The organism is Vibrio sp. THAF64, assembly GCF_009363455.1.
Lineage (GTDB): Bacteria > Pseudomonadota > Gammaproteobacteria > Enterobacterales > Vibrionaceae > Vibrio > Vibrio coralliilyticus.
This window is the reverse complement of sequence record NZ_CP045355.1, coordinates 1,665,992-1,781,334: the sequence shown is the minus strand read 5'-3', so window position 1 is coordinate 1,781,334 and position 115,343 is coordinate 1,665,992. Positions and strand designations below refer to the sequence as shown.

Genomic DNA, 115,343 nt, shown 5'->3' with positions numbered 1-115,343 from the left:
AGAGTAAAGGTGAAAATAAATTCATGCCACCGAAAGTCTTTAAATTTGCTGAAGATAAATCTGAAGTTTTGTTAGGCGACACAAAGTTTACGTTTTACATCACGCCAGGGCATACCGAAGGTGACTTGTCGATTGATTTCTTAGTTAAAGATAGCGGAAGCGAATATCGCGCTTTTGTCGTTGGTGGGCATGGAGTCAATTTCCAAAATCCTGCTCTCGCTAAGCAATACTTCGCGAGCATGAAAAGAATCAAAAAAATCGCCGAGAGTAGCCCAGTTGTAACGGTTAACTTGTCTAATCACCCTCATAAAAACAACCTGTTCTCCAACCGAGATAGAGTGAAAGAGGCAAGTCCAAATAACCCTTTTATTAGCGAAGATAACTTTTTTAACTTTGTTGACCAACAAGTAGACTTAGCGACAAAGGAACAACAGAAAGCGAGCAAACCGCAAGTTAACTAAGCATTATCCAATTGAAACTCGGACAATTTCCGATGATTCGATTCTTAAAAGAGTACAGGTTTGGAGAAACATGGATCCATTAACGCAGGGGTTAATTGGGGCTGCTTTGCCTCAGTCAGTATGCAATAAAAAGCACTTACTTGTTGCCGGTGGTTTGGGCATGCTTGCAGGGATGTCACCAGATTTGGATGTCCTCATTCGCTCTTCTAACGATCCTTTATTGTTTCTGGAGTATCATCGACAGTTTACTCATTCTCTTCTATTTATCCCTTTCGGTAGCTTGCTTTGTGCTTTGGTCTTGCATTGGCTCTTCGCTAGAAGGTGTGGGCTAGCGTTTGGTCAAAGTTGGTTATATTGCGCACTTGGCTTTAGTACCCATGCGTTGCTTGATGCCTGTACGTCCTACGGCACGCAGTTGCTTTGGCCTTTTTCTCAAGAGCGTTATGCATGGAACATGGTGTCCGTGGTCGACCCCATTTTTACTTTACCGATTTTGATATGCCTTGCCGTTACGTTCCGAAAGCGAACACCTTGGGGAGCAAGGATCGCTTTGCTATGGGGGTTAACCTATCTATCCCTTGGAGTCATACAAAAAGAGAGAGCTTACAATGAGGGCTGGCAATTGGCCGAAGAGCGAAATCATTCTCCAAACCGAATGGAGGTGAAACCGAGCTTTGCTAATATACTGGTGTGGAAAGTGATTTATGAAACAGACGAACACTATCACGTAGACGCCATTAGGGTAGGCAGCTCTACCAAAGTTTATAGCGGCGAATCAATTGCCAAGTTTGACATCAATAGAGATCTTCCATGGCTAGAGAAGAATTCACAACAGGCTAAAGATCTTGAGCGCTTTCGCCACTTTTCAAACGGTTATCTAGCTATCCACCCAAATGACAAACTGAGCGTTATTGATGTCCGTTATTCCATGCTACCAAACCAGATTGACCCAATGTGGAGTATCAAACTTTCCCCTGCAGCGACTTCGGAATCACACGCGCAGTACATCACACACCGAGACAATTCTCCCGCGACTAGACAACGATTTTGGAACATGTTGGTTGATTTTTAATGGCTTTGATATCGCAGTAGTGAAATGAATGTTATCTTAAAACAATAACTTGAACGCCAAATCCGAGTGTGTTTTCGCGATCGCTTGTCGTCCTGATTTACTTAAATAACACGTTAGAACAAGTTTTTGAAAGCGATTCGAATAAGTAAATTAATAATATGCAGGAATTCAGATGCAAGAAATAAATAAGCAAAAGATAGTAGATTTGTTAGCCCGTTTGCTTGAGGAAAATTATGTATTTCCTATTGTTGGCAAAGAGCTAAGTCTAATGCTGAGACAAAACTATGATCGAGGCTTGTATCTGAGTGAAGACTTAGTTGAAGGCTTCGTTGAAAAACTAACGCAGGACATATTTGCTTTATGTAAGGACAAGCATTTCAAGATCATATTTAATGATTCTATAGTCCCACCTGAGAAGCGATTTAAAAGCATCAACTATGGCTTTGAAAAGCTAGTTTTTATTACTAATAAAATAGCCTATATACAGCTGTCCCGTTTCTGCTCACCTTCTTTTGCATCGAATGTTGCTCATGAAATATTGGGTCAATTGAAAGGTATCGAACACCTCATTATCGATGTTCGAAACAACGGTGGGGGGCATCCTGATATGGTTAAGCTAGTTACGTCATATTTCTTCGATAATAGTGAGTCTGTTTTGTTAAACACAATTCGCTGGCGAGGTGACTCTTGTCTAGAAGAGTTCTGGACTGATAATAGTAGTCATTGTTACCCTGATTTGAGCCTATATGTGTTAACAGATAGAGGCACTCTGTCTGCTGCCGAAGAGTTCTCCTACAACCTTCAGTGTCTTGAGCGAGCGGTGTTGATTGGGGAAGCAACGGGTGGTGCAGCTCACCCTTGTAGGTTGTTTGAGTTAACAGCTGAGTTATCAGTTGCAATCCCTATTGGTGAAGCAATCAACCCTATTACTAATAAAAATTGGGAGCAGGGCGGAGTTATCCCTGATATTAATACAAATTCGGATAATGCACTTAAAGTAGCGTTAAAAAGGTTGGGTTTGCCAGAAGAAGCTCATACAGCCATTCAGTGACGTAACTAAAAAACCTTTTGACGCGAAAAACTTGGTGTACTTAGCCCAGCATTGAGGTGTTCTATTGTTCTCACCCTAATGCTGCGAGCTAAGAACATAGACTGTACTGAAAAATACAGTATTAACGAGCTTATATTGAGTAGCTTGGCCATTCATAAGAGCTGCTAAATACGATAAACATTATTGCTACTTCGACTTCTGACTATCCCTCACAACGTAATACAACCAGCCTAAAACTAACCCTCACAGTATTGAATTAATTCAGAAGATACGTACTCCGAAAGGGTTACAACAACAGTGAGCAGAGTAGCCTATTTTGAAAAGTAAGCGTGCCATAGCGCCATCTCATTACCTGAGTTATGTTTGATGTCGTAGTAAATGACACACTTGTTATTCATAAATATCTATAGCATTCGCTTAACTTTGCCATTGACCATACAATACTTCTGACGTGAAACCTGGGCCAAATGCTACAACGATACCTTTTTCACCATTTTGGGAGGTCAGGTAGTGGCGATGTAGTACATCAATGACTGATACGCTTGATGTATTTCCATGTTCTCTTAAAGATTCTCGCGAATGTTGCAGCTTATCTGGCGATAACCCTAAGTGCTTTTGCAGTTCATCCAGTATTCTTCTTCCCCCCGTATGAGCGATGATGAAGTCAAAGTCTGTACTATTGCCTATTGAAGTCGTAGCAAAGTGATGTAAGTAAGGAGCTACCTTTTCTATTGAATACATGACTTTTTTATCCAATGAAAATTGGAAACCTTTGTCGGTCATCTGATATTGAATGTAATTTTCTGTATCCTTTAAGAAAATACTCTCTGAGTTTTGTATTTGTAAACCCTCACCAAAGCCATCTCCTCTCATCACAACACCAGCAGCTCCATCTCCAAAAATAGCATCAGAAACAAAGTCTTGAAGCTGATTTGCTTCGGGATCAAAGCATAGAGAGGAAGTTTCTAGAGCCACAATGAGAGCATTATTGCTCTTCGACAGTTGGCAATGTTCGTAAGCTCTATTCATGGCATAAGCACCAGCGACACAGCCCATTTGTGCCACCGGAAGTTGGATTGTACTCTGGTTAAGATCTAATGCATTGATCAAATGGGCCGTTAAAGACGGCATCATAAACCCAGTACATGAGACAGCTATGACCATGGTTATGTCTTTAGCGGTTAACCCAGAGTTTATGATTGCTTGCTCTGCGACTATCTGTGAATAGTCTCGGGCAAACTGCTCGTAAATGTTTTGCCTACTTTCAAAACCTTTCAAGTCTAAAATAGCATCAAAAGGTATACAGGTTTGACGTTCTTGAATCGTGGTGTGCTTTATCATTTCGATAGCGATTGAGCGGTATTTGGAGTCAGGGTGACAACTCTCTATAAAATGGACAATGTCATCCGATGTGAGGGTGTATTCGGGATATATAACTGAAGGTTTGGTTAAAATGCTCATTGAAATACCTCGTTTGATTGTAGTTACCAGTAAACGAGGAGGGATGCTTTACTAAATTAATTTCATATATTTTTCTAGTATATCCAAACTTGAACGATCGTTCACGTTATTGATTAGGGGTATTGATATGATTGATGTTATCAGACTCTTTTTGCTTCTTAAGAACAGTGAAGTAACATTTTTATTAGTTTCAAGAAGACTGATTACATGGCATCCCAGTCATCGGCTTTTTGCACAATGATATCGACAACATGTGCTAGTTCTTTTCCTTTAGAGGTAAGGCCGTAGCTCACCGTAACAGGGATAGTTTCTTCTTGTTTTCTCCATACAAACCCATGATGTTGCAATAGTTTCAAACGCTCAGTAAGAACTTTGGTGGATACCAAAGCCAATTGTTTACGAATCTGACCAAAACGCATTTGTTCATGCTCACTCAACAGCCAGACAATATGTGCAGTCCATTTAGTTGAAATAAGAGTTAAGTATTTATCTACACTGCAATAGTCATCAGGTTGGAGTTGGTGCTTTGTTTCTGACTGCAAAGTTTTCACGGTTCGTTATTCCAAGCGCTTTTTATATCTATATGAGTGTAACTGCCAATTTCACTTCAGCCCACTAGTTACCAATGGGTAACTAGTTACTTTTCAGACCCTAATTTTAGAAAGTGAACAATTTCCTTAATGTAATTTGTCAGGGGTTAAGTCAACGTACTTGGCCCATATTCACGATTTCAGTTTAAGGAGCACCCATGCGTTTGATCTTACTTTTAGTCTCTCTTTGCTCGTTTAGCTTCCAAGCAAATGCTGACTACATAAAACCACAATCACCTTCAGAGCTGCACTCTCTGTTTGGACAATATTTTGCGCAACAAGACTTGGAAGGTTTAGGCACGCTCTTTCATGAAAATGCCGTTATGATCTTGGATGAGAACGGCAACCAAGCTAAAGGCCATAAAGAGATAAAGCTTGCACTTAAAAGTTTCATGCAAGGTGATGTAGAAATCATCACACGCAGTGTTTCAATCCATATAAATGGTGATATAGCCATGATTCGTTCTGATTGGGAGATTCCTAATGTCACAAAAGGAACGGCGCTTGAGACGATGATATATGTCGACGGTGGTTGGTTATACATTATCGACAACCCCAATGGTTTTTAATTTACTAAAGTCAAAGCAAGCACGATAAACCAGAACTATCTATTAATACCCACAACTCGCCTTGAATGTCAGCAGATATTCAAGGCGAGTTTATGTTGTAAGGATACGGCGCAAAGTCGTTCAACTCCTTATAAATAAACACTTTCCACACTCCTAAAGCAGAACTCAGGTGTTCACCTGATACCGACCTTAGCTTGACCTAGGCAAACTAAACACAACAACAAAAACAGAAGGTCGTTGATATGAAAGCATTACAAGTGGTGTTGTTTTATAAGCCTGGTCATATCGATTATCAAGGAAAGCGAACAGAGGTGGCAGCAAACCAGCTCGTTATGGTCGGGGAAGAGGCCGAAATACATGCGGCAAATCGCAATGACTGGATGAGCGTATTCTTTTATCCGGGTGAAATTTGTTTAGTTTATCCATTACTAACGGACCTTATTAAATCCAGCGATACAGCTACTCAACCTGCAGTTGGCGAAGTGAACGCGGTTCCTGTGTTTGATGAACTGGTGAATGTCATTCAGCAGCTTCACAAAGTAAACAAAGCCGTGATGTTGCGGTTCGTCTTTACCTATTGCCTTGAGATGGACAAGCCTTACTTCTCCAATCTTCTTAACCTATACGCGAATTCTAACGATAAAGTTTTTGATTTTGTAAACAAGCATCTATACGAGCAATGGACAGTATCTCGCTACGCCGAAAAGCTCGGGATGGAAGTGACTAAGCTCAACACGGCTTTTTACAAATACTACGGCCAATCAACTAAAACCTGGCTGACCGAGCAACGCCTAAACTACGCAAAACAAGTGATTTTAGAAACGGATCGTAAGATCGCAGACGTCGCTTTTGATGCCGGTTTTAGTAGCCACTCCCACTTTATTGGTGCTTTCAAAAAGCGCTACCAATGCAGCCCATCCGAGTTTCGTGCGGGTAGCAAAAGATAGGAGGTCGATATGGATCTTAATGCGATTATCAACCAATTGTCCCAGATGTCTGCACAATCAGCACAGGACATTAAAACCAAAATGGCACAAGCGGACCCCAACAACCCAGATCAAATGCTGCAAGCCCAATTTTCAGTGCAGCAATATTCCAACTTTCTAGGGTATGAGAGTGCCTTGATCAAAGCAGTCAAAGACATGGTGCAGGGGATTATAGCGAAGATATGAACAGTTCAGACAAACAACTGCTTGTTGAAGCAGCACTGGCAGCGGCAAACCACAGGCTAGAAAAACATGCACTTAGCATCGTAAATGTTTTCCCTTTACTGATTGAAAATGAAGAAGACAGACGAGTTTGTGCCAGCTTGATCTATTTTGCTCTCGACAAAAGAGCTCAGGCAATTCGCTCTTTGAACGGGTTACATACGCCTCAAGCTGAAGGTTTGCGTTATTTGTACGTATCGACCACTGAAAGTGCAGACACACAGAAAATTTGTTCACTGATTACCGGAGGTCAACATGGAACTGAGTGCAATTGCTAAAGCAACCTATTCGGCTCTGGATAAGCAGGCTGAAACAGTCAACCCAGATAAAGCCATGGTGGATAAGTTCAGCCAACTAATGCAACAGGGAACACAGGAAACAGCCAAGCTCAATGACATTATCGGCCCAATGCCTAACTCGAGCGCTCCTATGGGGATTTCACCCGATCAGGCTATTCAGAGCCAAACTATGGTGACAAGAGCTTTAGTGGAAGTCGATCTTGCAGCAAAAACGGCTGGTAGCCTTTCTCAATCGATCAACAAACTGGTGACAATGCAATGAAAAAGTTCAAATGGCTAGCCTTAGTAATGGCTTTGCTGTTGACAGGTTGTAAAGTCGAACTCTACCAAAACCTGCCGCAGTCTGAAGCCAACCAAATGGTGGCGTTGCTTATGCTCAATCATATTGATGCAAGCTCAGAAACTGACGCAAAAACGGGCAAGGTAACACTGAAGATCGAAAAAGATCAATTCATTAATGCGGTTGAATTGTTAAGACAAAATGGTTATCCGAAGGCCGAATACGTTGGTATCGAGCAGCTATTTCCTTCCGGTCAGCTTGTCTCTTCCCCAGCTCAGGAAGACGCCAAGATGAGCTATTTAAAAGAGCAACAATTGGAGAGAACACTATCTAGCATGGATGGTGTTATCAGCGCACGAGTATCAATTGCTCAAAGCGATAAGAGCACCAATACAGGACGTGCAGCACCCAGTGAAAAATCGGCTGCTGTGTACATCAAGTACTCTCCGGAGGCGAACTTAGGCAACTCAGAATCCCAGATACGGAATCTGATTAAAAATGCGGTTCCTGATTTGCAATACGAAAACATCAGTTTGTTCTTACAACCCGCAGACTTCCGTTATCAGCCAGTCGTTCAACCTAGCTCCGATTGGGACGATGTCCAGAACTGGCTCGTCGCAAACAAAACTCCGGTAACCGTTGGTTTAGGTAGTGTGCTTATTGCCGGTGTAGCTGGGCTGGGGTTAAGCCGAAGAAAAGAGGGCTGAAGATGATTGTTGACACGATATCGCAGAACAAAATGCTGAGGGAAGTCAGCTCAAGATTGCACCCTCAATGGTGGTCAAAGCTGGATCTGGAGACTATTCAATCTGTTCGAGAAAACAATCAATTGGTAAGTAAGCGCCTTGATAAGGTCATTTTAAGCCGTTCTGGGTGTCAGTCAGTATGGTTAGATGAATGCTCAGAGGAAATGAATAAGTGGCTGTCTGTTTTGCCAAGAATCTCTCTACTTGCGACAGCCGCTGGGTTGTTGTCGCAAAACTGCCCAGATTACTTGTGGGATAGCAGCTACCGAAGCGTCTTACGACAGAAATTTACTCAACCTCAAATTGAACAGTTGATAGCTCTATGGCCAGCGGGTAGCGAACCTCCAGCATGGTCAGCAAACAATGTTCTGGAACAAGCTGAGCTTTTTAGTGCCAGCGCCATCTACCACCTTTGGAGCGATCAACCTTTTTGGTCGCTGTTTCGCCTGAGCTTACCGGTATTCGATACACCGATTGCACTTGCTCAAGACGACATAGAGCGTGTCGAAAGCTGGATATTCAGATTGGAGCGTTTTTTATGAAGCCATTTGTTATATCAGTAACGCATTGTGACTTAGACAAATCTGGTGACACGGTTTCCAAACAACAAATTGAATCAGCCATCCGCAGAACACATTGTGAAACGAATGCCCGTCAACGAATAGCTGCAATCATTCGTCAAGCACGTCTGAAAAGGGACGAAGCCCATCACCAAGCCGAACGTATCCTTCAAGTAGCACACAAAAACGCGGAGCAATTGGAATCGACATGGCGAGAACAAGCCCAGCAACAGGCAATAAAGGAGTCGGTTAGTTGGCTTGTCGAACAAGGGGAGCTTGAACGTAGCCTAATCGAAAACTTGAAAGGGCGAATTCGTCAGCAAGTACGCAATGTTATTGAGCAATGGTCCGCAGAGCAGGACATCAGCCAATTTTTGGTCAAGCGAATAAGCGATCAAATCGCTGCTCAAACAACCAAACAGAGCCTGACGCTTTTTGTTCCTCAAGAACATTATTCGACGATGGAACATGAGTTTGGGGAGAATTTAAATGTGCAGGTCAAAACTGAGTTGAATCGAGCTCAAGCAGAGCTGTCATCAAACAGTTTGGTTGTCAGAATCGATCTTGATCAGCAATTGCGAACGCTACTCGATTCGTTCTCCCATCCTAATCAGCAGTCGACAGCTTAAGAGAGAGTTTAGCAGATGAGAGTTGATGGAAACGCCAGTGCAGAGTTTCATGCATTCCCTCAAAATACGCCCAACACCGCGCCAGCCAATGAGTCAACCGCCTCGCTAGCGAGTGCAGCCCTTGCTGAAGTAAGAGCCGAAGCTATGGAAGAAACCATGGAAGGGTTAAGCCTTGGGCTGAGTAGCATGATGAAGCGTTTGAACCTAGCCGCTAAAACGCAGGATCCGATGATGAATGGCATGGAAAAGCTTCTCCAGCAAATGGATGAGATGGCACGCCAGTCAATCAATCGAATCTCAGAGCAGCTTTCGCAAATGAAAGACGCTTCTCAGGTGTTTTCTGCGCTAGAAAAGTCAGGCTTAGACAAGGGAAAGATCGCCTTGGTTTTGACGTCTCTTCTTGGTTTTAAGGGTTTAGACCCAGCGATGAAGAAACAGCTCAAGAAACGCCTTGCTGAACTGCTCGCGGAAGAAGAAATCGAGCTAGAAATCTTAGCTGCCGCGCAAGGGATGAATGTTGATAAGAATGGTTTACGCGCCGTTCGCCAGCTCTATCAACATGCCAAACGAGGTGAAAAAGGCCTAGCGCATTGGTTTGAGCTATTAGAGCAGCATGAAGATAGACGACAGTATATTCGCATCCTTATTCGCTCCATGGCTGAACCGCTTGATGAAGGCCAAAGACGTGACGATATGACCAAAGTTGCGGCCACAATTGAAGACTTAAAACGGTTATTGCTGTTTCTTACATTTGAGGACCATTGCATCTCTCTGGCTAAGGCGATGGTGTTGGAGCCTCATTCTGTTATGTCCGCCACGATAGAGTTGCTTGAGCAGTCCTGGATATATCCAGACGCACTATCACTGATTATCAATCGGTTAGCGCTGGTTGATGAACGTAAAGTGGTGTTCCTGCGACGCTGGAAAGACTTAATGGCGGTAATGGCTGAAGCCTGTTATCGAGATCCAGAACAAAAAGAGCACGTTCAGGAAGCCATGCTCGAACTTCTAGACCAATGGAACGAATGATCAATCCGTTAAGGGGAGAACGACAATGAATCATGAACTACTGCTAAACCGCCTTGGTGAAAAATTAGGGCTGCCTTTGGTGTTTGACCAGTCAAGCCAATGCATGTTGCTGCTGGATGAGCATCTTATGGTATCGATGGCGCCAAATGATCAGGATTGGATGCTGAGATGCATGCTGACGACAGTAGAACCTGAAATTGAGGGTAAAACTTTTAAGCGAGCACTTCAGCTTAACCATACATTAAATGAGCTGGGCATTGGTCATATCTTCTATGAAGAGAGCACCCGTGCGCTTCTATATCAGGTTCGTATTCATTCTCCTCAAAACGGTGACGAGATTTTTGAACAACTCACTGAAGTGGTTAGTCAATATGAGCAACTACACACCGACTTTCATCAAAATAATTTGTCCAATGAACACGTTACATCACTAGGAGGCGTTTATTATGCCGATTGAACTGAACCAATTTACAACCAGTGTCGAAAATGGCCAGCTAACACTGGCTGATAGCGTTTCTGGCGACCCCGTTATCGTAACATCTCAGTTCAGCTTTGCAGAAAAGGTGATGCAATGGTTAACCCAGATTCCTTTACTAAGTGATCTAAATGCAGTTCAGGAGTTTGTCCAAAAGCAAACTGAGGGAAACCTTAAAACACTAGGTGTATTCCTGAGCGCGCTAGCGCATGAATATGGTGAAGAGTTTGCAGGCAAGGTAGCCAACAAGATGGACTTTAGCGGTCAGACACCGCTAACATCTCGTTTAATCAAACAGTTGACGCAGGATTCTGTGACTGTTGAAAAGAAAGACGCTAAGTCGGTTAACAGCGCAGATAGACAGATTGAAACTGATAATAAACCAGTGGATGCGTCAACTTCGCCTAAAACTATCCCGATGTCTAACTTAGAGCAAGCAGCACAGTCTATCACTGGTTATATCCGCCCAGCACCGTTGCCTTCGCCAAGCTCTCTCTCTTACATGAGTAGTTTCTTTTATAGTGAAACTGCATCGATGCAAAACCTTCAAAAAGAAGTCTCTGCCTATAATCAAGCAATTAAGGAAACCACTCTTGCTGATGAAGCAGATAAGCTCGCTCAGATTTTTCAGAAACCACTTGCTGTTGAAGTAGTAGCAACAAGTATTGAAACTTTCTCAGCGAAAGCACAAGAGCTAAAGGAGGCGTTAGCAACAGTAGAATCGGCTATTGAGCGGCTCCCTAAAGTACAACAAAATGACGTAATTCAGTTAAAGCGATCAGTGTTCAAAGAGAACGATAGGCTTGACGTAATCAAATCATTGGCGAGTAGTTACAGCCAAGCTTGGAACTTGGAATCTACGGGGTACCAAGCATTTGAGAAATTCTATGCAACTTGTTCACCTTCGTTGAAGTCTGCTCTTACCCCAGAGCTGACAAAACTAAGCTACGAACTCATTTCTAATTCGCCAAGCTTAGATAGTGAGGCTTTAGCCAACCGTCTGTCAGATAAACTTGTTCAATATGCCTCAGATATGTCGACCGTCAATCTTCGAGTATTGTCTGAAGTTTTGGCGGAGAAGGTGCCATCATTAGCCAATGACGTGCTAACGCCGTTTCCTAAAGAGGAACAAAAGGCACAACTTGGTGCGATCAATCTGATTAGACAAGCACTTAGCCAGAGCAGAGCTGAACTTAAGGAAGAACAAAAGGGCATCGAAGCTCGATTGGATATTCCTAGTAAAATTATCCAGCTTCGCCACGGTGCGGCTGTATTTGCCAAAGAGATGCAGCAGTTTATTGAGTCTGACTCGACGGTGGAAGACCAGTTTGCCGCTACTTTAGCAGCGTTGACAGGAAACGTCTGGTTAGTCGTAAAGGGTGATAGCTTAATGCCCGATGACTTGACCGATTACGATGACTTAGATCTGACGGAACAGGTTAGAAATGAGCTTCCTCATGTCGAAATCAGTGATAAAACACGTAAGCTAGCCGAAGATGTTATTCAAGCGCAGCATCGTCTTTCTTGGTTAGACAGAAAGAACAGCATCACTCATGAGCGAAACAATCGAGCTGGTGTTGATATCTATGCAGATATTCAAAGCAAGCAGTTGGGTGATAACATCACTCGAAACTTGCCTTTATACACCGATTATCTTGATGAGAAGATTAGTGCGGCAAAAGCCTATGTTGCCTCGTTAGAAGCACTAGCGAGCCTTGATATTAGTGACGGCGTCACCAATCAAATTACAGTAATGCATGAAGATGCCAAGCACCAGCTTACTCGTCTCACAAAACTTGAAGCGCAATGCAGGACTGTACAAATAGCGCAAGATACTAAAGTACTTCTTGGAAACAAGTTGACGCGTCTGGATACCATGTTAGATCAAACCATCGACGCCAATACGAAACGACTTAACCTGCAAGGGTTCTTGTCTTTCTTATCACCTTTGAGAGCTAATAACGATCAGGTACGCACTCTGGTATTAGAGCGTAAAGAGCTACAAGTCGAATTAGACAAGCAAGAAAAATACGTCGTTGATCTACATGGAAAGGGCTGGCGAAGTAAGCCTGAAGTCGAGTCAGTAAAAGAAGTAGCTCAATTGAAAAGTCTTGAGTTGAGTATGGCGTCCCTCGTGAAAGATATCGAGCTGCTGGATGACGAGTATGAGAAGTCCATGCTCGAGCTAACTCATTTTGACCGTCAAGTAACAAAGGAAAAAGGGTATCCTGGTGTAAGCGGGAACAGCCTAGAATCTTGGTCTGCGTGGGTAAAGCAGAATGTAGCAGGCAATTGGTCAGGGGACTATCGTCCTGATTTAAGTACTTTGATTCTGGAACGCCAAATGGCAAAGGTAGGCATTAATAGTTATACAGAGGCTTACCAGAAGCTTTATAACACATTGTCTTCGGGTGAACTTAGTTCTAATTATCAGGGTGTTATGAATACACTTGGACAACTGCATAACTGGGCAATGGTACATCCTGTAGAGTCACAAGCACTTGCTGGTAACTTGACACATGCCTATCAGATAATCAGTTCGAACAGTGGTTGGTTTGGCAATGATCTTGCTGCTATGGCATCAACGGTCTGGAAAACGGGCACAGTAGAAAATCAAGTTAAAGACATCCTGCAGGGACGTCGAGAGTTTCTGCCTAGCCACGAATCTATGTCAATGACAGCAGAAATGATTGCTTTACTTCATTTGGCACAGTGTGCGCCATACATGGCTGGTGCAGCGAAGGGAGCTGCAGGAAGTGGCCTTGTTGCAAATGGAGCTAGTCAACTTGTCTCAGCTTTAGTTCCGGGTTCCACACTCGTAAAACCGATGGCTAGCATGTTCGGAGGTTTGGTACAAACATGGTCAGAGCGCAAAATGGCCAACGTTGTTAACCGACATCGTTCCACTGAAGTTATGGTCAATGCTTTGATGGCAGGTATTCGTAAGCAAGGCAGCTTCAACGAGCGTGCACAAGCTGTTGCGTCCTATGCGATGCAACGTCAAGCACTTCAAGACGTCGGTACGCTTTCCAGAGATTGTTTCGAAACCAGCAAAGCGGGTGCAATGAGCCGGATGTGGCAGGACGCTAAAAATACCTGGCAAGAGATGAACTGGAAAGCGAAAGCTTTTTCCGTCGCGACCACAGCAGCAGTAACACTGAGCGGGGCTTCGATTGTAGCATTAATTGTCTTCGCTATTGTTGGAACAGGGGGACTTGCCATTGCCGCTATTGCGGGTGTTGGTACAACGCCAATTAGTGCTTATTTTTCCAGAACAGCAATGAACTTAATTGCTTCGACTAACTTCCTCGGAATGAATGATGCGCACAACCGAGCAAAAGAAAAAATGACTCAGCAGCGTGTCGATGAAGCGTTAAGGCGGCTTGCAAACAAAACCAAAGATGATCAGCGATTGGGAGACTTACTGGGTGATTCACTCAAAGATGCTGGTCAACTGATACAACTTAGTCATTTACCTGAGGACCAACGAGAAAAATCATTTCGTTATCAGATCTCGAGTATTGCTTCTGAACGTGAGCAACAGATGATTGAACAGAATGCACGCAATAAAGCCGAACTGATAGAAACAGCCAAATCATATGTACCTGAAGCACTGCTTAAGGATGAGAATGGCGCTATTGATTGGGGCAGTTGTTACCAGCAAGTTGAACAAGCGTTAGTCAAGCAGGCCGCTTAAAACTCATGTCGCCCCGGAACAATCCGGGGCTTATTTCAGGTGTAGACCTGATATCCCCATCACCATAATCCTCGCATCATAGAACCATAGGTAATTTATGGAACGATTATGGATCTGCAAATCACGAGAAACATTGAACAGCTTATTGCGTTGCTCAGGCTGCCAGTAGTTCAGGTTTCAGACATCATAGAGATTCACCAGAAGCCTTTTGGCTTAAGGCTGGAAGTGCAGGGCACTCGACTCATGCTGACTTCGTGGCTATTGGAGAGTAATAGTCATGATTTGGACAGTGCACTTAAGAGAAACCAGCCCGAACGATTCAATGGATTACCTCAACGTATTTTTCCGATTAAGAGCCAACTGTTTATTAGCGCACTATGCCCTGAACAGTTTGATGCACATCAGTGGTTTCGTTTGTGTCAGAAGCAACGTCAGTTTCTGTCACAATTAGGTGGAGGAGAGTAGCTATGTCAATCGCAACACGTTGGTTAGCGAAGGTAGCCGGAAGACAAGACATCATCCTCAGCGCAATGCTGGTGATCGCTGTATTTATGATGATTCTACCTTTGCCGACAACCTTGGTGGACGTACTAATCGCCGTCAATCTGGGGATGTCTATCATCCTGCTTATGATTGCAATCTATATTCGTGATCCGTTGGAGTTTTCAGCGTTTCCTTCCATGTTGCTAATCACCACCTTATACCGCCTCGCGCTTACCATAAGTACCAGTCGACTGATTTTGCTTCAACATGACGCCGGTGAAATCGTGTATACCTTTGGCGACTTCGTGGTCGGCGGGAATCTGGCCGTTGGTATTATCGTCTTTGCCATTATCACAATTGTTCAGTTCATCGTGATTACTAAAGGTTCAGAGCGTGTCGCAGAAGTCAGTGCACGATTCTCGCTTGATGGTATGCCCGGTAAACAGATGAGTATTGATGGAGATATGCGTGCTGGGATCATTGATGCGAAAGAGGCCAAACGTCAGCGATCAGTGGTTCAAAAAGAGAGCCAGCTTTACGGCGCAATGGATGGGGCGATGAAATTCGTAAAAGGTGATGCCATTGCGAGTGTTATCGTGATTTTAACGAACATCTTCGGTGGTATTGCTGTTGGGGTCCTTCAGCACAATATGTCGGCGTCAGAAGCGCTAAATACTTACGCTATTTTATCTGTTGGTGACGGGTTAATTGCTCAAATTCCATCACTGCTTATCTCAATAACTGCGGGTTTAATCGTGACTCGTGTTCCGGGTGAAACCAAAAACAACCTTGCCAATGAATTGGTTCAACAAGTTTCTCGTCAGCCTTCATCACTCCAGATGGCAGCAGCAGTGATGTTTGTGTTTGCGATCATTCCGGGCTTTCCTTGGTTCGTATTTGGTCCTCTAGGTTTAGCGGTGTTGGGGGCATCTTTTTGGTTAACTCGGAAAGAGAAAAGCAAAGAGGATCATCAGGGCTTTGTTGCCAATGAGAATGTTGAAGCCAGTGGTGAACAAGAAATGACGCCCGGAGCTGTGCCTCTTATGTTGGCGATTGGTGAAGACTTGATTGAAGAAAATCTAAATAAGTCGCTGCAAACGCTTAGATGGAAGATGTTTGAAAAACTGGGTTTACCTCTTCCTGAGATTCAGATGCAAGTGCTACGCAACGGGCGTCAAGGTGAGTTTGAACTGCTCTTATATCAAGAGCCGATCATCAAGTTGAATTTGGCGAAGCAGAACATCCTGACACTGAAAGGCATCGATGGGTTAGACAGTGAGCAGAATAAGCTGGCGTTTAATCAGCAAATCTTACATTGGCATCCAGTCGAGGCATTAGAAACCATTCGACTCTCAGGGCAGGAATACTATCAGGGTAACGATATTGCTATTCGCCTTGTCGAGATAGCGGCTCAGCATTACGCCAAAGAGTTTTTAGGCGTGCAGGAAGCACGTTATCTGATGGATTCCATGGAAATGCGTTATGCCGAACTGGTCAAAGAGCTTCAGCGTTTATTGCCTGTTAGCAAAGTGACTGAGATTCTTCAGCGCCTAGTTGAAGAGAACATCTCAATCCGAGACTTACGTACCATCTTCGAAACGCTTGTGGAGTGGGCGTCGAAAGAGAAGGACACCATTATGCTGACGGAGTACGTGCGTGTCGCCCTGCGCAGACATATCCGGCGCAAGTTTACTGTTGAAGAGGGCTGGATCCCGATGTTGCTGATTGGTGACAGTATCGAAAACCAAATCCGCGAATCTATTCGTCAGTCAGCGGTTGGGGCATATAGCGCGTTAGATCCGGAAGAAGAGCAGAAGATCATTACGTTGATCAAAGATAAATTGCCCAGCCACATGCCTTGTGTGCTGCTGACGTCATTGGACGTACGACGCTATTTGAGAAAGATCGTAGAGCCAACCATGCCAATGACGCAGGTGCTCTCTTTTCAGGAGATAGGCGACGATGCCAGCATCAAAGTGATCGCGCAAGTCGACACATTAGCGGAGGTGCCAAATGCAATTGCCGGATAAATCGAATTTAGCCGAAGCGCTCAATCAGCAACTGTTTCCTGATCTGCCTCTGGCACCGACATTTCGCCGATTTGGAAAAATTCTGGAAGTTACGTCGACGTTAATTCGTTCCACCTTACCCGGAGCAAGACAAGGCGAGCTGTGCATGATTGGTAACGATCTCAAAGCAGAAGTGGTGGCCATTAAAGGTGAAGAGGCGTGGCTATCACCTTTTCGCTCAACAACAGGGATCGGGACTGACATGAATGTAGAGCCCATGGGGCATGGTCACAGAGTGATGGTCGGTGAAGAATTACTCGGGCGTGTGGTAGACGGATTGGGTCACCCGATGGATGAGAGTAATTGGGTTGGTAAATGGCGAGAAAATCACGGCGAAGCTCCCGATCCATTAAAGCGTAAGTTGATCAGTAAAATCATGCCGACTGGGATCAGAGCTATCGATTCAACGCTCGCTTTAGGCGTGGGCCAACGTGTGGGTATTTTTGCCGCAGCTGGTGGCGGTAAAAGTACACTGCTTGGCATGCTAGCGGGTCACTGTGAAGCGGATGTTATCGTGTTGGCCTTAGTTGGAGAGCGGGGAAGAGAAGTCCGTGAGTTTATCGAATATTGCCTTCCACCAGCCGCGAAAGAAAAAACAGTATTGGTTGTTGCGACGTCTGATAAGCCACCTCTGGAACGGATGAAAGCAGCAGTAACAGCAACGACGATTGCAGAGTATTTTCGTGACCAAGGTAAGAATGTTCTGCTTATGGTTGATTCATTGACACGTTTTGCGCGAGCGGGGCGTGAAATTGGCCTTGCCGCAGGTGAACCACCAGTAGCTAACGGGTTTCCGCCAAGTGTGTTTGTTCAACTTGCTTCTTTACTTGAGCGAGCGGGACCAGCGCCTGTCGGGAGCATTACCGCTATCTACACCGTGCTGGTGGAAGGAGACAATATGAACGAGCCTGTTGCAGATGAAGTACGCTCAATTCTTGATGGTCACATTGTGTTATCACGCAAGCTAGCCGGCGCGGGGCATTATCCAGCGATTGATGTTAATGCAAGTGTAAGCCGCGTTATGGATCAGATTGTCACTGCCCAGCACAAAGATGACGCCAAGCACTTAAGGCATTTGCTCTCGCTCTATCAGGAAGTGCAGTTACTCATTCGAGTTGGCGAATACCAACCGGGTCAGGATCCTGCCACAGACGAGGCAGTGGCTAAGTTTGACTCAATTGAACGCTTTCTCTGTCAGAGGGCGAACGAACCTTCACCGTTCAAAGAGACACTTCAGCAGTTAAATCAATTAAACGGAGGGTAAGTGAATGGCACTATCCAGTCAGGAAATTGATCTTATCGAACAACTGCTTCATGTGCGTAAACGTAAAGAAGAGCGGCTACAAGCCCAATGGAATCAGCTCAACGAACAGCAAGATAAATGCAAGCATGAAAAACAACGCTCGTATCAAGAGTGGCTTATTTCACGGGAGGCGTTAACAAACCCTCTGCAAACTGAAGATGTTATGGATCGTAGTCAACTGAACCAACTCCTAGGAGAAAAGCGGAGTCAGTATATTGAAGAGCGTTCTAAAGCCGATTCAGTCGAGGACTGGCATAAACGAATCGAGCAGTTGGAACGTGAAAAGTCAGAACTATGGAGCCAGAAAACAAAGCTGATAAGAGGTCAGGAAAAGCTAAAAGAGGTACTGGATGAATAACAAAATTGAACATGTGAATAGTACTGCTTGGCGTGTTGAAGGCGTTGCTGGTCGTCATGAAGCCGATCCTGAGCTTAGACAGCGATTTACGACTCTTTTCCATACACAACAAGATGTAGAAGCACAAACCGATACACCAGATACCTCCGCGCGGGTGCCACCTTCGATTTTAAATGAATTATCCGCAGTGAATCATGTAACCAAATGGGGCAATGCAGAGCTACACAGAGGTGAAAATAGTCTTTCGTTTAAATTGCTCAACGGCCCGATGTCGGGTTTAGTGATCTTTGCTCAATGGGACGCGCAAGGCGTTGCGTTAACTCTGAAACCCAAGAACCAAAAACAGCAAGACGCACTGAATCGCATCATGCCGAAAATAAAAAGCCATCTCAATGAATCCGCGTTAAAAATGACAATAGAGGTAAACCGCTATGACTGATCTAATTGAAATGAGCAAGGTGATTGGCACTGGTTTAGAAAACCAGCAGTGTCAGATGTCGTTACAGAAAGTTTCGGGGGAAGGTCAGTTTTGGTCATATCGAAGTGATTCAAAGAGCGGCATATGGTGCAGTCACTCCGATTGGAATCAGGGTGTTACTGATATAACTGCTATCGAATCATTAAGCATGATCCCCGAAGATCTTTTTCCCACACTCGTCGCTGCCATGTTTTCCGCGGTGAGCATTCCGTTTGTCAGAGATATCAGTACGCAAGGCGCAGAATGTTGCTTGCTCGATGGAATCTATCCGGTCGTACAGTGTCAGGGTTATCAGTTTGTGTTGGTTGGGTTTAGCGCCGCATGGCTACAGCGCCTGACTACGCATTGGACGCGTTGTTCTGCGCAAAGCATTAAAGTTAGTGTGCCGTTGGTTGCAGGATACACAACGGACATTAATTCAATCTCACAGGGCAATGGAGTGTGGTTAAAAGAAAGCGTAGACCCTGATGAAGGAAAAGCGATCTTGTGGTGGGATAAACCGCTGGCAATCGTTCAGTTCGAGGGAGAGCAAACATGGTCTGTGGAGCAGGTATTCGCTCCATACTCATTTTCTGAAGCGGTCAGTTATGTTCAGGTTGCCTCACTCGAAGTTGATTTACCTACGTTGCTGCAATTGGTTGAGGGGCAAACTATCGAAGCACCACTGACGTGTGAAACCGCGTGTAAACTCGTGTCCGGCAACCATTGCATTACCTCAGGCGAACTCTTAGTCAGTCATGATGGGGTGGTTTTCTACGCGAACAATACGTATACAGAAGCCGCTTAAATCTAACGGAATTTTGGGGCTGAGCCGGTTGGTCTGACTTATCGGCTTTTTGCATAATAAGCCTCAACGCCAAAGAGTCACATCTGGTCAAACCACATTTCTCGTCTATTTTTCCTGTTTTGATATTGAACGTTTGAAAGCCATTTCATAGTTATTGCGACAGCATAGGTACTCCTTTAGTTACCCGTTTCAAGGCTCCGTATGTCAATCTAGAGGAGAGGTTCTTATGTCACTCAATATTAGCGGCACTTTTGACCGCACCATTAGCGATGCTCGCATTGAACATGTAAAGCAAGCAAATACAAAAGAAGAAGCTACCTACATGGGGCTTTGGGATAAAATCAAAGATTGGTTTTGTGGAACAGATAAAGCTCAAGCGCTTGCGCATCTATATGAAATCACACATGAAGTTGATGTTGAAACTTCTGAGTCAACCTCTAAGAAAATGGAAGCATTCTGCAAGCTGAATCAATTGGCGGGTAGTGGCTTTACTAATCGCTTTCAAGGAGAAGTTATCGATAACCATGATGGCACATACAGTTTTGAGTTTGAAATCACGGATGTGTTGGAAAAAACACGTGTGAATTATGGTGAAACATCGAAAGAAGCGGATTGTATCCTTGGGCGAGAGCTGACGAATCACTCACAATATTTGCTTGTGGATAACGTCAGTCGCAACGGGCTACAGGACGCATTGGATCGTGTATCATTTAACGATGAGAACGATACGTACCAAGGTGTTACGTCTTCCAAACAAAAACAACTAGCGACGGAACGCCTCAGCCCACAGGCAAAAAATCAGATGTCTAGAGACAGCCAACTTGCTCAAAATTGGGTAGCAGTGCAAATGAAATGTGTGGATCACTTCTCTGATCAACGTGCTCGTCTAGAGCAGTTAGAAGGGGCGGGGAATGGTACTCCAAGAGAATGGGTGCAACGAGGGTTAGCCTCACTCAATCAAATTCACGACTCCGTCAACAAGTACTTTGCAGGCCAACAAGAACCCGTTGAACCTATGTCACTAAGCCGAACATCAATAAAAGAGATAGGTTTGAAGTCAAAACCTTTACCACCAACTCAGGTAGAGAGGTTATTGCCAACACTGACTCTACCACCAAGAAATGACGAAGCGTGGAATATGGGACGCGATGAAGACGGAGAAAAACGCTACCGTGATATTGGGCTAATTGTTCATTTACTAGAATCGTTGAAGAATTATCAAAATACTCGCTGCGAATATCAGGCTGAGCCAAACTTTCAATACAAGGCTGAGAGCGGCGGCGTGCGATCAGATTTTCATCGTGCTGGAGACATAGCAAGAGAGCAATTTTTTAACGCTGCAGCCGCAGCAGGATACGACCTCAACAACCAAGAGATTTATCGACAAGTCGATCATATCGCTGGAATGTATCATTCACTGAATTATGAGTCGCTGTTGACTACAACTGGTACTTTACTGAGCTAACCAAAATAAGAAAACGGAAGGCGCTGCCTTCCGTTTTTAGTTTATTTCAAACAATTTTAAAAACTAGGTTTCACTTATTTCTAGTTATTAGCTTATCGCGAGTCAGACTCTGCTGTAATGTGTTCTAAGTCAATGAGATAGGGAGGAATGGTATAAGCAGAACCGTTAGGTATGTCCCCAATCAAACTTTTGTTCGCCAGCATACCAGATGGAAGTTCTCCGCTTTTGTTAGCAATATCAGGACGAAGCAGCTCAATCCCTTCAATAACATTAGGGTTCTGGGCGCTTGTTGCAATAATCCCGTTTAACATGCCTGACATCATCATCGCCTGTTCTGCTACCTGAACAACAGAATTACGGTAGCTTTGATCGGAAAGATCCTGCGGCTTACTAGGATGAACAACTTGTAAGTGCTCGTTGATTCTGTCTCTACTTACAGATGTAGTTGCTCCCATTAACGGAACGGTGCCTTTTTCATCATTGTGATAGTAACTTTGCTCGAAGTTCATGTTTCCTAAGCCAAAGTCCACATCAAAATGATGGCCGCCTTTTTCCTTTAAGTAAATCAAGCGGGAGATGTCCGAAAAATGCTTGATGCCGTCCCACTTATCACTACCACCTTTTTGTAAATGGTCACATGCTTTTCTAACCATATTATTCAGTTCAGATTTAGACAGTACACCCGGCTCCGGTTTTGGTAGCGGTTTCTTTCTTAAACGATCGAACGTGCTTTGTGTTGGGTCTGGCTTAAACATCGTATCAATATCACAAACCTCGTACCCGTTAGCACGCAGTATGGTCCTTTGCGTATCTCGTTTGTCGATTTCTTCCTCTATGATCGCGTCACGTTTCATGAGTTCAGCTTCTAATGAAGAAGAGTACCACATGCTGTGCTTAAACTGGCTCCCCTTAGATTTGTCTGCAGACTCGAGCAGGACATGCATCGCTTCCTGGCTCATCGCGCCACCGGACCAAAAACGATGAATGGTTTGTGGAATAGGTTTGCTCTTATTCGTACCAATCTCTACACCCGCTACTGTAGAAAGTATGTCTAGTATAGGTTGGCGTCGATGATCTCCTTGTGAAGTGAGATCTATTTTCGCCTCCATATCTCCAACGACATTAAAGTTGTTTTGACCTGCTTTCGGCTCGTAATTCTGTACATTTGCCTGCTCGTGTTTATGTTGCTGAAACTTCGCTTTATGATGAGCGCTGCGACCGATGATTGGATCGTTCTCTTTACTTTGACTCGCTTGTAGCGGTTTGCTCCCTATCACCTGAGGAATACTCTCAGTTATAGGTGAAGCACCTTGCGGAGGTTGAGAGGAAGACATACTCAAGTTGCTTGTGGTTACTCCTGTTACTTCACCGTATTGTGCGCCTGATGATTGACTGGTAGAAGCAGTAGAGGAGGTAGCAATACTATGATTAGCTTGAATTTCGGGCATAACTTATCCTCCCAATTGAAGTTCATGGTGAAGTAACGCTAACTTGCTAGTAAATCCTCGGAAAACAGTCTCTAAACCATTTTCCTCAACTAACGTTTGTGAACTGACCAAAGCTTTGAGCTCGTACCCGTCGTCACCTAAACCCAAAGTGACTTGACCACCTTCAACGCCTTCTAGCGGAGGGATAATTAGAGAGAGTACGGGAGCAGCGTAATCCATCAGTTTGGAGTTGGTCAGATCTGGTAATTGGCTCCAAAGCCACAGGCCGCTATTCATCCTCGATAACATGACATCAGGCAATCCCTGAATCTGAATCGCCAGTGTATTTTCGGCGTGCAAATCACGCAGAGTTTCTGGTGACAATCCTATATTCACCAAAAAGTGACTGATCAATGTATCCAGTTCCTGATTTAGAACAGGTTGTGAGTTCATCGAGTGAATTGGAGGAGGCATAGGGCTACTCTCGTGTTGAAATATGACCTATTCACGTTATAACGTGCCCAGCAAACTCAATATCTAAACTCATGTGACTCTTATGAAAGCTGGTCTGACCTAATCCATTAAAAACTCAGCATTACTGCAATTTCTTATGCGGTACTTACAACAAAAAAACGGAAGGCAATGCCTTCCGTTTTTGCTTCATTACAAACTTAAAGTTTGATTTGCTGTAGCGTTGGTTTCCATCTCGCGTGTGTCGCTTCATCTTCAGGCGTCACGCCAACGTTACGACCATCCAGAATGTTAAGCACATAACGCTTGTTGGTGCCATCGACGTAGCGACTGATCAGCTTGTCGTCTTCCCAGAACCATTTTTGAGCAAGGTTAGAGCTACATGACTCAACGGTTAGGTTCTTATCATCAGAAACCGTCAGACAACGATCTGGTGCAACACGGCTACGGTAGCGCTCATCGCTATCTAGACCCCAAGTCTGGTTCCAACTTCCGTGACAGCTCCAGCCATCCACTTGGCCACCCTCGGCTTCTTTGTCGCCATTTGTACCATAAACGTCTAGGCACAAGTCGTTGTTGCTTAACGACTGCAAGGTCACATGAGCTTCAGCTTCAAACAGTGGGTGACTCCAGTCTATACGAACTGTACGTGGAATTGACCATCCTGTCGTTGCCCAACCGCCAGGGCCATACACAGAGAACAGTGCTGATGGGATAACATCACCATAGCGTGCTTTAGCAATGAACTTCGCGCCAATCTCGAAATCCGTAGTTCCGGTCTGAGAGACAGGAGCTTCGTATATTACGTCATAGTTAGGCTTGAAGTTAGCGTAAGAGATTGGATTGAATTTCGATTTATCGAATACCCATCCGCTTCCCCAGTGTGCTGAAGTAAAGTAGCAGCCAAGCTCTTCACGGCGTAGCTCTTGACACTCATCAAACTCACGCTCAAACGCAATTTCAAAATCGCTTAAAGAAGAACGGTTGTTCACGCGGTAGTCTTTGGTATCAAATACCAGTGTTTTTTCATTCTTATAGCTGAATGAACCGCTCACTTCTGCACTGACTTTAGGGCCATCTTTGCCAACTTCCGCACCGGCTGAGCCGTTAATACCGATCGAATAGCCGTGGGTGTCACGGTGTTGGTAGTCTTTGTTTTCGTTATGAGGGAAATCGCTGACTTTCTTAGGTACGTAACCAGACACTGGTTTAACCCATAACTCATAGCTACTCGCAAATGGGCCAATGTACGTGCGACGATTCGCCCAGCTTTGGAACCAGCTGTGATCTTGTTGAAGATCATCAACGAGGTGGAAGCCTGTACCCGCTTTATCCGCCTCAACAGTAAAACGTACGATCTTAGCGTCTGGTGTGAAGCCTTGCGAAGTAGAAGACTGAACCGAGCGCATCTGTGATACGTTGACGCGAATATCAACCGATGCGCCTGCGTTACACCAATCTCGCTTCGTATCGAAATCTTTACTCGTATAAAGATTACACGTTAGCTTTGAGCTGGTGATGTAGTAGACCTTTTCAACAACAGGGACGTAGTCGTCCGCGAACGCATTGACAGAAGCAGCAAGCAAAGAAAGAGTGAAAATTGTAGAAGTTTTCATATTACTCACCTCCAAAGCCAAGACGGTCAAGGGCATGAACCAAAGACTGGTTAATACTATCTAACTCAGCCGCTGGGTTATTCACTGGGTCACCATTCTCATCGCGGACGTCTGCAACAATGGAGTTGATGATGTTATCGCCTTGATACATGCCAGTAACCACAACAGGTGCATCACTGCCAAGCCCAGTTAACGATTGGCTAAGGTCAATCTTGGCATCTTCACCTGAGACTTGTCTCAGGTCAATGACGACCGTATCACCTTTAACGACATGTGATTTTGCCAGCGCAATATCATCATCTGATGCAGTTCCTACATTGATGTAGAGTGCATCGGTTTTAGCCAAATTTCCGTTGTAAAACTGAGTTGATTGCTGATAGTGCTCAGTGATTGACTGTGAAACTTCACTTTCACTTCCAAGTATCTGAATATCAGCAAATGCATGTGCAGCAAACAAAGAAGAGAGTAGGGTAAGTGTCCCTAACACTTTAGTTTTGTTATTGTGCATACAAAAATCCTCGTAAAGAGTTATTACTTAATAACAATTCAAACGTCAGTTAACTTTCCATGATATTTTGTTGTCATCCTTGAACGAGAATAAATACCTCTTGGAACCAAGCTATATTCCAAATCAATCCCCGTGTTTTATTTAGTAACATGATAAATAGATTTCCGAAAAGAGATTTTTTAGATGGTTTTACTGAATTCTTATGACCATCAACCAACACATAATGTGATCTCCATTCAGTATGCAAGTGTTATGAACCCTCCTCGTGATTGCTCACAAATGATACAGATATTGTTCTGTTAATGATCTAAATGCGATTTTTATTATTTAGAAAAAGAACCTAAAAAAGTAGATTTAAAATTGAATTTATCACACCAGTTTATTTATAAATAATTGTTATAAAACAATTTTAAATCCATGCGCAAGTTTTAGATTCCGATTATCAAAACAATCAATAGATCTTAATCTAGTCATAAATATAATTTCATCACTTACACGTCTCAAAAGTGATAATATCAAATACAACAATAAAGTAATTACTCTAATTAAAATTCAAACACCAATTTGATTTTTAGTTAAAAATCAAAACATAGATCACAAACGTTTCTTATAGGAAACTTTAAATATTTTTCTTTTTTATCATCTGCTCTAATAAGCCAGATGGATTTTTAAGGATGATTATTTAAATACGGCGTTCAGTTAAAACCAATACTTTAAAATCAACTAAATTAACAGGTTCTAATTTAGTAATTTTATTTAATATAAATATTAGCAAGAACAAGGGTTGAATAAACTCAGGTCAATACCTGATATTGAGGAGCACCTAGAACGAGGAGATAAGAGAGGTGAAACTTGGCTGGACGAAGCCCAACCAAGTAGATAGGCGTTAAGGTCTATTCGTTAGGCAACTCATCGCAATAGAAAGGGCCACTAAACTCTAGTAATGCTTGAGGCATGTGTATCGACTCCTCCAATTGCCCAAAGTCATACAGAGAGAATTTTACATCCGCTTTCATAGACTTCATGTACTTTTGTTCACCACCAAAAATGATAACGGAAGGAAATTCAAGAGGATAGAAATCATCTAAATCAGATTTCGCTTCCATAACCATTTTGTATCTGAGTTTGTTCATTTCAACTTTTAGGTAACCAGCACAAGAATCATATTCACGTTTGACTGATAGATTTCCAATGGCGGGGTAGAAAATAAGGTCGTAGTTGTCTGAAATGTAGCGTCCAGCCCATAGCTCTATGTTGGAATTACTAATTTTAGCGCCTGTGAACATGTAGTAGAGATCATCGGAGAGCCCCATGCTATAAACCATGCCTGCACTCGACTCTTTGTCATACCAGCCTTTATCAACCTGAGCATAACCGCTTCCATACAAAGACACGTCACCATCAGAGAAGCTGTATTGAATTGGTGTTCCTACAGTGTAAAGAAACCATTTTCCTCCGACACCGGGCAATTCTGGAATGATACCAAACGGGGTCTGCCCGGGATTTAATCCTCGCCAATAATGAGCATGCTCGCCATCCCAACGCATTGAGAAATGGAAATCATTGTAGGTCACTTCAACCGAGTCTTGATTAGCGACGACTATCCCCGGGATTTCATAGTGAAAAAGCGTCGCATCATCAAAACCTTTCATAATGAGCTCGTCACGGAAGATATCATACTTAATGGTTTTTCCATTGAGTGGGGTAAAAGCAAGGTGAACATATGCCTTGGGCGTTGGCTCATCAAAATCAGGCGCTATATAGCTCTGGAGGCTGATTTTGAAATAACCCACATCCGGTACCGCTACATTATAGAACCACTGTTCTGCCCAAGTTTTATCTGAGCTTGGTACATGTGGCCGAATATCATCTAAGGTAGTCGCAGACACAGTTAGACTCAGCAGAGAAAACGAAGCTGTGACGGCAAGCAAAATCGATTTGAGATTCATCGTCTGGTGTTCCTTTAAATCAATAGAGGATGAGTAAAGGGAAATAAGTATTGATGCTGAATCGGCCACAAGGAGTTCTCCCCGTGGCCAATTCACAATAGCTAGCGACAAATACGAGCGTCGGTGAAATACAGCCCAGCCTGACATTGTGTTCCAGACTGACAGTGATCATCTGTCTGACAGTAGCATTCCCCACGGACGTTACATCCCGGCGTTAAATAGTCATCCATAGGGATATCACCACTAACGCGTTCCCAGAAAGGATTAGTAAACACGTTGTAAGGATCGAGCTCTGCTTTCGCCTGCAAGAATTCTTGCCACATCGGGAATCGAGAAGGCATGTCCTCGAAGATCGCAACAGAGTTCTTGCCCCAGTGAGGTCGCGCATCATACTTACGCAGCGACATCTGTTCTATCTCCAGATTCACAAAGTAATTCTTCGGTTCCTTTTTACCTTCTTGGCGTAATGTGTACTCGATACCCACAAATGCGGTTTCGCGACCGGCACTCATACCAATATAGCTGTCTGACGCTTGACCAAATCGGAAGTAAATACCATTAAGCGGGAAGCAGGTTCTTGGGTGAGCCGCGACAATCTCTCGTACGTCACGAATCCAGTCAGGCAAACGCTCAATATCAATGGCCACTTCCTGAAGTGCGATAGGAAGCCTGTCCCAAATACATTTGTTGGGATCTTTACATTTGAAGTACTGCATTTGATCAGAGTAACCAATAGGTTCACTCACTTTTTTGCCCGTATTACTATCGCGGAAGTAAGACTTTGCTCTGGCGTTATAACGCGCAACGGCGGCTAGACATTGCAATCCAGTACCCGGAAATTCGTGAGCGGCATTAAACAGCAAGCCGAAGAAGAACTCTTCTGCATCAGACACATCCGCCTGAGCATTATACGCTTCACCTTGCGTCTCCAATGGAACCGGGTTATACAAGGTGGTGGTATAGCGGCCAAGACCCGGGAACCAAGCGATATTGGCTGAGTAGTTGCTGCGAGCGATGTCCAGAACAACATCTTCCAATCCGGAATCGTCACGATACCCTGTCACTTCTGCTTTGACTTTGAACGCTTCCTCGATAGCCAGCGTGACTTCAACGACGACACCCAGCACGCCCAAGTTGACGCGAGCAGCGTTGAGTAAATCGCCGTTTAATACACGAACGTCTCCCTGACCATCAACGACTTTAAGCTCTGTCACATAGTCCGCAAGCATATTGCTAGGTTTTTCCAATGTTGAGCCGTGTGTACCACTGCCAAGCATGCCGCCGACTGTGAAGATGGCTAACTCAGTGACCATGTTGATCGCGTAACCTTGTTCACGAAGAAAATCGTTTAAGTCATTAAACCTCATACCCGCTTCAACCGTCACACGTTTGTTCGCGGCGTCGAAATGGACGATCTTATCCATGTTCTTGAGCGTGAGTTGAACTTGATCATCACCCGCGCAGGCGGCATCGATCTGGCTGGCAAACTTACGATTACCCGTCATCACTTTCTTGTCGCGTATCAGTGCATCTTTAACGATGGCCTGAACGCCTTCAATGGATTGTGGGTCATAAACCGCTTCAGGATGACAGGTATAGGTCCCTTGATAGTTGGAGATTTCGCGTTCGGGCTCGCTCGTTTGAAGCGCAAAGGCTGTTCCTAATGCAGCCGATATTAAAGTAGCGCCGAGCGCGAGAGTTCTTATTCTCATTAAATATTCCTTATTTAAAAGCATCGTGACATTGAGCTTCATCAGCTCGAAATTGAAATTTACTATCAGCCAAATCGTGGCAATATTTGTTGTTCGATAACGTCCCGAACGGCACGTCGATGTTGAGAAACCCGACTGCGGAAGAACTCGCCAACATTGGCTTGGTATCCATCAAGCGGTCTTGGCCCTATCTCTGGAACCCAAAGCGCATGATTCGTTGTCGCAAAATTGAGTTGAGAATGACCTAAAATGGCAAGCGGGCCTTGAGAGAGGTTTTTCGCATCAAAAATCCAGATTTCTTTACCGTTGCCAATGGTGTTGGTTGGCTCCTTACGAACTACTGCAGTAAAGACGTAGCCGTCATCTTGAGCGTAGCTACCGGGTCTCGACATAAACTGAGGCGTTCGCATTACACAGTCAGCAGGAAATTGATAAGCATCGGTGACTGCCATCTTTTGGCAGTCCATATGGACGAGCGCGGAAGGTTGGTCTTCTTGAGGTAACGAGTCATTGGTAAACAGGCGGTTAGGGTATTGCTCGTATGCATCCGCGACACGCTCAACAACATGGTCTTTTCGGTAACCCACAGCAGCCCAATAGATATGGTCAAACTGCTCAGGGAATTGGAAATGACCTCGGTAAGCAGGATCATTCATATCCCAGAAAAGCTGGTCATCACGAATTAAACGAAAATCACCCGTAATTTCACGCACGGAATCAGGTTGAACCTGAATGCGCGCGCGAACTAGGCCCCCGACATCCACCGGTGCGGCAGGATAACCTGCGAGCGAATCACTGACTCTTCCGCCGAAGAGCAATCTATCTCGAGTATATTGAGGCTCAGATTTATCCATCGCGCCCAGATACTGCCCATAGAGCGTAATTTCGTTTTCATGGTCATCGTAATTGCACATGACATCCGAGGTATCAAAGTTAAGCTCAATGTAATCGGCGGTGACAATGTCACGATTTGAGAGCAGGTCTTTCTTGCGGATAACCCATACAGGCGTGCGATGTTGCTGAGCGTAGACTGAACGGATACCAATCATTCTTAGCGGCTCAACTTGTGCCGCTGTTTCAAATATCAGGACATGATGGCGGGTGACACCCAGTGAATGCGCAGTTGCAGCGATAAATGCTGGTCGGCCATCTCGTCCGACGATATCCCAACCTTGAAGGGCGCTTTTCTTATCCCACTTCATGAGCCGGATAAAGCCATTCTTGGTCCCCGTATTTGAAACGTTACCGCCATAGTTGATGGTAAAACACTCGTCTGATTCGAGGTCAAAGTATGGGTGCCCAGTGGTCCGAACCTGCGGGAATAGCCATTTGTCTGGCGTCAGTGCGTCCATCCATGGTGGTAAACTGCTACGCCATTCATCGTAATGACCGATGGGCGTAATAAGATCTAATGTTGTCGCATCAAATTCATAAGGGACGCCGCCTTCGTAACTCAAAGCGAAACGGTTATCACCGAGATAGTTGGGCGCGGTATTACAGTAGTTCACAAAACCCATAGAAGGGCTGTAATACGCCATACCACCAAGCAATTTGAATCTATCAGGCCAATAGTGGATGTGCTGTTGCATGATCGCAGAAGGAGTGTCGATCATTTTGCGCATAAACGACACTTGCCCAAGAGAGAAATCCAAGCGGGTCAGCGCACCACGACCACTCGGGCTAAGGTGATCCCGTTCGAGTGGAATGCCTTCAGCAAAGAACACATGGCCCATAATGTCATTGGGTAATTGCCCGTAAAGCAAGTTTAGGTTGCCCGAAGAGGGCGTGAAGTCGGCTTGCATTATCGACTCTGGGAAAAGTGAGTGATTCACAGTCGGTGAAGCGAATAGCTGCCCAGGCACGAGAGTAACTCCCGCTAATCCCTTTAAAAAAGTACGTCTTTCCATAGCTCTCATTAATAAGTAATTAGATGCATATATTGGAAAGTAGATGAGATTTATAAAGTGTATTGAGGAATGTTAAAAATTATGAATTGTGGCAGAGAAGTGGTGCAATGACTCTAGTCGATTACACAGTGAAGCATCAATAACATACTGAAAATCTGTTACTTTTATCATTACTCAATTTTTCAAATTACATAGTGACAGTGCCACTATGTCGTTCTGATTGCTGTCTTTGCATAAGCATTGTCTATTGCTACTCGCTATTCACATTATCCTTGCCTATCTTTATTGAGTATTAAAACAGTATGAGCATTCAGCTGTGACTGGCTGTACTCGTGCTGAATAAAGAGTGCGTGTACCCCAAAGTCCTTGAAGAGAGAAGGATGTCATACACAAGGCACTCTTAACTTAGATGTAAGGTACCTAACGTATGCATGTGAAGAACCTTTCGATTGGCAAAAAAATTGCCCTAGCGTTTGTCGTTATCGCCGTAATGAATTTGGGCTTCGGCTTTTTAATGCTGAGTGAACTAAGGAACATTAAAGCCGAACTCCTCAACTATACCGACGATACACTGCCTGCTGTCGAGAAAGTCGACTCTATTCGAGACCAGATGTCGTTATGGCGAAGAGCTCAGTTTGCCGCCTTTGCGATGAGTGATCCTGCAAAAGTTCAATCCACCATTTCAAGTAACGAGAACATTCGTCAGGAAATTAATAAAGGGCTCAGCGCCTACGGAAAGACCGTTTGGCCTGGTGAAGAAGAACAAACCTTCAAGCGACTAGATAAGAAGTGGCAAGGTTATCTGGCGACGATGGACTCATTCAATCAAGCCATGTCCAACATGGACAAAGAAACCGCTTACCCCATATTGGCTAACTCACTCGGTGAGTTTGAGAGCATCGAGGCTGACATTAATATATTGGTCGATATTCTCAAAGGTGCAATGAACAGTAATCGGGAAGCGATTTTATCATCAGTCGATGGCTTAAGCCGTTCAGCAATGATCATCAATGTTTTGATCGTCGCAGTCATGGTGATTATGACGATGTTTCTGACCCGACTTATATGCGGTCCTTTAGTTGTCGTTGTTAAGCAAGCCAATGCAATCGCCGAGGGGGATCTGTCTAGAACACTGGATCGCTCAGCGATCGGTAACGATGAATTAGGTGAGCTGGCTGATGCTTCGACCCGAATGCAAAGCAACCTCAGAGACTTGATCAACCAGAGCGTCACAGTGGTTCGCGAGCTCGGGCGCGCAGTCGATGACATGACTCATACATCGAACAAATCAGCGCGTGAAATGCAAGATCAGCAATCACAGGTCACCCATGTTGCGACGGCGATGGGGGAAATGAAATCCTCTGTGGCAAATGTAGCTCAAACCACAGAAGTCTCTGCTGAAAAAGCCAATGACGCGAATGGCAAAGTTCAAGAAGGGGCACGTAATACCAAAGCAATGGTTGGTTCTATTCAAAATGTCGCACAGATCATGGGGGAAGCGGGTGAGAGTGTTGCCGAGCTTGAACAACAATCGAACCAGGTTAATACCATTGTCGATGTGATCCGAGACATTGCCGATCAAACCAACCTGCTCGCACTAAACGCCGCTATTGAGGCAGCACGAGCGGGTGAATCTGGACGAGGTTTTGCTGTTGTAGCAGACGAAGTTCGTACACTCGCCGGGCGTACACAGGCTTCCACAAGTGAAATCACCGCAATCATCGAGAAACTTCAGGCTATTGCCAGCCAGGCAAAAGAAACAACCGATCGTTCGCGTCAGCAAATCGAAACGTGCGTCGAGCAAGGTAATCAGTCTCAAGAACTTATGACCGCGATTCGTGGCTTCATCTCAGAAATAGCTGACATGGGAACGCAAATAGCCAGCGCGTGTAATCAGCAGGATAGTGTGGCTGAAGAGCTCAGTTCAAATATTGAGAGTATTAACATGTCTGCTCAATCTGTTTCTGCTGGCTCTGAAAGCACCGCACAGGGTTGTCAGGAGCTCAGCCGCCTGTCCGCCTCGCTCCAGCAAGCGATGGGTAAATTCAAATTGGATTAGTGAGTCAGACGAATACGGTCTGGAATAAGGAGGTTTTATGGTTTTCCGCGCAACACTGGTTTCACTTGCAGTCGCGTCTGCACTATTTCCAATGGGCTCCATCGCTGCACCTATAGCGTTGCCTGACACGCCGCCAGCAATGAATCAAGTACAGCAATCGAACGCATGGCTTGAGATTAGCCTAGGTCAATTCAAACAAAACATGGCACAGTTTCGCTCCCATCTCAGCAGTCAAACAAAGCTTTGTGTGGTGATGAAGGCCGATGCCTATGGTAATGGAATACGCGGCTTAATGCCGACCATTCTTGAGCTCAATGTCCCTTGCATCGCAATCGCAAGTAATGCTGAGGCGAGGACTGTCCGAGATAGTGGGTTTGAAGGCCAGTTAGTTCGTGTTCGATCTGCCGATATTCAGGAAATTGAACAAGCCATGGATCTTGATATTGAAGAGCTTATCGGCAGCTTGGAGCAGGCGAATCAGATCAAATCTCTAAGCACAGACAAAACAATCAAAGTCCATTTAGCGTTGAATGATGGCGGTATGTCTCGAAATGGGATTGATATGAGTACCGAAAAAGGTAAGCAAGAAGCACTTGATATTGCGAAGCACCAAGGCATCGATATCGTGGGCATCATGACGCATTTCCCAAATTATGATGCTGACGAAGTGAGAAGCAAACTCGCCGATTTTAATCAAAGCTCAGCATGGCTGCTCGAAAACGCTAACTTGAATAGGGATGATGTTTTACTACATGTATCAAACTCCTATACAGCATTGAATGTTCCTGAAGCACAACTGGATATGGTGAGACCAGGCGGGGTGCTGTATGGCGACCTACCAACTAACCCGGAATATCCTTCAATCGTCAGCTTCAAAACTCGAGTCGCGTCTTTACACAATGTTCCTGCCAATTCTACCGTCGGCTATGACAGTAGCTACGTGACCAAACGTGACAGTGTATTGGCCAATTTACCCGTAGGGTACTCTGATGGTTACCCGAGAAAAATGGGTAACCGAGCCCATGTAATAGTGAATGGGCAACGTGCTCCGGTTGTAGGGAAAACATCGATGAACACGACGATGGTAGATGTTACTGATGTTAAAGGTGTAATTACGGGACAAGAAGTCACACTGTTTGGCCAACAAGCGAATGCACAAATCAGTGTCGGAGAAATGGAAGAACATGCTGAATTGATATTCCCAGAGCTTTATACCGTTTGGGGAACGGCCAATCCAAGGCTTTACATACCGTAACCAAGATCACATAAAGCGGTTCAAAGCCAGCGTTAGTGAGCCATTTAGATAAACTTCAAATTGGCTATAAACGCTGGCTATATATAGGGTTGGCGACATCATTACTTCTTTTTAGACTTTTTCATTTTATATTCAATCATTTTGATATGAGAATAATGCTTCTTTAAACCTATTGTCAGGGAGACAAATATGGAAAATGAAGCAGCTGCAATTATTGCTAAAAGCTCACCTCAACAAATCGCGACTGGCGAGTTAGTTGTCCTCAAAAACACCATCAAGAAATTCTGTAAAGGCCCTATGCGTTCTGAGCTCATGAAGTTGGCTAACTCAGAACTCGGGGGAATCTGTTCTAAGATCACTGCGGAGCGCATGCCGGTTTATCAAGCGAAGATCACCCACCTTAAAGAACTTGCCAAGTGCAACAATCAGTTAAGACTAAGAGACGAACTACGAGAAATCAGAAGTACAGGCATTTAGCTCAGTTTAATTAAGCAAGGCCGTTAACCGCCTGATAAAAGAAATATTACAACAATAAATAATCACAACATCATAGGCTAATTAGCATGTATTACGAGAATAATAAGAAAGTCGTGAGAGCGGGGTACGCCCCAATTGAAGAAGAACAAGATGGCGCGAATGTCCAACCTCAACAACCTGTACAAGAGACGCCCGATCCCGAACCAGAATATGAAATCAATCTAAAAATCCATTGCACGAATGAGGAGCTAAACTCTCTCCAGACTGGACAATGGTCTTTGGGGAGCACTGAGCTTGAAGCGCCAGTGTCACAATGGTCAAAAGAGGAGACACATGAGAAAACAAGCGTTCTGACCGCTCATTGTTTTCAAAGTGAAGAAAAGGTGCTCCACCATGAACTCTTCGCCAAACATCATACGACTTGCTTCGACGTTATACCTAAACCCAAAGGTACCGAACACATTAACGCCGAATTTATACCGGTAAAGTTAGCAATCAAAGCACACGATAGTAAATTGGCATTTCCGACAACGGGCTACTTTTATCACTTTATTAGTGGAAAGCTAAGCCGTGAGTATCGTATAGCTGGAGAAGGGCTTTCAATATTTCAGCCAACGTTGTCTGAAGCATCAAAATTGGATGATGAGCTTTTAACTAAAAACCAATTAACGAGTGTTTTGCTTCCATACAAACGAGAAGATGCCCCTGTACCCGATCAGCATTTTCTATATCGCTTGGAAAAACTTAGCCAAGATCAGCTCAATGCAGTGACCACTCAATGGCTCGACGAACACGCACTTAAACTGGAAATGGACGACATAGTTGCCGCAAGAACGTCAGTATTAGAGAAACGACCTGAAACAGAGCAGGGCGCTGAAGTATGGCCCCCTTTAAAGCAGTTTAAAGCCGTTCACCCATTTGGCGATATATGGGGTCAATTCAAACAACATCAGCTTAGTGAAACCATGGTTAATGTCATGCAGAGTCATTCTATTCCTGACAATGTTCCTGTATTGATCCTCCCAGTCACGAAAGAGGAACAGCTACGCCAATACTGTACAAAGTTTGACAACTTTATTTTCTTTTTTCCAAACTCCCCTAACTTTGGTGAGCAAGGAATTAACCTTAGAGCCATTAATGAATTCAAAAGTTACTTCAATAAGCCACCAAGATTTATAATCCTCACTGACGATGACGAGGAAAGTACAGGCTTTACTCAGACGGTGAGCTTCAAAGCCAAATGGAAAGGCGACTACAAAATAGACAGTCAACTACAATCGTTTTATCAAGAGTTTGGCGGTGAAGGGGCCATAGTCCAGAAAAACGCAAAAAATCAAACCGTACTTAAGCTCGCATCTAACATTGAAGGTTGTCCAACCAATGCGTCTGAGCTAGGTGAGGCGCTAACTGCATTTAGTGAAGGTCAAGCGGTAGTTTACACAATGTCCGATGATACCCACGGCCCAGAAAAGACCGGGTTATTTGAAAACTATTCGGAATACCCACTTGAAGGCACTTTTACTTTCGTTCTCACTCAAGAAGGTAAAGATACCGCACAAGATAAGTTTAAAAAGCTTTGCCCTGACTGGGAACAGCAGTCGTTTGACTTTGAAAGGCTTATCGATAAAAGAACTCATCGAGGTAAAACCCTATTATTGTCTGGTGCGAGGGATTCTTATGCACAGGTTGCAGGCTATGATTCCGGTGAGGTTACTGAGGTACACATGAGGGATAAGGATCACAAGCCCGATAAACGTACAATCTATGAAAATGGCAAAGAAAAAGACTACCCGTGTGGCATAGATGACAACGCAATTTATCGAACACTGATTTCCGACAATGCGATAAAAGAGTCTGAATTACCTCAAGCTATCCAGAATGGACTTAACTCGATACTGAATAACGATCAACTCTACCTAGTTTACAACTATGGTTACCATCAGGTACCAGCAGAACATCGTCAAGATCTGATTGAAACACAACACTACGCATTCGAAAACTTGAGTAATAAAGCCGTTGTACTTGTTGTGGGAGACAAACACATCCCTGATTTGGGCTCTTATGATTCTATCTCTATTGATAGCCCTGATTTGATTGAAGCTCTCAACAGTCCTTCAAATAGGGCTCTATTTGTAACAGTAGGTAGATTGCCGGCTAGTGTAAATAACTACCTGATAAAGAAAGTTAACCTAGTTTTAGCTGAAGGAAAAGGTTCAATATCAATAGCTCAAGAGTTTGGTGTCAACTATGTCATTCTTCCTCAAGAAAGCGGTCTAAAGACGGACTACCATTCCTCTGGAAAAGAGTTAGTCGAATGTTCAAATAATTTATATACCCCTTGTGACGGCGCCAAGTTACTTAGAAAAATAGCAGAGGGGGCTTACGCTTCATCATATAAAGCAATGTGTAGCGAGCAAAGCCTAATATTAGAAACCTTCTCGGGCTTGTATCAAAGTAGTTTTGGACCTTTAGACAAAGCTTAATTTTTGAATAACGAACACATTGACATTGCTCAGAGTGTATACGAGGATGAAATTATGAATAGAGATCTTAAGCGCCACTCAAACCGAATTACCATCATTCCATAGGAATGGTGGGAAGCAGTACGCGTTAGATTTTTAAAACCCACCGAATCGAGGTGGGTTTTCTGTATCTGCCTCGTGGGTTCAGTCCTACAATAAGGAGGTAACATGAAGAAAATCGCAGTTTTTGGCAAGCCAGGAAGCGGAAAATCAGCGCTGAGCAAACAATTGGCACGCGAGACAGGCATTGAATTGCATCAACTTGATTCGATCGTCTACAAGAAAAATGGTGAGCAGATTGATGTAGAAACGTTCAAAGATGCCCATAACAATATCCTCGAAACCGAAAGTTGGATAATCGACGGACTTGGGCCAATAGAGTCGTTTAACCAGAGACTAGATGAAGCTGACACCTTGGTTTACATCGATCTTCCGTACATCACGAGTTATTGGCTCGTCACCAAGAGGCTTTTAAAAGGGTTAATAGTTAAACCTGAAGGTTGGCCAGATGGAAGCTCAATCTGGAATGGCACAATCCAAAGTTATCGATTCTTAAATCTCAGCCCAAAGTTTTGGAATGACAAGTTCATGCATAGGTTAGAATCCATTTCGACAAACAAATCTCTACACGTCATCCGATCCATTTCAGAGTTAAACAATTTTGCACGTGACCACATCAAGTAATGGGTTTAAGAAGATTCGTAATATACAACTTAATCATCGATAGATGGTTAAGTTGTATATTAGGTATTTTATGGTAAATCCAATTATGTTGAATGGATTTCGAAAAAGAGAGGAGTAATGGCAATAAAAGAGTTAGATTTCACGTAGACGAACACCACATTTAACATAATATACATAATGCGCACTCATAACATTAATTTAGTCAGGATATAGCCTTGGTCTATAAAAGTGGTTTTCTTCGGTCCGCTTTAAGGTTCCACTATAAAGTGGAACCTTAATCATATAGTACTAGCTAGTTCACTCTAGCTCTTCAACATGAATAGACATGAATTGACTCACTGATTTTTCTAGTTCACTAATATCTTTCCACTTAATTGAGTTATCAGGAAGTTGTTCCTCAAACAGGATTCCATCAAGCAACGACTTAATCGTGCTGTAATGTTCTTTTTGATTAATTTTCTCAATTGCATTTAATGGTTTACCACCTTCTACTGATTCTCCAAAATAAGCGACTTCAAAGTTAACTAAAGATGCGTACACTGTAGAATGCTCAGTCATCGCGTCTTGTATTTTCTTGTTGTTTGTCCATGCTGGGTTAGCTATTTCTTGACGCTCGATGTATTCTCGCCCCGAGTCATCAGTTTTTGTTTTTCTCCTGAAGGTCCTTTGAACATCAGTATCGTGGAGGACGAAATACTTCTTCTTAAAGTGGTTTAGTATTTTCATCAAAGAGGCTATTTGAACTTTTCCACGCGCTCTTATAATCAATAAGTCACTATAAGCCTCGTTTCCTAACTCTTTTTCTTTCTCAATAATGTAGTTGAATGCAGAATATTCTGTATCACCCTCTACTAGTAGAACTTTGCCTCCAAAGAAGAATTCAAGCATATGTGGATCAACTAGGTTCAGTAGCTTTAGATTCTCTTTTTCGTCCGTTGTTAAGCTGATGCTCTCAGGTCGATAAAGTGTTGTCGCTTGTATTACATCAGTAGCATTTTTCTCAACTCTTACTATGGTTGTATGATCGCGAGTTAAATCTATAAACTGAGGCGAGTGAGTTGTAAGCATGACTTGCCAACGTTCTGTCTCTGGTAAGCTATATAACACATCGCACGCTTCACGAATTGCTTTTGGATGAAGACTAATTTCGGGCTCATCCATGAGTAACAAATGACTTCTCCCTTCCTCTATTTTCTGATATTTATTGCCTCGCGTGGCTTGCTTTGCTTGATAGCCCATTTCAGCGATTGTTTTTAAAACAGCCCAAAGGATTGTTCTTCTAGCTCCACTTCCATGGTTTTCAATTGGTAACATTATTTTTTTGTCGCCAAATGATATGTTTATGTCGCTAGAGTCGAATACTTTTAGAGAATCGTCACTGTAAGATTCATCGATAGTAAATTTAAATTCATAACCAGGGATAACACGCTCTACAATTTGTGTAATGTTTTCCGATATACCACCTACCTCAGCTTTACTCACATCAGTAAATTCTTTTTTTAATGCGTCGAACTTGTTCACTAGTGAGTTGTAATCGTCAGGACTCGTGGTCGGTTTGTAATTTCTGATACGATCTTCGAGCAAAACGTTTACAATTTGTTTAACTGCCTCAGATTGTGTCTCAGGTGAGTCAAATGTGCTAACTCTATGCGCTTTTGGTCTTCTTGCTGAAGCAACATTATCGGTAGCCCAAGGCATTTTAGGTTTGTCGTCGTCTGCAGCCCACTCCCCTTTGTCTACCCTCATGCCGACACGTGATGGCTTATCCTTTGTATTTTTCCATATCCAGCGCTCTTTAACCAAAAATCGGTCTTCTCCGATAGGCTCACACCACAGATCTATCTTTGGTGCTGTAGCTCCGTCTACCAATGTATGTATTTCTACCTCTGGTAAATTTTCTGAATCAATCTTTTTGTTATAAAAATCATCAAGAGACATTTTCTCACTGGAAACTGCTAGCTCATATGCTCGTAGAATAGTACTTTTTCCAGCATTATTGCCCCCGACCAAAACAACGATATCATCCAAATCAACAGTGACAGCTTCACTGCCTATACATCGGAAATTTTTCACTTTGAGTGAATATAATTTAGGAAACCTTCGGCTCATTTAAACTCCCCTTATCAGTATGTTAAAAAAGGCTGCTCAAAAACTTTAAGGCATAATAGAACGGCGCTCGTGTATTAGTTAATGACCCAGATCATGAATGCATGTGAAACTAGTGGCACTATTTCAACTGGTGAGAAAATCCCAATAAAACGCTTGAAAGAGCTATCGATTTCTACTATTCAAAACTGCACGATATAGTCTTGGTGTAAGACAAGAAAAGTTGCTTTCTCTAGGCTGGTCTAACTTACACAGAAACAAACCTCTTTTTTGGGAATTATTCGTTGGCCGGTATAGCGGGAAATTAAGGTCGAGAAATACGGTTACAATTGGAAGCAATTAACCCCACCACAGAGGACACCCTAAGTGGTGGGAGTGATTTATTGGAGGTATCTAAAAGTTATTTGAGACTCCAGTTTCGTCTCTCATCTTCACTCATACCAGCAATGATCTCGTTGAAAATATCAATGAATTCGCAACTAACATTTCCAAATGATTGGTAGTTTGTTAGCAGATACCTTTTTACAGTTTTAGGCCAATTACCAGCTTTATGCCCTTCTATTATGGCCATTTTTGCGTCCTGGAAATTGGTATTAGACCTAAGCTCAGTGATTCTATTTTCAAAGTCCCCATACCCCCACTCATCAATTCGTTTTTCAAATTCATCAAGTGCTTTTAGTTTGTATTGCGCAATTGCCATATTTATAACCTCTTTCGCTGTTGAGTATTCGCATTTTGAAATGGCTTCATGTGCCCATAGCCAACCCAAACCAAAGGGCAAATTATGCCTCTTCCAAATGATCGCCGACGATAACAACGAGTAACATCACACTCAATAATATATGCAATTTTATTAATATAAAAACTAATAATTTTATATAAATCAATTTATTATGCAAACTCAAAAGAAATTTCACTGAAATGATTCATTTGAGTATATGCCCTAAGGTCGACTTGTCAGAATCCCCAGCCACTTTGCCGTCTTCTTCATCCGTCGCGGCCATAGAGTTAACTACATCTATGCACTACTTTTATACCGAGCCTCCATAATACTCATTACATGACGGACATTTGTGGTGGCCGAATGTAGTAAATGCTCCAGTAACTTTGCTCAAACGAATTTGCTGACTTCTTACCTCATAGCAAGCGGAACAAAATGGTCCATCCTCATCTTCTGTGTAGTAAGCGAAACCTTTATAAACAAGGTCATTTAAGTTACTTCCTTGAGAGTTTTTAAGTTCATTGATTTTTGTTTTTAGTTGGAAATTTTCCTCCATCACTTCAGCCAAGGCGAGTTTTGTATCAGCCAATTCTAAATTGAGATCTGCAAGCAGATTTTTGAACTCTGCATCCTCTATATTTTTACTAATTTCACGCAAACGCTTTGCCAAACTTATTGCTTGACCAATAGAACCGATTACATCACTCATAATTTACTCCAAACATGAACACAAAAAATGCACTACGCTAACTTTGAAAATAAATACATCCATTTCTTCTAACTTAGAAGTGCTAATTAGATTAATGAGGCAAAACCTACTAGGCTGCGAGCTACGCGTTCGGCGGGGTATTGACCACATGGTCTGGAACCGCTTGGGCCATTGCTCGAAGCATAAGAGGGGCTGATACACCAATATTTACTGCCAAAAGAGGGCTTAAATATGTATCTGAAGCTACATAGACTTGTGCTAATCCTCCCCCTAAAATGGGTAAGACAAAAAACGGAATCCAATAGAACACATCGTTCTTGGTCCTGCTGCACCTGTCTTTATCCAGTTGATGTCGGTTTTGAGCGCCGCAATCGTCCCCGCGCTTGAGACGACGCCCGTGATTAAGGAAATGAGCATTGCGTCCAGTAGTCCCATCATTGCCCCCTGAACTTACCTGAGAAGAACTCGAGTAAGTAGCGAACCATGGCGCGCATGCCAAGGGTATCGATGACGACCGCGCCAACGACATACCAATAGGGTTCGGGAATAGCCTGTAGCGCCTCGAAGCCTTGTTCGACATACGGCGCGTAATCAGGAATGAATGACAATCATAAGCGGAATAAAGACAACAAGCAGGATAAACTCGTCTTTGAAGCCGCGCTCTTTGATACTGACTTCATCGAGGCTACTGGTTGGGTTTCGCCTCTTTTTGTAGCCGCCTGATGTTTCTTCTGGTCTAGTTTGGCGTTAAATTATGTTCTCTTGGAACTTATACAGCTGTACATACTTACATCCCTGAAGTTAATTCTTAGTACAACTCTGATAGTTGTCGGGCGTGCAGTAAGTCATCGGGATGTACATCATCTCCTCTACGGCTTGTTTGTTCACAAGTTTGTAGAGGGTCAATATTGCTTGCCTGCCCATCTCGTAGGGGTTTTGGCCGACATTGCCGTGCGCTAGGTTGTCTTTTAGATACACGAGTTGTTCTTGGGCTGTGTCTGCTGTGATGATAACGATGTCTTTGTCGAGTATGGCCTGTTTGTGGGGGGTAACGACATCTCTATATTCTTCTAAAAACTGAGTCCAGCCCCCTACGGCCACGATGGCGTTAATTTCGCGTTCCTGATAAGAGTTGAGTACGTTTTTGAGATCCTCAAGGGCCCTATCAAACTGACCGAAATTGTGAAGTGGTTTACTAAACTCCGTCCAGCCGTTCTCTCCTTTTAGGCGCTCACCAGGAGGTAGCTCGTACTCTTTGCCTGATAGCGCTGAGCGTATTCCCATCACTCTGAGATTTAAATTCGGTGAATCAGGCCGACCGCTTTGAATAAGGATAGTCCCGCCATTCGGTAGTTGAGACTTAAGTTGCTCACCCAGCGCCTTTCCTAAATCAAAGTCGTTAGTGCCTATATAAGCCGCTCTTAATTTCGGATACCTAGCTAAAGTTTCTGTTGAGAAGTCAGCATCATAAGTGATCACCGGAATACCAAGTTCTTGCACTTTCTGCATACTGTGTTCAAGCATAAACTTACCCTGAGGCACCGCAATAGCAATACCGTCTACGCCTTCATCCAGCAAGTCAGAAATGATTTTGTCTTGCTTACGTATATCTACGCTTTTAGGGCCTCGATAAACGCATTCTACATTCTTGAGCTCTTTTGCAGCAGCCATGCAGCCTTCTCGGCTTGCCTCAAAAAATGGGTTGTTCTCTTCTTTGGGGACGACGGCAAAACGCAATAGCTTTGATTCAGAAAGGCTAGCAAAGCTGAGTAACAGAGTGAAAATAGTCATGTTTCTTATATAGCTGATCATGCTAACCCTACCCTTAATATGCTTTAGAGTTTTACCTATATTAAAAAGTTAGCTCATAAAGCGAATTTTGGGAGTGAACTTAGGTAGCTATTGCACCAACCTTGCCTATGTAAATCTATGTAAGCATGACTTTTTCATATTCAATTATTTTGATAAAGTTCATTGTTATTGCGTTCATGTATGCATAGTGACTCACAAGATGAGTAAAAAATGCGCATGACTATGTTGCATCTATAGACAACGGATTATTTCGAATGGATACCATTAACCAGCCAGACAGTAAAGCCATTGCTTGTGAAGATCATTTGATCATCTGGTTCTGGGAAGCCCATATGCATAAGAAAGGCTTGGCACAAAAGGCCATATTGGCCGAGCTGAGAAGGCTTGGAGATCTGTTGGTTAAAATCAGGCATGATAAAACCAATTTTTTGCTGCCAAGTTCCCGACTTGAGTTAGTGAATGACGTCGTACAGCACACCTTATTGCTCGGTGACAAGTTTTACGAAAAGCATGAGTATTTTGTTCAAGAGATACGTGAGCTGATTGATGAGCATTATAAGAAGCATTTATTTGTAGAGTATGTTTGATTTCTCTAGTTTGGTAACGATGCATCATTGCCCTACTTTGTGAAAATGCGCCATCACATCATCGTTTGCTCTTAAACACTCATACGTTCCCAGAGGTTTCATGTTTATAGGTGAAGTTTCCCGCAAAACCGGCTTGTCGATAAAAGCCATCAGGCTTTACGAAGAGTTAGGGCTTATCCAAACGCCACAGCGCCAAGGGCGCTACAGAATCTACAAACATTCAGATGTGGACATTCTTAACCTAATTGTTCAGGCAAAGCTTCTCGGAGTTAAACTTTCTGAGCTTAAGGGCATCATCGTCTACAAGAACAATCAAGTTGACTGGCAGCGCATTGAAGGCTTTCTGGTTGAGGTAAGAAAAAGATTATTGCGAGAACAAACGCTACTCGCCGAAAGGCTTAAAAATGTAGAGTCCTGTATTGAAGCGATCAATTCATGTGAATAGTGATTGACTCTCCCCTTATGGGCAGACTTTACACTCATGATCTCACTCAAAGGAGGAAGATCATGAGAAACGTATTAATACTAAACGGTAACCCAAAGCAACAAAGCCTTTGCCACACAATATCTAATACTTATCAAAGCGGTTTGACACCCGTTCATAACATTCGTCGATTAGATTTAGAATCAATGGCTTTTGACCCAGACCTCTCTGGTGGATACGACTCTTCGAAAACGCTTGAGCCTAGTTTGCTAGAGTTTCAAAAGATGCTTCTCTGGGCGGACCATATCACGATTGTGAGCCCAATTTGGTGGGGAGGCATACCAGCTAAACTTAAAGGCTTGATGGACCGCTCTCTTCTACCTGGATTCGCTTTTAAATATGAAAGTGGCAACCCAAACGTAATTCCACTTTTAGAAGGTAAAACATCTCAACTAATTCTGACGATGGATGCTCCAGAAGAATACGCTCAAGTGCAGGCAGATCCAGTTTTGGCACAGCTGAATCAATTTACGCTTCAATTTTGTGGGATAGAGTGTTTAGAACCGGTTTTTCTATGTTCTGCCAGTTTTGTAGATAACGACAAGATCGTGGATTGGCAAGCAAACGTGCGCGAACTAGCATCTCGAATGGTTTAGCTGTTTGGGCGAATAACATTGAACGTTATTCGCCGTATTAATGATCTACTGATTTTCTATTTTATCGATGTTGTTTAGAGTACAAGACTCAGTACCCGCAGGTGACGTCACCACCACTTTTTGAAAGCCAACAACTAAATTGTGCTGCACAGTACCGCTTTTGTATGTCACTACATCGGCACTGTTAATCCCCTTTGCTTTCACGTCCTTTTTCCCTTCGGCAGACGTACAAACCATGGTGCATCCTCCCATTTTACAGGTAATGTGAGTCATGAATTCAATGTTTGGATTATTCGCCGCCATCGCGGGAAATGTGGAGCCGATCAATAGAGCGATAAGAGATATTTTTTGCATAATTTACCTAATTAGCATTTACGGCGTAAAGATGAGCAGTCTAGCTCTCACTAACCACCTGTTCAACAGGTTTTATAGACACAAAATGTGACATCGTCACCTATGGTATTTGATATTTACTCTAAATACTTATTTCCTTGATTTGAAAACGTATCGTCTCTTAATTCTTCAATTTCGCTCCAAATTTTTCTCGCCAATTCAGGGTTCACATCAACAAAATCGTGGCTCAATACTAGGTAGTAATTCTTCGTTGTAATCGCAGGTTGGACTTGTTTAATGTTGCTGATTTTCTGACTACTCAAAAACTGCTGAGCCATCGTATCTTGGACAGCAATGGCGGATAAACGATCCAATTGCAGCATATTAAACAGTTGTTCAGTTGTTTTGACTTCGTGAACTTTTAGCTGCTTCTTCTTTAGCTCTCTGACAATAGAAAAACCCAAGTGCGCACCGACCTTTTGATCGGTGTCTGCTAGGTTCTCTCCATCCCAATTGAGTTGTTTGTCGTCAAGTGTATAGAAGTAATACCCTATGGTAGCGATACGTTTACTCCCATCAGGTTTACCATCACTTGTTGGATAGCGAGCATATTTCGCCCGTTGTGAGTTGTAGGAAAAGATGAACCCTCCATCGACTTTCCCTGCTCCTATATCTTGCAGAACGCGTTTACCTGGAAGGCGTATATACTCGATGTTAAGGTCTAATTTCTTGGCAACTTGGTTAAGTACATCCAACGCTAAGCCAGGCGGATTGGCAACGTCAGCGCCATCTCCCATTTGAAACGGATAAGATTCAACATCTGAGTAAGCCAGCCTGATCGTTGTTGTGGCTGAAACATGAATGGAAATAGAAGCCATCGCCAGAAAGAGGCACAGTTTGCGAGTAAGTTGATTCATACGCTCTACCTTTCACTTAACTAAAGAAAGCATAGAGCGTGATCGTGTGAATGTCCTATAAATTCTTCGCAGATACAAACACGTAGCTTGCTGATACCTTCCATTTTAATACATTACGGCTGATCGATGATTTCGTTAATGAAGTCATACTTATCTGACTCATATTTTGTTATCCAATGCGCACCCTGCGCTGGCGCAGAATCCAGTGTAAACAAATAGAAGTCGATGCCTTTGTCACCCATAACTCGGGTAAAGTATGTGGCCTGTTTACGGTGGCTTTCGTCCGTGTAAGGAATCTGCTTAGCGGATTTTTTTAAGTCATCATCAAACCAGCTATGAACTCCTATTTGCTGAGCCATTTCAATCCGACCTACATCACTGGCTCGCTCCAGAGTACGCTTGTTCCCTGCAGCAAAGAGGTCTGTGCCTCCAGAGAATACGGAGCCATTCTCAGTGACCAACGTATTCATATTGTTGTCTTTGATCAGCAAGCCTGTATACATATTGATGTCGTCATCCGCGCTACCACCAATATGGCTGTCAAATACCATGGTCATTGGTGTTCCCTGATATTGATCCACTATTGATTGTAATTGAGTGAAAGTAGTCACACCTAATGTCGACTCAATACGTTGTTGGCAATGACCACCGCACACTGCATCATTATAAAAGTCATCAAATGCAAACGATGTTTTTATCTTTACTTCTGCTGGCGTCACAATCGGAGTCAAGATGGTAGAGCCGATCATCGTAAGGTACTCAAGTGCCTCTTGGTGATACTCCAAGCGCAGGGTTTTCATGCCCAATTGTGTTTGCGATTCCACCAAGCTTTTGTTCGAGGACACTGCAATTTTCTTGGGGCCACAATCAAAGCTATCAAGTTCATTTTTATCAGAGTAAATAAGGCACCTTGCATCGGCATCTGACATGTCATCAATCATTAAAGTGACGGTTTTTCCTGATACACTTTCTAGTTGCACTAACGTATCCCGACCATACTCATCAGCGTATATTATCTTGGAGTATGTTTGTCCTTCATAGGTTAGTTGCATAGAGCTAAGTATTGGTAACCTCTCTGCAAGCAATTCTGCACGCTCCTGAGCACTAAACACGTAATCGGCCTTAGGCTTATCTTTTACAAGCGATTTAAACATGGAGTCTGAGCTGACCCCAGCTAGCGTCACCATTGGAACGGTTAGTAACGTGAGCAGTTTTATATTCATATGCATTCCTGTTGCTAATTAATAATCAGGAGCAATATAAATGGATAAAATGTAAGTTACTGTCGGTGATATGTAGTCTTTATGTAAGTTGATGTTTTACTAGATAAATGGAAACACATGAATGGTGATAGTAAAAAGCACCGCTCATAAGATGAGCGGTGAAAAAGTGGAGCTTCCAATCGCTATAGCCTTGGATGAAAGCATGTAACATGATTGGCGACATAGCATCTGCCTGATTGCCAAGAGCAAGATAACCGTGCGATGTTTCAATCCGATGGCTGAAAAACTTCAGGAAAATGACAATGCATCGTGTCTATGCGTTAGGCGAAAAAAAGGCTCATGACTGAGCCTAGAAACTTTCATAGAAAGTGATCGTAAGGTGTCTTCAGGATATTTCCGTTCAACATATTCACCATAGCCATAGCCTCATGAATAACAAAAATATCATTAGCTTTGCATGTGAACTAACCCGAAGTAAACCTGTTCACAAATCATTGCTCTACGTGAAGATGAGAAGTGGTTAAAAGTTTAGAGTTTCGTCATTAAATTGAATTTGCAATGGTACATCTTGTTGGCTAGGAGCTTAGATAAGCCAGAAAATGACGTTCTGTCGAGGATGTTGTCGAACTAGGGGGCCGAAACGAGTACAGCTCTAAACAGACATGCTTAAAGGTAAAAATAAAAAAGAACCGGCTCATTAAGAGCCGGCCTGCTTACCCGAAACAGCAAACGTAAGGCACTTGGATTATTACCAAGGCCCGCTTACAGTAACAAATTCATTTTTTTATGAAAGCAGTCACAATGCATCTCTGTGAGGCTCGTTCAGCAAAAAGCTTGGCATATAGACACTTGAATCTATATAAGTCGATTAACGGTCATTTATATAGAAATAATCTTTATGTTTTAATCACAATCAATACTTTAAATTTTTAAAATGAATCGATCAAAGTTTTAAATTCAATTACTTATATGCATAATCATTAATAATCTAGCAATAATCCAAATTTAATACATGTAAGACCAGTTAGTGATATAAATACTTATAATTGAGAAGTTAATCCCAAAACTTTTTTCATCAAACTCGTAAATGAAGCTCTAGTCAAACAAGCCAATGTTGCGAATGCCGTGCCACATAATATTGCTAAAGAGGTTAATCTTATGTTGCATTTTTAGCGGGTGCATAACTGGAATGATCGCATTACTGTTAAAACTAGGTTCACCAACCGTTACATAGTGAGGTCAAGATGAAAGTACTAATTCAATATACTCAAACTGGTAAATACCGTGATCAAGCTTGGGAAGCATATACACTAAAAGCTAAAGGCGATGTTCATGCTGTCACCCCTTCATACGCGGCACAGCTCATCAAACAAAACAAAGCAAACCTGTTTACGACGGACGACTCTGATATCGTTATCGAATCATGATAAAAAAGAAGCTCTCAACGACAGCGCTGAGAGCTTCTTTTTTATTAACATGAACAAACAACCTATTTTTGCTTCATGAATGCCACCGCTAGCCCAGATGCAATGAAAGTGGCTCCAGCCCCTAGATTCATTGATGTCACAAGCTTAGGTTTACGATGAAACCAATCTGAGAGTTGAAATGAAAAAACACCCATTAACGAAAAACCAAATCCGGTAAGTACAGCAAACCATACTCCATAACCTATCATTTGTATGGTGACTGATCCCAAATCGGGGTTAACAAACTGCGGGATAAACGCTAACACGAACATGCCAGGTTTTGGATTCAACGATGCAGACAAGAATCCAGTCGAAAATATCACTTTCAATGGTTGTTTTTTAGCTGGTTCCAACGTAAACAACTGACGATTTCGAATAACCTTAACGCCCAACCATATCAGGTAACCTGCTCCAACCGTTTTGACAATGTAAAAAGCTAACTCTGAAGTCTGAATTAAGACGGTCAAACCAAATGTTGCAGCCAAGACGTGAAACAGTATACCTGTACCGGAGGCACTACCTGATACCACAGCAGCTAACTTTCCTTGGCTTAACCCTCGCCCTATTGCCAGCAAATTATCTGGCCCAGGAGATAAAACGAGCACAATACAAGCAAGTGTGTAAGTTACAAAGACATCCATCGGAAACATTACTTATGACTCCTTTGGCGCGAATTGTTCAAAAACCTGTTGTGCGGTCATCTTATGAGATCCTGAATTCAGCTCATAGTAACCTGGCTTCTCATCGACAAAGATTTCGTTTTTAAGTGAAAAGCTATGTTCTTGGAACAAGCCCACCGACAAGACGTATTCATCACCAGGTATAAGATAATAGAAAAGATGGGTACCACAGGTGGAACAGAAACCTCGCTCTGCCCATTCCGAAGACCGATAGCGTTTTATCGAGTTTCCGGAAAACTGAACTTTCGAGTGGCAATGTATTGCATGTAATGGTCCACCACTCCATTGTCGGCACATATTGCAATGACACAAACTGACTTCATGTTCTTCCTCAGCCTGCACTTCAACAGAACCACACAGACAAGTACCTTTCATTATGCATACTCCCTCAAATCAATAATGACATTCATCACTTTAATAAAACCTGAGAGATAATGTGCAAACGTAATCATAACTCGTGTGTAACATCACGGAATTGTACTTTCAGCTTTCTACTGGCTGAATTTGTCGGAGGTAACACTCTGAGCCTTCAGTAAGTTATGGCTAACCTATTTACAGATTAGCAAATATTTTTAGTTATAGTGCTTTAGAAAGTATACTATTTAGCCTAAGAACTTAACTCAATGCGCCCTGGATGACTGCTGCGAATGGCCTTTAATGCATCTGGCGGCATTTGTACGTTAGCGAACCAAAAAGGTTTATGTTTCTCAACAAATACGTTGCTACGCTCAAGAGCATCGTATATCGAGTAAGCCTGAGCTTGAGCCAATGCAACACCATAAGGGCTCCTCTCTAACATCGGAGTATCTTCCAAATCTTCTAAGAGAGCATTTTTTAAATGTACGTTTGTAGGTGACCAATCTATAAACTCAACGACTTTACGCGTTAGTGATTTTTCTAAGCCAATAATAACATCAGGGAGAATGCTCATTATTGGCTTAATTTCTGCGCAAGCGTAATATTCTTCACGAAGATTTTTATCACGATAGAACTGCATTCGCTCAACCAATGCATCCTCAAACATCATTGGAAAGTTGTTCACTATGGCAAACTGGCTAATAGTTCGTAAAGTGCCAATTGCTACCCCCTGTTCTGGCGATCTGACTTCGGCTTCTTCCAAGCGAAATCGAGTAACATTTGCAGTCAAAATCATATGCTGCCATAGCTTAGGGGCAATCAGTTTGGTAGTAGGCTCATCCCATCTGAGTAAAGGCTTAACCATTAGTATTGGAAACAGAATTCGGCTATTGTCGATCCCTAGAAGTCCTATCGCCATCTTCGTGTCGGTAAAACTCCTTACAGATTTTCCGAGGCGGGCACAAAACTTGGGATTCTTACCCAGTTCGAAAAGATTGTTTTTCAGTTGGTTATCGTTTACGGCTAAAACGTCAAGTTTGCTGTAACTTACCGAAGGCGAATAAGCAGTACTCAAAAAATATGAAAAATCGGGAAAACGTCCAAAGAGCTTTAAAACCTCCAGCTCAGATAGTTTGTCCATCATTCTATTAATAGCGGATTCTGAAATGTCCCCGATTACGTTTTCATGTATCTTTTGCCTTTCTTCAGCCGCTTGACGCCTCTCCTCGACTTTACTGCTTTCACACTCGAGTAGCAGCCGCTGGTTTTTCATTACGCGCTCTTTCTCGTTAAGGATCACTGTATCGCAAAACTCGCTCTGACGACTAAGCACAGAATCTACATCAGACTGATCAAGCACATACTTTATACTTACCAGCCATTTGGCATAACGTTCTCTAGTCGATGCCGCAATTTTGCTCGCAAGCTGATTAGCCTCTTCATTGTATTTCTTATTAGTGAGTAACAAGTGTAAAAGCTCTGCTCTGGGTGATAGATGTAATACTAGTACAACATGCCGCTCCATTTACTGATATGCCAAAAAATGAATGAATAAAAACCACTGCCTTTGTAAAAGAAAAGCCCCCAGTAATTAGCTGGGGGCTTTCTAGGTGTAACTGATCTTAATGTGCTTTCTTTTTGCCTTTAGAGCGAAAGCCTTGATGTGGAAATACGTTTCTTATCCGTTGCTGCACTTTCTTAGGAACTTGCTTTGAAAAAACCAACTTGGAACCTGTGCGTTGCTGATAGACTTTCAGCTCACCATCAAAAGGATCGCGCTCTGCAATATCTAATATATTGTGGCGAAAAGTTGGAGGAAAGTGCCCTTTTTCTTTGGTGATGTGCCCAGACTTAAACTGAACACGCAACACTGGCCTATCAACCGCCACTAACCAGAATACAACAATTGCAGCAACCAAAATCACGTAAAGCATACATGCTCCTTAGTCTAGTAACTTACTCAAATCCTCTTTGAGGCTATTGACCGCTTTGCTGGCTTTCTCACTGCGTGATGCTTCAGATAGCAAGTATTCAATGGCATCAGACAATGTACAGCCCAGTTCGTTTGCGCGAGTCGAAAGCTTCTCCCAAACGCGATAATCCAAATCGATTGATTTTTTCTTGGTATGGATTTGCTCCGCGTTAAAATGGCGCTTACGCTTAGCACGGATGGCTTGCTTGAGCTTATTATCCAACTCAAGCGACATATGCTGCTCAATCCACTCCAACACTTTTGTTGGCTCATGCTCTAAATGGCGCAATTCATTAACCGCGGCCTCTGCTTCACTCGTATCAACATACCGAGTTATCGCCTCTCCATTTTTCCATTTACTGATGAGATACGTCCACTTCCAACCACATTCTAAATTTTCAAGTTGTTGATATTTCATTGTAAGCAGTTTCCATTCAATTTGGGTGACAGCGTAACTCAGCATCACATTAGTTACAATCTTTATTGTAGAAAAATCGACCTAGATCATCACATTAAATTCGCTATGTCATACTTAGCCGTTTTTCTATATAATTTCTGACCTTTTCAAGTACATGAATACTGTTAATGATCCAAGAAAGCTGGCGTGCAGTCACTCCACAATACACAAGTTATGACGATGTAATATCGAGATTTGAAAGCCTACCCGATGTAGGTTTTCTCGACGTTCAGCCTCGATTAAAACAAGCCTTATCTACCTTTGCTGCTATCAAAGGTTTCGCCAGAATTCTCGTTGTAAACTCGCCAGATAACGCTTTCTACCGTTCTAATGTTAAGCGTAGTTTATCTTTCGTTTCTGACAGTAACGTCATTTCCACAGAAAGCATCAACATAAACGAACTTCTTGGTACCTATTCGTGTAATAAATCTGGCGAAATTATCGCGCACAAGAAAGGATTGTTAGCCAAAGCTGATGGTGGATTCTTGATCGTTTCCGCTAATATGCTTCTCGCTAACCCAAGCAGTTGGCCTGTATTCAAGTCGGTTTTTCTAGGTGAGAGTGTTAGCCCAATCAATACGACACCACGTAATATTGCTAACGATATTCCAAGCAACTCTTATGACGTAAAACTCGTTGTCGTTGGCGACAGAGATCAGATCGCTGACCTAGAATACATGGACGATGAACTTTATACTGGCTTAGCTTCTTATACAGAGATAGAGCACGAAATCACGTTAAGTGAACAATCCATCGAACTGTATTTGGGTTACTTGTCGTCTCTGTTAAAAGAACACCGCCTGCCAACTCTCTCTTCTGAGGCAATTCATAGATTAATGGTTGCAGGAGCTAGGTACACTGAAGATCAGCGCTATATGCCGATCGAGCCTTTGTGGTACCTATCAATATTTCAAGAGGCTTCACTTCATGCCAATGAGCAAGTCATTGATGAGAGTGCACTAGATAAGGCATTAGATGCAAAGTACCAGCGTGAGTCTTACCTACCCGAGCGCGCCTTATCAGACATATTAGATGGCCAGGTAATAATTGAAACTCAAGGTGAATGCGTTGGCCAGGTTAATGGTTTAACTGTCATTGATGTTTCCGGACACCCGCTTTCATATGGTGAACCAGCACGTATTTCATGTGTTATCCATTTTGGTGATGGCGATATTTCCGATGTGGAACGGAAAGCTGAGCTAGGTGGTAACCTCCATGCAAAAGGCATGATGATCATGCAAGCATTTGTCTCAAGCGCGCTTCAATTGGATGAGCCGTTGCCTTATTCGGCTTCAGTTGTATTTGAACAGTCCTATTGTGAGGTTGATGGCGACAGCGCCACACTCGCGGAATTGTGCTCTTTTGTGAGTGCCCTATCTGAATATCCAATTAATCAACAGATCGCAGTCACTGGTGCGGTAGATCAATTTGGTCGCGTTCAAGCAGTTGGTGGCCTAAATGAGAAAATTGAAGGTTTCTATCGTGTTTGTAAGCACCAAGGCTTTACAGGTAAACAAGGCGTCATCCTCCCTAAAACGAATCTAAAACACTTAGCCCTTCATAAAGATGTAGTAGAAAGCATTAAAAATGATGAGTTTCACATCTGGTCTGTCGAAACCGTTGATGAAGCAATCCCCATCATTATGGGCAAGCCTTTCCGCGGCGATGATGAAACAAGCGTGATTCATAAGATCGCAGAACGAATTGAAAACTTTGAAAAACATGAACTTCCTCAAGGATTTGTGGAGCGCATCAAAAACTGGTTCTCTTAGAACAAAGATTAGTCACATTTAGACTGATCGGAGTTGTTTGGCGTACACGTGTTCACTAACATGCTGCTATCAAAATTTGGAGTAATTGATAATGCAAAACAAACGTGATTCTTATAACCGCGAAGATCTACTAGCTTCAAGCCAAGGCGAACTATTTGGCCCAGGCTACCCTCAGCTTCCAGCACCAAACATGCTGATGATGGATCGCGTGACTAAGATGTCTGAAACTGAAGGTGATTTCGGTAAAGGTCTGATTCTAGCAGAACTCGATATTACTCCAGATCTATGGTTCTTTGATTGCCACTTCCCTGGTGACCCAGTAATGCCTGGCTGTCTAGGCCTTGACGCAATGTGGCAGCTAGTGGGCTTCTTCCTTGGCTGGGTTGGCGGTAAAGGTAAAGGCCGTGCTCTTGGTGTTGGCGAAGTGAAGTTCACGGGTCAAATTCTACCGACAGCGAAGAAAGTCACATATGAGATTCATATGAAGCGTGTTGTAAATCGCAAGCTTGTTATGGGCCTAGCTGACGGTCGTGTACTTGTTGATGGAAAAGAGATCTACGTAGCGAAAGATCTTAAAGTTGGCTTGTTCCAAGACACGTCTGCTTTCTAATTTGAAATACTTTTAAAAGCGACTCTCTTGAGTCGCTTTTTTGTCATCAAAATATTTAGTTATAGTGCGTTAAGCAACTAAACAAAAACCCCAATTGCTGGGGCTTTTGTTTGTTCCTTATGTCGTATGTGGATTGAGTCTTTTATTTGTAGAGACCAGAGTGTTTGTCTTCCCTGGCATCGCGCCAACCACCGAGCCAATAAGATCGAGCATCCATCTGTTGGTAAGGACATGAGTCCGTTGAGCGGCCGTTTAAGCCTGCTTTATAGCCTTGAGACTGAGCTCTTTCTAAGCGGTCACGCTTTTGTCTCTTCATAGTGTCGTCCTCATACATAAAGTTTTTCTAACGTACTACTATTAACTTTTTGTGGAGCTTTTATGACTCCACAATTAAGAATCGATCAAAAATCCGCCTTTCTCAAGGTATAAAAAAGGCACAGATCCAAAAATGTGAACCTGTGCCCTAGATTAAAATTTAACCTATTTTCTACGGAACCCTAAGAAACCAAGTAGAGTCAGAGCTAGGAAGCCCAGTGAACCACCTTGGCGATCAACTTTGTCTTCTTGAGTTACAGGGCGAGCTTGGATGTCAGAAGCCGTTGCACCATTAATAGGAACAAGTTTAACTGCGACGATCTTTTCTGAGCCGTCTATACCACCATTACATTTTGAATCAATAGCCGTAGTTTCATATCCACCTGAACAATAAAGAGCAGTGCCCGAAATTACACCCGAATCGTTAATGTCCGTCGCATCTATAATACGAAATTGGTTGTTTGTCGATGAGCTACTACCATCATTTGTAAGATCATCTAAGTACCAAGCTCTGTTATTCAGAGGAGCTTTCGCATTTGAGCTTAATGGCGCAATGAATGCTCTTTGAGATCTAGGCTTACCACCACCGCTTTCCTGATGGGTTTGGTTGTCTATCGCCCCGACAGCCTCGTCGTTATTATTGATAGCACCGGCTTTACCATTTGCGCCAGAGAAGAATATTGAGCCGGAGAATTCACTGTAACTACTATTGGGATTAGCAGGGTCTGTTATGTAAAACAGACTGTTTGCATAAGCACCATTTAATGGCGTCGCATACTTGACTTCACCTATCGCAATACCATTGGTATTTATCGAAGTCAGAATAGAGTTAAGATAATTACTTTCATTTTGGAATCGGCTCACAAAGCTAGTTGATATGCTATCCAAGTCAGTCAAATTAAAGACAGCGGCGACCGGCTTTTCATCTGAATCAGAGTTGTAACCTACAGCATATGTGGTACCTGATACATCAGCCAGATCACGTGCACTCCCTTGTGGCATGCTGCGTCCATCTTCACCTACATCTGAAACCCAATTTATACGTTTTAAAGTACTACCGTTCCAAACAGCTCCATAAGAATAATAGTCGTTCGTATTGTTGGTTGACTGCTTAGAAACGCTACCTACATAAAGACTGCCGGATTTAGCCCACACTTTGCTCTGATCATAACCAGTCGAATCTAGTGATGTGTCCGAATATGCAACGGTGCGGTTTTTCAGACTTCCACCATAATAAGTACCGATCGCATCTCCAGTGCCAGACGCAAAACTATTTACAATCACATTATTTTCAGCGCTCTGGACTTGAGATGATCCACTTTCAATATACGCCATTGAATTGTTTACAGTAGAGCTTTCTCGAGCATATCCGTTGGTATATTGATCTGTAGCCCAATCATCGCAAAGAGTACTATTGTAGCCTAAATAGCTACCACAGTAGCTAGTAAAACCATCATAACCCTCTTCTAATAGATCATAACCAAACTCGTAGCGAAACGGTGCTTCATCTCGATAGTTAAAACCTTCGTAATACAACTTTTCTTCATAAGCAATTTGCGAAGTCGTCTGAGTACAGGCATTTCCCCAACAATCCGTGCTTCCAGGCTCGATAGCTACGCCATATGTTTTGGCATTACCATTGACCACCGGTTGGTAATCATAAACATTATATATTGCGGCGTGCGCCCCAAAAGAAGCGGCTACGGCTAATGTAATGGACGATAGTTTAAAGATTTTACTACTCATTGTTTGTTAACTTTCCTGTTGCATTGCTTCGAGCTCTTCCCAGCGTTCGAAAGCAACTTCAAGTTCCTGCTCTACCGCAGAAAGCTTATCTAAAATCGGTTGTGTCTGCTCTACTGGCTGAGAGAAAAAGTCAGGGTTGTTCACCTGCTCTTGCATTGATTCTATCTCAGCTTCCAATTCTTCGAGTTTTGCCGGCAGCACTTCAAGTTCACGCTGCAGTTTATAGGATAACTTCTTAGGCTTACTCTTTACTGGCGCTGTTTTGGGAGATTCCTCAACCTGTTTCTCAGCTTTAATTGGTTTTTCAACCGCACGAGCTTTCTTCGTTTGTTCACGTTGCTGCTGGGCATCGTGGTAGCCACCGACAAACTCTTCGATTTCACCTTCGCCCTCGAAAATCCAGCTAGTTGTCACAGTGTTGTCAACAAACTGGCGATCGTGGCTGACAAGCAACAACGTACCCTGATAATTGGCAAGCAAATCTTCCAAAAGTTCCAACGTTTCGATATCTAAATCGTTGGTCGGTTCATCGAGAACTAATAAGTTGTTAGCTTTTAAGAAGATACGTGCCAGTAAAAGTCTATTTTTTTCACCGCCCGACAACGCTTTTACCGGTGTACGAGCTCGCTTAGGTGCAAACAAAAAGTCTTGCAAGTAGCTAAGTGCGTGGCGTTGGCGTCCACCGACCATCACTTCTTGTTTACCATCCGCCAAGTTATCGATAACAGATTTCTCAGGATCTAAGATTTCGCGATATTGATCGAAATAAGCGACTTCGAGTTTAGTACCACAATGAAGTCGCCCTGAGTCTGGTACGATATCGCCAAGTAGTAATTTTAATAAAGTACTCTTACCACATCCATTTGGGCCAATCAGTGCGATACGGTCACCACGCATGATATTGAAAGAGAAATCCTTAACAATCGACTTACCTTCAATGTCATAATTGATATTCGTCGCTTCGAAGACAATCTTGCCTGAGCGTGACGCATCATCAATCTGGATATTCGCTTTGCCCTGTACTTCACGGCGATCGCTTCGCTCTTCTCGTAGCTTCTTAAGCGCACGTACACGTCCTTCGTTACGTGTACGACGAGCCTTAATGCCTTGACGAATCCAAACTTCTTCTTGAGCGAGCTTTTTATCGAATTCTGCATTTTGCATCTCTTCGACTCTTAGCATCTCTTCTTTATCGACTAGGTAGTTATCGTAGTTGCCTGAGAACGAAGCAAGTTTGCCGCGATCAAGGTCGACAATGCGCGTCGCCATAGATTTGATAAAGGCACGATCGTGAGAAATGAAGATAATCGAACCACGAAAATCTTTGAGGAAATTCTCCAGCCATTCAATCGTTGTGACATCAAGGTGGTTAGTTGGTTCATCAAGTAATAACACATCTGGATCGCGTACCAGTGCTCTTGCAAGTGCTGCTTTACGCTGCCAACCACCAGAAAGGTCGGTCAGTTTGGTGTGACCATCGAGCTTAAGCGCTGCGAGCACGTTCTTGATACGGTCTTCAAAGCGCCACGCACCAGAGTGTTCGAGGTTCTCTTGGATACGTGCAAGCTTATTGATGTTTTGCTCTGATGGATCGACCGCAATCAGATCGAGCTGATCTTGATAGATCTTCAAGTGCTCGCCGATTTCTGCTAGTCCACCAGCAACGTAATCAAACACTGTGCCTTCCTGATTGCGTGGTGGATCTTGCTCCAAGCGTGAAACGACAACATCTTGGGTAACCGTTAGTTTTCCATCATCAAGCACCACCTCACCGGCAAGCACTTTCATTAACGTGGATTTACCCGCGCCGTTTCTACCAACCAAACAAACACGTTCATTCTCTTGCAACGCAAAATCTGCATTGTCTAGAAGAGGATGATCGCCATAAGCCAGTAATCCGTTATTTATTGTTAGTAATGCCATTTTCGTTTAACCAAAGCTGTAATTGTTGTAAATCAAACGGCCAATTAAGCTCGTTACCTTGATAATTGAGCACCGGGATGGTGACACCGTAACGAGAAAACAATTCATCGTCGAAAGCGATATCGACAATCTCGACCTGATGAGAAATATTGAGCTGTTTTGTAAGGTTAAATGCCATCTCACATAGATGGCACCCTTCTGTGCTGTATAAAGTGATCACCTGTGACCTACTATTCCTTGTGAGTCAAAACCCAACAGTTATGAATGTGTTTATTACGAGAAAAATCCATTGGAAGAGTTTGGTGCGAAATATTCTTCGCAACTAAACCAAGTTCATCCAAACCGTCCATATCCATTTTGAAGTGACGCTTATTGTTTGAGAACACTATCGTGCCGCCATTACGAAGCAAGCGCTTGAGATTCTTCATTAACTGAATATGGTCTCGCTGTACATCAAAGCTTTGTTCCATACGCTTAGAGTTGGAGAATGTAGGCGGATCAATAAAGATAAGATCAAATTGTGCCGTTGAGCGTTCGAGCCACTGAAGGCAATCAGCTTGCTCGAATCTATGCTGACGTCCTACTTGCCCGTTGAGCTTCATGTTTTCTTTCGCCCATTCGAGATAGGTATTTGACATGTCCACTGTCGTCGTCGATTTAGCACCACCACAAGCGGCATGAACAGTGCCCGAGCCCGTGTAAGCAAACAAGTTTAAGAAATCTTTACCTTTGGCCATTTCACCAAGCTTGCGACGAGTAATCTTATGATCAAGGAACAGCCCTGTATCGAGGTAATCGTGCAGATTAACGATCAACTTAACGCCATATTCGTTAACATGCATGGTTTCAGATTCTTGGGAGAGCTTCTGATACTGTGAGCGGCCCTTTTGCTTCTCACGGACTTTAAGGACAACCTTGTTTGCTTCCGTGCCCGTCACTTGAATCGCTGCACGAATGATATCCGTCAAACGACGTTTTGCTTTTTCTTCAGGGATGTTTTTAGGCGCCGCGTATTCTTGGATAACAAGGTGATCGAGATACACATCAATCGCAACATTGTACTCAGGTAAGTCTGCGTCATAAATTCGATAACAATCGAGTTCTTCTTTACGCGCCCATTTACCAATTTTGGCAATATTTTTCTTCAAGCGGTTAGAAAAATCAGGTGCGATCACCGATTCAGTGACATTGTCACCTTTATTTTCTACCGGACGATCACTAATCGAGTAATTCTTCTGGTGACAAGGTAACGCACCATTATTCAGTTTGAACTGTTTATCTGCACGCATGCGTAAACAGCTTAAAAGCTCATCAGAACTAGAGAAAATAGACGCTTGGCAGCCACCGAATTCAGATTTCAGTTGAGCACCAAATGCCGTGTACAGAGCAATCAAACCAGGATGAGTACCTAAACGCTCACCGTATGGCGGGTTTGAAACAATAACACCTGCTTCAAACTCTTGAGGGCGCTTAACTTGCGCTGCATCACCAAGGTTAAATTCAATCAGGGAATCAACACCTGCTCGACGCGCGTTGTCCTTTGCGGTTTTAAGCACTCGCGCGTCGTTATCAAAGCCGAAAAACTTAGTGTCAACTTTTTTGACGCCCCTTCTCGCCTGTACTGCCGCTTCCGATTTAATCTCAGCCCAAAGTTCAGGTTCAAAGTCTTCTAGTGACTCAAAGCCCCATTTCTCACGATTCACGCCAGGCGCCATGTTTGCCGCCATCATGGCCGCTTCAATCAAAAGCGTGCCAGAGCCACACATAGGGTCTAACAGCGGCTTATCAGCGCTCCAGCCACTACGTAGAATAATGGCAGCAGCTAAAGTTTCTCGAAGTGGCGCACGACCAGATTCAGGTCGATAACCGCGTTGGTGTAGGCCGCCCCCCACCATATCCACACCAAGAATCGCTTTATCACGATGTAGACGAACATGGATGCGAAGATCTGCACGATCTTTACTGATCGACGGTCTTGGCAAGTTCTTTTTCTCGAAACTATCCACTACGGCATCTTTCACTTTCATTGCGCCGTACTGGCTATTGCGGATTTCACGGTTAGTACCATTGAAATCAACAAAAAACATCTTCGAACTATGGAATTGATTGACCCAGTTCACGGAAGACGTTGCTAGATAGAGATCCATATCATCGTTACAAGTGAACTCAGATAGTACACGGACGAAACGCGACGCTAAGCGGCTCCATAAGCAACAACGATAAATTTGCTCATTTGATGCTTTAAAGCGTACCCCTGCTTGAACAGGTTTGGCATTAGCGATCCCTAGCTTAGTTAACTCTTCAACCAACAAGTTTTCCAAACCGTTGGACGTAACCGCAAGATATTGATGCATAGTGTTCTTAAATTCTTGATAAATGACCCTTCATTATACCTGTCTCACATCAATTACGTTAGCTCAATCCACCTTTATCTCTCCCTCAGTACATTCAATTGAACAAAACATCAGCATATTCATGCGGATCATTTAATTTCAAACTTAAGTTTGGAGCTAACACAACTTTGTACAGTAAGTTAAGGCTTAAGTCGGTAGTGAATACTTATTTACATCAAAACTGGACTATACCAAGATGTTTATTTTGCGTAATTTAATTACAAAAAATAGCTAATTGGGGAATAAAAGGTTAAATGAAGAGCGTAGAAGTATCAGAAGTGGGAATATTTTATTGATAGATAAATCGAAAAATTATGGATGACTCACGTTATCCCCTACCGCAAGTCTCAATTGAAGGTTCTTTTAAGCAAAAAAAAAGTCGGCTCGAAGGCCGACAGGGAAATGAAACAAAGGAACGAATTGTTAGCTGACCAGAGCCATAGGTTGTGTCTGGCCAGAGAGAATATGATTGGCGCTCGACATGCGATCGTGCATGACTTTAATCGCCTGGCCAAATCCCAAAGATTTGGTTCCATTAAGAACGAACGCTTCCAAATTAATAGAGGCGCATAAGCTAGAGTTGTCTCCTACTTCTAGAACTAGGAAGTAACCATCACTGTAGCTGTTCGATAATTGGACAAAATCGCCTTCCACAGGCGCATTTAAGCCATCAGAGATGCAATCGAAGAACCAGCTCTTGGGCTGGACTGGCTTATGAAAGCGCTTTGCCGCAACACAATAGAGTGCTAATTCAGCCTGACGAGGCTCTGAAAGGTCTAGATGAGCAATTTGCTCTTTGTATGTCTGGTAAGCAGATGCGTCGTCAACGGAGAATTCGTTAACACCGATTGCGCAATCTACAATCAACTTTTTGGAAAGATTTGTCTTGAATACCATATCATCACCCAGATCCAGCATCAGGTGCTGCTCTGTGTCATCATAGTACCAAGTCCATTTGTCACTCGGTTTAAGCATCATTCCAATCTCGTGTAAAAGTCAATTCAGGTAAAACACTAAATTACCTTCCCATACATTTACTGAAATTCTATTCGCTAATAAGCAAAAAAAAAGAGGAAATGATAAATCATCCCCTCTTCAGAAACTGAGTAAATTCAAGCTTCATGTTCATGTGACAGCGTCACCAAAGCCATCATAGGTTTTTAACAATATCTCTCACCAGCGTTGGTCCATGATAGATAAAACCAGAGTAAACTTGGACAAGTTGTGCACCAGCCATCATTTTCTCTTTCGCTGCAACGTATGAGTCAATACCACCTACCCCGATGACCGGAATTTGCTCTCCCAACTCTTCATGTAAACGACGAACAACTTCGGTGCTTCGAGATTGAACCGGACGGCCACTCAACCCACCCGCTTCATTGGCATGCTTCATTCCTTCAACAACACTGCGATCCAATGTTGTATTTGTCGCAATCACGCCATCAATGCTGTTCTTCAATAAAGACTCACAGATCTGGCTGATCTCATCATCACTAAGATCCGGAGCGATCTTTAGTGCAAGTGGTACATACTTATTATGCTTCTCAGCTAACTCGGCCTGCTTCACTTTTAATTCAGACAACAGTTCATCCAATGCTTCACCGTACTGAAGTGAGCGTAATCCTGGAGTATTTGGTGATGAGATATTCACGGCGATGTAGCCTGCATGCTCATACACTTTTTCCATACAGATCAGATAGTCTTCGGCCCCCTTTTCAATCGGTGTATCTTTGTTCTTACCGATATTGATACCAAGCACACAATCGAAGTTGGCTTTCTTTACGTTATTAACCAGATTATCAACACCTAAGTTGTTAAAGCCCATTCGGTTGATAATGCCTTCTGCTTCTACTAAACGGAAAAGGCGCGGCTTATCGTTACCGGCTTGAGGTCTCGGTGTTACCGTCCCGACTTCAACAAAACCAAAGCCCATTGCGTCGAACGCTTCAATACATTCACCGTTTTTGTCCAAACCCGCAGCTAAGCCAACAGGGTTACGGAAAGTCATGCCCATACATTCGACTGGACGATTAGGAAGTTGTTGACGATAAAGAAGATCGAGAGGAGTACCGGTGAAACGTTTGAAGTTTTGAATTGCGAGATCATGTGCCTTTTCGGCATCAAGTTGGAAAAAGCCAGTTCTGGCTAGACGGTAAAGCATTGTGCCTCCGATAGAAAAAAGCCCCGTATAAACGGGGCTGTATTATTTACTGTTTTACCGAATAATTCAACGAAATATGTGTCGATTACTCGTTAGCTGAACAGTTTAAGTTAAGCAGCATCAATTCACGTAAAGCTACAGAGAACTTAGCAAATTCATGTACTGAACCGACTTTGAACTCATTAAGGATGTTTTCCCAACGATGGAGTGAAATTTCATTATTTTCGATCCAATCGTCCAGAGCTTTCATCACATCGAGATCTTCTGGCGCACAGCTGCAACTTAATACCTGACCTGTTAGCTGACGTTGCTGCCAATCAAGATCTTCGCGGAATGCCGCTCTTGCCAGAGCCTGCCAATGGTTGTCGACAGCCTGACCATTGATCTGTTTCAAGAACCAGTGAAGAGACAAACGATCACCTAAGTTGTAGTACAACTTAGCGCTTTGCTCTACTGATTTGCCCTTTTCTCGAGACACTGTGGAAATATCCAGTACTGAGTATAGGCTAGACAAACGTGCAACATAATTAGCAATTTCAGGACTAATACCCTGCTCAATCCACGCTTGAGCCATTTCGTTATGCTCTTCGACTTCAGATGGAACCAGCATATCATCGAGTTTAGCTTTGATCGTTTCAACATCACCTTGGTAAAGTTCGATCAGTGCTTTCACGCATTGGCGACCATTGCGGTTGCGTAACAACCAGCGAGACAGGCGGCGTAACGTTCGACGAACATAGAACATCATATCGTACTGCGCTTCGGTTGACGCTTCGTTGTCGAGCTCGCGCAGTGACTTAAGCACATCACCTAAACCGAAGATTTCACGTGACGCTGCGTAAGCATTTGCTATATCAACAACATGTGCGCCCGTCTCTTCTTGTAGACGCGTCACATAGTTACAACCCATTTCGTTAACCATCTGATTTGCAAGCGCTGTTGCAATAATCTCAGCACGCAGTGGATGATTATCCATTTGCTGCGAATAGTTACGGCGTAACTCAGTTGGGAAGTAATTGACTAGTTGCTGTGCATGGTAATCATCGTTAGCAATGTCATCGTGAACCAGCTCTTCTTTCAGAACCATCTTGCCATAAGCAACTAGCACTGATAATTCAGGGCGAGTCAATGCTTTACCTAGCTTTTCACGCTCAAGTAACGTTTCATCATCTGGGATGTATTCAAGTGCACGGTCTAGGTGACCCGCTTTCTCTAAATCGTGAATAAAGCGAATCTGCTCTTTCACGAGAGACGTACCCTGCTGTTCAGTCACAGAGATAGATTCAGACTGGCAGTAAGCGTCATCAAGAACAATCTCACCCACTTCATCTTCCATGGACTCAAGGATCTTATTACGCTGCTTAACTGTTAGATCGCCATTGGCTACCAAGCCATTGAGGAAGATCTTAATGTTAACTTCGTTATCAGAACAATCCACGCCACCAACGTTATCAACAAAGTCCGTGTTTACGCGGCCGCCAGTCAAAGCATACTCGATACGACCCAGTTGAGTCATACCCAAGTTACCACCTTCACCGACAACTTTTGCACGTAGGTCACGTCCGTCAATACGCAAAACATCGTTGGCACGGTCGCCCACATCAGTGTGCGTTTCGTTTGACGCTTTTACGTAGGTACCAATACCACCATTCCATAGAAGATCAACTTCCATCTTAAGCAGCATCTTGATGAGGTCGTTTGGTGCCAGTGACGCTTTCTTAGTGCCGATCATCTTCTGGATTTCTGGTGTCAGAGCAATCGACTTCGCTCGACGAGAGAAGATACCGCCGCCTTTAGAAATTAGCTTAGTGTTGTAATCTTCCCAGCTTGAACGAGGTAACTTAAATAGACGATCACGCTCTTTCCAACTCTTCGCTGAATCTGGGTTTGGATCGATGAAGATATGCATGTGGTTAAACGCAGCCTGTAGACGAATATGCTTAGACAGCAGCATACCGTTACCAAATACGTCACCAGCCATATCACCAACACCGATAGCAGTGAAATCTGTAGTCTGACAGTTAATACCCATTTCGCGGAAATGACGTTTTACTGATTCCCAACCACCTTTCGCTGTAATACCCATTGCTTTGTGGTCGTAACCGTTCGAACCACCAGAAGCAAAAGCATCACCTAGCCAGAAGTTGTATTCATCAGATACAGAGTTCGCTAAATCAGAGAATGTCGCTGTACCTTTATCTGCCGCAACAACCAAATAAGGGTCATCTTCATCATGGCGAACAACACTCTTCGGCGGAATCACTTCCCCTTCGATAATGTTGTCTGATACGTCTAGAAGTGCGCGAATAAAGCGTTTGTAACAACGTTGACCTTCAGCAAAGATCTCATCACGACCACTTAGAGTATGCTGACGCTTACAAACAAAGCCGCCTTTTGCACCAACCGGAACAATAACCGTGTTCTTAACTTGCTGTGCTTTTACCAGACCTAAGATTTCGGTACGGAAGTCTTCTTGACGATCTGACCAACGAAGACCACCACGAGCTACTTTACCACCACGTAGGTGAACACCTTCGATATCCGGTGCATATACAAAGATCTCAAATGCAGGAACTGGCTGAGGAATTTCTGGAATGTCGCTCGGCTTCATCTTCAACGATAGCCAAGGTTTATTCTGCTTATTTGCGTCTAGCTGATAGTAGTTAGTACGCAGCGTTGCACTGATCATTTCGACATAGCGACGGATGATACGATCATCATCCAAGCTTTCTACATGATCGAGTTGCTCTGTGATCTTATTAGTCAGTTCAGTCTGGCCTTTCTGACTGCCCTTAAATTTAGGATCAAAACGCTTAGCAAATAATTCAACCAAACCTTTCGCTAGTTCCGGATAATGGCTTAGCGTTTCTTCAATGTATTGTTGACTGAACGGGAAACCCACCTGACGCATGTATCGCGCGTAGGCACGAAGAATCGAAATTTCACGACCCGTCAATGAAGCACCAAGTACTAGGCGGTTGAAACCATCGCTCTCCAGTTCACCAGCCCAAATTGCGGCAAATGCTTGTTGGAAACGATCACGAGCTTCACGAAGATCAACAGTCTTTTCGCTCTTATGAAGCATTGAGAAGTCGAGGATCCAATACACCTGGCCGTCCGCTTTACGAACTTCATAAGGTGACTCACCAATAACTCGCAGACCCAAGTTTTCCAACATTGGCATCACGTCTGAAAGGTGAATGGGTTCATCTCGATGGTAAAGTTTCAGGCGAACTGATTTTGAATCTGAACCCAGCTCTTGTGGACGATAGAACAACATACCTAGTTTGTTGTCATCGCTAAGTGCTTCAAGACGTTCAATGTCTGCTACTGCAGAACCAGGCATGACATCTTCTTTGTACGAACGAGGGAATGCACGTAGGTACTCTTTCGATAAAGGCAGACCTTTACTTTCACCGAAGTTCGCAACAATCGCGTCAGACAGGCGATCATCCCAAGTTGAAGATGCTTCCATTAAGTTTTGCTCAATCGTTTTAACGTCTACGTCCATGTTGTTGTTATCAACACGAACAATGTAATGAGTTCGGGCTAGTGGGCTCTCAGAGAAGTAAGTTGTAAACTCGACTTCTTTGTCACAGCCAAAATATTGTTTTAGGATTCGCTGAGTCTGACGACGAAGCTCTGTGTTATAACGATCTTTCGTTACGTACACCATACAGCTGAAGAAACGACCAAACGGGTCTTTACGAACAAACAGGCGAAGCATATCGCGGTCTTGCATCTGCACCACACCCATACCCACTTCAAGAAGTTCTTCTTCTTTCGCTTGAAGCAGTTCATCGCGAGGGTAGTTTTCAAGAATATTATGCAATGCTTTATAAGAGTACGAACCTTCACGATAGCCACTTGCGGCAAGAATACGTTCAACTTTTTCACGAATTAGCGGAATGCTTTCGACACTCTGGTTGTAAACAGCGGAGGTATAAAGGCCAGTGAAACGGTGCTCACCGACAACTTTGCCGTCTTTATCAAATTTCTTGATACCGATGTAATCGGTATAAGCCGGGCGGTGAATGCGTGAAGGTGTATTGCCTTTAGTCATGATGAGCAAGAATGGCTTCTTCGCTTCCAGACGTGCAGAGTCAGGGAAGTCAGAAAGCTTCACACTACGCACACGATTACGATTGCCAAATAGTCCTAGGCCTTTATCCGCCGTTGGGCGAAGTTCAGTATCACCGTCAACATTGACGAGATCGTATTCTTTGTAGCCCATGAATGTGAAGTTGTGATCACCTAACCAACGCAGAAACTTGATCGTCTCCTCGTAACGATCGCGTTCTACTTCTACCTTACCTTCTTGCGCTTCAACTTGATTAGTTACTTCTTCCAGTTTTTCAACCATCAGTAACCAGTCTTGAACCACTAAAGCAGTATCAGTCAGGATTTTAAGTAGCTCTTCTTTTAGAGAGCTCATCGTCTCTTTCGCGCTCAAGCGGTCAACTTCAACATGGAATAACGACTGAAGTACGCCTTCACCTTCATTGATACTGGTAATTTCACCTTTTTTATTGCGTTCAATCTGTGTAGGGCCATGAAGCATAAGGTGAGAAGCTAAGTCTAAACGGCTAAGTGCCATTTTTACCGAGTCAACAAGGAAAGGACTGTCAGGAACGACGATTTCTACAATGGTGTGTGTGGATTGCCATCCTTGACGGCTAACGGTCGGGTTAAAAACTCGGACCGATACATCATCTGCTTTTTTCTCATTAATATGGTGCCAAAGGCTGACTACGGCGCCATATAAATCAGATTCGTTTCGTTCGACTAGGTCGTCTTGAGATATGTTATTGAATAAATGCTGAGCAAGTTGAGTGACTAAGGGTTGATGAGCAAGCTCGAGTTTGTCTTGAATCAGTTTGTAGACCTTTTCAAGCAGAACCGGCATCAGAGTTTCACGCGCGGTCATAATCACACTCCACAATTAGAATTGTATATATTTTTGGGGGATGTTGTAAGCATAGTGCTTAACACGGGTAATGCCGCTTTATTGTAAAAGCTTTATTGATAAATAGTTAATTCTTTTAGGAGTGGTAGGAGGTGAAATGTTCGATAATGTGACTAAGGCACTATTTAAACTCCTATAAAATCAGTTGCTCACAGAACTTCTAACTTAAGAAACTTGTTATTTTGGTCAGTTGTTAAACGAAAACGCCCCTTAAGGCCAATTTGACTAAGAAAAGGTCTGAATCTTGATGCAGGCAATTGTAGGCGTAAACCATTGTCTGTCACCACTAGAACGTTGCTCGCCGCACCATTGTAATGAGCGAGAAAAGATTGATAAGAGATGTTGAGTGAAAAGTAGTACTGATTCATTTTCTTTGATTAAAGAAGTAACGATTTTATCACGCGCATAAAAACACTGTATAAATAAACAGTAGCACTATAAAGTGCTACTGTTTCGCTCAGCGATTAGGCTTCCAGAGCTTTGTTAACCTTCTCAAATAGGTCTTTTGCTAAGTTATCCATCGATTTGAGAGCTTCAAGCTCTGCTTTAATTAGTGCTTGGCGCTCTTCATCGTATTTACGGAACTTAAGCAATGGATCAATCAGGCGCGAAGCGACTTGCGGGTTACTGCTGTTCAGCTCTTTTAGAATCTCACCAGCGAACTTGTAGCCCTCACCTGACTTAGCGTGGAACCGCACTGGGTTCATATTCAGGAAAGATCCAACGAGGCTACGAGTTCGGTTCGGGTTTTTCAAACTGAACGCTTCATGACTCATCGTATTCTTGATTACATCCAAGACATTATGTGCCGGGTTAGTACCCTGCAGCGCAAACCACTTGTCCATAACCAGGCCATCATGTTTCCACTTATCACTGTAGTCTGACATCAGTGTTTCGCGGCATGCAAGTTGCGCACTATTCGCGGCACTCATTGCGGCAATGGTGTCTGTCATGTTGTTTGCACCGAAATACTGCTTCTCTGCTAACTCATTGCCTTGTTCTGTGTGCGCTAGATAAGCTAAAGCGGTGTTACGCAAAGAGCGCTTACCGATCGCTGCGTGATCGATCGTGTATTCAGCCTGCTTCAAGCTGTGATAAAGCGCGCTAAACTCATCTTCAAGCTCAGCAGCCAGCTTCACTTTGATAGATTTAAGCACTTTAGCAACGGCATCAACATCCACTTGTTTGTACCAGCCGGATACTTCGTTATGGTTTGGCAATGCCATCATCTCAGCAATAAATGCTGGCTCAAGCTTGTCTGATAATAAGACACCTCGGAAGGCATCAATCAGCGCAGGAGACAGTTCGACATTTTGACCGTTTTGCACTGCTTCAACATTACTACGAATGTATTTTGCTAACAGCATTTGACCAGAGTCCCAACGAGCAAATTCGTTACGCGCATGCACCATCAGGAAAATTAGTTCTTCATCGCTGTAATCGTACTCCAGAACAACTGGTGCAGAGAACTCACGTAGCAAGGATGGTACTGGTTGCTCAGATACGTTTTCGAACACGAAGGTTTGCTCCGCTTCGGTAACGTTAAGAACATTATCGACTTTTTCACCGTTACATTGTAACTCAATGACATCACCGTTTTCCGCGTACAACTCAACATCAAATGGAATATGAAGCGGCTGCTTTTCTTGCTGCTCATGAGTCGGTTCAGTACGTTGAGAAACCGTCAGCGAATACGTTTGTGCCGCTGAATCATACTCACTTGTAACGGATACCGTTGGTGTACCTGACTGGCTGTACCATAGGCGGAATTGTTTCAGGTCAACACCTGATGCATCTTCCATAGCCGCGACAAAATCTTCACAGGTTGCCGCCGTGCCATCATGACGCTCAAAGTAGAGCTTCATACCCTTCTGGAAACCTTCTTCTCCCAGCAGTGTATGCATCATTCGGATAACTTCACTGCCCTTTTCGTATACCGTTAAAGTATAGAAGTTGTTCATTTCTATCACTTTTTCAGGACGAATTGGATGTGACATAGGGCTTGCATCTTCTGCGAATTGTGGACCACGAATAATTCGTACGTTGTTAATACGATTCACAGCTCTAGAGCCCAAGTCCGATGAAAATTCTTGATCACGGAATACAGTAAGGCCTTCTTTCAGGCTCAATTGGAACCAGTCTCGACAAGTAACTCGGTTGCCTGTCCAGTTGTGAAAATACTCGTGGCCAATAACCGCTTCGATACCTAGGTAGTCAGTATCTGTTGCCGTTTGATCATTAGCCAAAACAAATTTAGAGTTAAAGATGTTAAGACCTTTGTTTTCCATTGCGCCCATGTTGAAGAAATCAACCGCAACAATCATATAGATATCAAGGTCATACTCTAGACCAAAGCGCTCTTCATCCCACTTCATTGAGTTGATAAGAGACGTCATTGCATGAGGCGCTCGATCGAGGTTGCCTTTATCGACAAAGATTTCTAACGCCACATCACGACCAGATTTAGTCACATACTTATCACGAAGGACATCAAAATCCCCAGCAACCAGTGCAAATAGATACGCAGGCTTAGGATGCGGATCTTGCCACTGAACCCAGTGACGGCCACCTTCCAAATCTCCTTCTGCAATACGGTTACCGTTGCTCAATAGGAATGGATAAGCCGCTTTGTCTGCGATCACTTTTGTTGTGTATTTCGCTAATACATCTGGGCGATCCATGTAATAAGTAATTCGACGGAAACCTTCCGCTTCACATTGAGTACAGAAAGCGCCGCCAGATTTATACAAACCTTCCAAAGCCGTGTTTTCTTCGGGATTAATTTCAGTGACGATTTTCAGTTCGAACGCTTCAGGTAGTGCGGAAATCTCTAGCGCACCTTCCTTTTCTTCAAACCTTGTCCAAGCCTCACCGTTAACAGAGACACTAATCAGCTTAAGGCTTTCACCTTCCAATTGAAGCGTTGTGTCATCTTTTAGCTGCTTAACTTGAGAAACCGCCGTTACGATTGTCGTGGTATCATGGAGATCGAAAGTTAAGTCGATGTCTGAAATAGTATGGGATGGTGAGGTATAATCTTTGCGATATTTGGCTTGAGGTGTTTGAGCCATGTCGAAATCCTTCTGACTAGATGTAATACATTGTGCTTGTGTCTATTCGAGACACTTATTGAATAGGTTGTTATTTGCAAACGCTGATAATTTTATTTTGAGCTAGCTTAACCCCAGACAATTAAAAAAACGAGGTATTATGTCTAAATACCTCGCTTTTACCCTACTGTGGCGAATAAGTTCAAACTATACGTCTAAATACTCACCTATATTTGTTAAATGTTATGTCACCTGACCCGGTTCAGCACGGCGTAGAGTGCTCCTTCTTCCATTTCCAGAGTGAGAATATCGCTGTTCAAGCTGTACCTTGTTTCATGCTCACCATTTTCATAGAGCAGCACCAAATGCTCTCCTTCGGTGTAGTACACACCTTTATGGATTGCTTCGTCGCCTTCTTCGTTACTCACTCTAAACATAAATACGAAGTCAGGTTGCAAAATCAAATCCATCCGCTGCACTTCACTGGCTACCATTTCATGTCCACTCAACTGAGCACTTGACCACATACCGGCAAGTGCGTTGGATAAAGCTTTTGTAAACACCACACCGTTGAGATTCAACATATTGTGATTACTGCTGTAATTGTAAATTTGCGGTTCAGAGGTATTCAAACCGAGAATCAATGTATCTTCATTCGCGGCGTAAAGTCCCTCCCAGTGATCGACCGAGTAATCGCGTTTTTGAATGTCGATCTTGAAGCTATAGTTGGAGTCGAGGCTAAGTTTGATGGCTAAAAAATTCTCTTCAGATTGCTCAGGATTTGGGTTAACCAAATACCAGTCACCGAGCAGGAATGGCTGGTCGAATTGAGTTAAATCGCTGTTATCTCTGGTTTCACTCGCGAACACAGAAACGCTAAAACAAGTCAGTAGAATTCCAATCCATCTCATAGCGCACCCCTCACTCTTTTCTTTAAGCTTAGGAGTCGAAATCTGATTAAGCGAAATTTTTTGATCTACATCACGTTAATTATTGATATAAAAAAAGCGAGCCGTTAATTGGCTCGCTTTTTATTTCCTTTATTTTCAGCTACTTAAGCATATCAACCATGATAGCTACGGATTCATCTAGATAGGCATCTGGAGCTTCGTAGTCTTTTGGCACATCATCGAGAGATTCAAATGCTTTCTCTCCGTGAGATTTTTGTCTCAGATTGATACGAGCTAAGCGATCGTCATCCGCCTTATCACTTTCCTCTTTGCGAACTTTTTCGTTAAGAGATAGTGAGTTATCGTCCTTCTCAGCTTTATACTTTTCGATATCTTCAGCAATAAACTGGAATTCCAGATCGTTAGCGATTCTAGCTTGATGCTCGCCATTAAGCTTAGTGATCAGCTTTTCGTTACGCTGTAACACTTCATATTTTGCTTTATCAATGCTATCCCAAGGCAGCGCATTATCTTCAACACTTTCACCAGTTTCGCTAGGCTCAATTGGTGTTGGGTAAGCAATGTCAGGCGCAACACCTTTATTTTGCGTACTGCCACCATCGATACGATAAAACTTCTGAATCGTGTATTGAACGTAACCTAACTCCTTATCGAATAAATCATAGATATGATTTAACGAACGGTGTTGCTGAACCGTCCCTTTACCAAAAGAGTTTTCACCGAGAATAATCGCGCGGCCATAGTCCTGCATAGCAGCAGCGAAGATTTCTGAAGCCGATGCACTGTAGCGGTTAATCAATACCGTCATCGGACCGTCGTAGCTGATCTTGCCGTCGGTATCACTATTTACGTTGACCCGACCATAACTGTCACGAACTTGAACCACCGGTCCACTAGTAATAAAGAGACCGGATAGAGCCGTCGCTTCTGTCAGCGCGCCGCCACCATTGTTACGCAGGTCAACAATAATGCCATCAACACCTTGGCCTTTCAGATCAGTAATCAGCTTATCCGTATCTTTTGCAAGACCAACGTAAAAACTTGGTACTTCCAATACGCCAATCTTCTTACCATCTTTTTCAATGACTTCAGATTTAACAGCGCGGTCTTCAAGACGAATTTTATCTCGAACAATAGTGATGACTTCCGCTTTCGCATCTTTACCTTCAGGCAAGATTTGCAGATTAACCTTGGTCCCTTTCGGGCCTTTAATCAACTGAACGACATCATCCAGTCGCCAGCCGATTACATCAACAATATCTTCACCGTCTTGGCCGACACCAATAATGCGATCACCTTCAGCTAATTGCTTACTCTTAGATGCAGGGCCACCAGCGACCAATGAGCGAATTACAGTGTAATCGTCTGTCATTTGAAGCACAGCACCAATACCTTCCAGTGAAAGGTTCATTTCCGTCTGGAATTGATCAGCACTTCTCGGTGATAGATAGCTGGTGTGCGGATCCACTTCACGGGCAAACGCATTCATGTACAGTTGGAATGCATCTTCATTGTGAGTTTGACTCAGACGTTTCAAAGCATTGTTATAACGCTTGCCTAAGACGTCTTTGATCTCTTCCCAATCTTTACCGGTCAGTTTGAGGTTCAGCGCATCATATTTAACACGCTTTCTCCAAAGTTCATCCAACTCCGCCGTATCTTTTGGCCAAGCCGCTTCACTTCGGTCGAGCTCAATACTTTCATCAGTATCAAACTTCATTTCCTTATCAAGCAAAGACAGTGCATAGACAAATCGCTCGTAGCGGCGCTTCATCGACAAGTTGTAAATATCAAAAGCAATCTGGTTGTCACCAGACTTTAGCTGGTCATCGATACCAGCCGCCCACTTATTAAAAGAGTCGATATCGGCTTGCGTGAAAACGTTACGATTGAAATCAAGAGACTCAACATAGCGTTGGAATATCGCCTGAGAGAATTGATCGTTGAGTGTGAAGTGTTTGTAGTGAGAACGAGTGAAGCGTGAGGTAACGCGTTTACTTGCTGTCGCATGTTGGGCTTCGGGAGCTAAGACGGGTAAGTCTTCGAGAGTAATTTTCGCTTCAAGAGCGTTTGCTGACGAAGCTGCCAGCCAGAGGCTAGCAGCAATCAGCGACAATTTTGAACGGCATTTCATGCGTAGGAGTATCTCCTTTATGCGCGCAGGTGCTCCGCTTTCACAACCATTTGCAGGCCGTTAGACAGTTGAACACGCACATCTTCCTTATTGATTTCAACGATAGTCGCAGCCATGTTTCCTTTGCCCATATTTACGTTTACTTGATTACCGATTGTAATTTCATCAGCATTCAGAGCGCGCGTTTCTACTGGCTTGCTGGCTTTCTGTGCTTTGTTTTGTTGTGGGCGACGGCTTTGTGGCTTTTTGTTAGCCGGTTTAGCTTTCGCTTTACCTTCTTCACGAGCTTTTTGAGCTTGCTCTTTACGACGAGCTTGCACTTTAGCCTTGCTTTCAGCTAGCGCTGTTTTTGCGTGTTCAACATGCTCTTCTTCCAGATCACCTGCTGAGTTGCCATCTAGGTCAACACGAGTCGCACCCGGCTTAACACCGTGTAGGTAACGCCATGAAGAAGTGTATTGTCTTAACGCTGCACGAAGCTGAGTTTTACTCACTTTTGGATCGTCGCTTAGACGTTCCGCAAGATCTTGAAAAATACCAATTTTAAGTGGTTTTGCTTCACCTTCTAAAGTAAAGCACTTAGGGAAACATTCAGCAATATATGCAATCACTTCTTTGCTGTTTTTTAACTTTTCAGTGTTTTCCATGAGGAGTCCTGGTTAGTGCGGCTTGTCCGCGAGCATTAAGATAAATATTTCAGGTATTATAGTGACCTGCAAGCGAAAAACCACACTCAATATGGAAATTATGCACTGATAGCGTGTGAATTAAACAGCTTTTCCACTTCGCTCATCAAAAACGTCAAACCTTCTTCATCTATTTCACTAAATCGTCCCACTTTTGGGCTGTCAATATCGAGTACACCAACAATTTGGCCATTAATGCTAAATGGAATGACGATCTCGGAATTACTGGCGGCATCGCACGCGATATGTCCTTCAAACTGATGAACGTCGTAAACACGTTGCACCGTATTGGTTGCCACGGCTGTTCCACATACACCACGACCAACAGGAATTCTCACGCACGCAGGTTGCCCCTGAAATGGACCAAGAACTAGTTCCCCTTCTTTCATTAGATAGAAACCCACCCAATTAAGTTCCTCAAGCTCCATATTTAAAAGAGCACTTAGGTTCGACAAATTGGCGATAAGGTCTTTTTCTGACTCTAAAAGTGCAACAGCTTGCTTGGTTAAGCGGTGGTAATGTTCTATTTTCATATTGACTTCCATTTGAAAATTAGAGACTTCCATCATGAATCAACGTACAATCGTCCGTAAACTCTAAATAGTAAGCATTCTCATTATAATGTCTGATAACCCCAACACTATTAGCCGTTCTTGGCTGATAACTCAAGTAAAAAAGCACAAGTCAAAACTTGTTCTCGCCAACATCATCGCGCTTTTCGCAACACTCGTCAGTGTACCTATCCCTCTTTTAATGCCTTTAATGGTCGATGAAGTCCTGCTTGATAAGCCTGCAACGGGCCTTGAGTTAATGGATAAAGTGTTGCCTGTTTCAATGCAGACACCAACCGGCTATATATTCCTTACCCTGCTTCTCGTCGTTCTGATGCGAACCGTGAGCCAAGTTTTAAATATCCTGCAGGGACGTCAGTTTACTCTCGTATCCAAAACGATCACGTATCAGATGCGCAGCAAGATGATCGACAAATTAGGTCGCATCAGTATCAGACAATACGAAACGCGTGGAAGTGGTGGTATCAATGCTCACTTGATTACCGATGTAGAAACCATTGACCAGTTCATTGGTACCACTCTCAGTAAATTCCTCATTAGTTTGCTAACGGTCATCGGTACAGCTGGTGTTCTACTTTGGTTGGAGTGGCGTCTCGGCTTATTCATCCTTTTGGTCAATCCTATTGTTATTTACTTCTCTCGAAAGCTGGGCAATAAAGTAAAACATCTTAAAAAACGCGAGAACCAATCTTTTGAGCGATTCCAAAATCGTCTTGTTGAAACCTTAGACGGCATCTACCAACTACGTGCAGCCAATCGCGAGCGGGAATTTCTTAGTGAATTAAAGCAACAGGCCAACCAGGTCCGTGTAGACGCTGATAAATACGCGTGGCAATCCGAAGCCGCTGGGCGAGTCTCTTTTCTTCTATTCCTGCTTGGTTTTGAGTTGTTCCGTGCTGTTGCCATGTTAATGGTCTTGTTCAGTGACTTAACTATCGGTCAAATATTTGCTGTCTTTGGCTACCTATGGTTTATGTTGGGCCCAGTGCAAGAGCTACTTGGTATTCAGTTTTCTTGGTACAGCGCAAAAGCGGCACTGGGTCGTATCAACGCCCTACTCGACTTGGAAGAAGAACACCGCCCAGTAAGTAAAATCAACCCGTTTACAACGGACAGAGAAGTCGACGTCAATATTGAAAACATTGATTTTTCTTATAATGAAGAAAGTAAAGTACTGAATAATCTAAACTTGAATATTCCGGCTGGAAAGAAAGTTGCATTGGTTGGTGCAAGTGGTGGCGGAAAATCGACGCTCATCCAGTTGCTCATTGGTGTATATCGACAGGATTCAGGTATCATTCGTTTCAATGGTGAGACAACAGATGATATCAGTTATGACGTAATACGAGATCAAATTGCCGTTGTATTACAACAACCTATACTATTCAATGACAGTTTAAGGCATAATCTGACGCTCGGCTCTGACTATGACGATTTGCAATTATGGCGAGCGCTTGAAATTGCTCAAATGCAGGATGTCATAAGTCAGTTAAGTGACGGTTTAAATACACAAATTGGCCGAAACGGCATTCGATTGTCCGGCGGCCAAAGGCAGCGACTTGCTATTGCAAGAATGGTTCTTAGCGATCCTAAGTTTGTCATTCTCGATGAAGCAACGTCTGCGTTAGATACGGCGACCGAAGCAGCACTGCATAAAGCGCTGACAGAATTTTTGAATGGGCGTACAACCTTAATCGTTGCTCATCGACTGTCTGCCGTTAAACAGGCTGATTTGATCTACGTTTTAGAAGATGGACAAGTAACACAGGCAGGCACTCATGTTGAGTTGGTTAAACAAGAAGGTTTATACCAAACGCTTTATGGAAGCGTTCAGTCGCACGCCTGAGATCCTACTATTTCTTAAAATTTGGAGGGTGATATGAGCCCTCCTAAATTAACGTCTCACCTTTCCGAAGCTTCACATGTAAGATTATGCCATGGGTGTGAACTCCCAATAGATACTGTCAGTGTCGAGCGAGGCAAAAGCGCTTATTGTCCACGCTGTGGAAGCAAGTTATATCGTGGAGGTACGCCTTCATTGTCCGGCAACCTCGCCATTGCAATTACTTGCCTCTTGCTCTTCATTCCTTCTCATTTCTTTGACTTTATTAGTATTCGCCTATTTGGCGTCATGATTCCAGCGACCTTACCTTCTGGCGTTTTCACGCTATTTGATGAAGGTTTTGTTTTCCTATCTTTATTAATTATCTTTTGCAGCTCCATCGCTCCTTTACTAGTCAGCGGTTCGGTCCTAACTGCTCACGCTGCATTAAAGCAACGTAATTTTCCGTTACTCAAATATTCGCTTTATACGATTCAACACCTCAAAAACTGGGTGATGATTGATGTATTTCTCGTCAGCGTCGCTATTTCCTGCTTTAAGTTGCAGGACTATTCCGACATATACGTGGGCGTCGGTTTATATGGTTTGGTCCTGTTACAGATCGCGACAGTCATGCTTGTCACACGAGTAAGTGTGCGTCGCTATTGGGAAGCGTACGAGTCTGAACGTTCTTATCATTTCAAAGAAAAACAACTCCACTGCCACCATTGTCATCTTTCTCAACCAGAAGGAACAGAGTGTGTTCGGTGCCACAAACCCATTTATCACCGTAAGCCTCGTTCCGTACAAGTGACTTGGGCTTATCTTGTTGCCGCTACGATTGCTATTTTTCCGGCAAACCTCATCCCAATATCGATTTTAATTACCAATGGACAAAGGCTTGAAGACACCATTTTTTCCGGCGTTGCGTCACTGGTAAAAAATGGTATGCCAGGCATTGCGGTCATTATATTTGTAGCGAGTATTGTCGTTCCCGTCGCCAAAATCATCGGTTTGGCGTACTTATTGCTCGCGATCCAATTCAAGCGCAAAGTATTTCATCGTCAGAGAATGATCATCTATTTTGTTATTAAATGGATAGGACGTTGGTCCATGATGGATTTGTTTGTTATTTCTATCATGATGACCTTAGTCGACCGCGGCCAGATACTCGACTTTACTCCAGGGTATGGGGCGGTTGCGTTTGGAATCGTTGTTGTATTGACTATGCTGGCGGCAGAGAGTATTGACCCAAGACTGTTGTGGGACAATTACCCAGATTCAGCTAAGAGCAAATCAGAGAAAAGAGAAGAACCTTTAAATGACTAATTCATCTTCTAATCAGCCTTCTTACTCACCAGACGTTAAGCGCAATAAAGGTGTGTCACCGCTGTGGTTATTACCCGTGTTGACCATGGTGCTCGCAGGTTGGTTAGTTATTAAGGCGATTAACGACGCCGGTCAGCGAATTCAGATCTACTTCTCTGATGCTCAGGGCTTAGTTGCAGGTCGAACTACCATTCGCTATCAGGGTCTCGAAGTCGGCATGGTGCGTGATATTAACTTGGCTGAAGATCTTGAGAGTATTTATGTCGAAGCAGATATCTACCCTGAAGCCGCCAAATTACTTTCAAAAGAAACCCGCTTCTGGATGGTAAAACCGACCGCTAGCCTTTCAGGCATTTCAGGCTTAGACGCTCTGGTGTCCGGTAACTACATTGCAATCCAACCTAGTGATAACCCAGCGGAACCTGAAACAAAGTTTACTGCGCTTGAACGAGCTCCTTCAGATATTCTTGCGAATGAAGGCTTGAACATCACCCTCCGAGCAGAAGATCTCGGCGGCATTTCTGTTGGCTCGCAAATAGTCTATCGTAAGATTCCAATTGGTGAAGTCTACAGCTACCAACTTGACGGCCAAGGTAAAAATGTCCTCATTCAGGCATCAATTCACGATGAATACCGAAAGGTCATTACCGACGAAAGTAGGTTCTGGAATGTCAGCGGTATCGGCGCTAATATTGGTTTTGAAGGTGTTGATGTCAGATTAGAGAGTTTAAGTGCTCTGATTGGTGGCTCTATTGCTGTCGACTCGCCAGATGGCGGAGAACCTGTTGCCGATAATACTCGCTTTAAACTCTACCCTGATCTAAAAACCGCGGGTCGTGGTATACCAATTAAAATCACCCTGCCAGACGACAATCAAATCAGTCCGACTGGTGCTCCTATCATGTACCGTGGAATCGAAATCGGCCAGATCACTGATTTACAACTCAGTAATGGGCGAAAAGAGATTGTCGCCTCTGCCGCCATTCAGCCAGCTTTCTCAGACATGCTGACGAGCGGCAGTAACTTTATCCTCGAAGAAGCAAAAGTCTCTCTTTCTGGTGTGGAAAACCTAACAAACCTAGTTAAAGGTAATTTCCTTACTCTGGTTCCAGGAAAAGGCGATCGCTCGCGCTATTTCTCCGCCATTCGCAAAGAACAGTTTAATAAACAACAAGCTAAATCTGTGGCCCTAACACTGGTTGCTGACAATTCATTCGGACTTGGAGCTGGTGCTAACGTCCTATACCGAGGCATCACCGTTGGTGAAGTAACGAAAGTATCGCTCAAAGGTGAGAAGGTAAACTTGGACGTTCTGGTGGATAAAACCTACGCCGAGCTAATTAAATCACAGAACCGATTCTTCGTCACAGGTAGCGCCACAGCTGAGCTCACTGAATCTGGACTGAACATCAACGTCCCGCCAGCACAGCAGCTTCTTACAGGTTCTATCAGTTTTGTTAGCGAAGGTTCTGACAACCCTAGAGAGCAATACACATTGTATCCAAGTAAGTCCCTAGCGGAATTGGCGAAATACAATATGTCTGGCTCAGAACGTATTACGCTGTTTGCTAACGAGCTTCCCTCTATCAGCAAAGGCAGCCCACTACTTTATCGTAACCTGCAAGTGGGTAGCATTTCCGATTTCCACCTTGTTGATGGTGGTGTGATCATTACCGCGAGTATTGAAAACCAATACAAACACCTTGTCACTGAACAGACTGTCTTTTGGAACCGTTCCGGCGTTGAAGTGGATGCTACTCTAGCTGGTATCAGTGTTAAGGCTGCGCCTTTGAAATCACTCATTCAAGGCGGTATCGCTTTCGATTCTTTGCCGGGTGTCGAAAACAAACAAAATGATAAATGGCTGCTCTATCAAGATTTCAAAACTGCGCGAAAGTTTGGCCATGTCATTACGCTCAATGCTGAGGGTGAGAACAATATTACCAAAGGAACAGCGGTAAAATATAACGGTGTACAAGTGGGTGAAGTCACCCTTGTTATACCTGATTTTAAGCGTGAGCGTGTTGAAATTAAACTGCGAGTGCTGCCTGAGTATGCAGACAAGCTAGCAACCGAAGGTAGTTACTTCTGGGCTGCTCAAGCGACTGTTGGCTTGAATGGTGTGAAGAATCTTCAGAACCTTCTCACTCAAACTATTAACGTAGTCCCTGGTGAAGGTAAAGCTCAACATACTTTCCATCTCAATAAAGAAGAGAGAGATAATCAGGGGGTATCCTTCACCCTACAAAGCGAGTCTCGTGGCTCAGTCGCTAAAGGCACACCTGTACTCTATAGAGAAATTGAAGTAGGTAAAGTGATTAATGTAGAACTCGGAGAGTTTGCTGATCGCGTTGTCTCGACCATTTCAATCCAGCCCAACTACGCTTATCTTGTAAGACAAAATAGCATTTTCTGGAACACTTCAGGTGTTGATGTTTCCATCGGCCTAGGCGGTGCCAACATCAAAGCGGGAACCATAGACAGTATTGTGAGAGGCGGAATCACCTTTTCAACTCCTGAGAACAGTCAGCTTCAGCCTATAGCCCAGCCTGGTCAATCTTTCTTCCTCTATCCAACACCAGAGGAGAGTTGGAAGACATGGCGCACCGCTATTCCGAAACCATAAACAACATTAGGCTTTCAAACGCAGCGATTTCGCTGCGTTTTGTTTTTCAATCCGCTATAATTCCGGCCCCTGTAAAAACTGAGATAGAACTTTGCATCAGAACGTCTACTTACCCGAAGAATTTTTGAAAGAAATGGAAGCCATTCTTCCTGACGGCCTCAATATGGAAGACTTTGTCGCCGCGTGTCAACGTCCGCTCCGTAAAAGTATTCGCGTAAACACGTTGAAGATTTCTATCTCAGAGTTTACTCAGCGAGCTCAAGAAAAAGGCTGGCAACTGTCACCCGTACCATGGTGTGAAGAAGGTTTTTGGATCGAGGCCGACGAATCAGAAACCCCACTTGGCAACACGGCAGAACACATGTCCGGCTTGTTCTATATTCAAGAAGCCAGCTCAATGATGCCTGTGTCTGCCTTGTTTCAAGATCAGAATGACGACTTCCTTAGTGTGCTTGACATGGCAGCTGCACCGGGTTCAAAAACCACTCAAATTGCGGCAGAAATGGATAACTTAGGTGTGCTCGTCGCCAATGAGTTCTCATCGAGTAGAGTCAAGGTCTTGCATGCCAATATTGAGCGCTGTGGTGTGCGCAACGCCGCGCTGAGTAATTATGACGGCCGAGTCTTTGGTGGCTGGCTGCCAGAACAGTTTGATGCCGTATTGATTGATGCTCCTTGCTCAGGTGAAGGCACAGTGCGTAAGGATGCAGATGCGATGAAAAACTGGAGCAAAGATTCCGTTTTATCCATCGCTGACACCCAGAAAGATCTAATAGAAAGCGCGTTTTACGCACTTAAGCCTGGCGGTGTTATGGTTTATTCAACGTGTACATTAAGCATCGAAGAAAACCAGCAAGTCTGTTTGCACTTGAAAGAACAGTTTGGTGACCTCGTAGAATTTGAGCCTCTGGATTCTCTCTTCCCTGAATCAGAGAAAGCGTTAACCGAAGAAGGCTTTCTGCACATTTTCCCTCAAATGTATGATTGTGAAGGCTTCTTTGTCGCCAGAATGAAAAAGCTTGGTTCTACTGAAGCACCACAAGTGAAAAAGCGCCTAGGTAAATTCCCATTCAAAAAAGCATCGAACAAAGTTCATCAAGAAATCAGTAAACAGCTGCATGACAGTTTAGATATCGAGCTTCCCAAAGATTCAGGAGTTTGGATGCGCGACAATGATGTCTGGCTCTTCCCTAATGCACTAGAACCTATGCTTGGTGAATTTCGTTTCTCAAGGATGGGGATTAAAATCGCTGAAGCTCATAAGAAAGGCTACCGATGGCAGCATCAGGTCGCGACAGCGTTAGCTACTGGCCAAGAGTCAAACTGCGTCACACTTTCTACAGACGATGCCCGTGAATGGTTTATGGGTAGAGACGTTCGACCAGAAAACCAGTCAGGTAAAGGTGAAGTGATTGTAAAGCTTGGTAACGATGTGATTGGATTAGGAAAATGGGTTGGGAATCGAGTGAAGAATGGTCTACCTAGAGAGCTAGTACGAGATAAAAATCTATTCTAAACCGCAAAATATTAGTAGGAAATGCCAGAGATGCCTAGCGAAACTGTGATGATGTACTACACTTTACTTAATGATAAATCATCGAATATCAACCAGTTAGCGCAGGCTCTGTAAGAGCCATTCCCCTAGGCCCAAAGCAATATCCGCTTCGGGCCTTTTTTTGACTTCAATTACGAAGCGATGCGAATGCCATCTTTCTCTATCGTAATTTTTCCTTGCTTATACAGACCACCGATTGTTTTCTTGAATGTACCTTTACTGGTGCGAAACGCAGCAAAAATGCTTTCCGGTGATGATTTGTCATTCAAAGGAAGAAAACCGCCTTTCTTTTCAAGTAGATCCAGTACTTTCTGACTCAAGTCATCCATCTTAGCAACGCCGATTTTCTGTAAAGAAAGGTCCACTTTGCCATCTTCGCGAATGCCCTTGATGTACCCTTTGAGTCGTTTACCGACAAACAATTTACCAAAGACATCGGATTTGAAGATCATTCCCCAGTGCTGGCCTTCCACAATCGCTTTGTAACCTAAGTCACTGCGTTCAGCGATTATGAGTTCGACTTGTTGGTTACGTTGGTAGTTAGCAGGCGTTTTATCCAACAGCTTATTAAATTTAGTGGTACCGACAATTCGGCCTGATGCCTTATCGGTATAGACGTATACCAGCACATTCTGGCCTGCTTTAAAGCGCGTGCGTTGCTCACTGAATGGGATAAGCAGATCTTTGCCTTTGATTCCCCAGTCAGCAAAAGCGCCAGTACTGTTTACGCCTTCGATTGTCATCAACCCCCACTCACCGACTTGAGCTATTGGAGTTTCAGTGGTTGCAACCAGCTGATTGTCAGAATCGAAGTACAAAAATGCATCAACAAACTGGCCTACTTCTGTTCCTTCTGGAACAAAGCGATTAGGTAATAAGCTTGTTCCGAAATCACCTGCATCGAGAAATACGCCAAAATCTGCTTTTTTTACTACTTCTAAGTGGTTTATCTGACCAACTTTAATCATTTCAACTGTCTCTTGCTAAATTTGCGGTGATTATACCGAAACTCTGTTATGCTTTCGCCAGATAATTAGAATTTTTTCAGGAGTACTCATTGCTCACCGTTGATAAGCAGGACGGCATCACTCTTAAGATTTCCCACGCTATGGCTTCGTCTAAAAAGTCAGATCTCGACCTCTATTTTTTCATCCCTGGCGAACTCGGCCTAACACCAGATGTACTCAAAGAGAGTGAGATTTACTACGAGTCGATCATTCAAAAAAGAGCCTACTTTAGTGACAAAACCCTTCTTCCACTCGTACACAGTCGATTGGCGAAACGGGGACGCCTTTCATCAACGCAGTACCGTGTAAGTTTGAGTTTGTTCGCCTATCAGTATGTGATTGCTCTAGACAAAGCAGTGAATGAACTGAACAAACACAATTCCGATGTCATCACGACAGAAGAAGTGGATGAAGTAATTGAACTTGCCTTAGATATCCTGAAAAAGCTAAGACGTAGTATCCCTTACGAAGAGAGCCTAAAGCGTTACTATGCCAACATCGACAATTACCTGTCTTGGTACACTGGCCAACGTTTTATGTCTCTCATCGCTCATATGCCACGTGATAGTGACTACAAGACGATCAAAGATCGGCTGTTAGCTATCGTCGAAAAAGAAGCAGCACACCGTAAGCTCAATAACTACAACTCAAAAAGTGTTCGTGACGACGTAACGCGACTCAGTAACAAAATGAGATTGCTACGCCGTTTGATTGAGCACCCAGTTGTATTAAACGCAAAAACTCAGTCGCTCGGCAAAAATATGAAGCGTGTTGTCAAAGGCTCGGCTACGGGTTTTGTTATGGTTTTCGTTACCATTACCGCCATTCTAGCGCGAGATTATTGGGGTGAAATCACGGTCTCTTTCATCATTCTGATGTCGTTTGTCTACGCTTTGCGTGAGATTTTTAAAGATGATCTTCGCGATGTGATGTGGCGGTGGATACGTAAAGGGCGGCCCAAGTGGCGTAAGTATTACCTAGACCCAACTACAAACAAAGCAGTTGGCCAGAAGCTTGAGTGGCTGGACTATAAGAACTTGCTCAAATTGCCTGATCGTATTCAGCTCATACGTAAAAAACGCGTTGTACAGCGTGAAGAACAGATCCTTCACTATCGTTCAGAAACAGAGATGTCGACCTCTAAGTTTATGAGTGGTTATGAAGAAACTCGCGAATCCATGATGTTGAGCATGCGACCATTTATGCGACTGATGGACAAGGGTTCAAATAAGGTTTACACGCTCAATAATAGCCAAGTCAGTAAAGAATCTGTCGAGAAACGTCATTTGATAAATCTAATTGCCAGAGAAGACAATCACAATGACGAACCCAACTATTATCGTTGGAAAATCGTGCTCAACAGAAACAAAATTGTTGCCATTGAACAGATGGAAGTGGATGACATTAGCCACCCATTCTCTTCAATGACAGAGTAAGTTGGAATTCTGCCATCGGTTCGTCGCCATGTAAGCTTGGGCAGATGGCAGTGATCTTCACTGGCTGATTAATTCGCTCTCCGGATTCCAGTGTTTCATCCAACATTTTGTCAATGAGTGCCCCATCGTTACACACAAAATGAACATCCCCTTCGGGCCTTTTAAGAAATTGCCCATCTACGGCTTTAAAGGCCAGAGACACTTTATGGCCTCTGTCTTGAGCTTTACTCATCGCCATAAAACCACCTGCCACATCGGCACCAATCGCCAACACACCAAAGTACATACTATTGAGATGGTTCTTCGTCTTTCTTTTTAGAGGTATTTTGATTTCGACTGAATCAGAATCCAGTTTGAGTATTTTAGGCCGGCACAACCAAATCAATGGTACTTTGAAAAATCCGAAAAGTTTGAGGTACAAATTGGCTTTAGCAAGTGGGGAGAGCATTTCACTGGTCCGACATGTTGTTATGTGTTTCTTTAGTTCATAACGAACAAAGGTTGATGTCAACATTTTGTTAACATCAACCTTTTGAAGTTATAGCAAAGTCACCTATTTTTGGGTTACGCCGTCACAACAACTTGAATATAAGTATGCTCAAGAACATATTCTTGTATTTTATTGTAGCTAGCGAGCCCACTACTCACGACCAATGCTGGCTTATTACTGTGATTTGCCGCTTTTACAGCCATATCAATAAGGTCGATTACAGCTTCGCTCTGAGGATCGAAAAGATGTTCCAATTCCTCACTGAGCCTGTCGACACCAAGTGTAAACTGAGTGAGATTCTCTAGGTTGATAACTAAGCCGTCGAAGTAATGCAATAAGCGCTCCGAGAGCAACGCTGCGGAAGGTACGTCAACGGTATACAAAACCTTCAACCCGTTTAAACCTCTTGGTAGCCCCTGCTCTGCCAGTAAATCAATGATCTTCGCTGCATCAGACAGTGCTCGGACAAAAGGCACAACAATCTCAACGTGAACACCCTGCTGCTGCAACGCCTTGATCACCTGACACTCTAGAGCGAATGCAGAACTAAACTTCGTTTGAGCATAGCGAGATACACCGCGTAACCCCAATGCTGGGTTGATTTCTTGTGCTTCAGCTTTCCCACCGAGAAGTGAGCTCAACTCATAACTATCAGCATTACCTAAAGCGACACGCACAGATTGATGGTTGGGCTTCACCGACTGCATAATTCGTTCAGTTAACGTGGCAACGAAATGTTCTTCCATCGAAACTTCGCCAAGTATCGCGTCAATGGAGCTGAGTTCAACGTCACTCAGAGTGGACTCAACATTTGTATAGCATGGGTGATAGAAAATATTTTCTGAGACTAAATCGGAAAGAGAAACAAAGAGGTGCGTGCTTTCTGATGACGATTCTTCACCCGGTATCGCATCACCTAAGTTAAGTTCTGAATGCAATTCACCTGAAGTATTAATGCTCATTACTGCTCCGTGCATTTTATTGTTTGATTCTTTCCTGAACATACCGATAGAACCAAAGTAAAACAAGCCCGAAGAGCATTTTTAGTAACCATAAGTGAATAATATTTCACTCACTATAGGTAGACACACTAAGAATGCAGATAAGAGGTTTATTCCTGCTGACGTTTCCGTTATCTTTACCGCTTCGCAATAAAAAGAACAGGCTATTGTATGCCACTCAAAACCGATGAATTAAGAACCCAGCCACTGGGTCCGATGCCGACTCCGGCTGAGCTTGGAAGCGCCCACCCAATTACGGACGATGTAGCGGAACGCATCGCTAAATCTCGCCGTCAAATTGAAAAAATTCTTATAGGGGAAGATGATCGCTTATTGGTGATTGTCGGCCCATGTTCTGTACACGATACCGACGCTGCTCTTGACTACGCTAAACGCCTGTCTGATATCCAAGAGCAATACAAAGACGAATTGTTTGTCGTCATGCGTACGTACTTTGAAAAGCCTCGTACTGTAGTTGGCTGGAAAGGCCTGATCACGGACCCAAATCTTGATGGTTCTTATGCACTCGAGACGGGCCTTAACAAAGCACGTAAGCTACTTCTAGATATCAACAAGCTAGGTCTTGCGACAGCTACTGAGTTCCTCGACATGATTACTGGCCAGTACATTGCAGACCTAATCACTTGGGGTGCGATTGGCGCACGTACCACTGAGTCTCAGATTCACCGTGAAATGGCGTCAGCGCTTTCTTGCCCTGTCGGTTTTAAGAACGGTACAAACGGCAACATTAAAATTGCGATTGATGCGATTCGCGCTTCTAAAGCCTCTCATTACTTCTATTCACCGGACAAAAATGGTCGCATGACTGTTTATCGCACAAGCGGTAACCCGTATGGCCACGTTATCCTTCGTGGTGGTGACAAAGGGCCGAACTTTGATGCAGAGTCTGTAGAAGCGGCTTGCCAGCAACTGGCAGAGTTTGAGTTACCTCAGCGCCTAGTGGTCGATTTCAGCCATGCTAACTGCCAAAAGCAACACCGTAAGCAACTTGATGTTGCACAAAACATTTGCGAACAGATCACATCTGGTAAAAATCAGATTGCGGGTATTATGGCAGAAAGCTTTATCATCGAAGGCAATCAGCCAATGAAAGACATCAACAACCTTACATACGGTCAGTCAATCACAGATCCGTGTCTGAGTTGGGAAGATACAGCAACAATGCTAGATATGCTGGCAGCTGCCGTTAAATCACGCGGTTAAACGAGAGGAATAAGAGTAATGCCATCTTTTGATATTATATCTGAAATCGATACGGTTGAACTTCGTAACGCAGTAGATAATGCATCTCGTGAATTGTCTACTCGCTTTGATTTCCGTGGTGTTGAAGCATCATTTGAAATGCAAAAAGATGAATCTGTGCGTTTGAATGCTGAGGGTGACTTCCAGCTTAAGCAAATGCGCGACATTCTACGCTCACACCTGACAAAGCGCGGTGTCGACGTCAATGCAATGGAAGCAAAAGCTGAAGAAGCATCAGGCAAGAACTGGCATCAAATTGTCGTATTCAAACAAGGTATTGATACGCCGACAGCTAAGAAAGTAGTGAAAGCAATTAAAGATGCCAAGCTAAAAGTGCAGGCATCCATTCAAGGTGAAAAGGTTCGGGTTACGGGTAAAAAACGTGACGATCTGCAATCAACCATCGCCATGATTCGAGAAGCTGATTTAGGCCAACCATTCCAGTACGATAACTTTCGTGACTAGCTAGCGCGTTGGATTATGATTTATCAAATAAGCCCGCGAATGCGGGCTTATTTTTACTAACTACCAACCACGCCTAACCTAATGTGCATATCACTATTCTTAAGCAACTTATATTGAGATGAATCTGGCGCGACCAAGACGACCACTCGTAAATTTTCGCTTTTTGCACTGGCCAACCTTTCCGACAAGCCCACGTCATCACGGTATTCTTCTCTCTCAGCATCTCTTCGAATTAAATCCACAAACTCAAACGGACAATCTTTGTCAAAGAACACAAGCTCTGCTTGCTGCATAATTCGCAGTGCTTTAAGAGGAAGAAGCTCGACATCATTCCCATAATCTATCCAAGTCACTGTGCCTTTGTCTTCGATCTGATTTTCAAATGTGCTCAGATACACACTCTCTAACTGCGAGCGCTCCGTTGCCAATTCAGTTTCTGGGTTGCTAAAGAATGATTCCCAAAACTTACGTCGTAAATCAACAGAAGGTAATCGCTGTTTGATGTCGTTCCGCTTTGATGCGCCGAAATCCGCAAGTAGTGACAGGTTTTGCGGCAAAGTAGCTTCAAACTGTTCTCTGATATTACGAACCAAAACTGGCGATGCCCCTCCACTGGAAATCGCAATCTGAATTCTCCCGCGATTTATCATCGAAGGCGTAATGAAGTCACAATAGGGCTGATCATCGACCACATTCACTAGTAAGCCCAATGCTTTAGCATCATGATAAACGCGATGATTGAGCTCTGGATTATCTGTTGTCGCCCATACTTGAATGTATTTGCGCTCTAACAGCTCTTCCGAATAAAAGTTCTGTATCCACAAACACTCGCCATCCTCCGCAAGTTTTTGTAGGTAAGACTCAACTTTGGGTGACACTATGGTGACGTTTGCACCTGCGCGAATCAGACTATCTACTTTTCGGCAAGCGACCTCTCCTCCCCCCACAACCAGAACAGGTTTGTCGGTAAGATTCATAAACAGAGGAAAATACTGCATTTCTATCCTTGGGCAATGATACGACCTATGTAGAAGATACTACCAAAGATGGGGCACATCGATAAACCCAACAATGGCAAACGCATAATTTATCACCAAATTTAATGTTATTTATAGAATTATGTTTTAAACCTTATGAAATGAACGAAATGTAAATATTGTGTAAACACTAACTTATAGAGAGTCTCTACGTTTGCACCATTAGTGTGATGTCTTGCACTATTTACATTCGCTTAACATTTGGTCATTCTAATTACAGGTCGGATTCGTAAATTCGTTTAATAAATCTTTTTAAATTATATATTTGAGAATTTACTGATCCTTTCCTACGCTTATAAACGGTTGATTTATATACAACTCAAAATTGAGTAATCAGCCAATAACTATTGAAACACAACAATTTTTTCATTCGTTGTATCAGGTGTTACCTGGTTTAACATGGATCATACAGGAAGGATACAAATGGCGAACAAACTAACACTTCTTGCTTCAGTAGTAGCTGCTTCGACTGCTCTTATGTCTACGAGTGCTTCTGCAGCAGATAGCACTCTGGATAAAGTGACTAAGCAGGGTTTCCTAACTTGTGGTGTAAGTACTGGTCTACCAGGATTCTCTAACCCTAACTCAAAGGGTGAATGGGAAGGCATCGACGTGGAATACTGTCAAGCTCTTGCATCTGCTGTACTTGGTGACAAATCAAAAGTTAAGTATGTGCCTTTAACCGCTAAAGAACGTTTCACCGCTCTGCAATCGGGTGAAATTGACGTTTTATCTCGTAACACAACATGGACACTTCACCGCGATACTGCTCTGGGTCTGAACTTTGTAGGTGTTAACTACTACGATGGTCAAGGCTTTATGGTTAAGAAGGACCTTGGTCTTAAGAGTGCAAAAGAACTCGATGGTGCTTCGGTTTGTGTTCAGTCTGGTACAACGACAGAGCTAAACCTAGCTGACTACTTCCGTAATAACGGTATGTCATACAAGCCTGTAGTATTCGATACAGCAGCTCAAACTTCAAAAGGTTTCGATGCAGGTCGTTGTGACGTGCTAACTACTGACCAATCTGGTCTATATGCACTTCGCTTAAACCTTCAAGATCCAAGTTCAGCTGAGGTACTACCAGAAATCATTTCTAAAGAGCCTCTCGGCCCTGTAGTACGTCAAGGCGACGATCAATGGTTCAACATCGCTAAGTGGACTCTTTCAGCAATGGTGAATGCGGAAGAGTACGGCATTTCCTCTAAAAATGCGGATGAGATGCTAAAATCTAAAGATCCAAACGTGAAACGTATTTTGGGTGTGGATGGTCCGAAAGGTAAAGGCCTAGGTATTCGAGACGACTGGGGTTACCAAGTTATTAAGCAAGTGGGTAACTACGGCGAAAGCTTCGAGCGTACTGTAGGTAAGGGTTCTCCACTACAAATCTCACGTGGTGTAAATGCACTATGGAATGCGGGCGGCTTTATGTACGCTCCACCAATCCGTTAAGCAAAACATAACAACAAAATGGGCGGTGTGAGCCGCCCTTTTTACAAAAAATGGATTTGAGGTTATAGCTGTATGAAACCTACTAATACTGTTGCGTCGAAGACGGATAACGGACCGACTTCTAACGCTAGCCTTTTATACAATCCCACCTTTCGATCGGTCGTATTTCAAATTATTGCGATACTGGCTCTGGTCTTTTTCTTCTACACGATTGTCAATAATGCACTGACTAACTTGGAAGCACGTGGTATAGCCACGGGTTTTGGGTTTCTGACGCAAGAAGCAGGCTTTGGGATTGGCCTAACGCTGATTGAATACGATGAAACTTATTCCTATGGCCGCACATTTATTATCGGCCTCCTCAACACTGCCTTAGTTTCTGTTCTCGGCATTATCCTTGCCACAGTTATAGGCTTTGTTATGGGTATTGCTCGTCTGTCATCAAACTGGCTAGTAAGTCGCCTTGCTGCTGTTTATATTGAGACGTTCCGAAATATCCCTCTTCTTCTACAGATCTTCTTCTGGTATTTCGCTGTCCTACAGGCGCTACCTTCTGCGAGACAGAGCCTCAGTCTAGGCGAAGCCATTTTCTTAAACGTGCGTGGGCTTTATTTCCCATCACCAATTTTTGAAGCTGGCTCATCAATTGTCATTGCTTCATTCGTGATTGGTATCATTGCCACTGTCTTTATCAGTATTTGGGCGCGTAACAAACAACGTCTTACAGGTCAGCAGACACCAATGGGACGAATTGCGTTGGGTTTGATTGTTGTCTTCCCAACTGTGGTTTACTTCCTAATGGGTTCACCTATCTCGGCAGAATATCCTGAACTTAAAGGCTTCAACTTTAAAGGTGGAGTTAGCATCATCCCGGAGCTGGCAGCGCTACTTCTGGCGTTGAGTATCTATACTGCGTCCTTCATTGCTGAGATTGTACGTTCAGGTATCAATGCCGTTAGCCATGGGCAAACAGAAGCAGCAATGTCACTTGGCTTACCCCGCTCAAGAACATTGAAGCTCGTTATTGTTCCACAAGCACTGCGAATCATCATTCCACCTCTGACAAGCCAATATTTAAACCTGACCAAGAACTCATCTCTTGCGATGGCAATTGGTTATCCAGACTTGGTCTCTGTGTTTGCAGGTACAACGCTCAACCAGACAGGTCAGGCAATTGAAATCATTGCGATGACAATGGCCGTTTACCTCTCATTGAGTTTGATTACCTCAGCTCTGATGAATATCTATAACCGTAAAGTTGCTTTGGTGGAGAGATAGCATGAAAGTACATCAATTTCAGCCAGATCTGCCACCACCAGCTAATACGGTCGGTGTGGTCGGGTGGCTACGCAAAAACCTATTCAATGGCCCGGTAAACTCTATCCTTACGGTTGTCTTAGCGTATTTAGCGATATCACTTCTGTGGACAGTGTTTGATTGGTCAATCCTTAAAGCAGATTGGGTCGGAACCACACGCGATGCATGTACACGGGATGGAGCATGTTGGGTGTTCATCAGTGTTCGCTGGGAACAGTTCATGTACGGCTTCTACCCTCAGGAAGAGCTGTGGCGCCCTCGCCTATTTTACTTCACGTTAGCCATTTTCACTGTGTTGCTTGCGTATGAGAAAACACCGAAACGTCTTTGGATTTGGCTGTTTTTCGTCAACATCTACCCATTTATTATCGCGGCACTGCTGTACGGCGGCGTATTTGGGCTAGAAGTTGTAGAAACACACAAATGGGGCGGATTGCTGGTTACGCTAATCATTGCGTTGGTCGGTATCGTTGTGTCTCTGCCTATTGGTGTAGCACTGGCGCTGGGTCGACGTTCAGAAATGCCAATCATTCGAAGTATCTGTACCGTCTACATCGAGGTTTGGCGCGGTGTACCGCTCATCACAGTTCTGTTTATGGCGTCGGTAATGCTGCCATTGTTCCTTGCAGAAGGGTCTGAAACCGATAAACTTATCCGCGCTCTCATTGGTGTGGTTATGTTTAGTGCTGCGTATATGGCGGAAGTCGTTCGTGGTGGCCTACAGGCAATACCTAAAGGACAATATGAAGCAGCCGATGCGCTCGGGCTAAGCTACTGGAAGAAAATGGGGCTGATTGTTCTTCCTCAAGCTCTGAAAATTACGATTCCATCAATCGTTAACACCTTTATCGGTTTGTTTAAAGACACAAGTCTAGTACTTATCATTGGTATGTTTGATGTACTAGGTATAGGTCAAGCTGCTAACACTGACCCTGAGTGGTTAGGGTTTGCAACAGAAAGTTATGTATTTGTCGCGTTAGTGTTCTGGGTATTTTGTTTCGGCATGTCGAGATATTCGATTTGGCTAGAAAACAAACTTCATACCGGTCACAAACGATAATCAGAAAGCTCAAGGACGTATTATGACGCAACAACAAGATTACATGATCCAGATTAAGGATATGAACAAGTGGTACGGAGAGTTTCACGTACTGAAAAACATCAATCTTGATGTTAAAAAAGGCGAAAAAATCGTTATTTGTGGCCCGTCGGGCTCAGGTAAGTCGACTATGATTCGCTGCATCAACCGCTTGGAAGAGCACCAAAAAGGTCAAATCATCGTGTCAGGCAATGAGCTTACGGAAGATTTGAAGAATATAGAAGCAGTGCGCCGAGAAGTCGGCATGTGTTTCCAACACTTTAACCTCTTCCCTCACCTGACCGTTCTGGAAAACTGCACATTGGCGCTAATTTGGGTGAAGAAGATGCCTAAGGAAGAAGCCAAAGCGATTGCAATGAAGTACCTAGAGCGGGTTAAGATCCCAGATCAAGCGGAGAAATACCCAGGTCAACTATCTGGTGGTCAGCAGCAACGTGTAGCTATCGCTCGTTCACTATGCATGAGCCCACAAGTGATGCTGTTTGACGAACCAACGTCTGCACTTGACCCAGAAATGGTACGTGAAGTATTGGATGTTATGGTAGAACTCGCTGAAGAAGGGATGACCATGCTCTGTGTAACTCACGAGATGGGTTTCGCGAAAGAAGTGGCTGACCGAGTTATCTTTATGGATGCTGGCGAGATAATTGAAGAGAACAATCCTGTCGATTTCTTCGAAAATCCTCAGTCAGATAGAACACAAAACTTCCTTGCTCAAATCTTAAGTCACTAAGAAAAAAGAGCAAATTTTTAAAGAGGCGATTTAGATCGCCTCTTTTTATTTGTTATATTGTGTTACATCTTTCAAAATACATAACTTTGTATTTCTATTATCATTTACTCTACTGCATGCATTGATAGGGCTTGATTTTTTCATTGTTCGCCCTCATAAATGTAGTTATAAACATAAAACCTTTACGAGGAAGATTATGAACAGTCCTATGTTTACCCGCACTTCGAATCAAGAAAGTGCTCTACAAACCAATAAGGTATTGCGTAACACCTACGCTCTACTTTCTATGACGCTCTTATGGTCAGCGGTTGTTGCTGGTGTATCTATGGCGATGAATCTACCTCGCCCAGGTATCATCATTATGCTTGTTGGCTTCTATGGCCTACTTTACTTGACTGAAAAGAATCGTAACAACAGCATGGGTATCGTGTTTACATTTGTGTTTACCGGTTTCCTTGGTTACACCATTGGCCCTCTTCTGAATGCTTATATTGGCGCAGGTATGGGTGATGTGGTTCTAACAGCTCTTGGCGGCACAGCGCTTTCATTCATGGCCGCTTCTGCATACGCTCTAACAACGAAGCGTGATCTGTCTATGATGGGCGGTTTGATGCTTTCTCTATTTGTTGTACTAGTTGTAGGCATGATTGCAAGTTTCTTCATTCAGTCAACGATCTTACACTTGGCTCTAAGCAGCTTGTTCATTGTGTTCTCTACGATGGCAATTCTGATGACAACTCAGGGCATCATCCGTGGTGGCGAGACTAATTACATCTCTGCAACGGTTACTCTTTATGTATCTATCTACAACATCTTCATCAGCCTACTTAGCATTCTAGGCATCATGAATGACGATTAATTCGTAGACTTAAGTTGATTAAATAAAGCCCGGAAGGTGAAACTTCCGGGCTTTTTCTTTTCCTACATATTGTTGTCCCAACCTAAGCTGCGCTACCCTATTCTATATCTGAGTTTTTGAGACCTATAATAATGTTTGAATACAACGGCAAATCAATCGAAACTGATGCACAGGGTTACCTACTCGATCATACTCAGTGGGAAGAAGGCATGATTCAGATCCTTGCAGAACAAGAAGGTATCGAACTGACTGAAGCTCATTTGGAAGTTGTCCACTTTGTTCGAGAGTTTTATGAAGAGTTCAACACATCCCCAGCTGTGAGAATGCTAGTGAAAGCCATGGAAAAAGCGCATGGCCCTGAGAAAGGCAATAGTAAATACCTTTTTAAGCTGTTTAAGCAAGGCCCTGCTAAACAGGCAACCAAGCTCGCAGGTTTACCAAAACCCGCGAAATGCTTGTAAATATCAAAGAATTTTGAATCCGCTAAACGGTTTATAAGACATTGGCTCTGAGACTACTGAATCAACATGTGACGTCTTAGGGCCATCTTCCAACCACTTTGCCATGTCGGCTATTTGTTCTTCATTACCACACACCACCACTTCAACATCTCCATTGTTCAAGTTCTTCGCATAGCCTGTTAAGCCCAGTTTCATGCCATAGTGGGAGGTGTGATAACGAAAGCCAACGCCTTGAACAATGCCAGACACTGTGAACTTCTCGCACTTTTGATTCATAACTAATCCCTCAATACAAGGTCCGTGATATATTCGATTGGTATGTTTTACGACCCATATGGAACTACGGGTTTTTCATCGGAAATAGCAATTATGAAAGAAATACCATTTCGCTGGATTGATAAATATCTCATTCATCTAAAGATACAGGAAAAGTTTTACCTCCTGTTTTTCCTCCCTATCATCGCACTTTTAGTCCTAACTTTCGTTCTCGATAGTGCTGCTGATCAAATGCTTAACCACCTCTATCAAGATGAACTAGTTTTGATGAAAGGTCTAATTGAATCAGCTAATCTCACTCAAAGTCAGGTCGCGTCTCTACTCGCAAATTCAGAAACCATTTCGATTGGTGCTGGCGAAGGGGCTATAAGTGTCAATAACGGCGCATTCAGTCTAGTCGCAGACCCAAGTCAAAACTTATGGTCCGCCCTTTCCTCAACGCACATTGTCATCATTCTAGTGACATTGTCTCTTATCGCCTCTGGTGTGTATTACATTATGACCTTTATCGGTGGCGCAATGTTCACCATGAATAAAGCTCTGAACACCCTAGCAGATGGTGACCTAACCAGTCGTATGAACTTCTTCAAAGTCCGTGATGAGTTTAGCGAAATTGCCATCACCATAGATAAAGTCGCGGAGCGAGAGCAGTCATTAGTCTTGTCGATTCAGGAATCAGTCGCACTCATGCAACAAATCAGTTCTGATCTGAATCAGTCTAACCAACACAGCGCTGAAATTTCCGGAACTCAGCAAGAACACTTGAACTCACTAGCGAGTGCAACGGAAGAGATGGCATCAACGATTCGCGAAGTGGCGAACCTTGCGCACGACTCCAGCACCCAAACTGAAAACGCACGCTCTGTTGCCCAGCAAGGACAACAGAAAGTCGGCCATACTCTAACCTCCATTTCACAGTTATCTAACGAAGTCCAATCTGCTTCTCAAGCCGTTGCAGAGCTTGATGCCAATGCAGCTCAAATTGATGAAGTAGTCACTGCTATTAACGGTATCTCTGAGCAAACTAACTTACTTGCTCTCAACGCAGCTATCGAAGCAGCACGTGCCGGTGAACAAGGCCGAGGTTTTGCCGTGGTGGCAGATGAAGTTCGAGCATTAGCGGCAAGGACTCAGCAGTCAACTGTTGAAATTCAGTCAATGATTGAAGCCTTGCAGCGCAACAGCCAGTCGCTGACTAAATTGATGGAAACAACAGTGGTCAACTCTGGCGAAGGCCAAGCACTGATGTCAGAAGTGGATACGGAAATCGCATCCTTGGCAGACAAAAACCAATCCATATCTGATGCAAGTGTGCAAATAGCCACTGCGGCAGAGGAACAAGGTGTTGTTGCGGATAGCATCGCGGCGAGTGTGGAAGAAATTCGCAATCAATCCAACCAAGTCTGCGAAATGATCAACGCAACCAATGGAAATATCGAGCAACTTAGAGGGCAAAGTGATTCCATGGAAAACCTACTCACAGGCCTTAAAGCGTAATGTACAGAGCCGCCAGTTGGCGGCTCTTTTATTTGCTTTTCACTCCCACTTCCCTGAAAATAGCCAACCTTTCAAAACCAATCAATTGAGTAAACACATGACTCCAGCTATTTATCTTGAAAAAGGCCGTGATAAATCCTTAAGACGTCGACATCCTTGGATTTTCTCTCGCGGTATTCGCAAAATGGAGGGAGAGCCTTCATTAGGTGAAACAGTGGACATTTTTACTCATGACGGCAAATGGTTGGCAAAAGGCGCTTACTCTCCCCACTCTCAAATTCGTGCCCGTGTTTGGAGCTTTGAGAAAACTGAGATAAATGAAGATTTCTTTGTTAAACGTATCCAAAACGCACTGCTGCTTCGTCAAGATGTGATTGAGCGTGACGGTCTAACGGGTTACCGATTGATCGCAGCAGAATCAGACGGGCTGCCTGGAATTACCATCGATAAATATCAAGACTACCTTGTTTGCCAGCTCCTAAGTGCAGGCGCAGAATTCCAGAAGCAGTCACTGATAAACGCTCTCCTAAAAGTATTCCCGCAATGCAACATTTATGAACGCTCAGATGTAGCGGTACGCAAGAAAGAAGGCTTAGAAGAACGTACTGGTGTTTTACATGGTAACGAGCCACCAAAGTCTGTGGTCATTGAAGAGAATGGAGTCAAAATCAGCGTTGACATCGTTGGCGGACATAAAACAGGTTTCTACTTAGATCAACGTGACAGCCGCCAACAAGCCATGAAATACGTTAAAGGCAAAGAGGTACTTAACTGCTTCTCCTATACCGGTGGGTTCGGCTTGTATGCGCTTAAAGGTGATGCAAAACGTGTCATTAACGCTGATGTCTCTCAGCCAGCACTGGATAGTGCAAAGCTCAATGCTGAGCTTAACGAGTTCGATATCTCTAAAAAACGCGCTGTGTTCCTCAATGCTGACGTGTTTAAGTTGCTACGTGAATATCGCGATCAGGGCACCAAGTTTGATGTTGTCATTATGGATCCGCCAAAGTTTGCAGAAAGCAAAGCTCAGCTCAATGGTGCATGTCGCGGATACAAAGACATCAACATGCTGGCAATGCAGATTCTAAAGCCTGGTGGAACGCTGCTGACGTATTCATGCTCAGGCCTTATGGACCAAGTTCTATTCCAGAAAATCATTGCGGATGCTGCGGTCGATGCGGGTAGACAAGTCAAGTTCGTCGAGCGATTTGAACAAGCTGCAGATCATCCTACTGATACCGCTTACCCGGAAGGTTTCTATCTCAAAGGGTTTGCTTGTAAAGTTATCTAATCAGACAAATTCATTAATAGAAAAGGGCCTTACGGCCCTTTTTTTAATCGTGTGATTTGATAATTTCATTCAGTAAATTGGTCAAGTCGTTGCCCGTGATACTGCCATGACTGGTATCAATGCCGTTGAGTTGATCGACGACGTTATCCAGCTTAATCGACTGAGTGGTTTGTCCGTTGTCTCTCTGAATGGTGAGTTCAATGCCGTTACTGTCGACAACATTGGCAGAGACATCAGAAAGTAACTCTTCCATGGTTTCATCTTGTCCTAACAGATCAGAAATATCGATCTTATCTTCCGATACATGGAAGTCCGTGATTACGTCAGTACCACCATCTAGGTCGCCATCATGCCAGACGAATTCATCCTCACCATCGCCGCCAGATAGAATGTCACTACCTAAGCCACCGATGAGCGTATCATCACCCGCTCCACCTAGCAGAATGTCATTGCCTGCACCGCCATCCAGAGTATCATCCCCCCCCTGACCGAACAGAATGTCATCTCCTACTCCACCAGAAAGAGTGTCGTCCTGATCACCGTCACGGGAAACATCAAAATCACTGTGGTTCTGACGAACATAACTGTGAACATCTTCTGCTGATACATCAGCTAATGGACTGCTGGTCTCTGATGCAACGTATTTCTGTAATGCAGCAACACCTTGGCCGTCAATGTTATCGAAATCAATGAGGTCACCAAATAGAATGTCGTCGCCCTGCCCACCTTCTATGTTGTCTTCACCTTGTTCTAAGGTCACTTCCTGCCCAAGAATCGTCTCAGCTAGTTCGTCTACATTGATGTTAGGAACAACCACACCATCAGAGTCATACTGTGACAAGGTTGCTTCATTGACGCCACTGCCAATACCCACCGCTTCAACCGCTGAGATTAACGCCAACACCTGATACATATGACGAGCCTGCACCGATGCATTGCTACCATCGGTGTATCTCAATCCACCTGAGTAGCTTAAGTTACCTAGCGTAGCGCCTGTCAACGGCGATTTGACGGCACCTGAACTGGAGACAATTTCTTCACCTTTATAAGAGACCGCGATACCCACAGAATAGTTATCAGGCAAGATATCATCTAATGTCACGACATCCTTAGTGGATGCGTCATAGTCCAGCACAAGCTGGTCGAAATCAGCAGAAGTTACATTTAGGTGATTGTTATAGTTGGGGTTACCATCCGTAATAAAGTACGTAATATTTTCTGCTTGATCGTTAGTATTAGCATCAAACCATTCAACAGCTGCGTCGAAGCTGGTTTCGTAGTTTGTAAGACCACTACCATTGTCCTCGATACTACTTAGCTGAGACACAAAATCAGCGCGAGTCGTTGGAGAGCTTAAATCCACTGATATCGTGACACCTGAGTTAGTAGCAAACTCAGTTAAAAGGATGTTGACGGTCCCGGCATTAGAACCTGAGTTAGCAGTGCTGAGTAACTGATCGAAAACTTCGATAATTTCTGTTTTCGCCGTACCAACTCTTCCACCCATACTACCCGAAGTATCAAGAACAAATGCGATGTTATAGTCCTGACCTGCAATAATCTGGATACCCTGAACATCACCTACGATTAGTTCATGATCTCCATTGCCACTAATGGTGTCATCACCATGTGAACCCGATTCAAGCACATAGCTACGGAAAGAGAGTGTCTCTTCCGCTGTACTATGCGCTGTATCTTGGTTGGCGCTTTCGACCGAAGACCCTTGAACCTGAATCGGGAACTCCAAGCTACCACTGTAATCGTGAGGTACTTTGATATCGAAGGACGCGTCGCCATTACCATCTAGCGTTATTAAGTAAGAACCATTCGGCTGTGAAGACACCAAACTATCGTTCACGTATACTTCCACACCTGTTGGAATACCCGTCACAACGACTTCAGTTCCGAGAGCTTCACTGCCATCCGCATCAACTAAGGCTACAGCAACATTAACTGGAATGGTTTTATCTTGCGATGTTTCGTAACGACCATCCTCCATTTGCTCTGTCGCTACATTCACCACCTCCATTTCGCCAATAGTCATAGAGACTTGAGGTGCATCGGCTACTGGCACGACTTGAATGGATAGCGTATCTGAGGCACCTGTGTTTGTCGTATAAGTGATCACGGGAAGTTGGCCTGACCAGTTAGCGTTCGGCGTAAACTCATAGCCACCATCGGCCTGCATGACAAACGTGCCTTCAGACAAAGTCACGCTACTGCCTGCTGGGTACGAGACATTGTTGATAGAGAAGTGTTCAACAGAAAGGATGTTGTCTTCATCGCTGTCTCTACCGTCTATATCCGTCAGTACATTACCAATCGCACTGCGGTCTTCATCGACGACATTGACATCAGGTTGCGTCACAGTAGGTTTGTTTTCGTGAACGACAACATCTATCGTTGCTCGCGAATCCGCCTCGCTGGTTGAGTTCACCTCTGAAGCTGTGGCCACAACTGTAATTGTAAAATCGTCGTGAGAGCCTGCTGGTGGTAAAACGGATAACGAAGATAGATCCCAAGTCGTTACATCCACCTCACCGGAAGCGCCTACAACCACATTATTAGAACCACCATCACTCAATGTCGCACCTTGTGGTAAACCACTCAATGTGACCCCCAGCGTTTCAGAGCCATCGTTATCGTTAAGAGCACTCGTAATCTGAGAAAGTGGGATTTCAGTATCTTGAAGCCCTTCGTTGTAACCGTAGACTTCATATACTTCCACACCATTTACTGACTTAAGTTCTGAAGCCCTTACATCAGATTGATCCAGCTGTGTTTCGTCGGTCACTACGGATAACGCAGAGCTGGTAAGATCAACCGCTGCCGCGCCATTTATAGAAACATCGACATTAAAGTTACCTGGGCCACTTTGGTTGTGGTGATAAATCGCAAGTGGATAGTAACCCGACACCTGAGGCGTAAAGGCGCTGCCCTGAATTTGCCCACTTGAATTCCCCCAGTAGGCTTGGTCGGACATAACGCCACCAATCGTGATCGCTAGGCTGTCATCACCACGTCCTACAAAGTCATAACTCGTTCCAGCCTCAAGGTACACCAAACCAGTCACGAGCACGGCATTGTCTGCTGCCGTTGCCCAACTGCCGGTGTCTTGGGCATTGGTTGTTGTACTTGAAGAAGCAAGTTGAGGGTCGAGCGCATCAATAGCTGAAATCAACGTGCTGCCATTTACACCCTGACCATTGTCATTTCCTACAATCACTCCCGTCCAGGTCACCACATTGAAGTGCTGCTCTGGAAGCACAGTGTCTGGAGTGGTGATGTTAAGAACTGGAGTATCCGCTACGGGCGTAACATCAAGAGTAAGCGTCATTGCATCAGACTTGGCATCACCTTTTTCAACCACAAAGTCAATGTGAGCATAATCCTGATTCAGGTTACCTTCTCCGGTGCCAGTATGCTGGTTGTATCCTGACTCATCATCCTCAGGCGTAAATCGGAGATTGCCCTGAGCCACATGATTCACGGAGATCAAATCACCTTCTGAAACTGGTGCCCAGACTCCCGGCGAAGTTTGCACCTCTAAAACACCTGAACTCGGTAATTCAGAAATTGATATTTGTGCATCTAGGTCAGTAATACCGAAGTCAGAGACACCTAAGATGTAGCTTTCGTCTTCATCAAGTGTCACTTCCTTGCTCTCAGCATCAAGCACTGGCAAGACCGTTAGATTAATTACCTTGCTGACTGATTCAGCGGTCGCAGGTGCATTATCTTGTGCGGTTACAACAAATTCGAGCGGGTAGCTGCCCTCCTCAGGCACATTCACTTCAAGTCCCGTCAGGTCATTGCTCCATGCAGACAAATCTACGCTATTCTTTCCATCTGGCGTTGCTACAACAGTGATCGAGTTACCATTGCCATCTCGAATAACAGACCCTTCTGGTAATCCATTAAGTACCAAAGACAAGGTTTCTGAGCCGTCAGTATCACTTAAGCCAACAACAATATCGCTAAGCGGGATGAAGCTGTCTTCGTAACCAATGTTGTCTGCTTTCTCTAACGTTATGTCATCGAGCAGCGCACCGTAGCTGTTTGATGACGTTTCTGATTCAAATACAACTTTGTACTCTCCATCCGATGGTGCTTGGAAATTAATACTTTCGGTTTGCCAATTGAGGCTTTGCTGATCGGTGTACTCAAACAGAACTTTACGATCACCATTTTCATCTTCAAGGAATACCGTCAACGGAGAATCATTTAGCCTGCGCGCGACGACATCAAATGAAAGGGTGTAGAACTGGTCTGCTTGCGCAGTAAACTGAGTGAACAGTTGGTCATCACCATGACGACCTTCGATCTCAAAGATTTGATTCGAACTGTCTGAAACACCACCTCGATAGACAGTTTCTTTGCCTACTTCGCTGTATTCACCCGAGTTATCTGTTCCCCAGATACCTTCAGCACCATCAGATTGTGTAAGCTCACTCGCACTCACATTACCGCGCCATGAGCGGTTATCCATGTCGATAGAATCGAAATCATGGAACGAAATCACTTCTGGCTCAGCAATAGTAATTAAAGGCACGTCAGTGACAGCATCAACCTGAACATCGATACTGTGTTGTTCTATAAGCTCGTTGGAAGAAGTGTAACCTTCCACATTAACCGTAAAGTTCTCGTCACTGTTGTTTGGCGGAGTTATGTTCAACTGTGCCAGCTGTTGTGGAGTTAGCGTTGCTTCTCCATTGCTAATCACAATCATATTTTCGCCAGACTTAAGAATCGAACCGTCTGGTAAATCGGTCAATACAATTTCAGTCACAGAGCTGTTCGCAGGGATAGAGATGTTCAGCGCAATTTGGTTATCTTCATCACCGCTAGCATTCTGTTGTACGGTCAGGTCAGCCACTTCAACAACGCTTATCGTTGTCGTTGCCGTTTCTGATTGTTGACCCGAAGCATCCGTCACATGGATGTCTATCTCACGATCCGTTTCATCAGGGTTTTCACTGGTATTTTCGAATCGAATCCCTTTGAGGAAAGCTTCAAACTCTGAAGATGATACGCCACCAACTGTATCGGCAGTAATCAACAGCGTAACGCTGGCAGGCGTCACAGACTGGCTGACGGTGAATCCGGGCGTAGAAGGCCAAGTAAGTTGATCGCCTGCATACTTGTTCGTCAACGTCACTTGCATAGATTGAATAGCGTCTTTGTCGTCAAAAATGTCGACACTTGCATCCGCAATCGAAATTGCATCATCACCTTCAGTGAAAGCAGTAGCAAAATCAACATTGGTGTCTTGTTTCGAAATTTTGATGACTAAGTCGTTGTAGTCATTGTCATCATTGGCGTGATTTTTCTGGTCGTCAAAGCTTAAAACCGTGTCGCCATCGCTATTTTCAGATACTCTCATGTGAGAGTTTTCGTCATGACTCAAGAACACATTAATATTGGATTGCTCAGCTCCGTTAATAAGCAACTTACCATTGGAGTCCACTTCAAACGTTGCGCCTGATGGTGCATTTTCAATTGCATTGGCACCATTTGGAATGAGGAAGTACTCGACGTTGTCCATGCTATCTAGATTCGCAAGGACAGGATCAAATCCATTTTGACGGGAGTCGTACGAGTCCGACATCAAGATTTGAAGCTGCTGTGTATCTGACGATTCATCATAAACGTAGTAGCCGAATACATTGTGATAACCCGCACTTTCGCTGACAAATTCAATCTGATATTCACTGCCATCTAAGTCGATGGTTGGTTTTTCATTATCTTGAATCGTGGCTGTACCGCTAACCTGATTCGATTGATACTCTGTCTTAGCCGCTAACGTGAACGTCTCGTTGTTATCGGATACTTGATCATCGTTCGTTTGTACAGAAACCGTAAAATCACTTTCACCGGCTGGTAAATCAAACTCAAACACACCATTTTGTAGGGTGACCTGCTCCGATTGCTCAGGGGCGCCATATTTCACCGTCACAACACTACCATTAAAGTCTTCTGGTGAGGTGGCATTAATTTCATTGAGCTCTAAAACCACTCGGGTGTCCGAAGTACTCTCTGCAGACAACGCGACATCGAAACTGACAACACCGCCTTCTTCAACATTTTGGTCGCTGACCGAGTTAACAACCGGACGGTCATCATTGGCGGTTTCCGGGCCCTCACCGTCAGGGTCAACGCTTCCATCATCGACAATAGTCGCGACGCTAGAGTCAGAGCCCTGAGCTCCGACAACGCCGCTAACAGCAAGCTCGAAGCGCTCAGCTCCCTCGTAAACAGGCTGAGAGTCGTCATCACTTGTCTGAACGGTAACACGAGCCTGCGTCACCCCTGCTGGTAACACGACATCACCATTTGGAGCAATCGCCAGCGTTTGCCAACTGTTGCCATCGTGATACTCCACTACCATGCTTGAAATATCAGACGCGTCTGTCTCTAAATGAGCCAAAGCTAGGTTGATAGTCACCGCTTCAGCCGTGTTTTTGCTCAATGAAACGGTGAACTCTGCAGTTGAGCCTTCACTGACACTCACATTTTCAGAAACAGACACCAATGGTATATCTACATTCTCAATTGTGCCCGAGGCCTGCTGTCCACCTAAAATCAGTGTGTAGTCTTCAGAGCTTTCATAAACGCCATCTATCAAGGTTGGGATAAGAACAGAGAAAGTGCTAACACCGACAGGAACAACCACTTGTTGTGCCGTGGAGTCATAAGTCACCCCGTTGGTGAATATCACTTGAGACAAGTCCACATCCGAATTGTCTGCGCTATCACTATCTGACTTACCAAAAGTGACACTGTATCGTGCTTCTTGCAGTACACCTTCTTCCAGTGTCACTTTGTAGACAAGGTTGTCTCCTTCATCTACTGAATTCTCAAGCATTGAGATAGATTCTACGGCGACCTCTTGAGGCAAGGGATTCACTACAATTGAAACCGTCGCCTCAGCAAAGCCTCCTTTATCATCGGTAATAACGTAATCAAACGTAGTATTACCAACGAACGCATCATCAAGATCTATATAAACTATGCCATTCTCAATCCTAGCGCTGGCGTTATTGACTTCAGAGACATGGGTGATTCGAATATTGTCGCCATTCGGATCAAAATCGTTACCCAATAGTTCAGTCAAAGGAATTTCAAGAACTTCTCCTTGATTGGCTGCATACGCACCGTCACCAGACGCTTTGAAGCCTGTTAGAAAATAGTCTGAAGAGTCACTGCCACGGGCAGGAATGTTGCTAAAATCTGTCGCTTCAAAAACAACGCTATCAAACGCTACGCCGCCGAGGTCTTGCTCATCAAAATGATAAGAACCGTGGTTGCTACCATCATTGGCAACAAAGGTGCCACTCGCGACGGCGTTATCGCCGAGATAGGCCACCCATTTACCTTGCTCATGGTTGCTACTTCCACCTTCATTTTTGAATAGATTCGATACTTCAAAGCTAAACTCTGTCGCAGGCTTGTCTAGGTCAACTCTGAACTGCTCAGACTCACCATCTTCTCGGTTGTACTGAATTTGAGCACCCGGCCCTCCGTTTTCGTCACCCGCAACCCCACGTTTGACACCGCTTTGAGTAATAGACTGATCTTGACCTTGATAGCTGCCGCTAATACTGACGCCATCATGTGTCCAAGAATTAGAGTTAAAGGTACCAAGTGCGACTTCAAAAGCAACAGGGTCATCTGTGGCAATCGGCGCTTGGTTTCCTTCGACTAGAGTCACCGTGTGCTCGTCGCTGTAATTTCCATCACTATCTACTGCTCGGTAATCGAAGGTGTCATTTGATGATGTTTCTAGATAACGCAGCTCCCAGTTACCCGGGCCTTCGGTGGTCACTATCAGCTCTTCAATTTGTCGACCTTCTGGAGCATCGATAGTCACAACATGGAACAAATCTGTATTGCCTGAGGTCTCTTTTGAGACTGGTACTTCGATGATTGAGCCATCATCAAGTTTTGCTTGCACTATCGCTGTTGTTTCAAACTCGTGGCCATCCTCAAACCAGCCACCGAGTCCATCTAACCCTACTTCTACAGACGTTGACGGGCGATGGGTAAAATCAATCGTAATTGTCTCACCTTGCTGAAGACCGCCATCATTTCCTACTGCAAGTCCATATCCAATATGCCCCGCATTTGGCTGACCAAAGTATTGTGTTAATGCCTGACCTGAAGAAGTAATTGTGATTGAATCGCCGTTGTCAAAAGTCAGAACCCTCTGGCCAGCATTACCTTGAACAGATTCACCCCAATTTAAGAAATTAGATTGGCTAGCGCCGCCACCCATACCATCGGGCGCTTCTTTTACTCCCAGAACGAAGCCTGTCGATTCAGCATCATTTTCATACCGAATCAGGTTGGGGTCACTGAATATTGTTCCTTGCTGCAGCACTTCGCCTTCTGAAGTAAAGGTCGTAAGATCATCGGCGTCGATCAACTGATCGCCGTAATACAGCTGACCCGACTCAGGAAGCTCTGTGATAACAACGCCAACAGGTGTGTTTGTTGCGTCATCTTCGTTATCAGAAATATGATCTTGTTCAGCATCCTCGCTATTAAACAAGATGCTTGCATTTCCATTTGCGTCGAGTGTTGCATCAAAATTTTCTGCTTCAGGTGGATTATCTTCGAAATCCAAAATCGTAGCGCTTGCGGTGGTGTCTGTTGACGCGCTAACTGTTCCGCTCCCCGCACTGACGGACAGGCTAAAGCTCTCATCCCCTTCATAAGTATCATCTTGTTGAGTGACAACTTTAACGTTTACAGAGCTCGAACCTGCAGGAACAGAAATTTCTCCCGACGCAGGCACATCCAACCAAGTACCATTCGCAGTTTGATATTGGTACGAAGCCAGATCTTCTGTTGAAGTATCTCCCGCATTTAACGTGAGAACGAAAGAAACAGTCGATGTCGCAGTGTTTGATAAATGGACCGTGAAGTTAGCGGTATTACCTTCATTAACGTCCCCACCTCCTGAGATGGAAACTTGAGGGCGGTCGTCGTCATTGCCCTCACCACCATCCTGAATGGTCGCGTCACCGCTCACCGTACCTGTCTGGCTACTGCTAGCACCAGTTAAAGTGAAGGTTTCATCGCCTTCATACACTGGCGCAATGTTGTCATCCGTGGTCTCAACCGACACAGTGTAAGAACTGTTGCCCGCAGGCACCTCAAAACTGAATTCACCATCAACCGCGTTGACAACAGTGCTGGTACCGTCGGCAAAGTTAACCGTGATTTGATTGGTGGTGTAGTCGTCACTTTCCGCTGTACCATTAGCCAGCGTCATGGTGACTAGCGTAACCAGTTCGCTCGAATTACTAAGAGTCACATCAAAGACAGCAGTACCGCCTTCATCGACCGTTGGACTAGAAATACTGGTAATTTCAGGGCGGTCATCGTCATTGCCTTCACCACCATCTTGAATGGTCGCTTCACCACTCACAGTACCTGTTTGACTGCTGCTAGCTCCACTTAAAGTAAAGGTTTCATCACCTTCATACACAGGGGCATTGTTGTCATCAGCAGTCTCAACTGACACGGTGTAAGAACTGTTGCCCGCTGGGACATCAAAACTGAACTCACCATTAACCGCGTCTACAACCGTGCTGGTGCCATCGGCAAAGCTAACCGTGATTTGATTGCTGGTGTAGTCGTCACTTTCCGCTGTGCCATTAGCCAACGTCATAGTGACAGGTGTGGCTAGCTCACTTGGGTTGCTCAGCGTGACATCAAAGACGGCCGTACCGCCTTCATCGACGGTTGGGCTGGAGATACTGGTAATGCCTGGGCGATCATCATCACCGCCTTGACCACCATCTTGAATGGTCGCTTCACCACTCACTGTACCTGTTTGACTGCTGCTTGCACCGCTTAAGGTGAAAGTTTCATCGCCTTCATACACAGGGGCATTGCTGTCATCGGTCGTTTCAACCGACACGGTGTAAGAACTGTTGCCTGCTGGGACATCAAAACTGAATTCACCATTGACCGCATTTACGACCATGATGGTGCCATCCGCAAAATCGACAGTAATTTGATTAGTGGTGTAGTCATCACTTTCAGCCGTGCCATTCGCCAGCGTCATGGTGACTGGTGTTGCCAACTCGCTTGGGTTGCTCAGCGTCACATCAAAGACAGCCGTGCCGCCTTCATCGACAGTTGGGCTGGAGATACTGGTAATGTCTGGGCGGTCATCGTCCGGGTTATCCCCCGCACCATTGCCACTGTCATCAATAAACGCCGCCGCTTTGGCTTTGCCATTGCTGTCGGTGGTCACGCCATCCACATCGCGTACTACGAGCTGGAAGCGTTCGCTGCCTTCGTGCACCGGCGATGCGTTGTCATCTACGGAATCAACTTCAACAAAGATGTCCTGCACACCCGCTGGCACAGAAATCTCGCGCCCATCAAAGTCCAGATAAACTTTGTCGTCACCATCGAGATAGTACGCGCGCATCTCACCAATATCGTCCGCTTCCGCGGTATTGGCATTGCCGTTGGTTTTCGCACGCAGGTCAAGGGTAACCGCATGGTCAACAGGGTTGGAGAGATTAATGCTGAAGGTCGCCACCTCACCTTCGGAGACGGCACCCGCGCCTGTCACGGTTAAATCAGGGCGATCGTTATCGCTGCCCTCACCACCATCTTGAATGGTCGCTTCACCGCTCACCGTGCCTGTTTGACTGCTGCTAGCACCACTTAAAGTGAAGGTTTCATCGCCTTCATACACAGGTGCATTGTTGTCATCCGTAGTCTCAACCGACACGGTGTAAGAACTGTTACCAGCTGGGACATCAAAACTGAATTCACCATTAACTGCGTCTACAACCGTGCTGGTGCCATCAGCAAAGTTGACGGTGATTTGATTGCTAGTGTAGTCGTCACTTTCCGCCGTGCCATTCGTCAGCATCATGGTGACTGGCGTGGCTAATTCACTTGAGTTACTGAGCGTCACATCAAAGACGGCCGTACCGCCTTCATCGACGGTTAGGCTAGAGATGCTGGTAATTTCTGGGCGGTCATCGTCTGGGTTATCCCCTGCGCCGTTGCCGCTGTCATCAATAAACGCCGCTGCTTTCGCTTTGCCATTGTTGTCTGTGGTCACACCATCCACATCACGAACCACAAGTTGGAAGCGTTCACTGCCTTCATGCACTGGTGAAGCGTTGTCATCCACGGTATCAACTTCAACAAAGATGTCCTGCACACCCGCTGGCACAGAAATCTCACGACCATCAAAGTCCAGATAGACTTTGGCGTCGCCATCGAGATAGTACGCGCGCATCTCACCAATATCGTCCGCTTCCGCGGTATTGGCATTGCCGTTGGTTTTGGCACGCAGGTCAAGGGTAATCGCATGGTCAACAGGGTTGGAGAGATTAATGCTGAAGGTCGCCACCTCACCTTCGGAGACGGCACCCGCGCCTGTCACGGTTAAATCAGGGCGATCGTTATCGCTGCCCTCACCACCATCTTGAATGGTCGCTTCACCGCTCACTGTATCTGTTTGACTGCTGCTAGCTCCACTTAAAGTAAAGGTTTCATCGCCTTCATACACAGGGGCGTTGTTGTCATCCGTAGTCTCAACCGACACGGTGTAAGAACTGTTACCAGCTGGGACATCAAAACTGAATTCACCATTAACTGCGTCTACAACCGTGCTAGTGCCATCAGCAAAGTTGACGGTGATTTGATTGCTAGTGTAGTCGTCACTTTCCGCCGTGCCATTCGTCAGCGTCATGGTGACTGGCGTGGCTAATTCACTTGAGTTACTGAGCGTCACATCAAAGACGGCCGTACCGCCTTCATCGACGGTTGGGCTAGAGATGCTGGTAATTTCTGGGCGGTCATCGTCTGGGTTATCCCCTGCGCCGTTGCCGCTGTCATCAATAAACGCCGCTGCTTTCGCTTTGCCATTGTTGTCGGTGGTCACGCCATCCACATCGCGTACCACAAGCTGGAAGCGTTCACTGCCTTCATGCACTGGTGAAGCGTTGTCATCTACGGTATCAACTTCAACAAAGATGTCCTGCACACCCGCTGGCACAGAAATCTCACGACCATCAAAGTCCAGATAGACTTTATCGTCACCATCAAGATAGTACGCACGCATCTCACCAATATCGTCCGCTTCCGCGGTATTGGCATTGCCGTTGGTTTTGGCACGCAGGTCAAGGGTAACCGCATGGTCAACAGGGTTGGAGAGATTAATGCTGAAGGTCGCCACCTCACCTTCGGAGACGGCACCCGCGCCTGTCACGGTTAAATCAGGGCGATCGTTATCGCTGCCCTCACCACCATCTTGAATGGTCGCTTCACCGCTCACTGTATCTGTTTGACTGCTGCTAGCTCCACTTAAAGTAAAGGTTTCATCGCCTTCATACACAGGTGCGTTGTTGTCATCCGTAGTCTCAACCGACACGGTGTAAGAACTGTTGCCCGCTGGGACATCAAAACCGAATTCACCATTAACTGCGTCTACAACCGTGCTAGTGCCATCAGCAAAGTTGACGGTGATTTGATTGCTAGTGTAGTCGTCACTTTCCGCCGTGCCATTCGTCAGCGTCATGGTGATAGGAGTGGCTAACTCGCTTGGGTTACTGAGCGTCACATCAAAGATCGCCGTGCCGCCTTCATCGACGGTTGGGCTGGAGATACTGGTAATGTCTGGGCGGTCATCGTCTGGGTTATCCCCTGCGCCGTTGCCGCTGTCATCAATAAACGCCGCCGCTTTGGCTTTACCATTGCTGTCTGTGGTCACGCCATCCACATCGCGTACCACAAGCTGGAAGCGTTCACTGCCTTCATGCACTGGTGAAGCGTTGTCATCTACGGTATCCACTTCAACAAAGATGTCCTGCACACCCGCTGGCACAGAAATCTCACGACCATCAAAGTCCAGATAGACTTTATCGTCGCCGTCAAGATAGTACGCACGCATCTCGCCAATATCGTCCGCTTCCGCAGTATTGCCATTGCCGTTGGTTTTGGCACGCAAATCGAGGGTGACGGCATGGTCGACAGGGTTAGAGAGGTTGATGCTAAACGTTGCCACTTCACCTTCGGAGACGGCACCCGCGCCTGTCACGGTTAAATCAGGGCGATCGTTATCGCTGCCCTCACCACCATCTTGAATGGTCGCTTCACCGCTGACGGTACCTGTTTGACTGCTGCTCGCACCGCTTAAGGTGAAGGTTTCGTCACCTTCATACACAGGTGCGTTGTTGTCATCAGTAGTCTCAACCGACACGGTGTAAGAACTGTTGCCCGCTGGGACATCGAAACTGAACTCACCATTGACCGCGTTAACCACCGTGCTGGTACCATCGGCAAAGTTGACGGTGATTTGATTGCTAGTGTAGTCGTCACTTTCCGCCGTGCCATTGGTCAGCGTCATGGTGACTGCCGTGGCTAATTCACTTGGGTTACTGAGCGTCACATCAAAGACGGCCGTACCGCCTTCATCGACGGTTGGGCTAGAGATACTGGTAATGTCTGGGCGGTCATCGTCTGGGTTATCCCCTGCGCCGTTGCCGCTGTCATCAATAAACGCCGCTGCTTTGGCTTTGCCATTGTTGTCTGTGGTCACGCCATCGACATCGCGTACCACAAGTTGGAAGCGTTCGCTGCCTTCGTGGACAGGCGCAGCGTTGTCATCCACGGTATCGACTTCAACGAAGATGTCCTGCACGCCCGCTGGCACGGAAATCTCGCGACCATCAAAGTCCAGATAGACTTTATCGTCGCCATCAAGATAGTACGCACGCATCTCACCAATATCGTCCGCTTCCGCGGTATTGGCGTTACCATTGGTTTTGGCACGCAAATCGAGGGTGACGGCATGGTCAACAGGATTGGAGAGATTGATGCTAAACGTTGCCACCTCACCTTCGGAGACGGTACCTGCACCTGTGACGGTTAAATCAGGGCGATCGTTATCGCTGCCCTCGCCACCATCTTGAATGGTCGCTTCACCGCTGACGGTACCTGTTTGACTGCTGCTCGCACCGCTCAAGGTGAAGGTTTCGTCGCCTTCATACACAGGCGCGTTATTGTCATCGGTCGTCTCAACCGACACAGTGTAAGAGTTGTTGCCCGCCGGAACATCAAAACTGAACTCACCATTGACCGCATTCACCACCGTGCTGGTGCCATCGGCAAAATTGACGGTAATTTGATTAGTGGTGTAGTCGTCACTTTCCGCTGTGCCATTTGCTAGCGTCATGGTGACTGGTGTAGCCAATTCGCTTGGGTTGCTCAGCGTGACATCAAAAACAGCGGTACCGCCTTCATCAACGATCGGGCTGGATATGGTGGTAATGTCTGGGCGATCATCATCCGGGTTATCCCCTGCACCATTACCGCTGTCGTCAATAAACGCCGCCGCTTTCGCTTTGCCATTGTTGTCTGTGGTCACGCCATCCACATCACGTACCACAAGCTGGAAACGTTCGCTGCCTTCGTGCACCGGCGCTGCGTTGTCGTCTATGGTATCGACTTCAACAAAGATGTCCTGTACACCCGCTGGCACGGAAATCTCACGACCATCAAAGTCCAGATAGACTTTATCGTCACCATCAAGATAGTACGCACGCATCTCACCAATATCGTCCGCGTCCGCGGTATTGGCATTGCCGTTGGTTTTGGCACGTAAATCGAGGGTAACGGCATGGTCAACAGGGTTAGAAAGATTGATACTGAAGGTTGCCACCTCACCTTCGGAGACGGTACCTGCGCCTGTGACGGTTAAGTCAGGGCGATCGTTATCGCTGCCCTCACCACCATCTTGAATGGTTGCTTCACCGCTCACCGTACCTGTTTGACTGCTGCTTGCACCGCTTAAGGTGAAGGTTTCATCGCCTTCATACACAGGTGCATTGTTGTCATCCGCGGTTTCAACCGACACCGTATAAGAACTGTTACCCGCTGGAACATTAAAACTGAATTCACCATTGACCGCATTCACGACCGTGCTGGTGCCATCAGAAAAGTTGACGGTGATCTGATTGGTGGTGTAGTCATCACTTCCCGCTGTACCATTGGCCAGTGTCATAGTGACAGGGGTGGCTAGCTCACTTGGATTACTGAGCGTCACATCAAAGATAGCGGTGCCGCCTTCATCGACGATCGGGCTGGAAATACTGGTGATTTCGGGGCGGTCATTGTCCGGGTTATCCCCCGCACCATTGCCACTGTCGTCAATAAACGCGACCGCTTTCGCTTTACCATTACTATCTGTGGTCACACCGTCCACATCACGCACTACAAGTTGGAAACGTTCACTGCCTTCGTGCACTGGTGAAGCGTTGTCATCCACGGTATCGACTTCAACGAAGATGTCCTGCACACCCGCAGGTACTGAAATCTCGCGCCCATCAAAGTCCAGATAGACTTTGTCGTCACCATCAAGATAGTACGCACGCATCTCACCAATATCGTCCGCTTCCGCGGTATTGGCATTGCCGTTGGTTTTGGCACGCAGGTCAAGGGTAACCGCATGGTCAACAGGATTGGAAAGATTAATGCTAAACGTTGCCACCTCTCCTTCGGAGACGGTACCTGCACCTGTGACGGTTAAATCAGGGCGATCGTTATCGCTGCCCTCGCCACCATCTTGAATGGTCGCTTCACCGCTGACGGTACCTGTTTGACTGCTGCTCGCACCGCTCAAGGTGAAGGTTTCGTCGCCTTCATACACAGGCGCGTTATTGTCATCGGTCGTCTCAACCGACACAGTGTAAGAGTTGTTGCCCGCCGGAACATCAAAGCTAAACTCACCATTAACCGCATTCACCACCGTGCTGGTGCCATCAGCAAAGTTGACGGTAATTTGATTACTGGTGTAGTCGTCACTTTCCGCTGTGCCATTGGCCAGCGTCATAGTGACAGGGGTGGCTAATTCACTTGGGTTGCTCAGCGTGACATCAAAGACGGCCGTACCGCCTTCATCGACGGTTGGGCTGGAGATACTGGTAATGCCTGGGCGGTCATCGTCCGGGTTATCCCCCGCACCATTGCCACTGTCGTCAATAAACGCCGCCGCTTTCGTTTTACCATTACTATCTGTGGTCACATCGTCCACATCACGCACTACAAGTTGGAAACGTTCACTGCCTTCGTGCACAGGCGCTGCGTTGTCATCCACGGTATCGACTTCAACAAAGATGTCCTGCACACCCGCTGGTACTGAAATCTCGCGCCCATCAAAGTCCAGATAGACTTTGTCGTCACCATCAAGATAGTACGCGCGCATCTCACCAATATCGTCCGCTTCGGCGGTATTAGCATTGCCGTTGGTTTTCGCACGCAGGTCAAGGGTAACCGCATGGTCAACAGGGTTGGAGAGATTAATGCTGAACGTCGCCACCTCACCTTCGGAGACGCTACCTGCACCTGTGACGGTTAAGTCAGGACGATCGGATTCATCGCTGATCGTACCTGCTCCGGACTCATTGAGATTAAAGCGATCACCGCCTGTTGTAGCGTTTGCACTGACATCCAACGTAAAGCTTTCGTTGCCCTCAAAAATACTATCATCCGTAGTTTCAACAGAGACTTGAATATTAGTTGCGTTACCGGGAATGTTGTAGCTGCCATCTTGATTCGCTACAGCTGTCTGCGCCTGCCCATTCACTTCATAACTAACATCGATCGGATTTACGGAAAAATCATCAAGAGTCGCAGCTTGATCATTGAAATTTAAAGAGAAATTATAGGTAACATCGCCATCAACATCATTCGACAACGCAACGTCAAATACTGCTGTATTCCCTTCTACAACAGATTCAGAACTAACCGAAAGAGTTGGTGTATCTGCATTACTAGCATCCACCTGCTCATCAGTAATTGTTCCTGTTCCTGATTCATTCAAGTTAAAACTATCATCACCAACAGTAGCGTTCGCGCTAACATCCAGTTTGAAGTTTTCGCTGCCTTCAAAAATATCGTCATCTAATGTTTCAACTGAGACTTGAATATTGGTTGCATTGCCAGGGATGGTGTACGTACCATCCTGATTGGC

General features: G+C 44.3%; 89 protein-coding genes and 1 pseudogene (2 of these 90 running past the window's edge). 47 read left to right on the top strand and 43 right to left on the bottom strand.

The features are described 5' to 3' along the window. The 3 genes from FIU99_RS08190 to FIU99_RS08180 all read left to right on the top strand — a co-directional run. Positions 1–461: the 3' portion of an MBL fold metallo-hydrolase gene (locus tag FIU99_RS08190; protein WP_006962230.1), read on the top strand. The gene continues 391 nt to the left of window position 1, outside the view; the window shows 461 of its 852 coding nt (coding positions 392–852); its start codon lies beyond the left edge, outside the window; the stop codon is at positions 459–461. A 70-nt stretch (positions 462–531) separates the two neighbouring features. After that, the gene (locus FIU99_RS08185; protein WP_006962229.1) at positions 532–1,533 is read left to right on the top strand and encodes a metal-dependent hydrolase; all 1,002 of its coding nucleotides are present in this window, start codon (positions 532–534) and stop codon (positions 1,531–1,533) included. A 172-nt stretch (positions 1,534–1,705) separates the two neighbouring features. Continuing rightward, positions 1,706–2,584, top strand: a complete 879-nt coding sequence (locus tag FIU99_RS08180; RefSeq protein WP_006962228.1) for a S41 family peptidase — start codon at positions 1,706–1,708, stop codon at positions 2,582–2,584. Positions 2,585–3,001: 417 nt separating this feature from the next. Here the strand turns inward: FIU99_RS08180 and FIU99_RS08175 are convergent, their stop codons facing one another. Both FIU99_RS08175 and FIU99_RS08170 read right to left on the bottom strand, forming a co-directional pair. Beyond that, the gene (locus FIU99_RS08175) at positions 3,002–4,045 is read right to left on the bottom strand and encodes a type III polyketide synthase (RefSeq protein WP_006962227.1); all 1,044 of its coding nucleotides are present in this window, start codon (positions 4,043–4,045) and stop codon (positions 3,002–3,004) included. Between the two features lie 203 nt (positions 4,046–4,248). Further along, complete coding sequence (locus FIU99_RS08170) at positions 4,249–4,587, bottom strand: helix-turn-helix domain-containing protein (RefSeq protein WP_038514667.1); 339 nt, start codon at positions 4,585–4,587, stop codon at positions 4,249–4,251. 206 nt (positions 4,588–4,793) lie between these two features. Here FIU99_RS08170 and FIU99_RS08165 point away from each other — a divergent pair, with 206 nt between their 5' ends. The 18 genes from FIU99_RS08165 (at position 4,794) to FIU99_RS08080 (ending at position 21,070) form a co-directional block, all read left to right on the top strand. Then, on the top strand, positions 4,794–5,204 hold the full coding sequence (locus FIU99_RS08165) for a DUF4440 domain-containing protein (RefSeq protein ID WP_006962225.1): 411 nt from the start codon (positions 4,794–4,796) through the stop codon (positions 5,202–5,204). Positions 5,205–5,446: 242 nt separating this feature from the next. Next, entirely contained in the window at positions 5,447–6,151 is a 705-nt protein-coding gene (locus FIU99_RS08160; RefSeq protein ID WP_006962224.1) for a helix-turn-helix transcriptional regulator, read from the top strand. Positions 6,152–6,160: 9 nt separating this feature from the next. Then, complete coding sequence (gene sctF, locus FIU99_RS08155; RefSeq protein ID WP_006962223.1) at positions 6,161–6,376, top strand: type III secretion system needle filament subunit SctF; 216 nt, start codon at positions 6,161–6,163, stop codon at positions 6,374–6,376. Then, positions 6,373–6,690 (top strand): EscG/YscG/SsaH family type III secretion system needle protein co-chaperone, encoded by a 318-nt coding sequence (locus tag FIU99_RS08150; protein ID WP_006962222.1) that lies wholly within the window; start codon positions 6,373–6,375, stop codon positions 6,688–6,690. The genes sctF and FIU99_RS08150 overlap by 4 nt, the downstream gene beginning before the upstream one ends. Then, positions 6,668–6,973, top strand: coding sequence for a type III secretion system inner rod subunit SctI (gene sctI, locus FIU99_RS08145; protein WP_006962221.1), 306 nt, complete (start codon positions 6,668–6,670; stop codon positions 6,971–6,973). Before FIU99_RS08150 ends, sctI begins: the two co-directional genes overlap by 23 nt. Continuing rightward, positions 6,970–7,698, top strand: a complete 729-nt coding sequence (gene sctJ / locus FIU99_RS08140; RefSeq protein ID WP_006962220.1) for a type III secretion system inner membrane ring lipoprotein SctJ — start codon at positions 6,970–6,972, stop codon at positions 7,696–7,698. The genes sctI and sctJ overlap by 4 nt, the downstream gene beginning before the upstream one ends. Positions 7,699–7,700: 2 nt before the next feature. After that, positions 7,701–8,279 (top strand): type III secretion system domain-containing protein, encoded by a 579-nt coding sequence (locus FIU99_RS08135; RefSeq protein ID WP_006962219.1) that lies wholly within the window; start codon positions 7,701–7,703, stop codon positions 8,277–8,279. Beyond that, positions 8,276–8,926 (top strand): type III secretion protein, encoded by a 651-nt coding sequence (locus FIU99_RS08130; protein WP_152472173.1) that lies wholly within the window; start codon positions 8,276–8,278, stop codon positions 8,924–8,926. Before FIU99_RS08135 ends, FIU99_RS08130 begins: the two co-directional genes overlap by 4 nt. A 15-nt stretch (positions 8,927–8,941) precedes the next feature. Beyond that, positions 8,942–9,955 carry an HrpJ domain-containing protein gene (locus tag FIU99_RS08125; protein WP_039952397.1) on the top strand — a complete coding sequence of 338 codons (1,014 nt, stop codon included), beginning with the start codon at positions 8,942–8,944 and terminating at the stop codon, positions 9,953–9,955. Positions 9,956–9,980: 25 nt separating this feature from the next. Continuing rightward, positions 9,981–10,412 carry a chaperone SicP gene (sicP, locus tag FIU99_RS08120; RefSeq protein ID WP_006962216.1) on the top strand — a complete coding sequence of 144 codons (432 nt, stop codon included), beginning with the start codon at positions 9,981–9,983 and terminating at the stop codon, positions 10,410–10,412. Further along, the gene (locus FIU99_RS08115) at positions 10,402–14,127 is read left to right on the top strand and encodes a type III secretion system effector BopA family protein (RefSeq protein WP_006962214.1); all 3,726 of its coding nucleotides are present in this window, start codon (positions 10,402–10,404) and stop codon (positions 14,125–14,127) included. The genes sicP and FIU99_RS08115 overlap by 11 nt, the downstream gene beginning before the upstream one ends. Before the next feature lie 108 nt (positions 14,128–14,235). Next, positions 14,236–14,592: a hypothetical protein gene (locus FIU99_RS08110; RefSeq protein WP_006962213.1), complete on the top strand. Its 357-nt coding sequence runs from the start codon at positions 14,236–14,238 to the stop codon at positions 14,590–14,592. A 2-nt stretch (positions 14,593–14,594) separates the two neighbouring features. After that, positions 14,595–16,640, top strand: coding sequence for an EscV/YscV/HrcV family type III secretion system export apparatus protein (locus FIU99_RS08105; RefSeq protein ID WP_006962212.1), 2,046 nt, complete (start codon positions 14,595–14,597; stop codon positions 16,638–16,640). Further along, entirely contained in the window at positions 16,624–17,943 is a 1,320-nt protein-coding gene (locus FIU99_RS08100) for an EscN/YscN/HrcN family type III secretion system ATPase (RefSeq protein WP_006962211.1), read from the top strand. The genes FIU99_RS08105 and FIU99_RS08100 overlap by 17 nt, the downstream gene beginning before the upstream one ends. Before the next feature lie 4 nt (positions 17,944–17,947). Next, entirely contained in the window at positions 17,948–18,340 is a 393-nt protein-coding gene (locus FIU99_RS08095) for a hypothetical protein (protein WP_006962210.1), read from the top strand. Further along, complete coding sequence (locus FIU99_RS08090) at positions 18,333–18,779, top strand: hypothetical protein (RefSeq protein ID WP_006962209.1); 447 nt, start codon at positions 18,333–18,335, stop codon at positions 18,777–18,779. The genes FIU99_RS08095 and FIU99_RS08090 overlap by 8 nt, the downstream gene beginning before the upstream one ends. Continuing rightward, the gene (locus FIU99_RS08085; protein ID WP_006962208.1) at positions 18,772–19,605 is read left to right on the top strand and encodes a hypothetical protein; all 834 of its coding nucleotides are present in this window, start codon (positions 18,772–18,774) and stop codon (positions 19,603–19,605) included. Before FIU99_RS08090 ends, FIU99_RS08085 begins: the two co-directional genes overlap by 8 nt. A 226-nt stretch (positions 19,606–19,831) precedes the next feature. Beyond that, positions 19,832–21,070: a hypothetical protein gene (locus FIU99_RS08080; protein WP_006962207.1), complete on the top strand. Its 1,239-nt coding sequence runs from the start codon at positions 19,832–19,834 to the stop codon at positions 21,068–21,070. 92 nt (positions 21,071–21,162) lie between these two features. On the opposite strand, the gene FIU99_RS08075 is transcribed toward FIU99_RS08080, so the two are convergent. The 7 genes from FIU99_RS08075 to FIU99_RS08045 form a co-directional block, all read right to left on the bottom strand. After that, entirely contained in the window at positions 21,163–22,518 is a 1,356-nt protein-coding gene (locus tag FIU99_RS08075) for a hypothetical protein (RefSeq protein WP_006962206.1), read from the bottom strand. A gap of 3 nt (positions 22,519–22,521) precedes the next feature. Further along, positions 22,522–22,971 (bottom strand): hypothetical protein, encoded by a 450-nt coding sequence (locus FIU99_RS08070; protein ID WP_152472172.1) that lies wholly within the window; start codon positions 22,969–22,971, stop codon positions 22,522–22,524. A gap of 197 nt (positions 22,972–23,168) precedes the next feature. Continuing rightward, positions 23,169–24,584 carry a leukocidin family pore-forming toxin gene (locus FIU99_RS08065; RefSeq protein ID WP_006962204.1) on the bottom strand — a complete coding sequence of 472 codons (1,416 nt, stop codon included), beginning with the start codon at positions 24,582–24,584 and terminating at the stop codon, positions 23,169–23,171. 1 nt (position 24,585) lies between these two features. After that, positions 24,586–25,092 (bottom strand): hypothetical protein, encoded by a 507-nt coding sequence (locus FIU99_RS08060; protein WP_006962203.1) that lies wholly within the window; start codon positions 25,090–25,092, stop codon positions 24,586–24,588. 893 nt (positions 25,093–25,985) lie between these two features. Further along, positions 25,986–27,041 (bottom strand): hypothetical protein, encoded by a 1,056-nt coding sequence (locus FIU99_RS08055; RefSeq protein ID WP_152472171.1) that lies wholly within the window; start codon positions 27,039–27,041, stop codon positions 25,986–25,988. A gap of 101 nt (positions 27,042–27,142) precedes the next feature. Continuing rightward, positions 27,143–28,753: a D-arabinono-1,4-lactone oxidase gene (locus tag FIU99_RS08050; RefSeq protein ID WP_152472170.1), complete on the bottom strand. Its 1,611-nt coding sequence runs from the start codon at positions 28,751–28,753 to the stop codon at positions 27,143–27,145. 65 nt (positions 28,754–28,818) lie between these two features. Further along, positions 28,819–30,660, bottom strand: coding sequence for a carotenoid oxygenase family protein (locus FIU99_RS08045; RefSeq protein WP_152472169.1), 1,842 nt, complete (start codon positions 30,658–30,660; stop codon positions 28,819–28,821). A 427-nt stretch (positions 30,661–31,087) separates the two neighbouring features. Between FIU99_RS08045 and FIU99_RS08040 the strand changes: the two genes are divergently transcribed. The 5 genes from FIU99_RS08040 to FIU99_RS08020 all read left to right on the top strand — a co-directional run bounded on the left by FIU99_RS08040 (position 31,088) and on the right by FIU99_RS08020 (position 37,657). Further along, complete coding sequence (locus FIU99_RS08040; RefSeq protein ID WP_006962199.1) at positions 31,088–32,719, top strand: methyl-accepting chemotaxis protein; 1,632 nt, start codon at positions 31,088–31,090, stop codon at positions 32,717–32,719. Between the two features lie 37 nt (positions 32,720–32,756). Beyond that, on the top strand, positions 32,757–33,974 hold the full coding sequence (gene alr, locus FIU99_RS08035; RefSeq protein ID WP_019277109.1) for an alanine racemase: 1,218 nt from the start codon (positions 32,757–32,759) through the stop codon (positions 33,972–33,974). Positions 33,975–34,163: 189 nt separating this feature from the next. Continuing rightward, positions 34,164–34,451 carry a hypothetical protein gene (locus FIU99_RS08030; protein WP_099609291.1) on the top strand — a complete coding sequence of 96 codons (288 nt, stop codon included), beginning with the start codon at positions 34,164–34,166 and terminating at the stop codon, positions 34,449–34,451. Positions 34,452–34,537: 86 nt separating this feature from the next. Further along, entirely contained in the window at positions 34,538–36,934 is a 2,397-nt protein-coding gene (locus tag FIU99_RS08025; protein WP_152472168.1) for a hypothetical protein, read from the top strand. Between the two features lie 207 nt (positions 36,935–37,141). After that, on the top strand, positions 37,142–37,657 hold the full coding sequence (locus tag FIU99_RS08020) for an adenylate kinase (RefSeq protein ID WP_152472167.1): 516 nt from the start codon (positions 37,142–37,144) through the stop codon (positions 37,655–37,657). A 297-nt stretch (positions 37,658–37,954) separates the two neighbouring features. Here FIU99_RS08020 and FIU99_RS08015 read toward each other — a convergent pair whose 3' ends face one another. From FIU99_RS08015 to FIU99_RS08000, 6 genes and pseudogenes are all read right to left on the bottom strand, one after another. Beyond that, a complete protein-coding gene (locus tag FIU99_RS08015; RefSeq protein WP_152472166.1) occupies positions 37,955–39,766 on the bottom strand; it encodes an ATP-dependent endonuclease in 1,812 nt (603 codons plus the stop codon). A gap of 397 nt (positions 39,767–40,163) precedes the next feature. Further along, the gene (locus FIU99_RS08010) at positions 40,164–40,463 is read right to left on the bottom strand and encodes a hypothetical protein (RefSeq protein WP_152472165.1); all 300 of its coding nucleotides are present in this window, start codon (positions 40,461–40,463) and stop codon (positions 40,164–40,166) included. A gap of 331 nt (positions 40,464–40,794) precedes the next feature. Next, positions 40,795–41,193, bottom strand: a complete 399-nt coding sequence (locus FIU99_RS08005; protein WP_152472164.1) for a hypothetical protein — start codon at positions 41,191–41,193, stop codon at positions 40,795–40,797. Between the two features lie 270 nt (positions 41,194–41,463). Then, positions 41,464–41,631 (bottom strand): hypothetical protein, encoded by a 168-nt coding sequence (locus tag FIU99_RS27325; protein WP_172974050.1) that lies wholly within the window; start codon positions 41,629–41,631, stop codon positions 41,464–41,466. After that, positions 41,628–41,936, bottom strand: a pseudogene (locus FIU99_RS27745) (hypothetical protein); the annotation flags it as partial. The gene FIU99_RS27325 and the pseudogene FIU99_RS27745, both read right to left, overlap by 4 nt. 58 nt (positions 41,937–41,994) lie before the next feature. Then, positions 41,995–43,005, bottom strand: coding sequence for a substrate-binding domain-containing protein (locus FIU99_RS08000; protein ID WP_152472163.1), 1,011 nt, complete (start codon positions 43,003–43,005; stop codon positions 41,995–41,997). 254 nt (positions 43,006–43,259) lie between these two features. Between FIU99_RS08000 and FIU99_RS07995 the strand changes: the two genes are divergently transcribed. From FIU99_RS07995 to FIU99_RS07985, 3 genes are all read left to right on the top strand, one after another. Next, entirely contained in the window at positions 43,260–43,592 is a 333-nt protein-coding gene (locus FIU99_RS07995; protein WP_006962185.1) for a hypothetical protein, read from the top strand. 100 nt (positions 43,593–43,692) lie between these two features. Beyond that, positions 43,693–44,037 (top strand): MerR family transcriptional regulator, encoded by a 345-nt coding sequence (locus FIU99_RS07990; protein ID WP_099609268.1) that lies wholly within the window; start codon positions 43,693–43,695, stop codon positions 44,035–44,037. A gap of 62 nt (positions 44,038–44,099) precedes the next feature. Further along, positions 44,100–44,672, top strand: coding sequence for an NAD(P)H-dependent oxidoreductase (locus FIU99_RS07985; RefSeq protein ID WP_152472162.1), 573 nt, complete (start codon positions 44,100–44,102; stop codon positions 44,670–44,672). Between the two features lie 45 nt (positions 44,673–44,717). Here FIU99_RS07985 and FIU99_RS07980 read toward each other — a convergent pair whose 3' ends face one another. The 3 genes from FIU99_RS07980 to FIU99_RS07970 form a co-directional block, all read right to left on the bottom strand. After that, positions 44,718–45,026, bottom strand: coding sequence for a hypothetical protein (locus tag FIU99_RS07980; protein ID WP_019276071.1), 309 nt, complete (start codon positions 45,024–45,026; stop codon positions 44,718–44,720). Between the two features lie 116 nt (positions 45,027–45,142). Continuing rightward, the gene (locus FIU99_RS07975) at positions 45,143–45,922 is read right to left on the bottom strand and encodes an ABC transporter substrate-binding protein (RefSeq protein WP_081305514.1); all 780 of its coding nucleotides are present in this window, start codon (positions 45,920–45,922) and stop codon (positions 45,143–45,145) included. Positions 45,923–46,035: 113 nt separating this feature from the next. After that, positions 46,036–47,145 carry a hypothetical protein gene (locus tag FIU99_RS07970; protein ID WP_152472161.1) on the bottom strand — a complete coding sequence of 370 codons (1,110 nt, stop codon included), beginning with the start codon at positions 47,143–47,145 and terminating at the stop codon, positions 46,036–46,038. 1,244 nt (positions 47,146–48,389) lie between these two features. Here FIU99_RS07970 and FIU99_RS07965 point away from each other — a divergent pair. Then, positions 48,390–48,572, top strand: coding sequence for a hypothetical protein (locus FIU99_RS07965; protein ID WP_006962169.1), 183 nt, complete (start codon positions 48,390–48,392; stop codon positions 48,570–48,572). Between the two features lie 62 nt (positions 48,573–48,634). On the opposite strand, the gene FIU99_RS07960 is transcribed toward FIU99_RS07965, so the two are convergent. From FIU99_RS07960 to matP, 5 genes are all read right to left on the bottom strand, one after another. Then, the gene (locus tag FIU99_RS07960; RefSeq protein ID WP_039952383.1) at positions 48,635–49,261 is read right to left on the bottom strand and encodes a LysE family translocator; all 627 of its coding nucleotides are present in this window, start codon (positions 49,259–49,261) and stop codon (positions 48,635–48,637) included. Between the two features lie 3 nt (positions 49,262–49,264). Next, positions 49,265–49,666 carry a GFA family protein gene (locus FIU99_RS07955; RefSeq protein WP_043007955.1) on the bottom strand — a complete coding sequence of 134 codons (402 nt, stop codon included), beginning with the start codon at positions 49,664–49,666 and terminating at the stop codon, positions 49,265–49,267. Between the two features lie 232 nt (positions 49,667–49,898). Next, positions 49,899–51,116: an HDOD domain-containing protein gene (locus FIU99_RS07950; RefSeq protein ID WP_039952612.1), complete on the bottom strand. Its 1,218-nt coding sequence runs from the start codon at positions 51,114–51,116 to the stop codon at positions 49,899–49,901. A 154-nt stretch (positions 51,117–51,270) separates the two neighbouring features. Beyond that, a complete protein-coding gene (locus FIU99_RS07945; protein WP_006962158.1) occupies positions 51,271–51,582 on the bottom strand; it encodes a DUF3634 family protein in 312 nt (103 codons plus the stop codon). 9 nt (positions 51,583–51,591) lie between these two features. Continuing rightward, positions 51,592–52,038: a macrodomain Ter protein MatP gene (matP, locus tag FIU99_RS07940; RefSeq protein ID WP_006962156.1), complete on the bottom strand. Its 447-nt coding sequence runs from the start codon at positions 52,036–52,038 to the stop codon at positions 51,592–51,594. Positions 52,039–52,205: 167 nt separating this feature from the next. Between matP and FIU99_RS07935 the strand changes: the two genes are divergently transcribed. Further along, positions 52,206–53,849 (top strand): Lon protease family protein, encoded by a 1,644-nt coding sequence (locus tag FIU99_RS07935; RefSeq protein ID WP_006962154.1) that lies wholly within the window; start codon positions 52,206–52,208, stop codon positions 53,847–53,849. Between the two features lie 91 nt (positions 53,850–53,940). Next, positions 53,941–54,459: a bifunctional 3-hydroxydecanoyl-ACP dehydratase/trans-2-decenoyl-ACP isomerase gene (gene fabA, locus FIU99_RS07930; protein ID WP_004743352.1), complete on the top strand. Its 519-nt coding sequence runs from the start codon at positions 53,941–53,943 to the stop codon at positions 54,457–54,459. Positions 54,460–54,601: 142 nt separating this feature from the next. Here the strand turns inward: fabA and rmf are convergent, their stop codons facing one another. The 14 genes from rmf to FIU99_RS07860 form a co-directional block, all read right to left on the bottom strand. Then, entirely contained in the window at positions 54,602–54,775 is a 174-nt protein-coding gene (gene rmf, locus FIU99_RS07925) for a ribosome modulation factor (protein WP_006962151.1), read from the bottom strand. Positions 54,776–54,939: 164 nt separating this feature from the next. Then, entirely contained in the window at positions 54,940–56,520 is a 1,581-nt protein-coding gene (locus FIU99_RS07920; RefSeq protein ID WP_006962149.1) for a DUF3466 family protein, read from the bottom strand. Positions 56,521–56,526: 6 nt separating this feature from the next. Continuing rightward, positions 56,527–58,443, bottom strand: coding sequence for an ABC transporter ATP-binding protein (locus FIU99_RS07915; RefSeq protein ID WP_006962146.1), 1,917 nt, complete (start codon positions 58,441–58,443; stop codon positions 56,527–56,529). Beyond that, positions 58,421–58,663 carry a glutaredoxin family protein gene (locus tag FIU99_RS07910; RefSeq protein WP_080555958.1) on the bottom strand — a complete coding sequence of 81 codons (243 nt, stop codon included), beginning with the start codon at positions 58,661–58,663 and terminating at the stop codon, positions 58,421–58,423. Before FIU99_RS07910 ends, FIU99_RS07915 begins: the two co-directional genes overlap by 23 nt. A 10-nt stretch (positions 58,664–58,673) precedes the next feature. Next, positions 58,674–60,797: a bifunctional 23S rRNA (guanine(2069)-N(7))-methyltransferase RlmK/23S rRNA (guanine(2445)-N(2))-methyltransferase RlmL gene (rlmKL, locus tag FIU99_RS07905; protein ID WP_006962144.1), complete on the bottom strand. Its 2,124-nt coding sequence runs from the start codon at positions 60,795–60,797 to the stop codon at positions 58,674–58,676. Positions 60,798–61,259: 462 nt separating this feature from the next. Next, entirely contained in the window at positions 61,260–61,811 is a 552-nt protein-coding gene (locus FIU99_RS07900) for a cell division protein ZapC (RefSeq protein ID WP_039952378.1), read from the bottom strand. Between the two features lie 175 nt (positions 61,812–61,986). Then, positions 61,987–62,997 (bottom strand): quinone-dependent dihydroorotate dehydrogenase, encoded by a 1,011-nt coding sequence (pyrD, locus tag FIU99_RS07895; RefSeq protein ID WP_006962142.1) that lies wholly within the window; start codon positions 62,995–62,997, stop codon positions 61,987–61,989. Between the two features lie 85 nt (positions 62,998–63,082). After that, on the bottom strand, positions 63,083–67,924 hold the full coding sequence (locus FIU99_RS07890) for an NAD-glutamate dehydrogenase (protein WP_006962141.1): 4,842 nt from the start codon (positions 67,922–67,924) through the stop codon (positions 63,083–63,085). 188 nt (positions 67,925–68,112) lie between these two features. Then, the gene (locus FIU99_RS07885; protein ID WP_006962140.1) at positions 68,113–68,331 is read right to left on the bottom strand and encodes a DUF2835 domain-containing protein; all 219 of its coding nucleotides are present in this window, start codon (positions 68,329–68,331) and stop codon (positions 68,113–68,115) included. A gap of 96 nt (positions 68,332–68,427) precedes the next feature. Further along, the gene (pepN, locus tag FIU99_RS07880) at positions 68,428–71,034 is read right to left on the bottom strand and encodes an aminopeptidase N (protein ID WP_006962139.1); all 2,607 of its coding nucleotides are present in this window, start codon (positions 71,032–71,034) and stop codon (positions 68,428–68,430) included. 227 nt (positions 71,035–71,261) lie between these two features. Then, positions 71,262–71,924 (bottom strand): hypothetical protein, encoded by a 663-nt coding sequence (locus FIU99_RS07875; protein ID WP_006962138.1) that lies wholly within the window; start codon positions 71,922–71,924, stop codon positions 71,262–71,264. A 139-nt stretch (positions 71,925–72,063) separates the two neighbouring features. Further along, positions 72,064–74,058 carry a carboxy terminal-processing peptidase gene (prc, locus tag FIU99_RS07870; RefSeq protein WP_006962137.1) on the bottom strand — a complete coding sequence of 665 codons (1,995 nt, stop codon included), beginning with the start codon at positions 74,056–74,058 and terminating at the stop codon, positions 72,064–72,066. Between the two features lie 17 nt (positions 74,059–74,075). Continuing rightward, positions 74,076–74,705 (bottom strand): RNA chaperone ProQ, encoded by a 630-nt coding sequence (gene proQ / locus FIU99_RS07865; protein ID WP_006962136.1) that lies wholly within the window; start codon positions 74,703–74,705, stop codon positions 74,076–74,078. Between the two features lie 98 nt (positions 74,706–74,803). Next, positions 74,804–75,277 carry a GAF domain-containing protein gene (locus FIU99_RS07860; protein WP_006962135.1) on the bottom strand — a complete coding sequence of 158 codons (474 nt, stop codon included), beginning with the start codon at positions 75,275–75,277 and terminating at the stop codon, positions 74,804–74,806. Between the two features lie 88 nt (positions 75,278–75,365). On the opposite strand from FIU99_RS07860, the gene FIU99_RS07855 reads away from it, so the two are divergent. From FIU99_RS07855 to rsmF, 4 genes are all read left to right on the top strand, one after another. Beyond that, on the top strand, positions 75,366–77,162 hold the full coding sequence (locus FIU99_RS07855) for an ABC transporter ATP-binding protein (protein WP_006962134.1): 1,797 nt from the start codon (positions 75,366–75,368) through the stop codon (positions 77,160–77,162). A gap of 33 nt (positions 77,163–77,195) precedes the next feature. Then, positions 77,196–78,467 (top strand): paraquat-inducible protein A, encoded by a 1,272-nt coding sequence (locus FIU99_RS07850; protein ID WP_006962133.1) that lies wholly within the window; start codon positions 77,196–77,198, stop codon positions 78,465–78,467. Further along, on the top strand, positions 78,460–81,093 hold the full coding sequence (locus tag FIU99_RS07845) for an MlaD family protein (protein ID WP_006962132.1): 2,634 nt from the start codon (positions 78,460–78,462) through the stop codon (positions 81,091–81,093). Before FIU99_RS07850 ends, FIU99_RS07845 begins: the two co-directional genes overlap by 8 nt. Positions 81,094–81,184: 91 nt before the next feature. Beyond that, positions 81,185–82,609, top strand: coding sequence for a 16S rRNA (cytosine(1407)-C(5))-methyltransferase RsmF (gene rsmF, locus FIU99_RS07840; protein ID WP_039952375.1), 1,425 nt, complete (start codon positions 81,185–81,187; stop codon positions 82,607–82,609). A 170-nt stretch (positions 82,610–82,779) separates the two neighbouring features. Here the strand turns inward: rsmF and FIU99_RS07835 are convergent, their stop codons facing one another. After that, positions 82,780–83,616 (bottom strand): S1 RNA-binding domain-containing protein, encoded by an 837-nt coding sequence (locus FIU99_RS07835; protein WP_006962130.1) that lies wholly within the window; start codon positions 83,614–83,616, stop codon positions 82,780–82,782. 89 nt (positions 83,617–83,705) lie between these two features. Between FIU99_RS07835 and FIU99_RS07830 the strand changes: the two genes are divergently transcribed. Further along, a complete protein-coding gene (locus FIU99_RS07830) occupies positions 83,706–85,091 on the top strand; it encodes a hypothetical protein (protein ID WP_006962129.1) in 1,386 nt (461 codons plus the stop codon). On the opposite strand, the gene FIU99_RS07825 is transcribed toward FIU99_RS07830, so the two are convergent. Both FIU99_RS07825 and FIU99_RS07820 read right to left on the bottom strand, forming a co-directional pair. Next, positions 85,060–85,539: a DUF4442 domain-containing protein gene (locus FIU99_RS07825; protein WP_019276483.1), complete on the bottom strand. Its 480-nt coding sequence runs from the start codon at positions 85,537–85,539 to the stop codon at positions 85,060–85,062. The genes FIU99_RS07830 and FIU99_RS07825 overlap by 32 nt on opposite strands. Positions 85,540–85,655: 116 nt before the next feature. After that, a complete protein-coding gene (locus FIU99_RS07820; protein WP_006962127.1) occupies positions 85,656–86,543 on the bottom strand; it encodes a putative PEP-binding protein in 888 nt (295 codons plus the stop codon). A 210-nt stretch (positions 86,544–86,753) separates the two neighbouring features. Here FIU99_RS07820 and FIU99_RS07815 point away from each other — a divergent pair, with 210 nt between their 5' ends. Next, a complete protein-coding gene (locus FIU99_RS07815) occupies positions 86,754–87,806 on the top strand; it encodes a 3-deoxy-7-phosphoheptulonate synthase (RefSeq protein WP_039952371.1) in 1,053 nt (350 codons plus the stop codon). Between the two features lie 18 nt (positions 87,807–87,824). Next, on the top strand, positions 87,825–88,310 hold the full coding sequence (locus tag FIU99_RS07810; protein WP_006962125.1) for a YajQ family cyclic di-GMP-binding protein: 486 nt from the start codon (positions 87,825–87,827) through the stop codon (positions 88,308–88,310). 56 nt (positions 88,311–88,366) lie between these two features. Here FIU99_RS07810 and FIU99_RS07805 read toward each other — a convergent pair whose 3' ends face one another. Further along, positions 88,367–89,308, bottom strand: coding sequence for an NAD(P)-dependent oxidoreductase (locus tag FIU99_RS07805; protein ID WP_006962124.1), 942 nt, complete (start codon positions 89,306–89,308; stop codon positions 88,367–88,369). Between the two features lie 462 nt (positions 89,309–89,770). On the opposite strand from FIU99_RS07805, the gene FIU99_RS07800 reads away from it, so the two are divergent. From FIU99_RS07800 to FIU99_RS07775, 6 genes are all read left to right on the top strand, one after another. Next, positions 89,771–90,799 (top strand): amino acid ABC transporter substrate-binding protein, encoded by a 1,029-nt coding sequence (locus FIU99_RS07800; RefSeq protein ID WP_006962123.1) that lies wholly within the window; start codon positions 89,771–89,773, stop codon positions 90,797–90,799. Positions 90,800–90,871: 72 nt separating this feature from the next. Further along, entirely contained in the window at positions 90,872–92,077 is a 1,206-nt protein-coding gene (locus FIU99_RS07795; protein ID WP_038163946.1) for an amino acid ABC transporter permease, read from the top strand. A 1-nt stretch (position 92,078) separates the two neighbouring features. Beyond that, positions 92,079–93,176: an amino acid ABC transporter permease gene (locus tag FIU99_RS07790; RefSeq protein WP_006962121.1), complete on the top strand. Its 1,098-nt coding sequence runs from the start codon at positions 92,079–92,081 to the stop codon at positions 93,174–93,176. Between the two features lie 22 nt (positions 93,177–93,198). Continuing rightward, positions 93,199–93,948, top strand: a complete 750-nt coding sequence (locus FIU99_RS07785; protein ID WP_006962120.1) for an amino acid ABC transporter ATP-binding protein — start codon at positions 93,199–93,201, stop codon at positions 93,946–93,948. Between the two features lie 196 nt (positions 93,949–94,144). Continuing rightward, on the top strand, positions 94,145–94,807 hold the full coding sequence (locus FIU99_RS07780; RefSeq protein ID WP_019274588.1) for a Bax inhibitor-1/YccA family protein: 663 nt from the start codon (positions 94,145–94,147) through the stop codon (positions 94,805–94,807). Positions 94,808–94,938: 131 nt separating this feature from the next. Beyond that, positions 94,939–95,268: a TusE/DsrC/DsvC family sulfur relay protein gene (locus tag FIU99_RS07775; RefSeq protein WP_006962117.1), complete on the top strand. Its 330-nt coding sequence runs from the start codon at positions 94,939–94,941 to the stop codon at positions 95,266–95,268. A 3-nt stretch (positions 95,269–95,271) separates the two neighbouring features. Here the strand turns inward: FIU99_RS07775 and yccX are convergent, their stop codons facing one another. Continuing rightward, positions 95,272–95,544 (bottom strand): acylphosphatase, encoded by a 273-nt coding sequence (gene yccX, locus FIU99_RS07770; RefSeq protein ID WP_006962116.1) that lies wholly within the window; start codon positions 95,542–95,544, stop codon positions 95,272–95,274. Positions 95,545–95,637: 93 nt separating this feature from the next. On the opposite strand from yccX, the gene FIU99_RS07765 reads away from it, so the two are divergent. Beyond that, positions 95,638–97,041 carry a methyl-accepting chemotaxis protein gene (locus tag FIU99_RS07765; RefSeq protein ID WP_006962115.1) on the top strand — a complete coding sequence of 468 codons (1,404 nt, stop codon included), beginning with the start codon at positions 95,638–95,640 and terminating at the stop codon, positions 97,039–97,041. 97 nt (positions 97,042–97,138) lie between these two features. Beyond that, positions 97,139–98,332 carry a class I SAM-dependent methyltransferase gene (locus FIU99_RS07760; RefSeq protein WP_006962114.1) on the top strand — a complete coding sequence of 398 codons (1,194 nt, stop codon included), beginning with the start codon at positions 97,139–97,141 and terminating at the stop codon, positions 98,330–98,332. 43 nt (positions 98,333–98,375) lie between these two features. Here FIU99_RS07760 and FIU99_RS07755 read toward each other — a convergent pair whose 3' ends face one another. Beyond that, positions 98,376–115,343, bottom strand: partial view of an Ig-like domain-containing protein gene (locus FIU99_RS07755; protein WP_152472160.1) — the 3' portion only. 1,779 nt of this gene lie beyond the right edge of the window; the window shows 16,968 of its 18,747 coding nt (coding positions 1,780–18,747); the start codon falls outside the window, past its right edge; it ends in the stop codon at positions 98,376–98,378.

What these genes read in the sequence shown, in the direction of transcription:
- FIU99_RS08125 (WP_039952397.1), top strand. Translation starts at nt 8,942, where the DNA reads ATGAGAGTTGATGGAAACGCCAGTGCAGAGTTTCATGCATTCCCTCAA.
- FIU99_RS07970 (WP_152472161.1), bottom strand. Translation starts at nt 47,145, where the DNA reads ATGAATATAAAACTGCTCACGTTACTAACCGTTCCAATGGTGACGCTA.
- FIU99_RS08090 (WP_006962209.1), top strand. Translation starts at nt 18,333, where the DNA reads ATGAATAACAAAATTGAACATGTGAATAGTACTGCTTGGCGTGTTGAA.
- FIU99_RS07825 (WP_019276483.1), bottom strand. Translation starts at nt 85,539, where the DNA reads ATGCTCTCCCCACTTGCTAAAGCCAATTTGTACCTCAAACTTTTCGGA.
- FIU99_RS07885 (WP_006962140.1), bottom strand. Translation starts at nt 68,331, where the DNA reads ATGAATCAGTACTACTTTTCACTCAACATCTCTTATCAATCTTTTCTC.
- rmf (WP_006962151.1), bottom strand. Translation starts at nt 54,775, where the DNA reads ATGAAGAGACAAAAGCGTGACCGCTTAGAAAGAGCTCAGTCTCAAGGC.
- FIU99_RS07985 (WP_152472162.1), top strand. Translation starts at nt 44,100, where the DNA reads ATGAGAAACGTATTAATACTAAACGGTAACCCAAAGCAACAAAGCCTT.
- FIU99_RS07900 (WP_039952378.1), bottom strand. Translation starts at nt 61,811, where the DNA reads ATGCTTAAACCGAGTGACAAATGGACTTGGTACTATGATGACACAGAG.
- sctJ (WP_006962220.1), top strand. Translation starts at nt 6,970, where the DNA reads ATGAAAAAGTTCAAATGGCTAGCCTTAGTAATGGCTTTGCTGTTGACA.
- FIU99_RS07945 (WP_006962158.1), bottom strand. Translation starts at nt 51,582, where the DNA reads ATGCTTTACGTGATTTTGGTTGCTGCAATTGTTGTATTCTGGTTAGTG.
- FIU99_RS08045 (WP_152472169.1), bottom strand. Translation starts at nt 30,660, where the DNA reads ATGGAAAGACGTACTTTTTTAAAGGGATTAGCGGGAGTTACTCTCGTG.
- FIU99_RS07995 (WP_006962185.1), top strand. Translation starts at nt 43,260, where the DNA reads ATGGATACCATTAACCAGCCAGACAGTAAAGCCATTGCTTGTGAAGAT.
- FIU99_RS07765 (WP_006962115.1), top strand. Translation starts at nt 95,638, where the DNA reads ATGAAAGAAATACCATTTCGCTGGATTGATAAATATCTCATTCATCTA.
- FIU99_RS08055 (WP_152472171.1), bottom strand. Translation starts at nt 27,041, where the DNA reads ATGAATCTCAAATCGATTTTGCTTGCCGTCACAGCTTCGTTTTCTCTG.
- prc (WP_006962137.1), bottom strand. Translation starts at nt 74,058, where the DNA reads ATGAAATGCCGTTCAAAATTGTCGCTGATTGCTGCTAGCCTCTGGCTG.
- FIU99_RS07875 (WP_006962138.1), bottom strand. Translation starts at nt 71,924, where the DNA reads ATGAGATGGATTGGAATTCTACTGACTTGTTTTAGCGTTTCTGTGTTC.
- FIU99_RS07800 (WP_006962123.1), top strand. Translation starts at nt 89,771, where the DNA reads ATGGCGAACAAACTAACACTTCTTGCTTCAGTAGTAGCTGCTTCGACT.
- FIU99_RS08100 (WP_006962211.1), top strand. Translation starts at nt 16,624, where the DNA reads ATGCAATTGCCGGATAAATCGAATTTAGCCGAAGCGCTCAATCAGCAA.
- FIU99_RS08030 (WP_099609291.1), top strand. Translation starts at nt 34,164, where the DNA reads ATGGAAAATGAAGCAGCTGCAATTATTGCTAAAAGCTCACCTCAACAA.
- FIU99_RS08005 (WP_152472164.1), bottom strand. Translation starts at nt 41,193, where the DNA reads ATGAGTGATGTAATCGGTTCTATTGGTCAAGCAATAAGTTTGGCAAAG.
- FIU99_RS07815 (WP_039952371.1), top strand. Translation starts at nt 86,754, where the DNA reads ATGCCACTCAAAACCGATGAATTAAGAACCCAGCCACTGGGTCCGATG.
- FIU99_RS07855 (WP_006962134.1), top strand. Translation starts at nt 75,366, where the DNA reads ATGTCTGATAACCCCAACACTATTAGCCGTTCTTGGCTGATAACTCAA.
- sctI (WP_006962221.1), top strand. Translation starts at nt 6,668, where the DNA reads ATGGAACTGAGTGCAATTGCTAAAGCAACCTATTCGGCTCTGGATAAG.
- FIU99_RS07805 (WP_006962124.1), bottom strand. Translation starts at nt 89,308, where the DNA reads ATGCAGTATTTTCCTCTGTTTATGAATCTTACCGACAAACCTGTTCTG.
- FIU99_RS07960 (WP_039952383.1), bottom strand. Translation starts at nt 49,261, where the DNA reads ATGTTTCCGATGGATGTCTTTGTAACTTACACACTTGCTTGTATTGTG.
- FIU99_RS08150 (WP_006962222.1), top strand. Translation starts at nt 6,373, where the DNA reads ATGAACAGTTCAGACAAACAACTGCTTGTTGAAGCAGCACTGGCAGCG.
- pepN (WP_006962139.1), bottom strand. Translation starts at nt 71,034, where the DNA reads ATGGCTCAAACACCTCAAGCCAAATATCGCAAAGATTATACCTCACCA.
- FIU99_RS08175 (WP_006962227.1), bottom strand. Translation starts at nt 4,045, where the DNA reads ATGAGCATTTTAACCAAACCTTCAGTTATATATCCCGAATACACCCTC.
- pyrD (WP_006962142.1), bottom strand. Translation starts at nt 62,997, where the DNA reads ATGCTTTACCGTCTAGCCAGAACTGGCTTTTTCCAACTTGATGCCGAA.
- FIU99_RS07990 (WP_099609268.1), top strand. Translation starts at nt 43,693, where the DNA reads ATGTTTATAGGTGAAGTTTCCCGCAAAACCGGCTTGTCGATAAAAGCC.
- FIU99_RS08180 (WP_006962228.1), top strand. Translation starts at nt 1,706, where the DNA reads ATGCAAGAAATAAATAAGCAAAAGATAGTAGATTTGTTAGCCCGTTTG.
- FIU99_RS08165 (WP_006962225.1), top strand. Translation starts at nt 4,794, where the DNA reads ATGCGTTTGATCTTACTTTTAGTCTCTCTTTGCTCGTTTAGCTTCCAA.
- FIU99_RS08040 (WP_006962199.1), top strand. Translation starts at nt 31,088, where the DNA reads ATGCATGTGAAGAACCTTTCGATTGGCAAAAAAATTGCCCTAGCGTTT.
- FIU99_RS08115 (WP_006962214.1), top strand. Translation starts at nt 10,402, where the DNA reads ATGCCGATTGAACTGAACCAATTTACAACCAGTGTCGAAAATGGCCAG.
- FIU99_RS08105 (WP_006962212.1), top strand. Translation starts at nt 14,595, where the DNA reads ATGTCAATCGCAACACGTTGGTTAGCGAAGGTAGCCGGAAGACAAGAC.
- matP (WP_006962156.1), bottom strand. Translation starts at nt 52,038, where the DNA reads ATGAAATATCAACAACTTGAAAATTTAGAATGTGGTTGGAAGTGGACG.
- yccX (WP_006962116.1), bottom strand. Translation starts at nt 95,544, where the DNA reads ATGAATCAAAAGTGCGAGAAGTTCACAGTGTCTGGCATTGTTCAAGGC.
- sicP (WP_006962216.1), top strand. Translation starts at nt 9,981, where the DNA reads ATGAATCATGAACTACTGCTAAACCGCCTTGGTGAAAAATTAGGGCTG.
- FIU99_RS08080 (WP_006962207.1), top strand. Translation starts at nt 19,832, where the DNA reads ATGTCACTCAATATTAGCGGCACTTTTGACCGCACCATTAGCGATGCT.
- FIU99_RS08135 (WP_006962219.1), top strand. Translation starts at nt 7,701, where the DNA reads ATGATTGTTGACACGATATCGCAGAACAAAATGCTGAGGGAAGTCAGC.
- FIU99_RS08185 (WP_006962229.1), top strand. Translation starts at nt 532, where the DNA reads ATGGATCCATTAACGCAGGGGTTAATTGGGGCTGCTTTGCCTCAGTCA.
- FIU99_RS07955 (WP_043007955.1), bottom strand. Translation starts at nt 49,666, where the DNA reads ATGAAAGGTACTTGTCTGTGTGGTTCTGTTGAAGTGCAGGCTGAGGAA.
- FIU99_RS07965 (WP_006962169.1), top strand. Translation starts at nt 48,390, where the DNA reads ATGAAAGTACTAATTCAATATACTCAAACTGGTAAATACCGTGATCAA.
- FIU99_RS07785 (WP_006962120.1), top strand. Translation starts at nt 93,199, where the DNA reads ATGACGCAACAACAAGATTACATGATCCAGATTAAGGATATGAACAAG.
- FIU99_RS07850 (WP_006962133.1), top strand. Translation starts at nt 77,196, where the DNA reads ATGAGCCCTCCTAAATTAACGTCTCACCTTTCCGAAGCTTCACATGTA.
- FIU99_RS08110 (WP_006962213.1), top strand. Translation starts at nt 14,236, where the DNA reads ATGGATCTGCAAATCACGAGAAACATTGAACAGCTTATTGCGTTGCTC.
- FIU99_RS08050 (WP_152472170.1), bottom strand. Translation starts at nt 28,753, where the DNA reads ATGAGAATAAGAACTCTCGCGCTCGGCGCTACTTTAATATCGGCTGCA.
- FIU99_RS07810 (WP_006962125.1), top strand. Translation starts at nt 87,825, where the DNA reads ATGCCATCTTTTGATATTATATCTGAAATCGATACGGTTGAACTTCGT.
- alr (WP_019277109.1), top strand. Translation starts at nt 32,757, where the DNA reads ATGGTTTTCCGCGCAACACTGGTTTCACTTGCAGTCGCGTCTGCACTA.
- FIU99_RS08010 (WP_152472165.1), bottom strand. Translation starts at nt 40,463, where the DNA reads ATGGCAATTGCGCAATACAAACTAAAAGCACTTGATGAATTTGAAAAA.
- FIU99_RS07915 (WP_006962146.1), bottom strand. Translation starts at nt 58,443, where the DNA reads ATGGCATTACTAACAATAAATAACGGATTACTGGCTTATGGCGATCAT.
- FIU99_RS07780 (WP_019274588.1), top strand. Translation starts at nt 94,145, where the DNA reads ATGAACAGTCCTATGTTTACCCGCACTTCGAATCAAGAAAGTGCTCTA.
- FIU99_RS07975 (WP_081305514.1), bottom strand. Translation starts at nt 45,922, where the DNA reads ATGAATCAACTTACTCGCAAACTGTGCCTCTTTCTGGCGATGGCTTCT.
- FIU99_RS07775 (WP_006962117.1), top strand. Translation starts at nt 94,939, where the DNA reads ATGTTTGAATACAACGGCAAATCAATCGAAACTGATGCACAGGGTTAC.
- FIU99_RS08160 (WP_006962224.1), top strand. Translation starts at nt 5,447, where the DNA reads ATGAAAGCATTACAAGTGGTGTTGTTTTATAAGCCTGGTCATATCGAT.
- FIU99_RS08060 (WP_006962203.1), bottom strand. Translation starts at nt 25,092, where the DNA reads ATGCACAATAACAAAACTAAAGTGTTAGGGACACTTACCCTACTCTCT.
- FIU99_RS08025 (WP_152472168.1), top strand. Translation starts at nt 34,538, where the DNA reads ATGTATTACGAGAATAATAAGAAAGTCGTGAGAGCGGGGTACGCCCCA.
- FIU99_RS08015 (WP_152472166.1), bottom strand. Translation starts at nt 39,766, where the DNA reads ATGAGCCGAAGGTTTCCTAAATTATATTCACTCAAAGTGAAAAATTTC.
- FIU99_RS27325 (WP_172974050.1), bottom strand. Translation starts at nt 41,631, where the DNA reads ATGATGGGACTACTGGACGCAATGCTCATTTCCTTAATCACGGGCGTC.
- fabA (WP_004743352.1), top strand. Translation starts at nt 53,941, where the DNA reads ATGCAAAACAAACGTGATTCTTATAACCGCGAAGATCTACTAGCTTCA.
- FIU99_RS08095 (WP_006962210.1), top strand. Translation starts at nt 17,948, where the DNA reads ATGGCACTATCCAGTCAGGAAATTGATCTTATCGAACAACTGCTTCAT.
- FIU99_RS07835 (WP_006962130.1), bottom strand. Translation starts at nt 83,616, where the DNA reads ATGATTAAAGTTGGTCAGATAAACCACTTAGAAGTAGTAAAAAAAGCA.
- FIU99_RS07860 (WP_006962135.1), bottom strand. Translation starts at nt 75,277, where the DNA reads ATGAAAATAGAACATTACCACCGCTTAACCAAGCAAGCTGTTGCACTT.
- FIU99_RS07790 (WP_006962121.1), top strand. Translation starts at nt 92,079, where the DNA reads ATGAAAGTACATCAATTTCAGCCAGATCTGCCACCACCAGCTAATACG.
- FIU99_RS08020 (WP_152472167.1), top strand. Translation starts at nt 37,142, where the DNA reads ATGAAGAAAATCGCAGTTTTTGGCAAGCCAGGAAGCGGAAAATCAGCG.
- FIU99_RS08075 (WP_006962206.1), bottom strand. Translation starts at nt 22,518, where the DNA reads ATGCCCGAAATTCAAGCTAATCATAGTATTGCTACCTCCTCTACTGCT.
- proQ (WP_006962136.1), bottom strand. Translation starts at nt 74,705, where the DNA reads ATGGAAAACACTGAAAAGTTAAAAAACAGCAAAGAAGTGATTGCATAT.
- FIU99_RS08065 (WP_006962204.1), bottom strand. Translation starts at nt 24,584, where the DNA reads ATGAAAACTTCTACAATTTTCACTCTTTCTTTGCTTGCTGCTTCTGTC.
- rlmKL (WP_006962144.1), bottom strand. Translation starts at nt 60,797, where the DNA reads ATGCATCAATATCTTGCGGTTACGTCCAACGGTTTGGAAAACTTGTTG.
- FIU99_RS07980 (WP_019276071.1), bottom strand. Translation starts at nt 45,026, where the DNA reads ATGCAAAAAATATCTCTTATCGCTCTATTGATCGGCTCCACATTTCCC.
- FIU99_RS07760 (WP_006962114.1), top strand. Translation starts at nt 97,139, where the DNA reads ATGACTCCAGCTATTTATCTTGAAAAAGGCCGTGATAAATCCTTAAGA.
- FIU99_RS08070 (WP_152472172.1), bottom strand. Translation starts at nt 22,971, where the DNA reads ATGCCTCCTCCAATTCACTCGATGAACTCACAACCTGTTCTAAATCAG.
- FIU99_RS07890 (WP_006962141.1), bottom strand. Translation starts at nt 67,924, where the DNA reads ATGACCGCGCGTGAAACTCTGATGCCGGTTCTGCTTGAAAAGGTCTAC.
- FIU99_RS07820 (WP_006962127.1), bottom strand. Translation starts at nt 86,543, where the DNA reads ATGAGCATTAATACTTCAGGTGAATTGCATTCAGAACTTAACTTAGGT.
- FIU99_RS08130 (WP_152472173.1), top strand. Translation starts at nt 8,276, where the DNA reads ATGAAGCCATTTGTTATATCAGTAACGCATTGTGACTTAGACAAATCT.
- FIU99_RS08085 (WP_006962208.1), top strand. Translation starts at nt 18,772, where the DNA reads ATGACTGATCTAATTGAAATGAGCAAGGTGATTGGCACTGGTTTAGAA.
- FIU99_RS07795 (WP_038163946.1), top strand. Translation starts at nt 90,872, where the DNA reads ATGAAACCTACTAATACTGTTGCGTCGAAGACGGATAACGGACCGACT.
- FIU99_RS08000 (WP_152472163.1), bottom strand. Translation starts at nt 43,005, where the DNA reads ATGATCAGCTATATAAGAAACATGACTATTTTCACTCTGTTACTCAGC.
- FIU99_RS07935 (WP_006962154.1), top strand. Translation starts at nt 52,206, where the DNA reads ATGATCCAAGAAAGCTGGCGTGCAGTCACTCCACAATACACAAGTTAT.
- FIU99_RS07845 (WP_006962132.1), top strand. Translation starts at nt 78,460, where the DNA reads ATGACTAATTCATCTTCTAATCAGCCTTCTTACTCACCAGACGTTAAG.
- FIU99_RS07920 (WP_006962149.1), bottom strand. Translation starts at nt 56,520, where the DNA reads ATGAGTAGTAAAATCTTTAAACTATCGTCCATTACATTAGCCGTAGCC.
- sctF (WP_006962223.1), top strand. Translation starts at nt 6,161, where the DNA reads ATGGATCTTAATGCGATTATCAACCAATTGTCCCAGATGTCTGCACAA.